Annotated in this window: 95 protein-coding genes and 1 riboswitch (1 of these 96 cut by a window edge); of the genes, 11 read left to right on the top strand and 84 right to left on the bottom strand. The window is 36.5% G+C overall.

Annotated features, from left to right (window positions below; translation table 11 throughout):
• Window positions 1-462 precede the first annotated feature (462 nt).
• From ACFVR1_RS06995 to ACFVR1_RS06975, 5 genes are all read right to left on the bottom strand, one after another.
• Complete coding sequence (locus ACFVR1_RS06995) at window positions 463-1230, bottom strand: tyrosine-protein phosphatase (RefSeq protein ID WP_387582187.1); 768 nt, start codon at window positions 1228-1230, stop codon at window positions 463-465.
• Between the two features lie 67 nt (window positions 1231-1297).
• Entirely contained in the window at window positions 1298-1999 is a 702-nt protein-coding gene (locus ACFVR1_RS06990; RefSeq protein ID WP_387582184.1) for a CpsD/CapB family tyrosine-protein kinase, read from the bottom strand.
• A 2-nt stretch (window positions 2000-2001) separates the two neighbouring features.
• Window positions 2002-2730 carry a YveK family protein gene (locus ACFVR1_RS06985; RefSeq protein WP_387582181.1) on the bottom strand — a complete coding sequence of 243 codons (729 nt, stop codon included), beginning with the start codon at window positions 2728-2730 and terminating at the stop codon, window positions 2002-2004.
• Window positions 2731-3010: 280 nt separating this feature from the next.
• Entirely contained in the window at window positions 3011-3712 is a 702-nt protein-coding gene (locus tag ACFVR1_RS06980; RefSeq protein ID WP_387582178.1) for a hypothetical protein, read from the bottom strand.
• Window positions 3713-4211: 499 nt separating this feature from the next.
• Window positions 4212-5462: a hypothetical protein gene (locus tag ACFVR1_RS06975; protein ID WP_387582175.1), complete on the bottom strand. Its 1251-nt coding sequence runs from the start codon at window positions 5460-5462 to the stop codon at window positions 4212-4214.
• Window positions 5463-5908: 446 nt separating this feature from the next.
• Between ACFVR1_RS06975 and ACFVR1_RS06970 the strand changes: the two genes are divergently transcribed.
• The gene (locus ACFVR1_RS06970) at window positions 5909-6253 is read left to right on the top strand and encodes a DUF805 domain-containing protein (protein ID WP_387582172.1); all 345 of its coding nucleotides are present in this window, start codon (window positions 5909-5911) and stop codon (window positions 6251-6253) included.
• 528 nt (window positions 6254-6781) lie between these two features.
• On the opposite strand, the gene ACFVR1_RS06965 is transcribed toward ACFVR1_RS06970, so the two are convergent.
• Window positions 6782-7675: an NAD-dependent epimerase/dehydratase family protein gene (locus ACFVR1_RS06965; protein WP_387582169.1), complete on the bottom strand. Its 894-nt coding sequence runs from the start codon at window positions 7673-7675 to the stop codon at window positions 6782-6784.
• 45 nt (window positions 7676-7720) lie between these two features.
• Complete coding sequence (locus ACFVR1_RS06960) at window positions 7721-8143, bottom strand: hypothetical protein (RefSeq protein WP_387582167.1); 423 nt, start codon at window positions 8141-8143, stop codon at window positions 7721-7723.
• 151 nt (window positions 8144-8294) lie between these two features.
• Here ACFVR1_RS06960 and ACFVR1_RS06955 point away from each other — a divergent pair, with 151 nt between their 5' ends.
• Window positions 8295-9116: an SLAP domain-containing protein gene (locus tag ACFVR1_RS06955; protein ID WP_387582164.1), complete on the top strand. Its 822-nt coding sequence runs from the start codon at window positions 8295-8297 to the stop codon at window positions 9114-9116.
• A gap of 498 nt (window positions 9117-9614) precedes the next feature.
• Here the strand turns inward: ACFVR1_RS06955 and ACFVR1_RS06950 are convergent, their stop codons facing one another.
• From ACFVR1_RS06950 to ACFVR1_RS06935, 4 genes are all read right to left on the bottom strand, one after another.
• Entirely contained in the window at window positions 9615-12533 is a 2919-nt protein-coding gene (locus ACFVR1_RS06950; RefSeq protein ID WP_387582161.1) for an Ig-like domain-containing protein, read from the bottom strand.
• Window positions 12534-12785: 252 nt separating this feature from the next.
• A complete protein-coding gene (locus tag ACFVR1_RS06945; RefSeq protein ID WP_387582158.1) occupies window positions 12786-12935 on the bottom strand; it encodes a hypothetical protein in 150 nt (49 codons plus the stop codon).
• A gap of 15 nt (window positions 12936-12950) precedes the next feature.
• Complete coding sequence (locus ACFVR1_RS06940) at window positions 12951-14168, bottom strand: tetratricopeptide repeat protein (RefSeq protein ID WP_387582155.1); 1218 nt, start codon at window positions 14166-14168, stop codon at window positions 12951-12953.
• Window positions 14169-14576: 408 nt separating this feature from the next.
• Window positions 14577-15047, bottom strand: a complete 471-nt coding sequence (locus tag ACFVR1_RS06935) for a competence protein ComK (protein ID WP_387582152.1) — start codon at window positions 15045-15047, stop codon at window positions 14577-14579.
• A gap of 270 nt (window positions 15048-15317) precedes the next feature.
• Between ACFVR1_RS06935 and ACFVR1_RS06930 the strand changes: the two genes are divergently transcribed.
• Both ACFVR1_RS06930 and ACFVR1_RS06925 read left to right on the top strand, forming a co-directional pair.
• Complete coding sequence (locus ACFVR1_RS06930) at window positions 15318-15806, top strand: sigma-70 family RNA polymerase sigma factor (RefSeq protein WP_387582149.1); 489 nt, start codon at window positions 15318-15320, stop codon at window positions 15804-15806.
• Between the two features lie 474 nt (window positions 15807-16280).
• Window positions 16281-17963 (top strand): Ig-like domain-containing protein, encoded by a 1683-nt coding sequence (locus ACFVR1_RS06925; protein WP_387582146.1) that lies wholly within the window; start codon window positions 16281-16283, stop codon window positions 17961-17963.
• 96 nt (window positions 17964-18059) lie between these two features.
• Here ACFVR1_RS06925 and ACFVR1_RS06920 read toward each other — a convergent pair whose 3' ends face one another.
• From ACFVR1_RS06920 to ACFVR1_RS06900, 5 genes are all read right to left on the bottom strand, one after another.
• Complete coding sequence (locus ACFVR1_RS06920) at window positions 18060-18704, bottom strand: response regulator (protein ID WP_387582143.1); 645 nt, start codon at window positions 18702-18704, stop codon at window positions 18060-18062.
• On the bottom strand, window positions 18701-20443 hold the full coding sequence (locus ACFVR1_RS06915; protein ID WP_387582141.1) for a sensor histidine kinase: 1743 nt from the start codon (window positions 20441-20443) through the stop codon (window positions 18701-18703). The genes ACFVR1_RS06920 and ACFVR1_RS06915 overlap by 4 nt, the downstream gene beginning before the upstream one ends.
• Window positions 20406-21542, bottom strand: a complete 1137-nt coding sequence (locus ACFVR1_RS06910) for a DUF5305 family protein (RefSeq protein ID WP_387582136.1) — start codon at window positions 21540-21542, stop codon at window positions 20406-20408. The genes ACFVR1_RS06915 and ACFVR1_RS06910 overlap by 38 nt, the downstream gene beginning before the upstream one ends.
• A 58-nt stretch (window positions 21543-21600) precedes the next feature.
• Entirely contained in the window at window positions 21601-22164 is a 564-nt protein-coding gene (locus ACFVR1_RS06905; protein WP_387582133.1) for a hypothetical protein, read from the bottom strand.
• Between the two features lie 57 nt (window positions 22165-22221).
• Window positions 22222-22305: riboswitch (cyclic di-GMP riboswitch) on the bottom strand.
• 373 nt (window positions 22306-22678) lie between these two features.
• A complete protein-coding gene (locus tag ACFVR1_RS06900; RefSeq protein WP_387582130.1) occupies window positions 22679-23281 on the bottom strand; it encodes a hypothetical protein in 603 nt (200 codons plus the stop codon).
• 256 nt (window positions 23282-23537) lie between these two features.
• Here ACFVR1_RS06900 and ACFVR1_RS06895 point away from each other — a divergent pair, with 256 nt between their 5' ends.
• Window positions 23538-24647, top strand: coding sequence for a signal peptidase I (locus ACFVR1_RS06895; RefSeq protein WP_387582127.1), 1110 nt, complete (start codon window positions 23538-23540; stop codon window positions 24645-24647).
• 87 nt (window positions 24648-24734) lie between these two features.
• On the opposite strand, the gene ACFVR1_RS06890 is transcribed toward ACFVR1_RS06895, so the two are convergent.
• From ACFVR1_RS06890 to ACFVR1_RS06835, 12 genes are all read right to left on the bottom strand, one after another.
• Window positions 24735-26987: a hypothetical protein gene (locus ACFVR1_RS06890; protein WP_387582124.1), complete on the bottom strand. Its 2253-nt coding sequence runs from the start codon at window positions 26985-26987 to the stop codon at window positions 24735-24737.
• 303 nt (window positions 26988-27290) lie between these two features.
• Window positions 27291-28133 (bottom strand): SLAP domain-containing protein, encoded by an 843-nt coding sequence (locus ACFVR1_RS06885; protein WP_387582121.1) that lies wholly within the window; start codon window positions 28131-28133, stop codon window positions 27291-27293.
• Window positions 28134-28472: 339 nt separating this feature from the next.
• Window positions 28473-30494 (bottom strand): hypothetical protein, encoded by a 2022-nt coding sequence (locus tag ACFVR1_RS06880; RefSeq protein WP_387582119.1) that lies wholly within the window; start codon window positions 30492-30494, stop codon window positions 28473-28475.
• Window positions 30495-31673: 1179 nt separating this feature from the next.
• Window positions 31674-36422 (bottom strand): endonuclease, encoded by a 4749-nt coding sequence (locus ACFVR1_RS06875; protein WP_387582116.1) that lies wholly within the window; start codon window positions 36420-36422, stop codon window positions 31674-31676.
• Between the two features lie 100 nt (window positions 36423-36522).
• Window positions 36523-40791: a 5'-nucleotidase C-terminal domain-containing protein gene (locus ACFVR1_RS06870; protein ID WP_387582113.1), complete on the bottom strand. Its 4269-nt coding sequence runs from the start codon at window positions 40789-40791 to the stop codon at window positions 36523-36525.
• Between the two features lie 795 nt (window positions 40792-41586).
• Window positions 41587-45264, bottom strand: a complete 3678-nt coding sequence (locus ACFVR1_RS06865; RefSeq protein WP_387582110.1) for an InlB B-repeat-containing protein — start codon at window positions 45262-45264, stop codon at window positions 41587-41589.
• A 206-nt stretch (window positions 45265-45470) separates the two neighbouring features.
• Entirely contained in the window at window positions 45471-46223 is a 753-nt protein-coding gene (locus ACFVR1_RS06860) for a response regulator (RefSeq protein WP_387582108.1), read from the bottom strand.
• Window positions 46201-49140, bottom strand: a complete 2940-nt coding sequence (locus tag ACFVR1_RS06855; RefSeq protein ID WP_387582105.1) for a histidine kinase — start codon at window positions 49138-49140, stop codon at window positions 46201-46203. The genes ACFVR1_RS06860 and ACFVR1_RS06855 overlap by 23 nt, the downstream gene beginning before the upstream one ends.
• Before the next feature lie 531 nt (window positions 49141-49671).
• Complete coding sequence (locus ACFVR1_RS06850; protein ID WP_387582102.1) at window positions 49672-50697, bottom strand: nuclease-related domain-containing protein; 1026 nt, start codon at window positions 50695-50697, stop codon at window positions 49672-49674.
• 250 nt (window positions 50698-50947) lie between these two features.
• Window positions 50948-51676: an amino acid ABC transporter ATP-binding protein gene (locus ACFVR1_RS06845; RefSeq protein WP_387582099.1), complete on the bottom strand. Its 729-nt coding sequence runs from the start codon at window positions 51674-51676 to the stop codon at window positions 50948-50950.
• A 21-nt stretch (window positions 51677-51697) separates the two neighbouring features.
• A complete protein-coding gene (locus tag ACFVR1_RS06840; RefSeq protein WP_387582096.1) occupies window positions 51698-52357 on the bottom strand; it encodes an amino acid ABC transporter permease in 660 nt (219 codons plus the stop codon).
• A 31-nt stretch (window positions 52358-52388) separates the two neighbouring features.
• Complete coding sequence (locus ACFVR1_RS06835) at window positions 52389-53213, bottom strand: transporter substrate-binding domain-containing protein (protein WP_387582093.1); 825 nt, start codon at window positions 53211-53213, stop codon at window positions 52389-52391.
• A gap of 256 nt (window positions 53214-53469) precedes the next feature.
• Here ACFVR1_RS06835 and ACFVR1_RS06830 point away from each other — a divergent pair, with 256 nt between their 5' ends.
• Window positions 53470-54024 (top strand): helix-turn-helix domain-containing protein, encoded by a 555-nt coding sequence (locus ACFVR1_RS06830; RefSeq protein WP_387582090.1) that lies wholly within the window; start codon window positions 53470-53472, stop codon window positions 54022-54024.
• Window positions 54025-54112: 88 nt separating this feature from the next.
• Here the strand turns inward: ACFVR1_RS06830 and ACFVR1_RS06825 are convergent, their stop codons facing one another.
• The 16 genes from ACFVR1_RS06825 to ACFVR1_RS06750 all read right to left on the bottom strand — a co-directional run bounded on the left by ACFVR1_RS06825 (window position 54113) and on the right by ACFVR1_RS06750 (window position 69569).
• Window positions 54113-54493: a DUF1761 domain-containing protein gene (locus ACFVR1_RS06825; RefSeq protein WP_387582087.1), complete on the bottom strand. Its 381-nt coding sequence runs from the start codon at window positions 54491-54493 to the stop codon at window positions 54113-54115.
• A gap of 15 nt (window positions 54494-54508) precedes the next feature.
• Window positions 54509-54964 carry an SRPBCC family protein gene (locus ACFVR1_RS06820; protein ID WP_387582084.1) on the bottom strand — a complete coding sequence of 152 codons (456 nt, stop codon included), beginning with the start codon at window positions 54962-54964 and terminating at the stop codon, window positions 54509-54511.
• Window positions 54965-55207: 243 nt separating this feature from the next.
• Window positions 55208-56356: an acetylornithine transaminase gene (locus ACFVR1_RS06815; RefSeq protein ID WP_387582081.1), complete on the bottom strand. Its 1149-nt coding sequence runs from the start codon at window positions 56354-56356 to the stop codon at window positions 55208-55210.
• Window positions 56353-57132, bottom strand: a complete 780-nt coding sequence (gene argB / locus ACFVR1_RS06810; protein ID WP_387582078.1) for an acetylglutamate kinase — start codon at window positions 57130-57132, stop codon at window positions 56353-56355. The genes ACFVR1_RS06815 and argB overlap by 4 nt, the downstream gene beginning before the upstream one ends.
• Window positions 57095-58318, bottom strand: coding sequence for a bifunctional glutamate N-acetyltransferase/amino-acid acetyltransferase ArgJ (gene argJ, locus ACFVR1_RS06805; RefSeq protein ID WP_387582075.1), 1224 nt, complete (start codon window positions 58316-58318; stop codon window positions 57095-57097). The genes argB and argJ overlap by 38 nt, the downstream gene beginning before the upstream one ends.
• Window positions 58319-58336: 18 nt before the next feature.
• Window positions 58337-59371, bottom strand: a complete 1035-nt coding sequence (gene argC / locus ACFVR1_RS06800; RefSeq protein WP_387582072.1) for an N-acetyl-gamma-glutamyl-phosphate reductase — start codon at window positions 59369-59371, stop codon at window positions 58337-58339.
• Between the two features lie 219 nt (window positions 59372-59590).
• Window positions 59591-60631 carry an anti-sigma factor domain-containing protein gene (locus tag ACFVR1_RS06795; protein ID WP_387582069.1) on the bottom strand — a complete coding sequence of 347 codons (1041 nt, stop codon included), beginning with the start codon at window positions 60629-60631 and terminating at the stop codon, window positions 59591-59593.
• A complete protein-coding gene (gene sigI / locus ACFVR1_RS06790) occupies window positions 60628-61404 on the bottom strand; it encodes an RNA polymerase sigma-I factor (RefSeq protein ID WP_387582066.1) in 777 nt (258 codons plus the stop codon). The genes ACFVR1_RS06795 and sigI overlap by 4 nt, the downstream gene beginning before the upstream one ends.
• A gap of 85 nt (window positions 61405-61489) precedes the next feature.
• Complete coding sequence (locus ACFVR1_RS06785) at window positions 61490-62194, bottom strand: hypothetical protein (protein WP_387582063.1); 705 nt, start codon at window positions 62192-62194, stop codon at window positions 61490-61492.
• Window positions 62195-62403: 209 nt separating this feature from the next.
• Entirely contained in the window at window positions 62404-63315 is a 912-nt protein-coding gene (locus ACFVR1_RS06780; RefSeq protein ID WP_387582060.1) for a DMT family transporter, read from the bottom strand.
• 506 nt (window positions 63316-63821) lie between these two features.
• The gene (locus ACFVR1_RS06775; protein WP_387582057.1) at window positions 63822-65081 is read right to left on the bottom strand and encodes an efflux RND transporter periplasmic adaptor subunit; all 1260 of its coding nucleotides are present in this window, start codon (window positions 65079-65081) and stop codon (window positions 63822-63824) included.
• On the bottom strand, window positions 65078-65755 hold the full coding sequence (locus ACFVR1_RS06770) for a hypothetical protein (protein WP_387582054.1): 678 nt from the start codon (window positions 65753-65755) through the stop codon (window positions 65078-65080). The genes ACFVR1_RS06775 and ACFVR1_RS06770 overlap by 4 nt, the downstream gene beginning before the upstream one ends.
• Before the next feature lie 15 nt (window positions 65756-65770).
• Complete coding sequence (locus ACFVR1_RS06765) at window positions 65771-67156, bottom strand: S41 family peptidase (RefSeq protein WP_387582051.1); 1386 nt, start codon at window positions 67154-67156, stop codon at window positions 65771-65773.
• Between the two features lie 224 nt (window positions 67157-67380).
• Entirely contained in the window at window positions 67381-68193 is an 813-nt protein-coding gene (locus ACFVR1_RS06760; protein WP_387582048.1) for a flagellin N-terminal helical domain-containing protein, read from the bottom strand.
• 420 nt (window positions 68194-68613) lie between these two features.
• Entirely contained in the window at window positions 68614-69054 is a 441-nt protein-coding gene (locus tag ACFVR1_RS06755; protein WP_387582045.1) for a transcriptional regulator, read from the bottom strand.
• A 119-nt stretch (window positions 69055-69173) separates the two neighbouring features.
• Window positions 69174-69569: a hypothetical protein gene (locus ACFVR1_RS06750; protein ID WP_387582042.1), complete on the bottom strand. Its 396-nt coding sequence runs from the start codon at window positions 69567-69569 to the stop codon at window positions 69174-69176.
• A gap of 153 nt (window positions 69570-69722) precedes the next feature.
• Here ACFVR1_RS06750 and ACFVR1_RS06745 point away from each other — a divergent pair, with 153 nt between their 5' ends.
• From ACFVR1_RS06745 to ACFVR1_RS06735, 3 genes are all read left to right on the top strand, one after another.
• Entirely contained in the window at window positions 69723-70112 is a 390-nt protein-coding gene (locus tag ACFVR1_RS06745; protein WP_387582039.1) for a helix-turn-helix domain-containing protein, read from the top strand.
• Between the two features lie 248 nt (window positions 70113-70360).
• The gene (locus ACFVR1_RS06740; RefSeq protein WP_387582036.1) at window positions 70361-71941 is read left to right on the top strand and encodes a hypothetical protein; all 1581 of its coding nucleotides are present in this window, start codon (window positions 70361-70363) and stop codon (window positions 71939-71941) included.
• Window positions 71938-74649, top strand: a complete 2712-nt coding sequence (locus ACFVR1_RS06735; RefSeq protein ID WP_387582033.1) for a DEAD/DEAH box helicase — start codon at window positions 71938-71940, stop codon at window positions 74647-74649. Before ACFVR1_RS06740 ends, ACFVR1_RS06735 begins: the two co-directional genes overlap by 4 nt.
• Window positions 74650-74867: 218 nt before the next feature.
• On the opposite strand, the gene ACFVR1_RS06730 is transcribed toward ACFVR1_RS06735, so the two are convergent.
• Window positions 74868-75263 (bottom strand): single-stranded DNA-binding protein, encoded by a 396-nt coding sequence (locus tag ACFVR1_RS06730; RefSeq protein ID WP_387582030.1) that lies wholly within the window; start codon window positions 75261-75263, stop codon window positions 74868-74870.
• 287 nt (window positions 75264-75550) lie between these two features.
• Here ACFVR1_RS06730 and ACFVR1_RS06725 point away from each other — a divergent pair, with 287 nt between their 5' ends.
• Window positions 75551-75979, top strand: a complete 429-nt coding sequence (locus tag ACFVR1_RS06725; RefSeq protein WP_387582027.1) for a YwpF family protein — start codon at window positions 75551-75553, stop codon at window positions 75977-75979.
• Window positions 75980-76143: 164 nt separating this feature from the next.
• On the opposite strand, the gene ACFVR1_RS06720 is transcribed toward ACFVR1_RS06725, so the two are convergent.
• From ACFVR1_RS06720 to spoIID, 9 genes are all read right to left on the bottom strand, one after another.
• Window positions 76144-76497 (bottom strand): hypothetical protein, encoded by a 354-nt coding sequence (locus tag ACFVR1_RS06720; protein WP_387582024.1) that lies wholly within the window; start codon window positions 76495-76497, stop codon window positions 76144-76146.
• A 154-nt stretch (window positions 76498-76651) separates the two neighbouring features.
• A complete protein-coding gene (gene fabZ / locus ACFVR1_RS06715) occupies window positions 76652-77095 on the bottom strand; it encodes a 3-hydroxyacyl-ACP dehydratase FabZ (protein WP_387582021.1) in 444 nt (147 codons plus the stop codon).
• A 20-nt stretch (window positions 77096-77115) separates the two neighbouring features.
• Window positions 77116-77376, bottom strand: coding sequence for a DNA-directed RNA polymerase subunit beta (locus ACFVR1_RS06710; protein WP_387582018.1), 261 nt, complete (start codon window positions 77374-77376; stop codon window positions 77116-77118).
• A 24-nt stretch (window positions 77377-77400) separates the two neighbouring features.
• The gene (locus tag ACFVR1_RS06705) at window positions 77401-78240 is read right to left on the bottom strand and encodes a flagellar hook-basal body protein (protein WP_387582015.1); all 840 of its coding nucleotides are present in this window, start codon (window positions 78238-78240) and stop codon (window positions 77401-77403) included.
• A gap of 57 nt (window positions 78241-78297) precedes the next feature.
• The gene (locus ACFVR1_RS06700) at window positions 78298-79137 is read right to left on the bottom strand and encodes a flagellar hook-basal body protein (protein ID WP_387582012.1); all 840 of its coding nucleotides are present in this window, start codon (window positions 79135-79137) and stop codon (window positions 78298-78300) included.
• Between the two features lie 84 nt (window positions 79138-79221).
• Window positions 79222-80214, bottom strand: a complete 993-nt coding sequence (gene mreB / locus ACFVR1_RS06695) for a rod shape-determining protein (RefSeq protein ID WP_387582010.1) — start codon at window positions 80212-80214, stop codon at window positions 79222-79224.
• 286 nt (window positions 80215-80500) lie between these two features.
• Window positions 80501-80776 carry a sporulation transcriptional regulator SpoIIID gene (locus ACFVR1_RS06690; RefSeq protein ID WP_053590508.1) on the bottom strand — a complete coding sequence of 92 codons (276 nt, stop codon included), beginning with the start codon at window positions 80774-80776 and terminating at the stop codon, window positions 80501-80503.
• Between the two features lie 147 nt (window positions 80777-80923).
• On the bottom strand, window positions 80924-81574 hold the full coding sequence (locus ACFVR1_RS06685; RefSeq protein ID WP_387582007.1) for a peptidoglycan DD-metalloendopeptidase family protein: 651 nt from the start codon (window positions 81572-81574) through the stop codon (window positions 80924-80926).
• Window positions 81575-81584: 10 nt separating this feature from the next.
• Window positions 81585-82547 (bottom strand): stage II sporulation protein D, encoded by a 963-nt coding sequence (gene spoIID, locus ACFVR1_RS06680; protein ID WP_387582004.1) that lies wholly within the window; start codon window positions 82545-82547, stop codon window positions 81585-81587.
• 356 nt (window positions 82548-82903) lie between these two features.
• On the opposite strand from spoIID, the gene ACFVR1_RS06675 reads away from it, so the two are divergent.
• Window positions 82904-83851 (top strand): nuclease-related domain-containing protein, encoded by a 948-nt coding sequence (locus ACFVR1_RS06675; RefSeq protein WP_387582001.1) that lies wholly within the window; start codon window positions 82904-82906, stop codon window positions 83849-83851.
• Window positions 83852-84354: 503 nt separating this feature from the next.
• Here the strand turns inward: ACFVR1_RS06675 and murA are convergent.
• The 30 genes from murA to ACFVR1_RS06525 form a co-directional block, all read right to left on the bottom strand.
• Window positions 84355-85650, bottom strand: a complete 1296-nt coding sequence (gene murA / locus ACFVR1_RS06670; protein WP_387581998.1) for a UDP-N-acetylglucosamine 1-carboxyvinyltransferase — start codon at window positions 85648-85650, stop codon at window positions 84355-84357.
• Window positions 85651-85975: 325 nt separating this feature from the next.
• Window positions 85976-86212: a DUF1146 family protein gene (locus ACFVR1_RS06665; RefSeq protein ID WP_387581995.1), complete on the bottom strand. Its 237-nt coding sequence runs from the start codon at window positions 86210-86212 to the stop codon at window positions 85976-85978.
• A 295-nt stretch (window positions 86213-86507) separates the two neighbouring features.
• Complete coding sequence (locus ACFVR1_RS06660; protein WP_387581992.1) at window positions 86508-86912, bottom strand: F0F1 ATP synthase subunit epsilon; 405 nt, start codon at window positions 86910-86912, stop codon at window positions 86508-86510.
• A gap of 24 nt (window positions 86913-86936) precedes the next feature.
• Entirely contained in the window at window positions 86937-88352 is a 1416-nt protein-coding gene (gene atpD, locus ACFVR1_RS06655; protein ID WP_387581990.1) for a F0F1 ATP synthase subunit beta, read from the bottom strand.
• A gap of 35 nt (window positions 88353-88387) precedes the next feature.
• Window positions 88388-89248: an ATP synthase F1 subunit gamma gene (gene atpG / locus ACFVR1_RS06650; protein WP_387581987.1), complete on the bottom strand. Its 861-nt coding sequence runs from the start codon at window positions 89246-89248 to the stop codon at window positions 88388-88390.
• Window positions 89249-89292: 44 nt separating this feature from the next.
• Window positions 89293-90801, bottom strand: coding sequence for a F0F1 ATP synthase subunit alpha (gene atpA, locus ACFVR1_RS06645; RefSeq protein ID WP_387581984.1), 1509 nt, complete (start codon window positions 90799-90801; stop codon window positions 89293-89295).
• 27 nt (window positions 90802-90828) lie between these two features.
• A complete protein-coding gene (locus ACFVR1_RS06640; protein WP_387581981.1) occupies window positions 90829-91365 on the bottom strand; it encodes a F0F1 ATP synthase subunit delta in 537 nt (178 codons plus the stop codon).
• The gene (gene atpF, locus ACFVR1_RS06635) at window positions 91362-91886 is read right to left on the bottom strand and encodes a F0F1 ATP synthase subunit B (protein ID WP_387581978.1); all 525 of its coding nucleotides are present in this window, start codon (window positions 91884-91886) and stop codon (window positions 91362-91364) included. The genes ACFVR1_RS06640 and atpF overlap by 4 nt, the downstream gene beginning before the upstream one ends.
• 130 nt (window positions 91887-92016) lie before the next feature.
• Window positions 92017-92241, bottom strand: coding sequence for a F0F1 ATP synthase subunit C (gene atpE, locus ACFVR1_RS06630; RefSeq protein ID WP_387581975.1), 225 nt, complete (start codon window positions 92239-92241; stop codon window positions 92017-92019).
• Between the two features lie 68 nt (window positions 92242-92309).
• Window positions 92310-93020 carry a F0F1 ATP synthase subunit A gene (atpB, locus tag ACFVR1_RS06625; RefSeq protein ID WP_387581972.1) on the bottom strand — a complete coding sequence of 237 codons (711 nt, stop codon included), beginning with the start codon at window positions 93018-93020 and terminating at the stop codon, window positions 92310-92312.
• 26 nt (window positions 93021-93046) lie between these two features.
• Window positions 93047-93421: an ATP synthase subunit I gene (locus ACFVR1_RS06620; protein ID WP_387581969.1), complete on the bottom strand. Its 375-nt coding sequence runs from the start codon at window positions 93419-93421 to the stop codon at window positions 93047-93049.
• A 6-nt stretch (window positions 93422-93427) separates the two neighbouring features.
• Window positions 93428-93646, bottom strand: a complete 219-nt coding sequence (locus ACFVR1_RS06615) for an AtpZ/AtpI family protein (protein WP_387581966.1) — start codon at window positions 93644-93646, stop codon at window positions 93428-93430.
• Between the two features lie 218 nt (window positions 93647-93864).
• Window positions 93865-94494 carry a uracil phosphoribosyltransferase gene (upp, locus tag ACFVR1_RS06610; RefSeq protein ID WP_387581963.1) on the bottom strand — a complete coding sequence of 210 codons (630 nt, stop codon included), beginning with the start codon at window positions 94492-94494 and terminating at the stop codon, window positions 93865-93867.
• A 507-nt stretch (window positions 94495-95001) separates the two neighbouring features.
• Window positions 95002-96237 carry a serine hydroxymethyltransferase gene (locus tag ACFVR1_RS06605; protein ID WP_387581960.1) on the bottom strand — a complete coding sequence of 412 codons (1236 nt, stop codon included), beginning with the start codon at window positions 96235-96237 and terminating at the stop codon, window positions 95002-95004.
• A 20-nt stretch (window positions 96238-96257) separates the two neighbouring features.
• Window positions 96258-96803, bottom strand: a complete 546-nt coding sequence (locus ACFVR1_RS06600; RefSeq protein ID WP_387581957.1) for a TIGR01440 family protein — start codon at window positions 96801-96803, stop codon at window positions 96258-96260.
• 14 nt (window positions 96804-96817) lie between these two features.
• Complete coding sequence (gene rpiB, locus ACFVR1_RS06595; protein WP_387581954.1) at window positions 96818-97258, bottom strand: ribose 5-phosphate isomerase B; 441 nt, start codon at window positions 97256-97258, stop codon at window positions 96818-96820.
• 222 nt (window positions 97259-97480) lie between these two features.
• Window positions 97481-98785, bottom strand: a complete 1305-nt coding sequence (locus ACFVR1_RS06590) for a methyl-accepting chemotaxis protein (RefSeq protein WP_387581951.1) — start codon at window positions 98783-98785, stop codon at window positions 97481-97483.
• 2 nt (window positions 98786-98787) lie between these two features.
• Window positions 98788-99228, bottom strand: coding sequence for a low molecular weight protein arginine phosphatase (locus ACFVR1_RS06585; protein WP_387581948.1), 441 nt, complete (start codon window positions 99226-99228; stop codon window positions 98788-98790).
• Between the two features lie 59 nt (window positions 99229-99287).
• On the bottom strand, window positions 99288-99791 hold the full coding sequence (locus ACFVR1_RS06580) for a manganese efflux pump (protein WP_387581945.1): 504 nt from the start codon (window positions 99789-99791) through the stop codon (window positions 99288-99290).
• Window positions 99792-100011: 220 nt separating this feature from the next.
• A complete protein-coding gene (locus ACFVR1_RS06575; RefSeq protein WP_387581942.1) occupies window positions 100012-101040 on the bottom strand; it encodes an L-threonylcarbamoyladenylate synthase in 1029 nt (342 codons plus the stop codon).
• A gap of 69 nt (window positions 101041-101109) precedes the next feature.
• Window positions 101110-101637, bottom strand: a complete 528-nt coding sequence (locus tag ACFVR1_RS06570) for a stage II sporulation protein R (RefSeq protein WP_387581939.1) — start codon at window positions 101635-101637, stop codon at window positions 101110-101112.
• A 44-nt stretch (window positions 101638-101681) separates the two neighbouring features.
• Entirely contained in the window at window positions 101682-102548 is an 867-nt protein-coding gene (gene prmC, locus ACFVR1_RS06565; protein ID WP_387581936.1) for a peptide chain release factor N(5)-glutamine methyltransferase, read from the bottom strand.
• Window positions 102532-103611: a peptide chain release factor 1 gene (gene prfA / locus ACFVR1_RS06560; protein ID WP_387581933.1), complete on the bottom strand. Its 1080-nt coding sequence runs from the start codon at window positions 103609-103611 to the stop codon at window positions 102532-102534. Before prfA ends, prmC begins: the two co-directional genes overlap by 17 nt.
• A 473-nt stretch (window positions 103612-104084) precedes the next feature.
• Window positions 104085-104657, bottom strand: coding sequence for a thymidine kinase (locus ACFVR1_RS06555; RefSeq protein WP_387581930.1), 573 nt, complete (start codon window positions 104655-104657; stop codon window positions 104085-104087).
• A gap of 173 nt (window positions 104658-104830) precedes the next feature.
• Complete coding sequence (gene rpmE / locus ACFVR1_RS06550) at window positions 104831-105046, bottom strand: 50S ribosomal protein L31 (RefSeq protein ID WP_387581927.1); 216 nt, start codon at window positions 105044-105046, stop codon at window positions 104831-104833.
• A 165-nt stretch (window positions 105047-105211) separates the two neighbouring features.
• Window positions 105212-106495, bottom strand: a complete 1284-nt coding sequence (gene rho / locus ACFVR1_RS06545; RefSeq protein WP_387581924.1) for a transcription termination factor Rho — start codon at window positions 106493-106495, stop codon at window positions 105212-105214.
• A gap of 296 nt (window positions 106496-106791) precedes the next feature.
• Entirely contained in the window at window positions 106792-107754 is a 963-nt protein-coding gene (gene glpX, locus ACFVR1_RS06540; RefSeq protein ID WP_387581921.1) for a class II fructose-bisphosphatase, read from the bottom strand.
• Window positions 107755-107923: 169 nt separating this feature from the next.
• Window positions 107924-109201 (bottom strand): UDP-N-acetylglucosamine 1-carboxyvinyltransferase, encoded by a 1278-nt coding sequence (locus tag ACFVR1_RS06535; protein WP_387581919.1) that lies wholly within the window; start codon window positions 109199-109201, stop codon window positions 107924-107926.
• 19 nt (window positions 109202-109220) lie between these two features.
• The gene (gene fsa / locus ACFVR1_RS06530; protein ID WP_387581917.1) at window positions 109221-109868 is read right to left on the bottom strand and encodes a fructose-6-phosphate aldolase; all 648 of its coding nucleotides are present in this window, start codon (window positions 109866-109868) and stop codon (window positions 109221-109223) included.
• Between the two features lie 91 nt (window positions 109869-109959).
• Window positions 109960-109965, bottom strand: partial view of a class II fructose-bisphosphate aldolase gene (locus ACFVR1_RS06525; protein WP_387581914.1) — the end only. It continues 852 nt past the right edge of the window; only the last 6 of its 858 coding nucleotides appear in the window; the start codon falls outside the window, past its right edge; its stop codon occupies window positions 109960-109962.

Genomic DNA, 109965 nt, shown 5'->3' with positions numbered 1-109965 from the left:
AAAATACATAGCAAACCCATGATGTGCTATACAAATAGTTAGTGAACTAATTATTAGAAGTATGTCTGTAAAAGGATTAGTTATTGGATGGAGTAAGAAGTATCCGACATAAATAGAAAATAGAACGATACAAGAATCGACAAGTACAAGCATCGACATTCTTTTTTTATATGACATTAAATCCCCCCCATCGAAGAAAATTTCAACACTAAGACCTATGTTAATTACAAAATTTACATTAAATTCGAATTAATCAAAGTTACTATAAGACTTTCTTCTAAGTTACTATAGATTATTATAGCACTTTGGGAATTTTATGGGGATTTTATATTCACATTTCCTTTTTCGACACTCAAATTATAGATATTTATACCTAATAACCTTTCATTTTGAAAGATCATTAGATATGCTATCAAAATATAGAAAAATTACCATGTCATTTTTTTACCAAATACGCTCAATTTAAGCGAAAATATTCCACCACTTCGGTTTGCCTAGTTCTTCTGGCTCTAATATAATTACTTCGCTATTTTCTACGATTCTTGCGTTATTTTCTAGAAAAATGTCAACTGCATCTAATCTTTTGTGTTTTTCTAAGTATCTAAGTCCCGCGTCAAATTTATATGGTCTCGTTTTTAAATTATGAACATCTGAACCATACGTATGAACTAAGTTAGCATCAACCAATTGCAACGATAGTTTTTGAATTCCTCGTCCAAAATGTCCTGCTAAACTACCAGCTGTAATTTGTGCAAGTGCGCCGTTATTAATCAGCTTTGTCAATCTTGTAGGATTTTCTGCAATTGCTCTGTTTCTTTCCGGATGTGCAATAACAGGCAAAATATCCTCTGATAATAACGCATGGATTACATCTGTCGTGTACTTTGGTATTCCTTGAGATGGTAACTCTAAAAGTACGTATTTAGAACCTGCTAATGTGTGAATCTTTTCTTCTTTTAGTAACTCAATTAAATTATCTCTTAAACGAACTTCATGTCCTAAATGTAATTTTAATGGAAGCCGCTGTTCAACTATTTCTTGCTGTAATGTGATAAGTTGTTGTTTTACAACATCTGCTTCAGAATTGTATTGCGGATGTAAAACATGAGATGTGGAAATTATCTCTGTTATTCCCTCTTTTATTGCATTTTCTAGCAATTTGATAGTTTCTTCTTTGTTAGTTGGGCCATCATCTACTCCATATAATATATGACTATGTATATCAATCATTGCATAACTCTCCTATTTCTTGTATTTATAGTAAAATAAAAGAGAGTAAAAGACACCTAAGTGTTTTTTACTCCTCTGAACCATAATATTGATAATAATAATGATCTTTTTCTAGTTTAAAGTTATTAAGTACCGTGCCAATAATTTTGGCTTTGGAAGCAGTTAACAACTCTTTTGCTTTTAATACACTATTTTTATCAGTTGCTCCTGCACTGATGACAAGCACTGTGCCTTCGCTCTTATTCGCCAATATTTGTGCATCTGTTACAGATAACACAGGGGGTGCATCAAATATGATCAGATCAAAATGTTTTTTTAATTCTTCTATCATTTCGTCCATAGATTTGGCACTTAAAAGTTCTGCTGGATTCGGTGGAATCGGTCCACTAGTAATAATTTGAAGGTTTTCTATATTAGTTTCTTTAATCGAATCCATTACTGGAATCTTTTTCGTTAAAATATTTGATAGACCTACAGTGTTTGTCAGCTGGAATGTATAGTGGACTGTTGGTTTACGCATATCTGCATCGATTAGCACGACTTTTTTTCCTTCTTGTGCAAACAAACAGGCTAAATTCGCAGATGATGTTGACTTTCCTTCTGCTTGTACAGAAGATGTAAATAATAATGTCGTTAACTCTCCATCTGGTTTGGAGAAGTTTATATTTGTGCGAGCAGTACGAAATTGCTCCGAAACAAAAGATCTTGGTTCCGTTATCACAACTAATTTGCGTGCCACTTCTATTAAACTCTTTGTTTTTTTAGCCATGTTTACACTCGCTTTCGTCGTGGCATAATCTTTGTAACCAAATCCACATCTTTGTTCACTGGTATCGGACTTATAAGACCTAGTATTGGTAATTGTAAAATTTCCTCTATATCTTGTTCATTTTTAATAGATGTATCTAGATACTCTAGTAAGAAAGCAATACCCACTCCAAGCATTAATCCAATTACGGCAGCAATAGCCATGTTAAGAATTGGATCTGGTTTAACCGGTACCGGATTTTCCAATTGAACTGCTGGGGATAGAATATTTACGTTGTCTACCTTCATTAATTTTTGGATTTCTTCTTGGAATACTTGTGCAGTTGTATTCGCAATATCCACTGCTTTATATGATTCAGCATCTTGTACGCTAATATTAACTACTTGGGAATTTTGTGCATTCGATACAGTGATTTTATTTGTTAATTCGGCTGGTGTCGTATTAAGATCTAAATTTTCAATCACTTTAGAAAGAATTGCTGGACTTTTAATAATGACATTATATGTATTTATAAGTTGAAGATTCGTTTGTATGTCTTGAGTATTGAATTGTTGCTGTTCGATTTTTTGTTGATTGACAAGAATTTGCGTCGAAGCTTGGTATATTGGTGTCAAAAAGAAATAGCTAATAACTCCCGCAACTATTACAGCAAGGACCATTATACTAATAATTAAAGCAAGTCGTTTCCTCAATGTTTTATATAAATCTTGTAAACTAATCGTTTCTTCCATAAATACTAGCTACCCCTTTACACCTCAATTATCTTCATTTACTAATAAATTCTATTATAACATATATTATCCCATTTTGATTACAAATTCTCTCAATTTTTCATAAAATATTTGTCAATTCGACAATTATACATAGTTAAATAGTTTTACTAAAATGGAATCCATAATCCGTAAAGATATGTTCAATGCTCCAGCAGCCCTGTGTCTTCCTGACACAGAGGAGCGGATAAAATGATAGCAAAAAAACCGTAAAGATTCTTTACGGTTTTTTTTTGAGAGTTTATTTTCCAAGTGCTTTACTTAAAATACCATCTCTTCTAGCTTTTTTAGCAGCATCGTAATCAGTTTTAAAGCTTTGTGCATAGGATTTATCAAAGCCGTTTTTTGTAAGATCTTTTTCTACTGCACCCAGTACACCATTGAATACTTTATCCGTGCTAGCTTCTAAATCTTTTGCAGCAGCCATGTACTTATTATAAAAGTATCCAAAATTAATACTTTCACCTTTTGCTTGCTTGTCCAAATACTCACTTTTCGCACGTCCTACAAGTGCATTGATTTTAGAATCCGCTTGTGTTTCCAAACCTGTGAATGCTGGGATATATTTTTCTTTGATCGATCCAACAGTTGGTTTAATAGATTCATTGTTGGTAGTTGTGGATACACCGGACGTTAGCGTTTGGCCTGATGCCTGTCCTTCACTTATTCCGCTACTCGTTGTTTCATTTGTTGTCGAATTATCAGCTGTTTGCGTATGTAAAACAGATGCTTTTTCTTCTATCACATTTCCATTTTCATCGATGGTAATCTTGCTTCCATCTGGTAATTCTACTGTATATGGGTCAGCTACAATCTCGGTTACTTCATCATCGGCCACATCATAAGTTTTAAATTTTAGTTCATATAGTATGTAACTTCCCGCTCCAAGGATAAGGATTAAAGCGATGAGCAAAAATATTTTTAACTTCCTTCTTTTTTTCATAATATTCCCCTTTTTACTTTATCTTAGTTTAAGTTTAGCATGAAGATTAGAAGATGAGTAGAGTTATATAGGAAAATAGGCGTGAAATGATGGAATTTGTTTGTTTATATTGTATTATGTCAAATTACACAGTACTTATATATTATTTTCGAATGGTGTGATCCTCTTTCATTCTAGCATCACTGTGACAGACTCAATTGTCATCCAGATAGTGGCTAACACAGAGGGGTGGTTAGAAAAAAAGTCAACATAATTCGACTTTGCGAAATAGAACTAGCCAATAAGTAAGAAAGTCGTTGAAATGGCTCCCTTTCCGCGGGCATTGCCTCAGCCTCCTCGCTGCTCTGCGGGGTCTTCAGCTAACGCTATTCCCGCAGGAGTGGCGCCTTTTCCAACGAGTTTCTATCTCGTTGCTAACTATTGGAAAGCAAGTTACATGTGGCGCTTGTTATATGAAAAACCCTTTATGTCAAATTGGACATAAAGGATTTTCATGAGTTTATTTAGCTGTTTCGAACTTAAATGTATATGTGTCTTTAAATTCTTTGCCGCTTATTGTTCCTGTTACTTGAAGAGTTATTGTTTTATCATCTAAAACACTCAATGATGTATCTTTATCTAAGTTTACCTTAGCCAACGCTTTTTCAATAACTTTATCAAAGTCTAAACCATTGTTGCTAGATCCGATTGTAATATCACCATCTGAAGTTTTATAAGTTACAGTAGCAGATTCGACAGTTGTATTTTTAGATTTAAATACACTGAAAACTCTATTTGCTTCATCATAAAAATGACCTAATGTACTATTTTCTTTTATTAATACATTAAGTTTGTTCCCTACCATTGAAATTTCGACTTTACTACCTGTTGCAGTATTACCTAATTTAACCTGTTCACTAAGCATTGAGTTCAAAATATCATTCCCTGATGGTGACGTTACACCGCCGCCACCTCCACCGCCACCGCCTGCTGCAGGAGGAGTAACAGGAGTAACTACTTCTTTAACTTTCTCTACATTTTTCAATAGAGCAGTTACAAAACTATTTGAAGCGGAACTTGGAAGACGATCAACTAAAGCTTGAATACTTTCCATTACTTTTTTCGCTTCTTCCAGTTTACCCTCTTTTACAAGCTTTTCTACTTCTACAGTTTTCATATAAATTGTTACTGGAACCATTAATTCATCACGTTTTTGATCCGATGGTTGTTTGTATTTATCAAGCAACAAATCACGAGATGCTTTTCCAGAGAAACGATATAAAATAGCAGTTCTTCCTTTTAATTGATACGAAATTTGGTGATATGCCTTTTCAACTGCAGCAAAGTCATTTTTCGCTTCAGCTACTTTAATATCAGCTAATAGTGGATCCAAATATTTTGTTGCATAATTATATGCATCAATATATGGAACCAATCCTTTTGTAATTTTTTCATTGTACAACGTTTCAATCTCTTTCAACTTCGCTTGCTTTTCTGTTTGAGAAAGTTTAGATGATTGAATTTCTTTTACAGCATTTTGATAGTTTTTCTTTGCACTATTTAATACAGGGTATAATGAGTCGCTTGATGCTAGTTTCCCATCTAATGCTGGATACACGTATTCAGTAGCAGCTTTGTTCAATTCCATCTTTACCTTGTTAACCGATTGATCTACTGAGGTAGATGCTCCAAATGCTACTGATGAGAATGATAATACTGATGTCGTTAACAATACTACTGCCGCTGTTTGTTTAATAAAACGATTGCCCATGTTACTCCTCCTTATTATGTAGGTAAAATTGTATAGAAATTACCAAAATATTTCAATCAACCTTTATAATACTATTTAATTGGAAACTATTCAACTTTATATTTAGTTAATATGTTACAAAACTACCTATGAAAAGTAATTTTTTTTACAAATAAAGAGATTAAATGACTTAAAAGAAAATTATCAATTAGAATATCAACCAAAATTATACAAAAATACGTATAGATTTAACTAGTTAATCTTTTTTTTACTTCTTTCCTGCTAGGGTCACTTATAATGTTTTTTCCAATTCTATCAATATTGCAACTTGGCCATTTAAAATAATATTAATCGACAAAATGTAAGGAAACATTTACCTCTAAAAAACCTAATAACCAGATGCTATACTGAAATTGTAATAGTTAGAAACTACTATTACCGTATTTGAATTTTCAGGGGGATTTTGTTTGTATTGGTATTTGAAAGTATTAAAGAATTATGTAGGATTTCAAGGAAGAGCGCGACGCAAGGAATATTGGATGTTTATTCTTTTCGATATAATCATTTCTATCGCGTTGGCAATTGTGGAGTCAATCGCAGGTTTATCTTCTTTATTAACAGGACTTTATACATTAGCTACTTTGCTTCCAGCTATAGCGGTTACCGTTCGAAGATTACATGATACCGGGCGAAGTGGATGGTGGTATTTACTTAATTTAATTCCTCTAGTTGGTCCTATTATTGTAATTGTATTTACGTGTCAAGATGGAAAGAATAGTGAGAATAAATATGGACCAAATCCTAAAAGATAAGATAAGCACAAGCACCCTTTAAGTACATCTTGGCTTGACTAATTCCTGAGGCCATGATGCGTTAGGTTGGGCTAATTAGAGAAAAAATACTTCCCTACTTTTTTAAAAATTTCTGGTGATACCATTTCGGAATATCTTCACTTCTTTATCGGTAGATAATACATATTTTTTCTCTGGTTCTGCTTGCCATATGAATAAGTACAAGAAAGTGCCAGTTCATTATTTCGACAAAGCAAATTGTCTTTATTATTTGCTCTGTTGATTGGAGCGGAAGGCGGCGACTCCTAGGGGATTAGCAAGCAAATCAAGACCCTGGACGGAGCGTAGCGAAGGAAGCGGCTTGATTGCTTGCCCCATGGAAAGCGTCCGCCTGCAGCGGAAATCAACCTATTCATGACATAAGTGGACAGTTACTTAATAAAAATGCATTTACTTTCTTAATCTTTAACAAAGTTAACCGCTCCTTTAAAGAGCGGTTATTCTTTTTTTCAGAAATGAATTGTCCCAAGTAGATTTAGAAACTAGTCTCTAAGATTTATTAATCTCACTATAATAATCAATCAGCTCATCCAATATAGTATGTAACTCTGAAAATTGATAGCCGAGTCGATTCGCTTTTTCAGTATTGATTGACCACGAACCAGGAAGTGCATACGGTGAAGTGTTTGTTATAGGTGCATCATTCAAAATATTTGCCGATTTACCTACGCGTTCTTCTATTTTACTTATAAGGTCTTCTAATGAAATATCCTCTTCACATCCAGGATTAATCGGTCCAGTAAAGGAGGATTGGCCCATTTTATATAGAAAGTCTGCCGCTTCATCTGAAAGAATAAAGCTATAACTTGCTTTTGGATTTTTAATCCCTAGCATTTCATCGTTTAGCACTTTATCTACATGAAATTTTAGTCTTTCCGTGAAATCGTCTGCTCCAATAACGATTGGAAACCTGACTGCTACAACATCGAGTTCACTTTTAGTAAATAATACTGTTTCAGCAGCACGCTTTGCTTCTTGATAACCCTCATAGCCAGCATATTGTTTTCTACTTTTATATTCAAAAGTAAAATCTTCAGGAATAAAATCTTCTTCTGTCCATTTAGTCCCAAACTCATAAACTGCTTGAGTAGAGGTAAATATATACCGCTTACTCTTACCATTGAGAGCAGATACTGTATCCAGAGCTTCTTGTGGAGACTGACAGGTTTGATCGTAAACGATATCCCATTTCCTATCAGAAAATGCTTTTTCTAATGATGATTTGTTTTCTCGATCTATGATAAGACGCTCTACTTTGTCTCCAAATGGATCTTTAGTAAGGCCACGTGTAGCTATTGTTACATTCTTCCCGTTTTCCAAAAGCTTAGCTACAAGCTTTTTACCGAAAAATTGTGTACCACCTAATACGAGAACATTTTCCAACTCTTTCCCCTCATTTCCATTGACTATCGGGTTTCATTCACAGCACTATTCCACAGAGATTACTTCTAAAGGAGCTTCTGTTTCCTTTGGTTTATCTACTGTGCCCCCATTTGCTTGTTTTAACAAATTCAACTTACTCTTAGATGGAGTTTCATACTTTACGGAAGCATTTTTCAGAACGAAAGCTCCTCCCCCTACTCCATACAATCCACCATTATTGCTTTTATAGCTATATACTCTGTACTCTTCCCCTTTTTTAAGATCACGTACTTTTGTCAAAGAATTATCTTTTTCTAATTTCCATAAAGTTGTGCTTTTAAGAATCGTTACTTTTCCGATTTGACCAACCTTTAATTCTGTTTTACCCCACATCACTTTGGTCAGTGCACTAGCTTGGTTTGTATTAATTGTCATAACTGAAATAAGTAAAATAAATACGAATGCTATTTGAACGGTTTTTTTCATCATAATTAATTTTCCTCCTTTTGAATATTCTTCTATTTTACATTATTAAGTATTTCTCTTCTATATAATAATCTCTTAACTTTCTACGAGGGGAGCTATGGATTTTATTATGATATAATGGAAGAATACTATTTAAATGGAAAGGAATTAAATAATGACAAATTCACCTAACACATATAAAACACAATTAGACTTTTCTACTGAGTGGGAAGTTCCAGCACAGGAAAAGTATATTTTTCAATATTATCATCAGCAGTTAGAGGACCTAGTAGCTAACCAACTTCATGTTCATGGGGTTAAACTATATAAGGTTGAAGCTGGTATTGTTGTAACTGGTATTATAAGACACTCTTTACCAAAAAATTTACGTTTAGAACAAATAGTATTAATCGTGAAAGATAAAGAAGGGAAAGAACTAGCGAAGAAAGAGTTTGAAATGGAATTGTTTGGAGAGCTGCCACCATGTTCTGCACGACCATGGAACTTTTTATTTGAAAAGGAAGACTTACTAGTTCCATATGAAGAGATAACAAATGAAATGGATTTTGAATTAGTATTTGAGTATTACGAAAGAGTAGTAAAAGATTTTGAATTGTACTTAGATGAAGATTGGTCAAATGGTCTTACAGAAGATCAAAAGGAATATGTATCAACATTAGTTTCCTCATTAGAACCACTCAAAATAAATGAACTCTCTATCGTCGGATTTCATTTTCATGAAATGGAAAACGTTGTTCAAGTTTATATCGTTATTCGTAATTCATATGCAGATACATTAACTATTGAAAACCTGCCAATTCAATTATTGGATGCGGCTGGTGATATAGTTTGTAAACTCGGATTCCCAATAGGTCAGTTTGAAATTGAATCTAAACAAGCTCGTCCAATTAACTTATCTTTCCCAAAAGAAGTGTTCATGAAGGAAAATCCAGATTTTAGCTCATGGATAATAGAAATGATTCCACAAACTTTATAATTTACTAATAAATCCGTTGAAGGGAAACCTATAACGGACAAAAGGTTTCGGGAATGTCCATCATTCCCGAAACCTTTTGTCATTTTCCCTACTCACCTATGGCTTCATCGCAGAATATAACTTGATTAATAGAAGAGAAAAACATGCTAAACTTCCACGGAAGAACGCACATACACGAAGAGTAGGAATCCACCGGAAAAGTCCTCATAATTTTCCTTTACTAGGTGGGGCCGTCTAATAAGTAAGAAAACCGTTGAAATGGCTCCCTTTCCGCGGGCGTTGCTTTAGCCTCCTCGCTTCGCTGCGGGGTTCTTCTGCTAACGCTATTCCCGCAGGAATGTCGCCTTTTTCAACGATTTTCTAAAAATGAAAAATCACCATATTATTAAATAGGAAGTAGCCTGACAGTGCTTTTAACCTCTTAAATTGGTCCTTACTGATCTATAATAGCAAAAGTAAGCAGCTATAGGGTTTTCCTAAACAGCTTTATCTATATCATTAAAAAAACTCATTTTTATCGGTACCATCTACTGTAATATTAACATTTAGTTCAGTCGCTTTTAAGATAAAATGATTATCGTCCTTTTTTATCGCTTCGACCTTCACATTTGCAGAAGTCAACTGACTATTTAAACTATCCACCAATTGATCCATTGTATAATAATTGTCATTTAAATTAATTTCAGCTATCTTCAAGCCATCACTTATGCTAAAGCTACGATTCTTTGATGTATCTTCGTCACTACCTGTAACGCGATCCGTATAAAAGAACTCATTCCAGTTTGGTCCACTTACTTGTACAAAGGCAGACTTTCCTGTATTGAAAGTTCCAATTTGGAAAGTATCACCACCAAAGCTGCTCGCCCAAGTAGCACGACCATTTAGATTATTCATTTGAATATAGCTTTCAACTGCAGATCCAATGGACATGGCTGGAGTAATAGCATATTCGTTTTGAGGTATATTCCACCACAAATCTACATTTATCGTATTTGTTCCATCATATATAGTGAATTTCTTACTATTTCCTTGAAAATTTGAACTACTTATAGGTTTACTAACTAGAACAGCTTGACTAGCAAAAATTGTTGCGTAGTCAAAGTTTGAAATTGCTAGACTTTCCAAAGTCGATACATATGGAATAGAAATAGAATATTTCGCAAGGTTCTTCATTTTATTTCCTGATTCATCTTCCGCAAAATAGAACAGAGTGTAGGTTTTCCCTGCACTTAAGCCTTCAAAAACAAAAGAGAAACTGCTATCTTTCTCCACTGTAGCTATACGTTTCTGAGGTCCATCTTCTAAAATCAAATCATTGATAGAAGGGTCTTCCGTTCCATCTTCCTCAACTAAAAGAGCTTGTACAATTGCTTTCTCGTCAAATGCCATTTCCACTGTAACTGAACTTTTCGTCATATTCAGTGTACGCGGAAATCCTTCTTTTGCAATTGGGGCTTGCAAATCGGTTGCTGGTATAACGATGTCAAATTTGCTCGAAGTCCACGTATTACCATCCAAACTAAGCTTCAGTTGAACAGTTGCTACTCGACCAGTTTCTGAAATAGGTGCCTTTAGCAAACCATTTGTGTATGTCCATCCATTATCACCTATTATTTCTACATCGACTTTATAAGGAAGTGTTACCTCTCCATTTTTATTTAATGTAATTAACGAAAACTTCGTGGCATCTTCTAGTACTAATAATTTACTATAGTTACTGATAAAGCTTTGTTGTTCTTCTGAGAGAGAGTCATAATGATTTCTAATTTCTATTAAATTGGAATCATCTGGACCTATTAAATTTGCAATTTCCACTTCAACTTTTAGTGCATCTACTTTTGAAATTATGTTTAGGAAAGCTGTATAATTTGGAAAGTCTCCTAGAATTGCACCTTTCGATATAGCAGCGTCTATTTTCCCGTGAATTTCTCCGATTAAAGCTTGAGTAGCTCCAAGAGTTTCTACTTTAACATCCACAAGACTTGGTAGTTGTCCTAATGCATCATTAGCAGCTTGAATTAATGCTTGTTTTTCCGCATGAATTGCAATCCACTCTATACTAGCTTGCAGTTTCTCAATTAATGTTGCTGGAATCATTAGTCGAAGTTGTTCTGACAATCCTTCATAAGCTAACTTTGTTTCCAAAATAGTATTAATATTCATTGAGGTTAAATCAGTTACTTCTGGTAAAGAGTTAATTTTTCCAATTACATTTTCGACTTTTATTTGATCTTCCATCATTTGAACAAGTTTTTCGAGTTTTTTCTGCACTTCTACATTTATAAAAGATAAAGCCTCATCATTTAAACTTTCAAATAAATCATTCGCTCTATTAATTTCTTCGTAGTTAATAATTGTAATTACTTCGGGAAGTGTTTCTATGATGGATTGCAACGTCATAGCATCCACATAATTACTATTTTCCATAACTGTTAAATGAATTGTATATTTCTTTCCATTTACTTGAATTTCGGCTGTGAACTCTCCGGGAATTAAGGTAGATTGCTCTGGCCAAACTACACTATAACTCTTTGTCGCTCCATTACTCATTTTAGCTGTAACTGTTTTGGGCAATACAAGCCCTTGCTTCACAATGACATCTTGAATGGTAGATATGCTCACTTCTGATCCCGATCCTGGGTTTGGGACAGGAGTAGTTTGTGTTTCTAATTGTTTTTCAATATCGACAACTTCTTTGATTAATTTAGATAATACTAGATTAGTAGAATTAGAAGGTAGTTTAGTCATTAATCCTTCGACTAAAAGCATAATCTTTTTCGCTTCCTCTATTTTCCCTTCTTTCATATATAATTCTGCTTCATTCGTTTTCATAATGATCGTTACCGGTATGATTAACTCGGTTCTTTTATTATCTGCTGGCAACTTGTATCTACTAAGAATAAGATCTCGTGTTACCTTTCCTCTAAAACGATATAAAATAGAGGATCTATCTTTTAATTGATAAGACAACTTATGATACTCTTTTTCTAGTTTATCTAAATCTCCTGTTTGCTCGGCAACATGAATTTGTTCCATAATGGGATCCAAATATTTTGTTGCATAATTCATTGCATCAATATAGGCAACTAAACCTTTTGTAATTCTTTCTTCATAAACACTATCCAGTAATTTTAATTGCGTATTCTTATTACCGTTATGCGAAGAAACTATTTCTTTCCTAAATTCGATATACTGTTTTTTCGCTTGATTCAACATTACATATAATTGAGAAGTTGAAGTAAGAACACCTTCATAGGAAGGGTCAATATATGCCATTGACTCATGCTTAAAGAGTTTTTCTAGATTTTCATTTGATGGGATTCCCACATTTGCACTAGCTTTTTCAGTACCTATTAAAGTAGGGAAAAAACTTATTAATAAAACGAGTGACACGAATATTTTTGAGACTTTTTTCACCTTTTTCTCCTCCAAACGATAGATTAATGAGTATAATATCTACAATATTATGTATTAAGTCCTATATTAAATTAATATTGATTTCCATGCAATGGAAGGTATTTTATATATCGCATGTACCTTGTAGGTTTTTAATGCATTACACAAATTGGGAAATACAAAAGAGAGACCCTTGTGGATCTCTCTTGCTTTTTCTGTACATGTCTATCAATTTATAAATACAAAAATAATATCATCTAGCTAAATCTGCAGTCATACTTCTTTGACAACTGGTGGATGGATTGGAAAAGAATTTGTTTCGTATTCTGCATGTGAATCAATTGCTGCTTCTACTTTCTCTGTGTTCATATTTGTAGCTAAGGCAACAGACATGATTAGTATAAGAAGAATTGCTTTTTTCAATATTGTACACCTCCTTTACATAATAAATTGCACTGCCTTTTCAAATTTACCTTCTTGTTTATAGTAATCGGCTAAGATATTTGAAAAATGCTGATGAGCTTCTTTTAACTCGCCTCTCTTGGAGGTGAAGGGCAATAATTTTTTTTCTAAAAATATCATGGCTTTTTCTTTTTGGTCATTTAATAACAATAAATAAAATTTTGCGTATAGTTGATAATGAAAAATTTTCATTATAAATGCTTCCTCTTTTAAAAGTTCAAAACTATCTTTGCTTTCTGAACATCGCTCCAATATAAACTCAGTTTGGGAAATATTATATAAACATAGAAGATAGTTTTCATTGTTTGTAGGCATAATAGATGCACTCTTTTTAAAATACGCAAGTGCGATCGAATAATTACCCATATTATGATGTAGGTCACCTATATTGTGATATACCTGAGAAAGCAAATTACTATGAGAAAACATTTCTGTGATTCGTAAAAGATGATTATACGTTTCAAGAGCTTCATTATAAACTTTTAAACGTGAATAATTGATCGCTAGTGACATGAGCGCATAAATAATTCTTTTGAAGTTATATTGTTCTTTAAAAAATTGCAACGCTTTTTTACCGTAAAGTATTGCTTGACTAGACTGATCTAAATACCCTTTCACAACTGCTAAGTGATAATATATCTCCCCTTCAAACGAACCAAGTCCTATATTCTCTTCTATGACGAGAGATAGTATTTCATCCGCTTCAACATATCTCCCTCTTAAAAGTAAAATTAACCCACTAAAATAAGAAAGTAAATACTTTTCATGTTGGGAAAAATTCTGTTTTTGGAATTGCAACCACTTCAATTGTTTTTCTGCAATATCTACATCCTTAATAAACAGATAATATCTTAGTTTGTATAACTCATATAGATACATATAGTCCGTAAATATAACTATTTCTTTATAATTTTCTAATTGTAAGAATGCCTCTGTTACCTTTTCTTCCTCGCAATATTGAATATGAGCTATAAATTCAGTTAATAAATGTCGAATATTTCTAGAACTGTTTTCTACATCTTGCAAACTTATCGTTAATCTTTCGAGCAATAATCGTATCGTTTCCCGATTTGCTTCTTTACTATTATTTTCAATTTTACTGAGATGTGGAACCGAACAAATCCCCATAGCTAGCGTACTCTGAGTCATTTCTTGTTTTAAACGGTAGTACTTTATCAACGAACCTATTTGCACAATCTCACCCCCTATAAAATTCTCTTATTAATTATATAGTAGTTTAAATTTTCCCAATAAACAAAACTATTTTTATGTGATAGTTTATAAGTGTACCAAAAATAAAGCGGATGGTGGTAATGACAAACCTCTAGCTTTGGATTTGCACGAGTGCAATCTCTTTTATAAAAAATAATTGAGCGCATTCATATTGAATCTTTATTTATCTTTGTGTTATATCACTCTTAAGTTGAATACCCCCTCCATTTTTGAGTGAAAAATATATAAGCCTTCAAGTAAATTATTGCTTGAAGGCTTTTTATTATTTTCGAAAACTCCATTAAGTAAAAAGAGCAGCTGAAACAATCCTTTCAGCCGCTAATATCCTCTATAAAGCATAATTTAGTTGTGCAATTATTCTGGGATTCACTACGTGTGGTCTAGATTTCGATGAATAAGACGGTAGGTATAAATTGCGTTGTTTAGTCTTTGCTGTTGTTTTAATAGAACGATTTTGGATACATTAACTGGAAAGGTCATTCCATTTCTAAAAGTCACTTGGGATTGGCCTTTTCCTGTTGAATCAACTTCAAACTGATGATTAAAAATCCAAACACATTCGACGCTTTTATAGGACTTAGTTGGAAATGCTCCAAACTCATTTGGATCAATAAGAACAGGAGTTTTAACTAAATAATTCATTAATTTTTTCGTTGCTTGCATACGCCCTTCTATTGTAGAGGCGTATTGAATGCAAGCTTTACTCATCAATTGTGGCACAGTTATTTTGGAAAAGAAAATTCCATGGGTTGTAATAATTTTTGACTTATACTCACCTGTAAAAACTGATTCAAGCATCAAAGTATGTTTGTTAATTAAATTAGAATCACAGTTTTTCAAAAATAAATCCCCCTTTTCATCAATATGGATATATTCTACCAAACTTCCATATATTTGTATAGTATAAATTTACTGAAAATATGTAATTATGTGAATTATTTTTATGTATTAGTAATTACTACCATTATAAAACAATTAGTTCTGTCTGAACGAACAGGTTGTTTGGACTTATAAACCTACTTTTCAAGAATTGGATTAATAGATTCAGACCAATTAAGCTGAGGCTACCTAGGAATAATTGAATCGTGCACGACTCCAAAGGAAAGTACAGTGACTATATTCGAAGAGAGTTTAATACAATTTGAACCAATGATTTCTGCCTGTATTCGAAAGCTAAATATCTATAAAAATCATGAATTGTATAAACAAGCTGGAAGAATTGCTTTATGGCAAGCATGGATAAAATTCGATTCGGAGAAAGGAGAATTTGCACCTTATGCATACCGATGTATATATGGTGCAATTTTGGACGAATTAAAAAAGGAAAAACGTGTAGAAGAAACTATTCATCCAGTGGAGGAAGATACACTAACAGTCCTCGTTGAGCAAACATTAGTAAAGAATATAGATAATGAAGACTTAGCTGTTGCATTGGAAAAACTTACGAAAAACGAACGAGATTTAATAATATGGATCTTCGTAGAGGGAATCTCTTTACAACAAGCTGCAACTCGAGCAGGAATTACGATTCCAGGCATAAAGAAAAGACGGGAACGAATGTTGATTAAATTACGCGAAAATATGTTGCAAAGTATGTGAGTATGCATATGAAAAACTCTAATTAGTAAGGTGCTATTTACTTAATGTTTACTTCATATTTTAGGATTTGGCGAGATTGAAGAGACACCGCTCTAATCGAAAAGACTGAAAAAGTAGAGGATGGAATGGTTGGGGTTTCTTCTCTTCTTTTTCGTTTTTAAGTGAACTTATCTCGCTTTTTATCATTTGAAACAATTAGATAGTTAAGAACGGAAGTAACTGAAGCTGAAATTTCTTGTGTTTTTTGGAGAAGCGTCCGCTCGAAGTGAGGATGCTGAAGCAACGCCCGCGGAAAGCGAGCTGTAAACTTCGGTAAACAACTCTTTATTAGATTCTCTTACAAAAGACTTAAGGGATTTCTAGTTTCCATTAGATATCTCCCGGTTTATTTAAAAACATTCTAGTTTAATAGAACTTTAGACAGTAGACTTATAGTATAATAGTGGCAAAACAGGTTTAAAGGAGGAAAATTAATTGTTTCAAATAAAACACAAATATAAATATATAATTCCATGTTTTTTTACGATACTTTTAATGTTGGTATTACCTATGATGGCAAGCGCAGAGGAATTAGCTGCTTCGTTGAATGTAAAACCGAACAAAACTTGGACAATTACATTCAATAAAGAAGTAGATCCTGCATCTATCGATTCAAACTCTATTTTTGTTTTGGACCAGTTTGGAGAAAAGAAAAATGGTGAAGTAACGCTTTCGGCAGATCGAAAACGAGTACTTGTTTCACCACCACTTGAAGGTTATACCAATTCCGAAACGTATACTTTACATATTACGAACAACATTAAAGATAAAGATGGAAATCCTATCTCTACATATAACACCAAGAAATTCACAATTGAAGCACCGGGTACATATGACGTGGTGAACATTCAGTCGAATGGAACTACTAACATTGTAAAGTCTTACGCTACGTACGGAGAAGCAGTGACAAATTTGAAAACTGATCAAGCTATTCAACATAACAATACTTTTATTAAAATTCCAGGTGGCTTAGTTGTAACAAAAGCTACTTCTACTAATGTGTTAACAAATATTTATTCTGACAAGCTACTAACAAAAGTAGTAACCTATGTACCTTCTAATTCGGAACTGCTTTATATAGACTCGACAGACGCGTATGTAGAAGTGAATGTTGCTGGTAATACTATGTATATAAAACAAGAGAATAGTAATCTAATACCGTGGAATGCAATAACAGGTAGATCCTATTATTCCACTTCAAACGGACAACTTGTACATTCGATTTATTCATCTAATACTGGATCGTATTCTTCCTATCAAGTTGGAACAGCACCTATTTTCATGATTTCCGGCCAAAAATATTACAGCGTGGACGGAACTCATTTTACAAACGCAGCTGGTCAAGAAGTGGGGACAAGTTATCCATACTTCCAATATTTATCTGCTCGCAGCAAAACGAATTATACAGCTGAAGAAATAGATACGTATATAATGTACATGCTTCAAAAATTAGAGATAGATAATCCAACTAACATTATGTATCAACAAGCAACTCAAAAAAGTAAACTTATTGGTCTTGGAACTTATTTAAAGCAAATAGAAGAAACACAGCACATCAATGCCTTGTTTATCCTTGCTCTTGCCCAGCATGAAAGTGCCTATGGAATGAGCGATAGAGCACAACAATACAATAACCTTTTCGGATTATATGTAACAGATAACAACCCATTAGCCAAATATTTCGGTACAGTAGAACAAAATATTAATGAACTAGTCACTGCTTTTTTAAATAAAAACTACCTCCCTCCTAACGCAGGCTATGCGAATGGAGCCGTCTTTGGAAATAAAGCAATAGGAATAAACCTAAAATACGCATCCGATCCATTTTGGGGAGCAAAAGCAGCAGGGCATTTGTATCGTATCGATCAAATGATGGGGGGCAAAGATTCCATAACCCCATACAAACTGGGCATTACAACTACAACTGGCCTAAACGTTAGAACTGGACCAGGAACGGAATATGCAGCTGCATATAGATACACAAATAGTAGAATGCCTATAACTATTTTAGATGATAACTTACCAGAATCCGACTGGATCAAAGTCCTCTCTGACTCTTCTTCTTACGAGGAATTGTATATTCATCGTTCGTATGTTCAAGAGCTTCCACTATATTAACAAAAGAAATCCACTCAAGATTAAAACGCTTGAGTGGATTTCTTTTTCATTTTTAATAGAAAATACACCGGTAACAACTTTGTAATAATTTTTAGATTAGGAGTTTATAACGTATTTAACAAGGCCTTTTGCATTTGCATATAGGGCTGCTTGGGTTCTGTCGGCTAGTCCTAGTTTTGCAAATACTTGGCTTACATGTTTTTTTACAGTAAATTCGGTTATATATAATGTTTTTGAAATTTCTTTATTAGAATATCCTTTTCCAAGTTCTATTAATATTTCTTTTTCTTTTGGCGTTAGATGTTCAATATGACCATCTTCTTCAAACGGTGATTTTGCATTCATGATTAAATCTAATACGGTTGGATCGTAGTATTTACGTCCTTTGCTTATCATTTGCAGCGCATGAAGTAACTCTTCTGGAAGGGCTTCTTTTAACAGGTAGCCAGCTACACCAATTTCTTTCGCTTTGTTAAAGTCTTCCTCATTTGTTGAGGAAGTTAATACAACAAATTTGCATGTTATCCCTACTCGAGAAGCCTCCTTTATTAAATCTAATCCCGAATCATCCCCTAAACGGAGATCTACTATCGCAATATCCGGTTTTACTGCTCGAAGCAGTTCTAATGCTTCTCTTCTATTCGTAGCTTCTCCAAGTACCTCCATTAACTCATCCAAAGAAAATAATGATCTTAGTCCTTTTCTAATTAATGGATGATCATCAATAATAACTACTTTCATGAACTAAGCACCTCTTGTTTTTTTAGCATTTTCCCAATTGGAATATCTATTTGGATTTTTGTTCCTTCTCCTGGTTTCCCGTCTAGCACGAATGATCCGTTATATGAATTTACAATACTTCTCATGTTAAAAAGACCTATTCCTTTATCCTTCTTGTCTTCCTGATTATGCAAATTAAATCCAATCCCGTTGTCTAGTATTACAAGTAATGTTTTTTCTTCTAGTAAAGATAATCTTATCTCCATCGTACTACATTCCCCGTGCCGAACTGCATTTCCACATGCCTCACAAATAATTCGATAGAGCTCTGTTTTTAGTTTAGGAGGAATGAACGATTCATCTCCCGTTATTTGATAGTTAATTTTTACGTCATTTAGCTTGGCATACTCATCTAAATAATTTTTGACAAGTACTAAAAATGGTTTATCTCCTTTTTTAACCGAGCTAAGTCGGTAAATAGCTGCTCTTAGTTCTTTTATAGTCGAATTCGCTGTCTTTGATAGGAACTGATACTCCCGATTCAACTCTTCTTTTGAAATACTTTGACTTTTAATCTGTAGACTATGCAATGAGTAAACTATTCCAAATAGTTTCTGAGAGACACTGTCGTGTATTTCATTGGCAATACGATTTTGTTCTTCAATGATAATTAGCTGATCCGTCATTTGATCCATGTGAATTCTCTCTAACATGATTTCACTAAGCTCTGCTATAAACTCAAATGTGCGATTAAGTAGGAAGGTATCTCTTACCTCACTAAAACTACTGACCTTAATTCCTACAACCCCGACATTTTTAGATGTTCTAATTATTTTCATCCAAAAATATTCATTGTGAATCTTGTCCATAAACGATTGGTTATTTTGACTAATACGATGCCATTCTTTCTTGAGCTCATCTTCCATGTTCAAAATGCTAGTTGTATTTTCTAAATAACTTTTCTGTTGATGAAGATCTATTAACCAAAAGAATACAGATTCTTTTTGGGTACATTTAATTAGCGAGGATGTAATTTCAGTTGTTAACTTTTCAGGACTTTTATTTGATGAAAAGTTATCCATTAAGTGATAAAGAGACATAATATGCTCTAAAGTATCTGCATACATTTTGTTTGCTTCAGAAAGTTTTTTATTTACGAGTAATAATTCTTCCTGTTGGTTCTTTAATGTAGTTGCCTTCAAATCCATTCCTTTCATGAGACCGGAAAATAACATGACAAGAACCGCAGTTAGTAAACTGACTAGATAAACATAGGAGCTCTCTTGTAAAAGGGGGAGCATATTGTTTGAATTAAATAAAGTATAGGAAATGAATGTCGCACTACTTAGATAGAAAGTTAATACCCACCAACAGAAGGAAGGCGTTAGAAAACTTGCAGCTACCAACACAGGGTTCAGTGCATACCATATAAATGGACTTGCAATACCACCTGTTGGAATAAGCAATAAAGTCAAACCAATCGTTTCAGTTAAAACAATCGTTTTTAATCTTTTTTTATTTTCTCTATTTCTTCGTTGTAAATCCGTTAAAATCCAAGCTGCTACAGTAAGTGATACAACTAATCCTAATTTAAAAACAAATGACGATTGAGGTGGCCCTAATAAAAAAAAGCAAGAAGTTAATAAAAGAGAAATATATCGATATATAAGCGCCAGATGCATCTTACTGGAAGGATTCTTTCTTATGAAAGAAGAAAAGTTATTATTCCAGTACATATGATGGATCACTTTCTGTTTCATTCTTACTATTTTTACTCCTACTTCTACTGCGACTTCGTGATAATTCCATTTCATTAATTTCATATTGATACATATAGTCACCATCTATGATGAAATATAACTTACTCTCCTCCAGATGAATGTTGTAGTAAAAAATAGGTAACTCTTTTGCATCTGCAATTTGTATGATGGCTTTAAATGAATTTAACGTAACTATCGATTTTCGACCAATTTCTACTTTATTGGAAACTGGAATTAATCTATTTCCATACTTCTTATTAATTTTTTCACCTTGTGATGGAGCGTTCTTTTTCCGATTAGCTACAAAATCTTTATTCAAATAGCTAATTAATACTGCAAAGAGAAGTACGAACACAGTACTCGCGATACGAACAGGAACTGGAGATGTATCAAACCCGAACAAACTAATTGTATTTGAACTAACTTTTGTGGATATAAATGGGATGGAAGAAGCAAATTTTTTCTCACTTGCTAATAAAATTTCATCATATGAAATCTGAAAAATTAAGTGATCCTCCATTTGAATATCCTTCTCTACCCCGTTATAACTAATTGTACCTTGGACATTTGGAATAACTTCAATCGTATACTTATCAGATCTTACTCCTATTTCATCTTCTACCTTAGTAATAAAATTTTTAATCATTTCTAAATCAATTTTATAATTATTATTTACAATGGTCACACTTGTCCCATTTTGTTCAATAAACTTTTTTTCTTCTAAAGGGAATGATTTTTCCCAATATTCTCCCGCCTTTAGAAGTAGATGTACTTCATGTGACACGTTTGCACTTACTGGAACCTGTGAATTTACAGATGAAATAAGGGTAAAAGGGATTTCCTTTGTAATTTTCTTCATAACAGTATTTCCTACTTCAATTGTTCCTCCAGTTGGATAAAGGATATTAGGTGTAAGTGTCGCCTTGTAATCATAGCTTGTTTGAATTTGCGATTCATTTTCAGTTATTTGTTTTGTCTCGGAGGATGCCATTGACCAAGAATATACGGAAATAATTGCTGACATAGCTAGTAATAGAAATAGTATGAAACTAACCTTCTTCTTATCTTGCTTTAGTAACTTTTCTAAGACTTCTTTCAATTTTATCGCCCCCTCTTTTTGTCACCTGTTAATCCATTCATTGTTCAGTCATTTGTTCTTATTTTTTTATATCTGGTTGTGTTGTTATTGGCTCTTCGATTTTTTCTATTTCTTCTACCTCTTCACCTTCATTTTCAACAGGGGTCGTGGTTTCATCTGGTTCTACTTCTACTTCTACTAGTTCCTCCTCATCAACTTCGCCTTCTTCTGCTTCAATCGGTAATTCTTCTAAAGGCTCTTCTGCAAACATTGGTAGAATCGTTAAGATATCTGCACTCCCCTCACTCCAACGAACTTTGAAACTTATATTCTGCCCATATAATTCCTCTGATTTCCCAATAACACCATATTCTATCGTTTCACCTGGCCTAATTGATGCCTGATACAGTTCAACGTAACTAGCTGGGTTCATACTTTCTATTTCTATCGTTTTTTCCATATTATTCGTGAGCTTTATCTTTCTGTTTTCCTCATCATAGTTAACAGCAATTAGGGCTTCTCCCTCTGGCACCACACGTATTGTCGCATCACTCCTTATTTCTGCTGTAGAATAGCTATCACTTTGTATAAAAAGTAATGAGAAAGATATTAAAAATGCTGATAATAATAAAATAGATTTCAAAGATTTTCCTCCTATCTACATAATAAAAGCCCAATTAAATTGGATATAAATGTCCAATTACAATCAGGCCGGTTGCACCATTAACTCCATACATCCCAGGTGCCCAAATGCAGGATGTACTTCACAGTTTCCGTTATATATTATTTTTCATAGTTCAGTATAACCAAATTACTCCAAATATAACGTCAAACTATGCGGTTTTTTATGTTCTATTTTTGTCTAAAAAGAAGATGTCATGTCTTATGGTGATTCACAGAACTCCAATTTAATAAAAAGGACTGCATATATATAATTCAATCTCCTCTGTCTGTATATTTAATTCGATTAAAACAAATTAATGCGGATACTCTCATTCATTGTTTGAATTAGATTGTATTAAGAAGCTGTTTATTGAAAATATCATACAGGTGTTAATTGCATTTCTTTAAAATTATGGACATTTTATTTATTCAAATGAAAAAAGAAGAACTAATGGACGTCTCCCATTAATTCTTCCTTTATTTTTTTCTTCCTATTAGTCTGCTATTGCTTCAGATTCAACAATGATAGAACCTAATAATGCAGTAGGTGAAACTTTGTGTCCAGCTGGAACATCGATTTTTACTGCAATTGTTCTAATGTTTTGCATGCCAGAACCAGATTCTTTCGTAACCTTTTCAAATGTTAAAGAATCTCCTTTTGTTCCCCAAGCAGGTGCTGTATTAGCTCTAGGATTACTCGCTACTCCAAAAGTAATATATTGTGCATAATCACCTGTTGCTTTAATAGTTACTTTGACAGTTTCTGCGGATTTGTTTCTTAGAGTAAACAAAGAATTCCATTCATATACACTGTTAGGTTGAAGTCCGTAAAATTTTGCAGTAGAACCATCTCGATCTACACCTTTACCGAATTGGAATAATAACTCTCCATCCTTTACCACTACAGTCTTATCTTTTGAACCAATTTTATTTTCCCAGCTCCATGGTGTATCAGCCTCGAGAGTTAATAATGCTTCATCTGTATTAACAACTTTCAACTCCGAAGCACTCGTTACTGTTGCCTTGTTATAAGACATCGCCGCCATTACACTTGACATTGCTAGTAGAAATACTACTAAAAGTAAACCTTTTTTCATTAATTTATCTCCTCCTAAAATTATTTCGGCTTCACGCCGTTTGTAACTAATTTAAGTATAGGATGACTACAAATTGTTAACCTCACTCCATAGAGTGCTTTTTAGATATCATTTGTCTACTCTCCTATTATCCTTTTTACTCCCAATATTCTACTTATGTTTCTTAGGAGGTATACTTTAGTACCATATCTATCCTACTGTAGAGGGGTTTTATTGAAAGAGATTTTCAATAATATAGATGCTAAGGAGGAATTCTATGAAGTTAATATCAAAGCTTATAAACATATTAGTGGTCGTTCTTATTTTATGTTCCTTAATCGCTTCAGTTGGATCGGCTATTTCAAATAAACCTGTACTCCTAACTGTCATTGTTTCTAATAGTATGTACCCTGTTTGGGAGCGGGGAGATATGGTCATCATAAAAAACCTAAAAGAAGATGAAACTGTCCATCAGGGAGATATTGTTTTTTTTAAAACGACTAAGGGAGACCTTGCCGATAAAGGCTGGATTGCACACAGAATAATTTCTGGAAACGCTGAGCAAGGTTACATCACAAAAGGGGATGCAAATAAATATACCGATCAAGAGTCAAAAGGTAATGTACCTATAGAAAGAAAATGGATTGCTGGAAAGGCCGTTACAATCGGGGAAACTCCAATCGTCATTCCTAAAATAGGTTATTTATCTTTATGGGTAGAAGAGTTTCAAACTAATCAATTTATATTACCTGTTATAGCATTAGTTATTGGTATTTTAATTGCAATTGGGGAATTCAAGTCTGAAAAAAAACAGCGAAAAAAAATCCAAGGCTTAGAGTTGCAATTAATATATATAATTGGTGGATTAACCATTTCCATTATTTTGGGTAGTACTATGCTTGCTGCTGGAGAAAAAATTAATATTATTTATGAAGTATCTGAACATAACCAAGGCGTGCTTATGGGAAGTAAAGTCGGCATAATACAGATCGGTGATACAGTTTCACAACCTTTATCTGAACTGAGTAATAAGGGCTCCTTTCCGTCTATCGGAGTAATTACTACCAACGATAAGCAAATTGAGTTAAGTCATACAAATGTGTTCCTTCAAAAAGGACAACTTATCAATTCCACATACACAGTACATGCTGAAGAAACAGGAAAGTATAACTCAATTGTTCATGTGGGAATGTTTTATCCGTTGTTGCCACCATCCATTGTATTTTTTCTTGCGCAGAAAAGTTATTGGTTAGCACTTTCAGTAGTTTCATTAATACCTGGAATTCCATTAATGCTTTACCCATTAATTGATGGCAAAATGAGAAGAAAAACGATGAGAGTTTTAAGGAAGAAAAAAAATAAGTTGATGAGTAGCCTGCCATTTTAATAAATAAAAAGTAGCCGAGATTTTTAATCCCGGCTACTTTTTAATTTGAGAAAATTATTCACTTATTATTATCTAAAAAAGAATGAATTAATATCCTTTTATTTGAAATCCATTAGTTAATTTCAAGTTCATATCATACGCATTTGTTACCCCTTCGATTGCAATAACATTTAACGGTCCTGTTAATATCCCATCTTCGCCTTTTTCAATGATGGTGCCAGCAATTTTATCATCTACTGTTGGTCCAAATTTCACTTTAAAACCATTTGCAACATTTGAGAAAACTGTGCCGTTTGCATTGTTTGTAAATTGAACTTTTGTTCCATCTGCATCTTGTAGAGTGATAAAAGCTGTTTTAGACAATACAACTTGATCTTGAGCAACTTCAGTTCCATTTGATCGTTTTATCGGAGCAACAGTGAATGTTACTTCTTTATTTGATATGTCTTCATTTTCACCTGTTCCTTCACTTACAGCCAAAAGATTCATAGGACCTTCAACTACTCTTAGTGTGGTTGCGTTCCACGTGCTAAATATAGGAACAGCTTTTCCTGCTTGCTGTTGCATAATGTAGAAATCAGTTATTTCATTTGGATCTACGTTTGTCTTAAACTTCCATTCACCTGTAATAGCGCTCATTTTTACTTTCCCTAGGTAAGTACCTGAGTTTTTGAAAAAGAAGAGTTCGTCATTTGGCTGTCCATATCCAGATAGTTCGATACTATTTCCGATCATTCGATAGCCAGCAGTACCAGTTTTTCGTGCAAACTTGTAGTCAAGTGCTAAGCTAACGAAATAATAATTTTCAGCTATGTTAAAAGACGAGCTAGTTGTCGGTTGATACGTTCCATTGATTGTATCTTCTTTATTTAACGCATATTTGAATGTATCATACGTTACAGCAATTCCTTCGTTACGATAAGAATCGAGAGTACCTTTTAATAAATACTTCAGTCCATCTACAGTGACAAAATAGTTATTATACAAATCCACGTATAGTACTTTCTTGTTAGATATAGTTCCTGCTTTAGCTGGTGCATAAAAGTTTATTAATCCAGATGTTTGTGTATCTACTACTCTATTATTCTCCATTTTATTAAATGAGATTGTCTTATCCAGAGCAGCAGTACTTACATTATTTGCAGTAAATGTAATAGTGACTGTACCATATTTATCTGGCAAAGCATTTACACTTTTAGCACCTGAAATAATGTTTTCAATACCATTAATCGTTAATATCTTAACTCCCGTTGGAACGTCGATTCGTACAGTATTATAACCATAAGAACCAGCGAAAGTAGCAGATAAAGCAAGCACTTCTGATGTATCTCTATGTTGAGTAGTCATGTTTCCTATTTGAATAGGAACAATGCTACCTGGAACGGTAAAGCTTGCTGAGCTTCCTTTATACTTTAATGTGTATTTCATACTAGGTGTTTGGGCAGTGGTTGTTAAAGTAACAGTTAAGCCATCTTTACTTAGAGTCGCATATGTAACAGCTAAACCATTATCCAATGTAAACTCAGAAGCTTGAATTGATGTTAGCGCTCTGTTCAATTTTACGGAAACAGTTGTGTTATCTATTCTTGTAATCGTTGATATTTGAAGTGGTAAAGTTTTCAATACATCGTCCACTCTTTTTTGCAAAGAACTTCCCCAGATCAATACGTTTGCATTGAGAATTGCTTGAGCTTCATCCACTTTTCTAGTTGCATCTAAATTTCTACCTGCCTTAATATCTGCTGCTGCATCTCTTGAAAGCATATGCACCGTCACATCGTTTTTTAAATACTTAATGAGGTCTTCTGCTGGTCCTTTTACAGCATTTCGAATTGCATCACGAGTTGATTGACCATAAACACGATCTAATAATATCGTTTGTTTACGAAATTCTGCCGTCATTTCGTGGTACGCCGTTTCAACATTATCTATATTACTTGCATTAACTGCTGCTGAAAGTTTATTCTTTTTTTCATTTATTTTTATACTTGCAGTAATGGCATCAAGATACCCTTGTGCACGTTGCATTTGAATTTTTGGTTCGGTTAAGCGAGACTCAAATTTCAATTTATCAGAGTAACTCAATTGATTAAGTGCTGATTCAGCCTTTGCTAAAGTATTTTTCGCAGCATTATATTGATCCCACGGTTGAGTAACCCCATCTGCAGAACCTTCTATAGAAATAGCCCATTTCAAAACATTACTTGCATTTTGTGCATCCGTTAACAATTTATCAATATTAATTGGTGCTGCATCTACTTGTTTACTTGGTGCAGCCGCCACAAATGCCGAGGCTGCAACTGCTGAGGCAACCGCAATTTTAATTTTATTCTTCTTCATCATTTTGCTCCCCTTTGTATTAAATCTAAAACTTTTCTTTTATGCATATGCAAAATTCCACTATTAAAAGATATGTAAATACACTTTCTATCTTCTAATTAGTTATTCTACACATCTTATAAATAATCCTTTTTACTAAATTATTCCTTTACTCTATATGTACGTTTTATTTTAAAAAAAGTTTCAGATTGGGACGGATAAATAGCAATTTATGGATCAATTAGCTCATCAAGTATTGTATATAAAAAAACTCAATCGAAAGTAAAGTTCGATTGAGAGTTAATTATATGGACAATCTTTGTCCTATTTGCTTGAGATTATTTCAATTTTCCAGTTTGACCAGTCTGGATTTACTTTTTTAAATTTTTCCTTTGGAATAAACAAACTCATTGGTCGCGCGTGCTTTGCTTTAATGTTAAATTCTTCTAATTGAAATTCTTGTTGAGCAACTAGATCTTTGTCTGCATCAAACAATTGTACAGGCAGACTATTAAGTATGACTCCCTTATCGAAAGAATTCCGTATAAATACTTCAATGGTAACACCATTTTCTTGTTCTAGTAAACTAATAGTAGAAATTGAGACATCATTAAGTGCTATTGGATTTAAAGAAGCGAGTGTTTTCTCTAATGATTCTTTTTGATCCTTAGTTAATTCTTGTGACCACTTGTCATCAAATTGTAAGGAAAAATCTGACATAGATTCTTGTCGGTATTCAAAAACTACTTCAAATTCCATTTTGTCAGTTATTTCATCATGGGCAACAAGTAAAAATTCGTTTTCAAATTCAAACATCCATGGACGAGCTCTTAGTGGAGCTAATTCACCAAAATGTTCCATATTAAAATCTTTCTTTGCAATTTCTTTTCCGGATATATCGCGAACTATTAAACGAATATCAGCTAAAGCTAAATTCTTTTGCAAAGATTGGCGAATGATTGCTGTCATGATGAATCCGTCATTTGTTTTATGTAGCTTTACTCCGTGAATACTAAGTTGATTTGGAATTAAACCTTTTAATTTATTATGAGCAGCTTGAAAAACGTAGCGTTCTTGTTCATTAAGATTCCACAAGTCACTAAATTCTAACGTAGTTTTCAATTTATTGGATAACTTTGGTTGGGCAGATTTATTTGACTTAAACATTGGAACATCCTTTCAAAACGAATACTGAACCTCTATTATACCATCATAACAATTACAGTACTATATTCGTAAGTATATCAAATCATATTTGCCATAGTGATTGGTTTGCGAGAAGTATGGTGTTATCAATCAAAAAAGTTCAAGTAAAATTTCATGTGGTTAAAGTTAATTATTAAAAGCTTGATTTGTTGAATTGTATAGGAACCTAAGCACACCAATTTTGTTTATAAAAAGAAAAGTCCCTCAATCGATTTCTCGATTGAGAGACTTTCTTCATTCTAACAACCTAGTTTTCTCAAACTAGATTGTTAGAACTGCATTAAATTCTAGAACTCAGGATTAAAGACCTGTAGCTTTTGAAAAGTTTAATTTAAATCCGTAAGCGTTTGTAACACCAGTTACTTCAGTTACACTTAGTGAACCAGTTAGGTTTTTACCTACTACAGAAAGTTTAGAAGGTGTACCAAAATTAATATCGAAACCAGTTGCAGTTGCAGTAAATGTTGTACCACCTACACCATTAGTATAAGTAGCACTTAATAAACTACCATCTACTAAAGTAATTGATGCATTTTTAGCGATTTCTACATTGCCTTTATCTGCAGCAAGGTCTGCTGTGAATACAAGTGCAGGACCACCAGTTAAAGATTCACCAGCATCAACTTTTACAGCTGGATATTTAGCAGTAAATTTACCAGGAACAACTGTAAGTGTCTCTAAACCGTCCTCATCTTTAATTGCATCATATGATTTTGGTGCTTCATTTACTGCAGTAACGTGACGAGCTGTGAAAACAGTTTCTGCTGTTACTGAAACAGTAGTACTCCATAAACCATTAGATCCAACTTGAACTTGTGTATATGGAGCTACATTATCAGTTCCTTTGTAAATAGCAACTAATTTACCAGCTTCTCCAGTACCTGATAGTTTAACTGAAGTTCCTTCTACACGATAAAAGTCTGTGTCATCAGCATTTTCTTGATCTAGAGCAAATTCTGCTGCAGCTACTTTATGAACCAAGATTTTAACAGAAGATCCACCTGTTGAATTATAAGTTCCAGTAACTAAATCACCTTTAGCTAATTTTGCTTTAAAAGCATCTAAAGTCAAAATAGAATTGTTAGTATCTTGATATACATTTCCTGCTGCTGATAATACATATTTTTTAAGATCTGTAGTTACGAAATAGTTATTAGCTGCATCTACATATTTTACTTCATTACTAGTTGAGAAGTCATCAGAACCAGTTACTTTATCATAGAAGTTCAATGTACCTGTAGTTGTAGAATCAACTGCAGCTTTGTCATATCCGTTAGGGTATGTTTGGATTTTAACTTTCCCGCCTGCAATTGCTTTAGAACCGTCAGTTACTTTTGCAGTTGAAGTTACTGTTAAGACCATTTGACCATTAACTACTTCAAACTCAGCTTTGTCACCAGTTACAGGTTTTCCATTTGCACTTACGAAGCTATATTCACCTTTGCTTTCTTTAGCAGCATCTGTGAAAGAAACTTTAACCGGTCCAGTATATAACGCACCAGAAGTAGTTTTAACTGTAGCAACAACTGCATAAGTTTGACCAGCTTCTCCGTGGAATGCTGCTGTTTCAACAGTGATATTTCCTGGAAGTGGTGGAACTGCAGCTAAAGCGTCAGTTACTGATTTTTGTAGAGCTGCTTGCCATTGTAGTTTGTTAGCATCAAGGATTGCTTGTGCTTCTGCAAGTTTTGCATTTGCTTCAACAATTTTTCCTGCTTTAGCATCTGCATCTGCTGCTTTTACAAGCATGTTAACTGTTACTTCGTTTTTAACTGAAGCAACTGCTTTTTCGATAGCAGGTTTAACTGCGTTACGAATTTCGTCACGAGTTGATTGACCATATACGCGGTCTAAAAGTTTTGCTTGTTTACGGTACTCAGCAGATGCTGTGTGGTAAGCAGGCTCAACTTTTTCGATATCGCCAGAAGCGATTGCTGCGTTTAATTTAGATGTTAAGTCTTTAATTTTTTCACTTGAAGTGATTGCATCGATGTAAGCTTCTGCACGTTTAACTTGTAATTTTGCATCTACAAGTTTAGCGTCAACGCTTAACTTTTCAGATGTAGAAAGCCCTTTAGCTGCCGCTTCTACTGCTGCTACTGCTTTTTTAGCAGCATTGTATTGATTGTATGGACGTGTTACGAAATCAGCAGTACCTTCTACTGAGATAGCCCATTTTAATACTGTACCTGCGTTTTGTGCGTCTGTTACTAATTGGTTTACATTTGTTGCTGCGTCAGCTTGGTGAGCTGGTGCTGCTGCAACGAATGCTGAAGCTGCTACTGCAGTTGAAGCTGCAATTTTGATAGCTTTTTTCTTCATAAACTTGTGATCTCCCTTCGCTTGTGTGTTGCAATTTTTTTTAGTGTGTAACACCGGTCGCTTGATAGCGTCCAATATCGTCACCCTAACTAATATATGAGTATACAAAACTCATATGCTAAAATCAACCAATATCCTTAAAAGATTACCAGTTTAATTTGAGGATGATGTTATGAAAGCACCAAGGACACCATTACATATTCCATATTACAGGAATTTAACCAATTGCGCTAGCTTTTTTTATGAATAATTCTTACTATTTTTATTTTAATAGATTTTACTTGTCATTTTTCTTTTTAATATGTAGAAAATTTTTTTTATGTTTCTAAAAATTAAATGCGTGCATTTTTAGAATTTTGTGTTATGATGTACAGTATAGAAGGTTACTTATAGATGTGTAACGCCGTAAACTTGTTTGTACATTCATTAGTGTGCAGCCTTCTACTTCCTTCGTTTTATCGCTCAAGAAGAGAAGCATCTGAATTTCGGATGCTTCTCTTCTTATTTTATTTGATTTTTTTATTATTTAAATCTTTAATTTTAATCGATAGACCTAGTCAATTACCATGTACTCTTTTCCCTCGACCAATACTAATTGCAAAACATTTTTTTCAACTATTATATTCTTTACACTAAATTGCACTTCGAAAATAATTGTGGTGTATCTGAGACCAATTACCCCCAAACTAAGACCAGTTCATCTAAAAGCGAGACCAATCCCAACTCACCCGGTATTAATTTAGGGCAGGTGCACAATATTCTTGTGGGAAAAGCTGGTGAATCGGAAGTTGCTATTTCTTGTGTTGTTTGGACCTTTAGGAAAGCGGTGTAATGAAAAGCTGAGCATAGTAAGGTTAAGAACCCTCATTCTGGGACGTAGCCCTTCATTAACACCATCGTGTTTGCAATGGAAATAAAGTGGGGGGATTGCGCAATACATAAAAAACAAGCTATTAACTATTCAATATTTCAGATCATACCAAGTTGGTATACTTCTAAAAAAGAAGGAGCCTCGATGGACTCCCCTTTCCAATTAGTAATTACTTCACCATTAGTAAATTCAATTTCTTGATTATTTTCTATTCCTCTAATTTCTTTTATATTGTTTCAAGACTCCAACATTTACTGTAGTACATTAATAGTAGTTGTGTCAGATTAAACTGTTCCTAAGTTAAGTAATTACGAGGCTTTGTCAGCTGTACTTGCCTTTTTCCATATGGAGTTTACCCACTCTGGGTGATCAATAAATGGATTACGGTTTCCTTGCCATTTTTGAATGACATTATTACGATTTCGTTCGAATTCATCGACTGGATCTTGCTCATGCCACTTTAAAAGCGTAGAAAGCTTACCATGGAAAGGTGCAGTGCCGTTATTAACTTTATCATTTAGTTCTAAATCTACTTTGTCACCTTTTTCATAACGTGTTGCCATATAAAATAAAATTCTTGCGACATCGCCTTTTACACGATCAGGTGGTTCAAATGAATTTGCTGATTTAAAACATCCGTTACATCCACTAACAGGGCTTCCCCCGTTATCAAAGTCTAAATTCCCTCTTGCGCTATTTACTTGTACATCGGTAGGACGAAGGTGGTGGATATCAGTTCCTGGACCTTTAGATGTACCGAAGTTTCCGTGTGATTTCGCCCAAGTGTGTTCACGGTTCCACTGTCCTACGTTTCCACCATTACTCAATTTAGAACGAGAAACACCAGAGTAAAACAAAATAACATTGTTTGGATTCTTAGGATCTTCATCCGTTTCACGTAACGCTACCCATGCTTCATCATATGAAAGTTGAGAATGTCCATCAATTATTTCATGAAGCGCATCTTTTAATGCTTGGCCTTCTTTACCAAATGCATTTTTATAATAAGCATCCGTAGGTGAACTCGCTGGATTTACAAGAACACTGAAGCTTGTCGTGACAGTTTTTTCACCATCTGAGGCTGTTACACCTACCACATAGCTACCTTCTGCAAGCGTTAGTTTTAATGTGGAATCTTCAACCGTTCCTAATGTTGAAGTAAAAGTTAGCACTTTGTTTTCAGGGTCAGCGAAATAGTCAGTTAATAAGATGGAAATGGAATCTCCAACTTTAACTGTTTGGTTTGGGATACTTTTCTTGATTACAGGTGCTTGATTTTCACCAGGCAAAGAAGGAACCACAATGGGTTCCCCTTTTGTATTTGTAATTTTAATATTTTTGCTATCTGCACCATTTATAAATTCAATTTCTTGAATATTTTCAGCGCCTCTTATTTCTTTTACGTTTGGACCGTCAATGATGACTTTTTTCATTACTGTTCCTTTGAAATCAATGATTGCCCCAGTATTTACTGGTTTTATCGTTACAGAATGCTTCGCAAATCCTAGTCCGTGAAATTCTGCATAAGCTCCAGTGAATAGAACGCCATCTGTAATTACTGACTGGTCATCAAGTGTAATGGATACGCTAGGTTTACCGATTGTTAATTTCTTTGTACTAAGTTTTTTGATGTTATACATTTTTTCAGCTTCGATTGGTATTACCACATCTTTAGCTTTGATATCAATTTGTACTAAAACTGGATCATGGTCACTTGCACGACCAGCCATATCCGTAAAGTCTGCATTGATATGAAGAATATCGATTTTTGTTTTGCTTTCTAAATTCTTCGTAACTAAAATATGATCTAGCACTTGTGAGTTTCCTTGATACAAATAAGTGTAACGATCAGGAGTTTCCACTAAGTTGATCATATTTTTCATCAGATTACCCTCATGAATTTTTAGAGATTGTGAGAACTGATAATCATTAAAATCACCTAAAGATACAACATTTGCTTCAGGATTTTTCGTTTTAATATCCTTTACAAAGTTATTTACGACTTTTGCTATTTCATGACGTTGCGCTTCACTTTTGTATACAGGTGGTTGAACTGATCCAAATAATGGGGTATCACCTGATTTTGAATTCCAGTGATTCGCAATAACGATGACGTTTTCACCTTTGAAATCGAATTGTGCAGCTAAAGGTTTACGACTACTGTTAAACGCACTATTTGTTGGATCGATACGACCTGGATTAAGTGTCAGCTTACCGTTCTCGTAACCGACAGCAGTAGTAGCATTCCCAGCTGGAATACCCTCTGTTAGTTTTACTCGTTGCGGATTGTATAAGAATCCTACACGAATGTTCGCATTCGGTGCACCACCATCTTGATTGTTCACAGGGTCAATATTCACATAGCTATATTCGACTCCGCCAGCAGCTTTAATAGCTGCAATCAATCTTGCATAGCTTTGATCTGCCTTTGAATCTCCAGCAGTTTCACCGTTATTATCTTGCACTTCTGTAACACCAACAATATCAGGACTTTGCATATCAGTAGCAATTGCTCTTGCTAATTTACGAGCCTTGTCATCTGAAGTAGATGTTTTGTTATTAGAGAAGTTTTCTAAGTTATAAGAAGCAATCGTTAACTTATCTTCCGATTTAACAATCGTCGTTTTTTCTGGTGTTGCAGTTCCTTTTGTATGGGCAGCTTTCATTTCATTTAAAGAAACATAGATTTTAAAGTTTTGGAATGAATATCCTACCACACCAGTAATCGGTCCTTTAAATTTATCTCCAGTTGCTACTTCGAAATCACGACCTGGTCCATTTGGCTCTAAACGGAACTGGATACGATTAGGATTTTGGTTCCCCTCTTCATACAAAACACCACCATGAAGAGAATTCGTTGGTGCACTTTCAAGCAATGTGATAAGGTCACCATGCTCTTGTGGAGAGACGGCTTTCACATTACCAACCTGCACACGCATTCCTTCAAGACTTTCCCAAAAATCAATTGCATCCACTGTCGGGTTGAAAACGGATAGATTGTCACTATCAATTTTCTCAAAAGTCATTTTACTTTCATCAATGATGATTGGAGCAGGTAAAGCCACGCCACTTTTAATGACTTCCACTTTTCCACCTTGATCATTTCGGACATTGATTTGCGTTGTTTTCAAGTCTGTTTGTTGACGATCATCATATCCGTCATATGCAAATTCACTTACTTTACCTGTGACAGATACCAAATCACCAACTTTAATCGGCCAAGCTTTTGTTCCGCTATAAAGTAGAATTGCTTCCGAAGTATTTGGATTGTTATCCGCTAACTCATCTGGTGTTTGAATATGATAATAAGTAGCGCCATTCAATACAAATGTGTAGGTAACAACACCTTGAATTCCTTCAACTGTTTTATTGTCAAAGCTTGAGTTATGTCCTGCTCCTTGAATATCGTGAATTTGAAGACTGTCTGTAACTACATATTCGAATGTCTTCACTTCACTTGAAGAACCATTTGCAGTAATTGCTACTGCTTTAAGTGTTGTATTTTTTTTAATCTCAATTGGTGAAGAATATTTTGTGCTTTGTTTTGTAGGTATTGAACCATCTAATGTGTAATAAATTTCTGCATTTGCTGTTGTGGTGGACAAAGTTACGGTTGTGCCACCAACGAATGTTCCACTTCCAGGATTCGCCTCAACTGGTTGTAGAATGGAACTATCTAAAACGATATCTTGTGCAAAACGTGGAATAATTTGATAATCAGCATCGAACTGTTGAACGATACCAGTAATTGATTCATACTTTTTACCTACACTCAAACCTAATGAGTTGTTTTCATCACGTACAATGAAACTTATAGTTCCATCTGTAGCAGTATAATTTCCTGCATTTACTGAAGTTAAAGTAATCTGCTTTGCTTGGACAAGTACTGATTCATTGCTTTCATTTACCTGTGCTCCTGTTACAACTTTAGGAGTTGGCGCTCCCACATTTGCCTTCTTTTCAACAATTGTTGCACCATCTAATTGAAGAAGTCCACGGAAATCTGCTAATTTACCAGTAAGTGTAACTTCATCTCCAATTGTTGCAGATAGAGTTGCAGGTCGTACTGCAATCCCGCCTGTTGCGTCTTGAACAGAAACAGTATTTTTCAAGTTTGCTGCTACTATTGCTTTAATCGTAACTGTTTCTCCTATAGCAGTAGAGCGTGCTTCTGCAAGTGATAATATTCCTGATTCACTTATTACAGTATAAGTGAATTCTGCAACAGCACTGTTTTCTAGTCCTTGTTTTATAGCAATTGCCTTAATTGTCATGTCTTTGTCAATAACAATCGGAGACACATATTTAGTACTTGAGCTTGTTGGATTAGATCCATCTGTCGTGTAGTAAATGGACGCTCCATCTGTGTTTGTTGATAAAATAATCTCCGTGCCCGCTGGAACTTTTGAAGATGGGATGGAAACTGTAACAGGTCCGACTTGAGTGTCTCCTGGGATTGGATCATCGCTATCCATTATATGGAATCCTAAATAGTCAAACGTATCTATGCCATATTTAATCCATTCAGCAGTTTCATCATAAGGATTGTTTGGATTTGTATCTCCAGAAGTTATCGATGCTTTTCTAACAAGTGTAACGTTTTCCCCCCACTTGATTTGAGCTCCTACTTGTCCAAAGGAATCGATGACTTCACCTGATTTCTTTAAAACGATTGCATCATCACCGTTGAAAGCCATAACACTTGAGTTACTTAGATCACCTTTACTTTTTAGTTCTGCGTTCGAGCTACCATGATAAATAACATATGTCTTCCCAGCATTCAGTTGACCCGATAAATTTAACTTGCTATTCGCTGTTGTTCCGCCATTTGGGTATAGTTCGATAGTATATTTACTTAAATCCACTACAGCATCTGTGCCATTATAGAGTTCAAGCGCCTTATTGTTACTACTACCTTCGACATATTCAGAAATAATTAAGTCCGTTGCTTTTGTTACAGCTGCTACCTTAGATGGCATCGAAGGCAAAACTAGACCTGCTATTAAGCTTACGGATAAGAAGGCATTTAAATGCCTCTTCCAATTCCTTTTTCTCATCTATACACTTCTCCTTTGGGATAGGGATTCTTTTAAAGTGAATATGAAAATGGTTTTGCAAAACCTTCTATCTACTAATAGAAGGTTTTTGCAAATTGTGTTATAAAATCAGTTCTCCCTCAACAGTGATTCCGTTAAGGTCAAAAATTACTCCATTTAGCCCAGAAAGATTCAAGTTTCCTTTTACAGTAATATTACTAAGAGAAAAATTATTTGAAAGTGTACCTATTAGAGTTAAGTTTCCTTTAATAACCGCATTTTCAAGTAGGCTTATATCTGTAACAGAAACTGTAACGTCGCCATTGTATACTTTTGGCGCTTGAGGTGTACCAGAGAAATCAACTGAAGGAATGTTTCCACCCGGAAGTTCTTCTTCAACTTTAGATACATCTACAATGCGTCCTTCAATTTTAGTAGGAATAGAATTTTTTACAGATACTAAATGTTCTCTTAAATTTTCCCAATCTGATAGTCCAAGGTCAGTTGCACGACCTTTTTCATAAGCTTTTTTAAGAACTTCATAGCCGTCTCCACCTTTAGCAGTGAATGCGTTTGTTGCTACTGTGTAAGTTTCAGCATCTAGGATTTCAGTATACGTATTATCTGCATTTTTATATGCAATTGAAACTACTCGTTCTCCTGTTGGTTTAGAAGAATCAAATTCCACTTTCGCACCTGATACATGTAAGAAACCGCCACTTTCTTTCGGATAATCTTTAAAACTAATTTCAAATGTAGCTTTTATTTCAGCACCAGTTAGATCCATTGTTGCTAGTGTGTTACCAAATGGAAGCACTGTAATTACTTCACCCACCGTAATTGGACCGGCATTAATACCAGCTCTAATTCCTCCACCATTTTGGAAAGCCATAATTACTTTTTTATCTTTTACATATGCTTTCGCCTTAGCAAGCATCCCATCCGTAATTAGGTTTCCTAGAATAGTTTCACTAGCTCTTACACTTGTGCCTGGAACATAACCTACATCAGTTACTCTTGGGCTTAAAAGTGCATTTTCAAGAGTTACTCCAATTTCTTCATCATTAACAGCTGCAATTCGATCCTTATAAGGTTTCAAGAGAGCAACTGCCTCTTCGTCCTCTGCTTTATCTGCCGTCTTAATTAACTTTCCTGCATGTCCTACTACGACACCATTTTTATCAAATTCAACATCTAAAGTACCAAGATAATCTGAATACTGATACGCTTGTACAATAATTGTTTTTTCTTTCGCTTTCCCCTTGTCATCTTTGTCTATAACTACAGGTACGTCTAATTGAGTATGGCTATGTCCACCAACAATTACATCAATCCCAGGGACTTTTGCAGCTAGTTCTAGGTCATTGTCTACAGCGGCATTATCATCAAAACCAATATGTGTAAGTGCAACAATTTTGTTAATACCCATTGCTTCAAATTCAGCAACCATTCTCTTTGCATCTTCTATATAGTTAGAGAATGTAATTTTTCCTGGGCTTGAGATGTCTGCCGTTTCAGCAGTTGTTAGTCCAAAAATACCGACTTTTTCTCCGTTTATTTCTTTCACAATTCCTGTGTAAATATTACCATTTTTTAGGGTAGAAGGGATTTTCGTATTAAATAACCCTGTAAATTTGTCATCTTTTGAAAAATCTACGTTTGCGGATACAAACGGGAATTTTGCAGCTTTAATGAAATCAACTAACGCTTGATGCCCTTCAGGAGATGAACCAAGGTCAAACTCATGGTTACCAAATGTCATAGCATCAACTTTCATTAAATTCATAAACGCTAAATCTGCTTGGCCTAAGAATTCATTAAAATATAAAGTACCAGAGAAAACATCCCCTGCATTTAATAACAATGCATCCGGTTTAACTGTTCTTACTTCTTTTACTGCTGTAACAAGCTTCGGTGCTTTGTCCGTATTAGCATGTATATCATTTACATGCATGATCGACAGGTTGAAGTTTTTGGACCCAGTGCTACCCGCTACATCGACAATACGTCCTTCTACTTTTGGATCAACAGTTATTAAACTTGCAACATGATCACGTAAGTTTTCCCAGTCGGAGAGACCTAAATCTGTTACTCTTCCTGCTTCGTATGCTTTTTTCAAAACGTCGAAGCCGTCTCCACCTTTAGCTGTAAATGCATTCGTGGCAATCGTATACGTTTGTGCGTCTTGAATCTCTGTGAATGTACCATCTGCATTTTTATATGCAATAGATACTACTCGCTTTCCAACTGGTTTAGAAGAATCATATTGTATTTTCCCACCTGATACATGAAGGAATCCGCCGTTTTCTTTAGGGGATTCTTTAAAACTCGTTTCAAATGTTGCTTTTAATTCTGCTCCAGTAAGCTGCATTGTCGCTAATGTATTTCCAAATGGAAGCACTGTAATTACTTCGCCTACAGTAATTGGCCCCTGGTCAATCCCAGCTCTTATACCACCACCATTTTGGAAAGCCATGATAACATCTTTGTTATATTCTTTCGCTTTATTTAACATGCCATCCGTAATGAGATTTCCAAGTGCTGTTTCATTGCTTCGTACACTTTCAGTACTATTAGCATTTGATCTAGGGTTTTCTAGAGCTTTTACAGCAGTTGCACCTGTAGGTAGGTCTTTCAATTCTTTAATTTTGTCTGCGTAGGGTTTCAAGAGATCAACTGCCTCAGCGTCTTCTGCTTTATCTGCAGTCTTAATTAACTTTCCAGAATGTCCTACTACGACACCATTTTTATCAAATTCAACATCTAAAGTACCAAGATAATCTGAATACTGATACGCTTGTACAATAATTGTTTTATTTTTTGCATTCCCCTTGTCATCTTTGTCTACAACTACAGGTACGTCTAATTGAGTATGGCTATGCCCACCAACAATTACATCAATCCCAGGAACTTTTGCAGCTAGTTCTTGATCATTGTCTACAGCGGCATTATCATCAAAACCAATATGTGTAAGTGCTACAATTTTGTTAATGCCCATTGCTTCAAATTCAGCAACCATTCTCTTTGCATCTTCTATATAGTTAGAGAATGTAATTTTTCCAGGGCTTGAGATGTCTGCCGTTTCAGCAGTTGTTAGTCCAAAGATACCTACTCTTTCTCCATTTATTTCTTTTACAATTCCTGTGTAAATATTCCCATTCTTAGGTTTTTCAGGAGTTTTAGGAATCTTTGTATTAAATAAGCCTGTAAATTTGTCGTCCTCTGAAAAATCTACGTTAGCTGATACAAATGGGAATTTTGCAGCTTTAATAAAATCAACTAATGCTTGGTGACCTTCTTTAGATGAACCAAGATCGAACTCATGGTTACCAAATGTCATGGCATCGACTTTCATTAGATTCATAAATTTTAAGTCGGCTTGTCCTAGAAACTCATTAAAATATAAAGTACCAGAGAAAACATCCCCTGCATTTAATAACAATGCATCCGGTTTAACTGTGCGTACTTCTTTTACTGCTGTAACAAGCCTTGGTGCTTTGTCCGTATTAGCATGTATATCATTTACATGCATGATCGACAGGTTGAAGTTTTTGGAACCAGTGTTACCACCACCATTATTACCTCCACTGTTTCCTCCACCTGTAGAAGGAGGTGTAGTTGGTGTTGTTAGATCAATTCCCGCTGTTTTTGCTACATCATTTGCTTTTTCAAGTAACTCTTTAATCATTGGTAACGAACTAGTAGAAGGCAATTGAGAAATTAAAGATTTGATCGACTCTAATACTTTAATAGCTTCTTCTTTTTTCCCTGCCGCTAATAAAATTTCCGCCTCTTTTACTTTCATATAAATAGTTACAGGAACAATTAACTGATCACGTTTTAAGTTGGCAGGTTCCTTATATTGATTTAACAATAAATCCCTTGCTTCTTTACCTGAAAAACGATAAAGAATTGCAGTACGAGTTTTCAACTGAACAGATAACTTATGATATAAAGTTTCTACTTTGGCCCAGTCTTTTGCTTCCTCTGCCTTTTTCATGTCATCCATTATCGGATTTAAGTATTTGTCCGCATAATTATAAGCGTCTATATAAGGAATAATTCCTTTTGTTATTCTTTCATTATATAAATCATCTAAATCTTTTAATAAAGTATCTTTGTTTTTTTCATTTGACTTCATTATTGCCGATTTAGCTTTTTGATAATTTGCTTTAGCTGTATTCAGTAAAGGGTATAAAGAACTACTAGGAGCAATTTTTCCATTTTGAGATGGAACAACATAAGCATATGATGCATCCTTCATATCCTTTCTTGCCTGGTCCACTAAATTTTGCAAAGAATTGTTTGCGTAACCAACATTATTAGAAGTTAATAATGTTGTCGCAAGAACTGTAGCCATTACTGACCTTTTCACCTTTTTTCTATCCATAATTCTCCTCCTATATTAATATAATAATTGCATGAACCTCTATTTTTTCCAGTGATATGAAAAAAATAGATTAATATGACTCACTTTATTACCATACCATTTAAAAATAGTAAATTCAATTCAGTATATATTAAGTTTTAATATTTTTCTGATTAATCAAATTTACAATAATATTTACTTTAACTACTTCAAAAATATTAATGTAAAACTGATAATTATATATCATAAATAACACTTTATAGAATCCTTTTTTTACTTTGTAAACCTACTCATTCTGTAGATTTTAGACAGCAACGCAGAATATGCATTGATAAATAGATATGGAAAAAGATGGGTGGCCTATGTGAAAATTAGGATGCTCGATGGTTCATCCTCGGAAAGCAAGTCTCTTTTTCCGGACTCGATTTTTCTTCCTTTCTATTTAAAAAAATAAAAAAAGACTGAAGACAATCTCGTTTTTTTCGAGTTTGTCTTCAGTCTGAAACCACTAGATTGCTCTAGTGGTTTAAAACTTTGGATAGGAAGTCTTGGGCGCGTTGTGTGTCTGGGTTTGTGAAGAATTTGTCTGGTGCTGCGCGTTCGACTATTTTGCCTTCTGCCATGAATAATACTTCTTTTTCCACTACCATGGTCATTCCTTTTTTGCTAGATGCGGATGGCAAAAAATGCTTCAGTTACCGTTTATGATCTAGTGTGGATGCTGATTCTTCAAATCGTGCAGTATCTTTAATTGGTTGCGTGTTAAAGTGTTTTCTTAATATCGCAAGAATATCAATCAATACTAGACTCTTAAGTTTATTTAGAAATCCATTGGACCTTTGGTTGTTGCTCTACATATTTTCCGTTTTCGATTACATATAAAGCTGGTACATATCGATAGACGCGATATTGTTCTCCTTTTCTCAGGATACGTGGTATTTTTTTCGTTTTGTTAATATTCTCCCAAATGACCGTATCCTTTAACACAGTGATTTTGCCGATTTGACCAGGCTTCATTTGAAGCCCTTTCCACATCGGACGATCATTAGTTGTTTCATTTTTTAATAACATATCTTTCGAAGGCGTTTCGTACAAAACTGCGTCGGTGCGTTCTACCCAGATATCTCCTCCAAGTCCAAGCATCGGGGATATCTTTTCATATACTGGGTGCACTTTTGCTTTTTCTAAGTTGGTTTCTTTTTTTAATCGATTGTTTTGTATTGTATAAATTGGTACAACTTTTTTGGCTTGAATACAACCAATTGCTTTTTCTTCTGTGCAGCTATTATTTTGAGTTGCAAAGTATTTGGCTGCTCCTTCTAAGTACAGAATCGTGAATGTTGAGAAGTGGTCAATGTTGAACTCAACACCTTTCACTCCTTTTTTGTAGTCAACTATACTGCCTCGAATAACTTCTTTTTTGCCGTTGCTATGTTCAATAAAGACAGCAAGGTTGTCCATTTGTTGTTGTGTTGCATTTGCAGGGAGTGGCAATGTTAACGTCACCGGTCGGCTTTGCATGTTCGTTTCGATCATCATTGGACGGCCCAATACTTGTACTTTGGCATTTTCCATTTTAACTACTTCTTTTACTTTGCTTTCTTGTTTCGCACGAGTTTCAATTACTTGTTTTTCTTGTTCTTTTTTCACTGGTACGACATGGAAGTATAGATTGTCATTGAATGTTTCCAGTGATGTTTTTGGCACCATAATCATGACATTTTCTGTACTGATGGACAGGCTTGTTTGTCCTTTTATTAGTTCGTTTAAAGATGCTAACGGAACGTTTACTGTCGTTTCGGTTACTTCGTCTTTTGTATCTGGAATGACGATGCGAGAAATTTTCATTTCTTTTCCATCTAACTTTTGAACAGATTCCTTTGCTTTTTCTGGCGTAAAGATGACATTGTCTTTAACAGAGTTATTGTCTCGTGTACGTGTGAATGTTGTGCGCACAAGTAATTCATCTGGTTTTAGGTCATCGACTACGTCTACTATAATGTCTTCCACAGTAGGACCATTTGGTGTTGGATCTGGTGTTGGTGACGAATTTTTCTTCCATTTTGCGTACAGTCCCCAGCTCTGCGTAATTGGCGTAGTAAAATCAAACTTCGTTGTATAATTTGCATCTGTGTACCAACCAACAAATGTGTAGCCTACTTTTGTTGGTTTGGTTGGTTCTGAGATTACGCTCTCCTTCATAATCTCTGTGATTTTCGGAACAGTATTTCCTCCTTGTGAATCAAAAGAGACTTGGAAACGCTCTTGTTCCTCCCAAAGTGCATATAGAGTAAAATATTTAGAGACGTTTTGAGTGAAATCATACGTCGGATCAAGTTTTGGATCACTTAACTGATTTTCATACCAACCTAAGAAAGTAGCACCTAGTTTAGTTGGTTCCTGTGGTATCGACACAGGCGTGTTGTAAGGTATAGTTTTTGGTTCAATGACTGTTCCGCCATTTGTATTAAAGCTCACAGTCACATTTTTTGGTAATGTATATTCATATTCAGCATAGTCTTTTGTTATTGTACTTATTGGTATTCCTAATTGCCCGTAACGATTGCTTCCCCATCCAACGAGTTGCCCATTTTTTATAGAAAGTGTATGCGTTGCAGTTGTAAAATGAACACCTCCTGCACTTACTGAAGTTGCTCCTATATAAAAGCTACCATCGAGATTTTTTACTTGCACAGGTAAATTTCTTTTTGTGTTCGTTAAATCACCTAGCGGAGAAAGACTATTATCTCCCCAGCCCCATACAGTTCCATCATTTTTAATAGCGATTGTATGTCCATATCCAGCATCTATTGCTTTTACATCTGAAATATTCGTTTTGACTGCTTGTTTAACCGATATATTATTTTTGCTTCCATTTCCTAGCTGACCGAAATAATTATCTCCAACTGTCCATACATCTCCGTTCTCTTGTAAAACGGAGAAATAGGAATTTCCAGCAGTGACTTGTTTTCCTTTTAAAATTTGATTATTACTATCTGTCACTATTACTGGCCACATACTCGTTAGATCAGTTGTTGTCCCCCAATGCCATACAGTTCCATCTAAATCGATAACGAGCGATTGATTTTGTCCAGCTTCCACTGCTTGTCCCTTTAATTCGGACCCATCTTCCAGCTTTACTTTTTGTGGCGTTGCAAAATAGCTATATATATTACCATTTCCATTTCCAAGTTGTTTAGAAGAATTGTCCCCCCATATCCATACTTGGTTATTTACGTCTATTGCTAACGCATGATGAGTAGTAGAGGAAATAGCAGTAATTTTAGGTAATCCAACCGCCTGCACAGGAAATAGTTTTGGTTGTGTGCTTCCTCCAGTCGCTAATGTCCCTTTTCCATTCTCTCCCCATCCCCATACAATTCCATCTTCATCTAGGACAAGTGAGTGCCAAGTTCCAGCCGCTACAGCCACTGCTTTAAGTGGCTCTCCATCTTCTTTCTTCACTTGTATTAGCGTGTCACTATCCGTTTTTGTCCCATCTCCTAATTGACCATGGTCATTTCTTCCGAAAGACCATACTGTACCATCGGTTTTAATAGCTAATGAATGCATTAGTCCTGCCGATACTGCTTTATATTCTTCTGCTTCCTTCGTTACTTGTAGTTGCACTGTAATAGTAACTGGTTCCATACCGTCCGCTGTAATCGTCACCGTTGAAGTGTAAGTACCTTCTGATAGGCCGACAATTGGTTTTAAAGTGAATGCGACTGTTGGATTTTCGTCGTTTAATGTTGTTTCAGATAGATTCCCTAAAGTGAATTTATCCCCATCTATTTCTGCGGTAATATTATTTATTTCATTTCCCGTTTTTTTGGAAATAATAAAAGTTTCTTCGTGAATATCCGTGTTTTTATAGCCTTCTAGTAGGTTAGAAAAAGTATAGTTATTGATAGCTTGTTGTTCTGACGTATTTATCGATATTTCATTCGTAATAGCAGGGCTTTGATCCAATGAAACCTCAATATTACCTAAATTGAATTGCATATACAAATTGGAATTATCAGTACTATAAACTTTTATAGTAAGCTTTTTAATCTTTTGAAAGTCATTAAATAAAAATGAACTTGAAAAATTATTTCCGATCGATTTTTTTCCTGTGTCTGTCGTAAAATCAATTAATCTTCCAGTCGATCCTTCGCCACCTACATGTAAAAAATCGAGCTTATGTACATCTACTTCTTCTGAAAAACAAATATCCAGTGTATAAACAGGACTTCCATAAATCAATTGAATAAGTGATCCATTTGAGACAAACGTAAAATTATCACCGTACATTCCATTATATTTAACTGAGTAGTCTACATTATCAATGCTTGAATTATACTCAAATCCTTCACTATTTTTTACTAACTTTGAAGGGTCTTCAAATTTTATAATCGTCCCATTTGACTCCTCCGCTTTAAAAACTGGCATATTTACATTATTCATTACAATAAGAACAATTAGCAGTAGTGCAAATATTTTTTTGAACATCCTCATTCCCCCTTATTAATTTTCTTTTACAGTATAAAAAGTCCTACTCTCAAAAAACTCTCAAAACTTTAGGAAAGGATTACGCTTGACTTAAACTGGTTTATTTGGTGGCAGTCATTGGATATGTGGTGGTGGGATGGCGTTATGTGGTGCTCGAACCGGTTTATGTGGTGGTCATGTAAAAACCACCTCCGGGTAGGAGGTGGTTAGTGGGTGTATGCCCATAGGTAACCTTTTGACTCTAGGAAATGGTCCTTATGGTTATTTGGGAGGATGTGTTTTACGGCGCCGTTCGTTTTAAGTTCGTAGCCTTCATTCATACGATTAATTTCTATTGGTACATTTAGGTCTGCGAAAAGTTGGCGCATTCGGTAGATGCTGTTATATAGGTTTGCGAGTGCTCTTTTTTCTTCTTGATTTGGCCAAATGTCATCAATTATCCGGTATCTGTTAACTACTTTGTTTTCATTTATAAGTAGATAATAAAATAATTCTTCTGTTACTTTTGTTGGCCATTTGACTGTGGTTTCGTTATGTCGAACGAAAACGTCTCCGTAGAGCTGGGCTACTAGATTATTACTGTCCCCTTTCTGCTTACCATAGTATTTGGTGAGACGTTCGTCGAGCTGGATGACGGTTTTTGGTGTCATAGGTTTTAGAATGTAGTCGAGTGCTTGTACACGAAAAGCGTCGACTGCATATTTAGAGTACGCAGTCGAAAAGATGATAGGAACATCGATACCACTTTCCACCAACCCTTCGGCAAGCTCTATCCCTGTCATTTTTGGCATTTCAATATCTAGGAAGATAGCGTCTACTTCTTCATTTGGCAATTCTTTCGCCGCTTCTATTGGTGATGTATAGTATTTGATGACTTGGAAGAGTCCATCTTTTTCTAGCAATCGAGTATGTAAGTCAACGATGGGTTGTTCATCTTCAACGATAATTATTTTCCACATAATTATTCTCCTTTACTGGTAAACTAAGCGTCATTTTTGTTCCTTTGTTTGGCAAAGAGGAGATTGTTAGTCTCGCATTTGGTATTTCATGAACTCGGCGCAGTACATTAGAGAAGCCAATACCTTGTTGAAGGCTCTGTTTTCCTTGTAATAGCTTCTCTACTTGGATTTCGGTCATCCCAATACCATTGTCAATAATGTCGATGCGCATCCTTTTATTTTCTAAATGGATACGAATAGTTACACAGCCTTGTCCTTCTTTTTCAAATATACCGTGTCGGATGGCATTTTCGACAAGCGGCTGTATAAGAAGGCTTGGCAGTCCAATTTGCGTAGTGTTCAACGTTTCGTCTATTTCGAATACGACGGCGAGGCGATCGCCAAAGCGCGCCTGTTCTATTTCTACATAGGCGCGAATAATTTCCAATTCTTTTTCGAGCGTTGCATGGTGCCCTTCTTTCCCCGAATCAAAAATGTACCGTAAATAGGTCGATAACATTGTCAGTAAGTGGGCTGCACGTTCACCGTCTGTGTAGCAAAACGAGATGATGCTGCTTATAGCGTTGTATAGGAAATGCGGTTTAATCTGAGCTTGCAAAAATGCCATTTCATGTTCTACCGCTTTGTTTACTGCCTGTTTTGTAAGGGCAATGGCGGATAGTCTGGCAATTAGTGTTTCTTTTGTTGCAGGTTTTCGAATGTAGTCGTTTGCCCCAGCTTCTAGTACTATGGCTACGTTTGTCGGGTATTCGTTTGTGACGAGCATGATGATCGGTAAGTCTATGTAGCTGTCCGTTTCACGAATTTTTTTCGTGAGTTCAATACCATCCATCCCTGGCATCACTTCGTCAACAAGTAAGTAATCAGGTCTTTGTTCTTGAATAGATGTCAGTGCTTGTATCCCTGTATGCGCGAGACGGATGTTGTAGTCTGCGCTAAGCAACGATTTGAGTACTTCCGCGTGTATAACGTCATCTTCTACGATCAGTAGTTTTGGCAACGCTTCGTTTGTTTGAGATGTTGCCGCAATAACTAAGGACTCCGGATACGACGATTGCTGTTCCACATAATTATAAAATGGCAGTGTTAATGCGAAGCGTATACCTGTTTGCAGAATATCCACTTTGTATGTTCCACCCATTTGCTCAATAATTGCTTTGCCGATGGATTGCTCGGTTTCATTGGCTGCAATTTGGTGAATTGTTTTGGTACCAGTTCCTTCTATTGTAAACAGAACTTCCGTATCGCAGTGGATGGCTGAGATCATAATTCTTCCGTTTTCTGCATGTGCCATGGTTGTTTCTATTATTCTGTAAATGATTTGGCTTAGTCGTTGTTCATCCGCTTTGATTTGTAAAGTTGGTTCTACTTGTATAAATAGTTGAATGTTGAGCTTTTCCATCTTTTTTTGGTTCATCGTGATAACGTGCTGAGCAACCATTTGGAGATGCACTGGATGGACATCAATTTGAAAATCCTGAAATCGAATGCGAGTAAAGTCTTGCAATTCGCTTACTAAAAAAAGCAGTCGCTCTAGTTGTTGTTCCAGTATCTGATGCTCGGCACTTGGATTTGCTATTGCGAGTTCTTTTGTAATGTTTAGTGAGTGATAAATTGGCTTTACGAGTTCATTTGTCGTCACTTCAAGGAAGGAATCCTTACCAATTGTCGCTTTCTCTAGTTTTTCACTAAATATTTCTGCATCGGTTGTGCGGTTGATGAGCCTCATTGCAATGAAGACATTCATACATAGGATGAAAAGTATGATTCCAACTTGGTTCAACAAATTACGCCCGGAAAAGAATAGTTGGTCGATTGCACCGCTACCAGCGAAAATAAGGAGCGCGATGAAGCTCATACCTAAAACGATTAGTTCATTTTTCGGTATATGTGCTTTTTTGGTTACGAATAAATAAACGAAACGTACAATGATGAAAATGGCTAATAAATTGATATATGCGAAAAAAAATGATTGCCAGCTTGATAACGAACGTGCTGGGAATACGAGTGTAGCAATACCATACACTGTGAGTGGTGTCGTCAGAAATATAGCAGTACTTTTTTTCATAATGGATTTAATCGTATAAATTAGAAAGAAAATAAGCATAACTGAGTTTATGTATGTTATGAAGTCTTGAAAACGAAAGTACCATTCAAACGAGAGACTCGGAAATTCTCGTAATAGTAATCGCTCTCCTCTCGTTAATATAAGAAAGGATAATGTGAAAAAATACATACCACTAAAAAAGAATGCTCGTTCCTTTGTTCTGAGTAAAAATAAGCTGAAATGAAAGATAGCAAATATAAACAAAATGAATACAGCAATCCATTCTAACGTTGTGTCACGAATTACATCGTTTTTTATTGCATTTGCCTCTCCAATATCTATTGGAAAAATAATGCCGTGTCTTGCATTGTAGAAGTCAGCTACTTGAATAGTCAGCGTAAACGTATCCGCTGGTGGTTTTATATATACTTCATAGGTTGGATTGTTTGGATCCGTTGTTTCTTTCGTTGTGCCAACCTTTCCTTTTGAAGCAACCTTTTCATTGTTTATAAATAGTTGATGCGCTGACCAAATGTTGCGAATTCGGATACCTATTTCATGGAAATGAGGTGGGACTTTAACTTCGAGCTGATAGGTGCCGTATGAGTCATTCGATTGCCATGGTCCAGGTACTTGAATGTTAGAGGCCTCTTTGGGAAAATCGTCAGGTGCAAGTAGCTTGTTCGGGATAAATTTCCATTCTCCAGTGAGAGCTGAAATCTGCTCACTTGCTGGAATTCTCGATAAGTTTATCAAACCATCCACTGCAAATTGATTTGTTTTCCTTGTTTCACTATCACTAAATATCATGTAGAAAAGTATTCCAATTGTACAGAATATCAGGATCCAACTACTTCCTTTTTGAATCATCTTTTTCACCCCTTGTTGTTATCATACATAAGGAATCTCTCAGAATACTAACAATTTTTTTAATAGAAGGGGTTCATGTGTTAGTACATGTGTTTCTCGTGTGCGGTCGGGGGGTTATGTGGTGCTCACCTTGGGGTATGTGGTTGTCGGCGGACGTTATGTGGTGCTCACTTTGGGGTATGTGGTGGTCGGCTTGGTTATGTGGTACTCAACATTAGTTATGTGGCGGTCGACTTAGCTATGTGGTGCTCACCTTGGAGTAAGTGGTGGTCGGCTTGGTTATGTGGTACTCAACATTAGTTATGTGGCGGTCGACTTAGCTATGTGGTGCTCAACATTGGTTATGTGGCGGTCGCCTTGGGATATGTGGTGTTCACTTTGGGGTATGTGGCGGTCGGCGGACGTTATGTGGTACTCACCTTGGGGTATGTGGCGGTCGGCGGACGTTATGTGGTACTCACCTTGGGGTGTGTGGTACTAGTGAATTTTTTGATTTGAAAAGGAAGCCAATTTTTAGATTGGCTTCCTTTCTTATTTGATGGTTATTGGTTTGTTTATTCGAGTGTATTTGGTAGATCTTTTGTGGCCACGCTTCTCTAGTTGCATTTTTTGTAGGCTGTTATAGATTGTGTATCTTGAGTTTATTTGTAAATAATGCATGCAGTCTTTTATCGATATATTTAATTTGATTAGCAAAAAGAGATCTTCGATATTTCTTGGAATTGGGTTAGTGTCTATGCTTTTGCATGCGCTGCATAACCAGGTACGGAGTGATTTTCTTATGAGTGTTGCACTGCATTGTTTGCATAGGACTCCTTTTTTCAAGTCCTCTGAATTTATTTTTAAGCTTTCACATAGTGGTTTTGGAGTGAAGTTTTTATTTACGCTTATTAGTTTGTTTCCTAATTGGATAAATTCGTTTTCGGTTAGGACTGGTGGCAATATGTTTAGTTTTTGGATGAATAACGGGAATTGTTTGACGAAAAAGATATTTCGATTTTTGGGGGCATTTTCGATTAGCGTTTTTTGGGATGGGAACACAAGGGCTTGGTGAATAGGAATTTTCACGTTGAGCATTGTTAGAATTTTGCTAATTCCATCACAGTTTCTATCTAGTTGAATGAGAGGACAATCAAAAGGCTTTTCTTCCTGGTCTACGATTCGCACTAGTTTGTTTGGGTATTCTTTAAATTGAAGAGTGCCTGTTATGTTTTTAATTTCAGTTATTAGAATATAGGATTTGGTTAGGATTAAGGTGTCAATCTGGATGTGTCTTTTGTTGTGAAGACGGAAGTGTAGGTCTGGGATGATGTGTACTTGTTGTGGGAATTGGACTTCTTCGATGAACCGGTCGGCACGTAATTCTCCATAGTAGCCTGCGTTTGTTTGGTCTAGTTTTTCTAGAATATTGGGGTATTTTTCGTGCTGTTTTGGTAGGCGTGCTATTAGTCTGGTTAGTGCGTGATGATTGTGTGATTCTGGTCTGATGATTTCTATGGTAATTGCTCCTTTCCATTGGTATGGATTTAGGGTATCAGAGAGTTGGTTGGAAGGCAATAGTTGGATTTGGTTTAGAAGACGGATTAGTGGTCCTGGCCAGGGTTATGTGGTGCTCATCATTAGTTATGTGGCTGTCGCATTGGGTTATGTGGTACTCGGCGGAGGTTTTGTGGTACTCACCTTTGGGTATGTGGTACTCACCATGTGTTTGTGGCGCTCACCTTGGTTATGTGCTGGTCGCCAAGTGATATGTGGTACTTGGGGGGAATTGGGTGTTTGATTGAAAAGAAAAAACCACTAGATTTCTCTAGTGGTTTAATACTTTGGATAGGAAGTCTTGGGCGCGTTGTGTGTCTGGGTTTGTGAAGAATTTGTCTGGCGCTGCGCGTTCGACTATTTTGCCTTCTGCCATGAATACGATTTCGTCGCAGATTTCTTTGGCGAAGCCCATTTCATGTGTTACTACTACCATGGTCATGCCGTCTTTTGCTAGTTTGCGGATGGCATCGAGCACTTCGGTTACCATTTCTGGGTCGAGTGCGGATGTCGGTTCGTCAAATAGCATGACGGTTGGATCCATTGCTAGTGCACGTGCGATAGCAACACGTTGTTGTTGTCCACCAGAAAGTCGGCTAGGGTAGGCATCAAATTTGTCACCTAGTCCAAGAGAAGTAAGTAGTTCTTTCCCTCTCTTTTCTGCTGCTTCTTTGCTTAGCCCTTTTACTTTCATCGGTGCCATTGTTACGTTTTCTAGTGCCGTTAAGAACGGAAATAGGTTGAAGCTTTGGAATACGAAGCCGATGTTCGTGCGAGCTACGTTGATGTCCGTTTTTTTATTGTGAATGGAGATGCCATCGACGATGATTTCTCCGTTATCGATTGGTTCTAATGCATTGATTGTCCGAATGAGCGTGGATTTCCCTGCTCCACTTGGTCCAATTAATGCAACGACATTCGATTTTGGTACTTCGAGCGAAACGTCGGTTAGGACGTGGTGGGCACCGAAGCTTTTATTGACATTTTTAATAGATATCATTTGGTTACACCCTCCTTAACGTTATGCTTCGCTCTTCAGTAATCGTTTTTCTAAGAATCGAATGATTAGCGATAAGCTGAATGTCATGATCAAATAGATTAGTGCAACGAAAGTCCATACTTCAATTGAACGGAATGATGTTGCTACTAGGTTTTTTGCGTTTAGCGTTAAGTCTGTAGCGGCAATTACGGATACGAGCGATGAATCTTTGATTAGCATAATAAATTGAGATGCAAGCGGCGGTAATACGCGTCTAAATGCTTGCGGCAAAATAATATGTGTCATCGCTTTTGAATGGGACATCCCAAGTGAACGTGCTGCTTCCATTTGTCCTCTCGGTACAGCTTGAATACCAGAGCGAACGATTTCAGCAATAAATGCCCCTGCAAATACCGCAAGCCCTACAATAGAACCCCAAAACGAGCCCAGTCTGAAATATTGTCCTAGTACAAAGTAAATCCAAATTAGTAAAACTAGTAGTGGAACTCCACGAATAATTTCTACGTATGCAGAAGATATGAATCTAAAAATCTTGTTTTTTGAGATACGTCCAAGTCCAAAAATTATACCGATCGGAATAGCAATTAGGATTGCTAACGCTGAGATTTCTAGCGTTTTTAGCGCTCCTGAAATGAAGATGTCCATATTCCGACCAATGACACTCCAGTCGTATTGATACATAGTTGTTCCTCCTCTAAGTTGCCAGAGTGTTCTATTCTTCTACTACTTCACTTAACCAATCAGAAGTTTCGAACCATTTGTGACGTGAAGCAAGTTCAGAAGGACTTCCAATATAGCTGTTTAGGAATGAGTTAACCCATTGAATTGTTTCAAAATCATTTTTCTTCATAGCGATACCAAGGTTTTCAGAAGAGATCAATCCTTCTAGTTGGCGAACTTGACCAGCATTTTTCAGGTTCCATACTGCGATTGCTGGCTCGTCATATACAATTCCATTTGCTTTTCCTTGAGCCATTGCTGCCGCTGCTGTTGGGAAATCTTCAAAGTCTAGTACTTCTGCATTTTTAAATACCTCTTTTGCAAGTAATGCACCGGTTGTTCCGATACCTACAGCAATTTTGTTACCTTTTACGTCAAGCTCTTGCCAAGTTTTTGTTTTTGTATCAGATGAAGGAAGCATAACTGCTTGACCTGTTTGGAAGTAAGGGTTTGCAAAACTTACTGCTAGAGCACGATCCCCACGAATTGTCATACCTGCGAAAATCATATCAATTTCTCCAGTTTGAAGCGCAGGAATTAATCCATCAAATGTAAATTGTTTATATTCTACATCTACCCCAAGTGCTTTTCCAAGTGCGTTTGCGAAGTCTACGTCATAACCAACGAAAGCGCCTTTTGGATCTTTCATATCAAATGGGAAATATCCTGAAGACATCCCGATAACTAATTTCTTATTTTTTAAAACTTTTTGTAATGTCGAGTTTTCTGTTGATACACCACCAGAATCATTGCTACATCCAGCAACAATTAAAACGGTAATCATTAAAAGTGCTGCTAACCATTTTTTCATTTTCATGTACACTTACCCCCATTTTTATATTCTTCAGTTCCCCTATTGAACTACTGAATTATTAAAAGTATAAGTTATTATTATTCACGTGTCTACATAAAAAATAATTGTGCATAATATTTTTATTATTAGTTCTATTTAATAAAATTTAGAATTAAATGGTAGACATCAATGAAATATGATTATATTATTATCGAGTAAGCAAAAAAATACATGTTTAATTATTCTGCCAATTGCATGTTTATTCGAAAGGGGTGTTTGTTTGGAATTTCCTAAAGAAGAAGTGGGCAAGCGGATAAGATATTTACGTAGGATGCAAAGTTTAACATCAGATGAGCTTGCAAAACTTACCGGAGTCAGTCAAAGTATGATTTCTCAAATAGAACGTGGCCAGGTGTCCCCTTCACTAGAAACACTTTGGAAGTTAAGCCATAGTTTAAAAGTTCCCGTGTTTTCATTTTTCGAAACTGAAGAGACAAATGCCGTAACGATTTGTCGGTCCGGTGAAGAAAAGTTAATCAAGCGCGTTCGGCCAAATGTGAGTTATCAGTTATTGTCTCCGAGTACCGGAAAGCAGATGAGCTTCTTTAAAATGGTCGTCGAGCCCGGTGAAGAATTGGAAACGCCTTTTATGTATCACGCTGGCGAAGAGTGTGGCATTATGCTGAGTGGCAGCATGCGTATTGAGGTCGAGGGTGAGGTACATATGATATATGAAGGTGATAGTATTTACTTCGATAGCTCGCTTCCGCACCGGTTTATGAATACTAGTAAGGTAGATGCTGTGGCAATTTGGGCGATGACGCATAGTTTTTAGGGTTTGCTCTCGGATTTAGGTAGTTTTTCTTTAAATGTTTATTTATAAAAAAATGGCCCTTTGATGGACTCAAAGGGCTTTTGATTTATTAAGATAACCAGCCGTGTAATGCTCCAAGCAGTGTAAAAATAACAACGTGATCGCATATTGCGATAAACGTTGATTTCTTGGAGATCAAGCCGAATAACATATTCTTTACATATACCATTTTTATGGTAAGTCCTAGAATGAATCCAATGAGTGCACCTTGAAGGAGTGTGTCTGCTCCAGCTGCGTTGATGAGGATAGCTACAAAAAAAGAACTGATGAATGCAATAATTACCGAATAAATATACTTTAAAGGTCCTTTCGTTTGTTGCTCTTTTTTATTTGATAATAAAATCGAATAATAGATTGTACCGTAGATCATATACAAGAATCCACCTATAATTATTGCTACGTAATTTAAGTTACTCCAATCGATTGTCATGTAAATCCTCCTAAATTATGAATCTTTCATTGCTTCTGTGCGAACTAATTCGACGAAGTCATCTACTACTTTATCATTCCGCTTCTTTGAACCTAGTTTAATAAATGTTTTTCCCATTAGATTTAATCCTTCATTCTGGCCAGTGTAAATAAATTTCGTGGATTGGTCGTTAAGCTGGATTAAGGTAAATGCTGTTTCTATTTTAAACGCTTTTGCTAATGTGAACTCAACTTTTTTATGTTTCTTTTGTTCGGTATTTTCATATTCGGTATCTGTCACGATATACGTTTCGGTTCTTTTCCCTTCTTTATAGGTTTGCTCGTACGTTGAACCGACAACTCCATCTTTTATTTCTATCGGTTTATGTTCAACGACGTTTGGCATGATTCTTTGAATTTGATCGAGTTCAAAGAGGTTCCATACTTTGTTAATCGGTGCGTGAATTATGATTTCTTTGTTCCAAGTCAGCAAATTCTTTCCCCATTTCATTGATAAGTGGAATGCGATGTGAATTTTTCTAAAGTGTACCATAATTTAGTATGAATGCAACGGGATTTTTTAGATTTATTAGGTAGTTTGTCGTGCAAAGGAATAACATATTTTGGATGAATTGTTACAGGTGCCAGGCACCAGTAATAAAAGGACCTGCCTTAATGGCGGGTCCTTGGTTTTGAATAGCGGTTCGCTGAGCGCTTTAATTCAAGTGGGTTTCTTCTATATAATGTTACGGGTGCCAGGCACCGGTAATATACTTGTAATAACGTTGATGGCTTGGTCGATTTCTTTGTTTGTGACTGTTAGTGGCGGTAGGAGTCGGATGACGTGTGTTCCTGCCGCTACTAGTAGTAGGCCAGCTTGCTCTGCTTTAGTTATGTATGGTGCGACTTCGTCTGGACAGACGATGCCTAGCAACAAGCCAGATCCGACGATTGGATATGCTGGTAATGCTTCTTTTAGCTTATCCATAAAGTACGTAGATTTTTCATTGACTGCGGATAAAAATTCGGTAGTGAATACGTTGTCTAGTACGGTTTGTGCGACGGCGACTGCCAATGGATTTCCTCCGAATGTTGTGCCGTGTGTCCCCGGGCCAAATGTGTCATGCAATTCACTTGTGCCAAGCATTGCTCCTATCGGAAAGCCTCCACCCAGTCCTTTTGCGAGCGTCATGATGTCTGGTCGTAGGACGGTTTGCTCGTATGCGTAGCGGGTTCCAGTGCGGCCGATGCCTGTTTGGACTTCGTCGACGATTAGGAGGATTCCTTTTGATTTGCATATATCTGCAATGGCTTGTGCGAATTCTGGGGTTACTTGGTTGACCCCTCCTTCACCTTGTATGACCTCGAGCATGATCGCTGCTACACTCTCGTCGATTACTGCCTTGAGTTTCTCGATATTATTGAATGGAACTGTTCGAAATGTTTCAAGCAGTGGTCCGAATCCTTGGTGCACTTTTTCTTGGCCAGTTGCGGACATTGCGCCAAATGTTCTTCCGTGAAATGAATTCTCGAAAGTGATGATAACGTGCTTGCCAGTGTGTTTGCGCGCTAGTTTGATTGCTGCTTCATTCGCTTCCGCTCCGCTGTTACAGAAAAATACGTGTGCGTAGTGCGTATCTTTTATTAGTGATGACGCTAGCTGCTCTTGTTCAGGGCTTTCGAATAAATTCGATGTGTGCCATAGTTTTTCGCTTTGTCGTTGGATTGTTTTTACAATTGCAGGATGTGCATGACCAAGGCTAAGTACGGCTATTCCACTTGTGAAATCAAGATATCTTTTCCCGGAGTCATCTGTGACGATTGTTCCTTTTCCTTCTACTAGATGGACTGGACGGCGAGTGTAATTTGGGAATAAAGAGCTCACACATATACCTCCTGTTGTAAAATAGTTGTACCTTCTAGTTGCTCACCAACAATTTGAACCGATGGAATGCCTGCTGCTAAGCAATCTTGTGCTGCATTTACTTTTGGTAACATACCTCCGTAGATTTCTCCAGAGGAGATCCAGCCGTCAATTTTGGTAGGAGTTACGACTAGTTGCACCTCCCCGCCGATTCGGATACCAGGTGTATCTGTTACTAGCATCAGACTTTCTGCTTTTATTGCTAAAGTAATTTTGCTTGCTACAGTGTCGGCGTTAATGTTGAGTGGCGTACCTTCTTCGGTACAACTGATACTCGAGATGACTGGCGTAATGCCGTTCGCCAAAAGCATTTCAAGTATAGAGCCATTTACGTTTTTTATTTCCCCGACAAAGCCGTATGTTTCTTTATTTAATAAAGTGCATTGTAATAAACTGCCGTCGCACCCATTTAGGCCGATTGCTGCAATGCCGCTTTTATTCAGCTGGTGAACAAGAGTGGGATTCACTTGACCGACAAGTGTCGACTGGACGATTCCAATTGCTTCTTCTGAAGTTACACGTATGCCGTTTACTGTGGCCGAAGTTATGTTGTTTTTTGCTAGTTCTTTATTTATTGCTGGCCCTCCACCGTGGACAATGATGAGTTCAGTGCCAGCAGCTTGAAGTTTCTTTAAATTGATAAAGAAGTTTTCATTCAGACGTTCAAGCATGCTTCCGCCTAGCTTGATGACGGTACGTTTAGGAGCGGTATGTTGCATTGATTTGGACGTAGTCATATGTCAAATCGCACCCCCATGCAGTTCCTTTACCGCTACCTTGATGTATATCCACAAAGATTTTAACTTCTGGTTGTTTTAAATAAATTATCAAATCTTCCTCCGAGAAAGGGACTGGTTCCCCATTTTCTACAACTTTTGTGGAACCGATATGAATGGTGATTGCATACGGGTCAAGGGTTGCTCCGCTATAGCCAACCGCTGCGATGATTCTCCCCCAATTTGCGTCATTACCAAACACGGCTGTTTTCACAAGTGGTGAGCCGACCACCGTTTTCGCTATTTTTCTTGCTTCCCCGTCTGAAATTGCTCCTTTTACCTCGACTTCAATTAGTTTTGTTGCACCCTCCCCATCTTTGGCTATCATTTTCGCTAAGTCTTGGGCTACGGCGTGGAGAGTTTGAATAAAACTTTCCCAGTCTGGGTGATCAGGTGTCAGGGATTTATTTTCCGCCAAGCCATTTGCCATAACGATCACCATATCGTTGGTGGAGGTGTCTCCATCGACTGTAATGGCATTGAATGTTATATCAGTGATGGATTTTAGGGCCATTTGCAAATGGTTTGATTCAATGTTGGCATCTGTTGTAATAAACCCCAGCATCGTTGCCATGTTTGGTTCGATCATTCCAGAGCCTTTTGCAGTTCCGGCGATGATGACCTCTTTTCCGTCGATTATCGTTTGATAGGAAGTATTTTTTGTTACTGTATCTGTCGTCATAATAGCTTGTGAGAATCCAATTGCACCTTCTAGTTCACCTATAGGGTCTAATTGCTGAATACCTTTTATTAGTGGCTCCATTTTCATGATTTCTCCAATAACGCCAGTTGAAGCGATGCCGACTAGATTGCGGTCGATTCCTAGTTTTTCTGCGGTTAGCTTTTGCATTGTGTACGCATCTGCCATTCCTTGCTTACCTGTGCATGCATTGGCATTTCCAGAGTTTATTATGATTGCTTGCATTTTTCCAGTCTGGTACACAACGTCTTTTGTGACTAGAAGTGGTGCAGCTTTGATGGCATTTGTTGTGAAAACACCTGCAACGCTTGCCGGCACTTCACTAACAAGTAGCGCTAAGTCCTTTTTTTTATGTTTTAGTCCACAGTGAATACCAGTTGCTTTGAATCCTTTTGGTGAAGCGATGTTTTTATATGAAATGCTTTTCATCGTCATAGTGGTTAGCATGTTTTATTCCTCCTAAGTTTATATGTATAAAGGGACGAGCGTGAGACCTGTTGTTTGATTTAGATTGAATTGGACGTTCATGTTTTGAATCGCTTGGCCAGCCGCTCCTTTGACTAGATTGTCAATGACAGAGACAATGGTCGCGCGGTTTGTGCGCGGATCTACTTTGACATGAATGTCGCAATAGTTTGATCCGTACACTTGGTTCGTTCCGAATTTGTCGGTTTGTTTGATAATCCTTATAAATGGTTGATTTGCGTATGTGTCTTGTAACGCATCTGTTAGATCTTTTTCCGTTATGCCTTCGTTAACTGGGGCATAGCTCGTTGTAAGAATCCCCCTGGTCATCGGCACAAGATGTGTCGTGAACGTGATAGGGGTTGTTTGGTTTGCAAGGGTTTCGATTGCTTGCTCGATTTCCGGTATATGTTGGTGTTGATGTAATTTGTAAATGGCTGTATTTTCATTCGTTTCGCTGAAATGCGTCATTTGTGTTGGTTTGTTTCCTGCACCCGAGATTCCGCTTTTTGCATCGATCACGAGCTGAGTTGCGTCGATTAAGTTTTCTTTGATGATCGGGAGTAGCGAGAGTAGGACTGCAGTTGGATAACATCCAGGGTTTGCAACTATGTCTGCATTTCTGATCGCTTCAGAATTCCATTCTGTTAAGCCGTAGACGCTTTTTTCAATTACTTGTGCAGGAGCCGGATTTTTTTTGTACCAAAGTTCATATTGAGCTGGATCTTTGAGACGGAAGTCACCGGATAAATCGATGAGCTTCGGGCCGATTCCTATTAAAGATGGGAGCAGCTCGCTAGAAATTCCAGATGGTGTGCTTGTGAAAATCACATCGTAATCTGCAAGTTTTTCTTGATCAATTTTAAGAAGTGGCACGTCATGGATATTCAGTAAATGTGTATATTTATTCGAAAAGATGTTTCCTTCATCCGAAGAAGTGAATAGATCAATATTTTTAATTTCAGGATGGTTATGCAGTAATCTGATTAGTTCTAGACCACCGTAACCTGTCGCACCAATAATTCCAACTTTCATTCCATTCACCTCTTCGTTAAGTTAGTGATTATTATATAATTGTATATTTATAAAGTCAATTGCATTTTTATTTATTTTTTATTGAATAGGAGAGCTGAACAAATGCCTCCAGTGCTATTGTTACAGAATTATTGCGGGTGCCTGGCACCAGTAATAATTTTGTAACAAAAAAAGAGCGAACTTTTGAAAGTTGCTCTTTGGAAGTTGGGGTTATTTTATTTAGTCATCTTCTCCCTGGTCGTCATGATCTTGATGTTTTTCTTCCTTCTCTTTTTCTTTTTCTTTTTCTTTCTCTTTTTCTTTCTCTTTTTCTTTCTCTTCCTGTTTTCTTTGTTCTTTTTCTACTTTTTCTCTTTCTTTTTCCTTTTCTTTCTCAGCTTTTTCTTTAGCTTTGATTATTTTTTCTTGTTGTTTTTCTTGTTCTTTTGTTTGTTTCTCTTTTTGTTTTTCTAATTGTTCTTTCATTTTTTCTTGTTCTTTGAATTGTTGTTCTTTTATTTTTTCATCGGTTTCTTTTCTATTTTCGTTCTTTTCTTTGGATGGTGTGTATTTATCCTTGCTATTGTCATTTGGATTATTTTTAGAATCTTTTATAAAGGTGTCGAGTTTTTTTCTTTCGGTATTTATTTGATGTTCTTTATGTTTGAGCTTTTGAATGGAGGTGTTTTGTTTGTTGGCTTCGTTTCGTTCTTCCACGGTACTTTCTTTTATTAGGAGAACTTTTTCCTTATGCTCGTTATTAATTTCTTCTACTGCATTTTCAATCATTTCTCTCATATCGACTGAATGTTTTTTATTTTCGTATACAGTAGTTATCGCTAGTTGTTTGGAAATTGGGCTCATTTCCTTTATCGCTTTTTCAAGCACGAAGTCAAATGGGTGTCCTTCCCAATCATCTAGCTCAATTGGAGTTTCATTTAAAGAACGGAGAGTCACTACTAGACCTTTTTTATTTACCCCTAACTCTACTGAGCTTCTTCCGTTTAGTTGAACAAAGGCTAAAGCTTTTTCTGGATTAGGTATGAATGATACGACGACAAAAATGAAAAGCATTGCTGCTACAAGAACTGGTCCTAATATGGAGGGTCTGAACCACTTTCTACGTTGAGTGGTAGCCTCAAATAAGTGAAAGTGTGCTTCTTCTCCTATTTCTGGATTCGTTCCTAAAGGAGTTCCTCGGAGAAATTCGCCTTCTTTCGTAATGAAAACGCTATATTTATTTTTCTTTTCGCAAACAATGCCTTTATATACGCGCATCATACGATTTCTCCTTTGACATATTCTTTTATATAAACGAAGTCACTTCTTAATAATAAGACAACAGCAATTATATATTTTCTTTGCCGTTCAAGTGTTTTTCGAGATACCTCGACAATTTCTTCGATTTCTTTCAATGGTAGACGTTTATTATTTATTAAGTAATCATAGAATTCTTCAGTTTCAGCAATAATCTGTGCAGTTTGAAATGCTGTTCTTCTAGCATCCGCATGTTTTGGTGCTGCATGTGTAAGCTCTTCAAAAGATAAACCAAACTTCCCCATTAAATCGGTGTAGCGGATTATTTCTTCTCTTCTGGCTTCAGCTTGTTGTTCTATGGTATAAGTATGAATTGCTTGCTCGTCAAATAATTGTTGATGCTCAGTTGAAGCATCTTCTTTCAACGTATGTATGAGTAAAACCTTTTCTTTTCGTACGGATTCTTTTCGAATATAGTCAATAATTCGTCTCTTTATTATTAAATGTGCATAGGTTTGCAAAGAGGCTGTTTCTTTTGGATTAAAACTCATTATAGCTTCGTGAAATCCGTTCATGGCCACACTAAACTCCTCATCATGTTGATCGATGGGTCTTTTACAAACAAATGAAGCTGTTTTTTTCATAAATGGGGTAAAGGCAAAAAGGAGGTCATTTAAAACCTCCTGATTACCAGCTTTTGCCTTTTGAGCTAGTTCTGCCGTTATTTGTTTTTGTTTTGTTTTTTGTTTTGTGTTTTGTTTTGTTTTGAGAATTCCTTGAATAATGGACAAAAGCATACATACCCTCCCGTTCCCATTTTTTCCTTAGCCTTTAATTGTACCTGGCTAAATTAAGAATGAAAAGCGGTTATATTTTACATGATTAGTCTTCGTCATTATCTTCATTTTCGTTTTTGTGCTTGTTCTTTTCGTTATGTTTGTTTTGGTGCTTTTCAGCTTTGTGTAATTCTTTTTCCTTTTCTTTCATTTCCTTACGAAGTTCTTTTTGCGCTTTCTTTATTTCTTTCTCTTGTTCTTTTTGTTCTTTATGCACTTCTTTTTTTGCTTCGTGTTGTTTTTTTAGTTCTTCTTTTTTTGCTTCTTGCTGCTTTTTAAGAGCTTCTTTTTTTAGTTTTTCCTGTTCCTTAAGAGCTTCTTTTTTTAATTCTTCCTGTTTTTTCGCTTGTTCTTTGGCGTCATCATTTTTGTATTCTTTTGCCACTTCGTACTTTGCAATTAAATACTGGATTTTTAGCTTGATCTCTTCTTTTGCTTTTGGATTTTGTACATTTTCATATGCTTTGTATAATCCCTTTAAATTGTCGTATGGGTAATCTGCTGGAATCTTAGGTAGCCCATTTTCTTGTAGATTGTTTGTTTGATTGGTCGTCTTCACTTCTACAGTTGTCTTAGAAGGAGTAACTGGTTTCTCAGAAACTGTTGCAACTACTGGACTGGTTGCTGGTTTTTGACTCAATTTACTTAAATCAACCGTATCAAATAACTGATTATTTGCGAATGCATATCCCGCACTTGTTACAGTTAAAGTAGTCACAAGCAATGCTGCTCCTGTTTTCTTCCACTTCATCAAATCACCTCGAATTAGATTTTGCCCTCAATTTATCCGGACATTATATTATTCGTTTTGAGTGGTCCAGTTTATGGGGGTCGTGGGAAAAGTTTTTGAAAAAGGTATAAATGGGTTATCGGATGTCATTTTTTTAAGGTTGTTCTAGTTTGGAAGAGGATTGCTCTCGGTCACTGGTTGGACTACAGTAGTTTGAGTTATAAAAAGGGCTACTTTTTAGTCGCCCTTTTTTGTTTGTAGATTTCTTCGGCTGCTCCGGACCCGAGTAGGACGCCGGCAATTATTAAGAAAAGTCCAAGGATATGTCGAATGTTTAGTATTTCTCCAAGGAAGATGGCGGAAAGAATAAGAGAAAACAATGGGTTTAGATTCATAAATATTGCCGATTTTGTTGGACCCGCTTTCCCAACTGCATAATTATATATAAGATGCCCGATGGCCGTGGAAATGATTGCAGATGCTAAAAATAAGTACCAGAAAAATGGTGTTGTTTCAGTAAAAGCAGCTATACCTCCTGGCTCCTGCACTAAACTTATGACGATTAGTACAACGGATCCCACTAACATCATATATGCCGTGAGCAATCTTGGATCAAGCGTTTTCGCGGCTTTGCTTACAACCATATAACTAAGCACTTGAGCAATAATCGCGAGAAAGACAAAGAAGTCACCAATGTTTGCCCCGTTAGATTCGCCGCCCCCAACTAATATAGAAACGCTCACTCCAGCAAGTCCTAGCACGAGTCCTAGCCACTGAAATCGCGATGGAAAGTATTTTAATATAATTGCCCCGGAAATCGCTGTCAACATCGGGCCAGTTCCTAATATTAGCCCTCCATGAGTCCCACTTGTGATGGAAAGTCCTATATTTAGAAAATAATGATGGAGAACTACATTTGTAAGTGCCCCTATTAATACATATTTCCATTCTCTTTTTGTAGGCATTCTAAGTAGTTTCATTTGCCACAAAATAGCGAGCACTACCAGTCCAGCAGTGAGTACCCGAAACGCAGTTAACGTAACAGGAGGAACTACAGTTACCAAATACTTGAGTATCGGTAGGTTTGCTCCCCAGGCGAACATGACGAAGACGAGCATTATGTAAATTTTCCATTCTTTCATCTGAGCACCTCCTTTTAGAATATATATTTCGTTTTTTTATTAATAAACTGAATACTTTATACCACTACAGTATGCACACCGAATAGATTGCCATTTGCTTGATTATCAGAGTGTACAGCAATATATGAGATAATTCCCGTGAGCATCGATGAAATCGCTCTGTATTTATTGCTATAAGATCAATCAAACCACTACAAAAAAATGGACAAACGCAAGCAACTCTCGATGAGCAGTTTTAATCTAGGATCCAACTTCAAATGCTTCACTTTAGTATAACGAAGTTAAATTAGTATGTTAATAGAAGTTTCGGCGATTATGGAATAAATCCATAAACAACTTTATCTTGTGAGCACCTAAGTGGACTCTTTAAGCACATAAACTACGGTTATAAACACATATCTCGGTGCCATATACCCCTAAAGTTTAGAAGTCTCATCAGCGAGGTTATCTTTACTTTATAAGTATTGAAAAACAGCTTTTGCATAGGTGCAAAAGCTGTAGTTTGGTTATTTATAGGTTAGGTATTTTACATAGTTTTTCCAGCCTACTGCTTTGATGCTGCTCCATGTTGGGAGTTCCAAAGGGAATGGTAGGAATGCGCGTGATTCTTCTCTTTTGTGTTCCACATTTAGTGCGATCATTCCATTTTGTAATCCTTCTGATAGAATAGCAGATTGTTCTAAGTTGAACGGTACAGTTACAGGTGTGCGTACGATGAGGCCATCACTTGTTAATGTATATACATCGGCATTTTGTTTGGATCTATTTAGTAGCCAAGTAGAGTTTAATCGGACTGCGTTTTCGGCTTCATTCGTAATGATGATAGAGTTTATGTTGGCGGCGTATGGCAATGATTCTAGCTGATCATTTAGTTGAATTCGTACTTCGTATAAAGGATCTTTGGCCTTATTGTCAAATTGTTCGTACGCTTTTAGCCAAGTAGATGGGTTTGCTGGAACTTCTGATTTTGCAGAAATTGCCCCTTCCACTATCCCTTCTTGATGTGGAGTATGATTTAACACTTTTTGCCCTTCATCTATGTCATGCCATTCTGTTTCATTTGCGAATGTGAGGACTGATTTTTCATTTGAATAAATCGTAATGAAATATTGGTCTCCTCTCACTTCAATGCTTGCTACGTTTCCGTCAACTGGACTTAGTAAAGAGAGTTCATCTGTTTCTTGGCTAAGCTGTGTGCTGACAATTTGTAGTTTGCGATCAACTTCGGCGATTTTTTGTTCGGTTTGAGCTATAGCTTGCGCGAAGTTGCCATCCGGTGAGATATTGACGTCTACTTGTACATCGACGTCGATTACATCATTAGTTGTGGTTCCAGTTGCAGATCCGTTTCCATTGGTCGTTGAATTGGCTCCTGCTCGATCTGACTGAAGTGAGTCGAGAATTTGTTGCAATTGCGCTTGTTCTTGTGTGTAAGCTTGTTGTTCGGATTCCCAAAGAGAACGTTGCTTGTCGGCTGTTTCTGTTTTTAATTGGGCTAACTCTGCTCCTTGTTGGACCGAGTCTCCCGGAGCAACAAGGAAATCACCCACTTCAGTTGCTTTGATTGTCAATGTAGTTTCGTTTGTAGGAACTATAACTGCTTCTTTTTCAAGCTCTTTTTGATAAGTATTTTCATGTACTCGATCGTACTCATTTACATAATAGCTTCGGGTAATTTGGCTTTTATTTGAAAATAAAAGAATAGCATTTGTAGCGATGAATGTTGACACGACAATTGCAATACAGATTGTAACGCCTTTATTCACGCTGGTTTCCTCCCTTCAAACCACGTTTCCAGTGGGAGTACGCTAATTCCTGCAGTGATTAATGCAAGACTTATTTGGATAGCCAATAAAATTATGAATAGATTACGAGATGAAATTGTCGTAAATGCACGCAAAAAATGAAATTGAATTGCGATAATCAGCGCTGTTATGAATGTTAATTGATTAAAGAAATAAATTATGAATTTATTGTCTAAAAAAGTTGCTGCTAAAGGACCAAATGACAATAACGAAAAGTCAGTTGTATATCCGACAATTGCAAAAATGAAAAAGACAAGTGCTTTTTCCATTAACAATAAAGCCACAACAAACAATTGTAAAACGGCTACTTTGGACAAATCAACCGCAGTAATTTTATGTAGTAAAAAGGCGATTCCGAAAAAATGAAACGCCATGAATAGGATTGCCCAAATGATAGCTCCCAATAAAGAAGCAGTTCTTGCTATCGTATACGTATCTCCATAGCCATTCACAAAAATGGATGTAAGAGCTTCCGTATTCATACCCCATATATCTCGTAGTGCGTACAGCAAAATACCCGAAAATGCAACAATCCAAACACGTCTTTCAAAATGACGCATTGATGTATTATTTAGCGACTCAATCAATTCATTTTGGTTAAATAAATTTCTCCAAAATCGAAATTCAAAAAACATTCCATTGTTCCCCCTCTATGGTTGAACAGTTACTTCCACATAAGCACCATTTTTCATCGGATTTCCATTTTTCAATTGAAATTTGGGATGGATGAGTAGTAAGTATGCTGCTCCTTTTTCTAATGGTGCATTTGGAGTTACAACAAACTCCTTTGGTGATTGTTGTTTGATGGATACAGGTACGCTGCTCGTTCCACCAAGTTTTACTAACTCTATATTTTTCTGTTGCTTATTGTCTTGTACGGAATTTGAAAACGTAACCGTAAATTCTTTTGTTGTCGACACATTGGATAGTGCCGGTAACTGTTTGTACGTTTTATTTGATTCTAAAATTGTGTCTAAATGAGCTTTTTCGAGTTCTTTCCCTTCGTCTGTCACAACGTTTGGATTGACACCTGTTTTATTAATAACCGTTCCTTTTGGTCCTGTGAAGTTTGCAACGGTCAACTTTAAATAAGATCCATCTGACAAATTATAAAATGTCTGCATCGATCCTTTCCCATATGTTCTTTGCCCGTAAAGTTTCGCCGATTTTTGATCAAGTAGCGCTGCTGCAGTCATTTCAGATGCACTTGCACTATAACCGTTCACAAGTACTTTCGTATTTTTTGGAAATAAAGACGTATGCGGGACTGATTTGACAAGTCCGGACTGCCCCCTTGTTTGAAGATAATAAGCGTCCGGGCTATTTGGAAATAAGCCAATCAGTTCCTCAGCAGTATGTACGTATCCACCACCGTTGTTCGTTAGATCAAGAATAAAAGAAGTAGCTCCCTGCTTTTGAAGTGCTTTTTTCGCATCTTGTACTAATGTAGCCCCATCATCCGAAAATGAATTAATTCCGATATAACCGACGTTCCCAAAAAGAAGTTGCTTTGCCACAACAGGAACTTGAAACTTTTTGCGGGTTAGCTTATACGTTTCTTTTTTATTAGTACTAGCTTTCATTACTACTACTTGAACTACTGTTCCTTCTTTTCCTGTTATAAGTGATGAAGCCCTTTGAATAGACATTTTTTCGGTCGAGATGCCATCCACCTCTATAATAATGTCCCCAGGCATAATTCCTGCGCCGATTGCTGCTCCACCCTCAAACGTATTAACAATCTCGATACCCTTTTCATGCTCTTCAATAACAACACCAATCCCAGTTGTCGTATTATTGATCGAATTCGTGTAGGATTCAAATTGCTCTTTCGTAAAATAAGTAGAATACGGATCCAATTGCCCAATTATACTATCAATTGAAGTCAGACTATTTAGGTTAGTTGGAATGTCACCTTTATAATCCTTTCCCACAATTGCCTTAACTTCATCCAGCGGTGCTCCAAGCACAGAAATAGGAACAGCCAGAATACAAAAAATCATCATGATAAATGCTAAACCGGAAAACCTCTTCATCCCAATTCCCCCTTTTAAAACATATAAACCTATAATACTAGAAAAATTACCCTCCTGCAGACTTTTTCTTCCATCAATATTACAAAACGGTTACTGGTGCCAGGCACCAGTAACTGTTTTGTAACAAACTCTAAGCGGACAAAATAAAACAATCGCGAGTGTTAGGCTTTTCACGATTGTTGAATGGAATATGAAAGTATTTCTTATTAAATGAAAGTAGTCGCTTACTTTAATAATTGCAAAATGGATTGGGCTTGTTGCATATGCATTTTTAGGACATATTGACCTGCTTGCATTAAAATATTTGCTTTCGTTAAAGCCATCATTTCTTTTGCAATGTCCACATCCCGAATGCGAGATTCTGCAGCAGTTAAATTTTCTTCCATATTCACTGCATTATTGTATGCATGTTCCAGACGGTTGGTATATGCACCCATTCGTGAGCGTTCACTTGATACTTTATTGATAGCTTTATCTAGTTCTCCAATTGCATTATCTGCATCCTCTCTAGTCGAAATAGACAAATCTTTGATACCTATTGCTTCTGCACTCATATTTCCTATCGTAAGTTCAATTTGCTGTCCGGCATTTGCTCCCGCTTGAATCTTCAAAATACTTTGCGAACCGTCTAGTAAAGTTTTTGTATTAAATTCTGTATCTTTTGAAATTCTCGTCACTTCTTTTTTTAATTCATCAAACTCTAGGGCTAGCTGTTTACGATCATTATCTGTTAATGTATCATTCGCCGCCTCTACACTAAGTTCTCGCATGCGTTGTAAAATAGAATGCGTTTCATTTAACGCACCTTCCCCAGTTTGGAGAAGTGAAATACCATCTTGTATACTTCTTGCTGCCTGTCCTAATCCACGGATTTGTGCCCGCATTTTTTCCGATATCGCTAGACCTGCAGGATCATCTGCCGCACGATTAATACGATAACCAGACGAGATTCGTTCCATGGACTTATTTGCTATTGCCCACTGTGAATTTATATTTCGAATAATGGACAACCCCGTGGAGTTCCACTTCCCCAGCATTTTATCATCCCCTTTAAAACCTTTTCATTTATATCGACCACTCAAGATTTTTATTAACATATTATTACAAAAATGTTACTGGTGCCAGGCACCAGTAACAATTCTGTCATATAGGATTAAGTTTAATGTTTTTTGGGTAAACTGTTATAAATTTTTTACTTTTTATTGACATATTCAAAATCCGTTATATTTCCCGGGAAATTTACAAGATTAGGGGGCAGAGGACTTGAAAAACGACAAATTTATAGGCTTAAATTGGGGGGACATTTTATTTGGAATACTTGGTTCGAGTATATTTGTTTTATTTTTCTATTTTTTTACTTCCATTTAATTTTTTCCACACATAAAAACACCTACCGAATTTTAATTTTCGTTAGGTGTTTTTTAATTATCAATTATTTTCAAAAGATACATCCTCCGTTAGAGTTTTTTATATTCTTGTAGTTCTTGGAAAAGTGCTTCATTTCTTTGAATTAATGCATAGTCTATCATTCTTTCAAAGTTTTCCTTCTCTAACTGTTGAATAATTTCTTCCATGCCCTCAATTGGAAATGAGGTAGATTCTTTTTCAGCTCTATTTTCAATGATCGATAGTAGATGTGTATGAATATCCGAAACAAGCAATAGTTGGTAAAGTGGAAGTCGTATGAATCGGTTTCCTTTTTGGAAAACAAATACTTCTGATAAGTTTTCTACTTGCATTGTCTTTGCATTAACTATAATTTCTTTTCCTTCTACCGGAACAAAATGAAATATTTCATCATCTTTTTTTATGGAGAAGTATTGGTAAGCAAAGACTAAATTTATCCGTCCATCTTCTTGCTTTATATAAAATGGTTTCATTAATTGTACTAGTAACATAATATCCCTCCTATTTTTAGAATTTTCTGATTACATATATTTTATCATATTTGGAGGATTTCGTGTAGTGCAAATATAGGAAAAGCGAACACTTTTTGTATTCGCTTTTGTGTTTTATATTATGAAAATACCTTTACTGGTTGAGGGCGATTTCTTCCAGGTGCATATAGAAAAAAACCAATTTTTCTAGCGTTGTATCGTACTGCAAAAGTTTGAAAAACTTTTTGAAGAATTATAGAGTGGGAAGGCATTACAACACTATCTAAATAAAAAGAGAGTGTTTGATTATGAAAATCGAGCTTAAGGTCATAAATAGTAAAATCTTCGGCAACTATTTTTTCTATGCGTGTCATTTTTTTTGTATTATGGCCAATAAAATATTTAACATTGTTTGTTTTAACACCAACTATTCTAACTTCTTCTAACCACTTATCCTTACTATGATCTAGAAAATCTAATAATGAAGGTATATAAAACTCTATTTTATCTACCTCGTCCACTTCCCTTCTTTTCATTTGCTACCTAATATTTACACCTATGTAACAGGATGTATATTTATTATATACAACAAAAGACGACATTTTACTTACATATCGCCATTATGGCGATATTAATCAATCCGTTTCTTTATTTAGATATTCTTGTTTCATTGATAAGGAGGTAAACTTATGCCTTTTAATGAACAAATACGAGAATATAGAGAGCAATTGGAAATAACACAAACTGAAGCAGCATATCGTTTAGGCATTGACCATTCTGTTTTATCCAAATATGAATTAGGTAAATTAGAAATTCCCATTCAATTATTACGGGAAATTAGAAGAGTTTATGCGATTCCAAAGGAAAAGTTTATGGATATGCTTGAAGATACACGTCATAAAAGTAGTAACCCAGGTCTTGAAGCTAGAGAAAATAAAAGCCGCTATATTACGGAGTTGCAAAATGAGCTCAACTCCGACTTATATAATTTAAAGGAATTCCGTTATTTTTTACATCATATAAATTCCCTTGAAATAAAAGAAGTGAAAAGTTTGCTAATGAAATTATATGATAATTAAAGCTTTTGCTAATGTTTCTGCCAGATAATTTTGCAGAAATTCTTTGGCAGAGGCTTTTTTATTGTAATATGGCTGGCGGAGTCTCGCATTGGACTGACTTCTCGTTTTGGTGTCTACCTTCTAGCATGGGTGCGGTTGTATCAGATGAGTGTGCTTATGTTTTTTTGAGGGTTACGAGCTATCCCTTTTATTAATGGTCCATTATACGTATAATGGAAGGAAAGCCTTTTTTCTTAGGAGAGATTCGTTTGACCCTTACTTCATACCAAAAACTAGCCGCCCATTATAAAAAGTATATTGATCAGTCGATGCAGACGATTGAGAAGAAGTTCCACCCTGCAATTTTGGAGGATGAGGAGCTTATTCGTCGAGCGGCGTTTTTTGTACGCAATGGCGTTGTGTCGATAACGAATTATTATCCGCAAGATCATCGAGTAGATTTTATTGTGAGAGACGTCAGTAATATAGATGTAACTTATTATCCTTTGACGGACACATATAACTGCCCATGTCCGATGCATAAACCGTGTCGCCATATCGTTGCGGCAATTTTTTATTTATATCAACAGAATGATTCGTTGTCTACATGGATTTCTGATTGGCGATCTACAGCTGATCAGGCTCAGTTAAAGTTATTGAGAGATGAGCGTAGTCCTAGAAGTTGGGATATCCTTGTTGAGAATTTTTTTAGAAAATTTATTTCGAATTATCCTCCGAATAGCTTTTATCTTTTGGAGTTCGCAGTGCATGATTTAAAAACGCAAATTCGTAAGTCACGACCATTTGAACGGGAGTGGCAACCTATTTTCGATGTGTATGTAAATCTTACCATGTTAATGAAAATTTGGCCCTATTTAGAACCATTTGCTGAGTCTAATATGCGCAATCGGGTATTTCATTTTCTTAACGAGTATTTAGAAGACTTAGATGATTCATTGGCGCAACTTGCGTCGAAACCTCGATTATTTGCTGCAGATACTTTTTACGAAGAAATGATGAATCGCGTAAGAGAATTCTATTTTGAAATGGAGTCTCTGATCAGCTATCGCAAGCATGTGTATTTGTCTTTTTGGGATGCGCTTGTGACTAATAAAGCAACTCGAGAAAAAGAGGTTACTTATTTACAATCGCTCGAAAAAACGGAAGATGATATTCCTTTAAATATGGTACTTCCTTATTTTTATATTACTTTGTCTAGAATTGATGATTTGTTAAAGGCTGCTGATCACATGAAAACAGAGCAGCTTTTGGAATGGGTAGAAGTTTGTGAAAAAGCACTTCACTCCTCCAACAAGGAATTGGGTATCGAGCTCGCACGTAAGTTATTGCCGCATATTCCTACTTATTTAAATGAAGTAGCCCAAAATCCATCAAGAGTGATGCTTATTCGCCGTTTGGAATTACTTTTCGACTCCATTCATTTAAAAACCGAAGAACTGGAGAAACTATACCAGTCATTTGGATTGTATGGTATACAATCTTACTCGAATTTATTAATTAAAGAAAAACGGTACCAAGACTGGATGGCTCTTCATCAATCAGCAAATTCATCCCTTGAATATGCCGAAGCGTGTGGCCTTTCTATTATAAAAGAAGAAGCTCCGGAAGTATTATTGCCTCTCTATCATCACTATGCCATGCGATATATTTTGGAAAAAAATCGCTATAGCTACAAACAAGCAATACGAATTTGGAAGAAAATGAAGCAAGTAGCCAAAAAGACGAATGATACGGATTTTTGGAATGACTATGTTGAGACGATTCGAGAAAAATATCGCCGTCTTCGTGCATTACAACAAGAAATAGAGAAAGGAAACTTGCCATTATGACTCAACCTTTGTCTATTAATAAAGAACTACCATTAAAAATCAATGTTACAGAAAACGGGAACTTTCGCTTAATATCCATAGGGAATCCTGCTGAACAGTGGGTTCCTTCCTTATATATCAATCATCGAGAAAGCTTCTTTGGATTGCTTGCACAAATTGAAGAAAATGCACTGCTTGCCACCCCTGTCGAAATAATGGAGTTGTTTTCTGGAAAACCACATCCTTTTGTTTCATTCACTGGGGCAAATACTGATTCTGAAAATTGGCTTCATACATTTAAGAAAGCAGCCAACACTTGGTTATCTCCTAATTTGTGGAGCAAGCTAAAATTAGATGGAGATACGATTGAAGTGGTTGCTCCTATAGAAGAAAAGGAAAAAGCACTTGTTGCAAATGCAGTCAAACAAAAGCTTTATCAAGCTGGATTAACGTTGGAAGATGTTCCAGCACTCATTCCTTTTTTCGAACAAGGCGGATGGCCAATTAAATCACAAGCAACTCATCCTAGTTTATTGGTTGCATTAAGATTGTCAGAGCCAGAAGCACTTGATGATACATGGCTATTAGAAACTGTTGTTCGCGGTAAGAAAAGTACTGTTTACTGGACACCTGCTTTTCGTAAAAAGACTTCACCAATTAAAGAAGCGCTACCTGACAAGTGGAGTGAATTCAGCTCCTATATTGAGGAAATACAAACAAAAATATTCTCACTCATTTCTTCTATTGAACAACTGAACACCAACACTTTTTTCTCTGCAACAATGACAGATGAGGAAGTACGGATCTTTCTTCGGGATGATTTAGTGAAATTACAAGCATTAGGATTCGAAGTTATACTTCCTGCTTGGTTAAAGGCTGTAAAAGAAACGAAACTGCGTGTCAAAACTATTGCCAAATCTGCAAATACGTATAAAACCGCAGCTGGTCTAAACGAAATATTGAAGTTTGACTGGAGCTTCTCATTAAATGGTCAAGAGATTTCTTCAGAAGATTTCCAGCAACTTGTCAATGAAAACCGTTCATATATTCAAGCAGGAAATGAATGGTTCCGAATAGATGCTGCTTGGATGCATGAAATTCGAGAATTAATGAAGAAATCTGAAGACGAAAACTGGACAGTAAAGGAGCTTCTATTCCGAGAAATTCCAGAAGAAATTGCACTAGCTTTAGACGATGAAGAGCAGTCAGATGAAGATCCTTTATTCCAATTCGAGTTGCAGAAGTCGCTGCAATCTCTAATGGAGCAACTGTCTGAGAAAAAAGGATTCCCTGAAGTCCCGGTTTCTCCGAACTTATTAACATCCCTTCGACCTTATCAACAGCTTGGACTCGAATGGCTCGTTTTCATGAGAAACGAACAGTTTGGTGCTTGCTTAGCTGATGATATGGGTCTTGGGAAAACCGTTCAATTAATTTCCTATTTATTGCATGTACATGAAAAGGAAGACAGGCTTACTCCATCTTTAATCATTTGCCCCACTTCCGTTCTTGGGAACTGGCAAAAAGAGTTGGCAAAATTTGCACCCTCTTTGAAGGTACAAACACATTATGGATCTGCTCGTACAAAAGAGATTGACCTTACCACTGACATTGTTATAACTACTTTCGGTACCGCGATGCAAGATATTGAGGCTCTTCAAGAGGTCGAATGGTCAAGTATTACACTGGATGAAGCACAAAATATTAAAAATATGCATACAAAACAGTCCCGTGCTATCCGCAAGTTAACAGGCGCTCATCATATTGCCTTGACTGGTACACCTGTTGAAAATAGATTATCTGAATTATGGTCCATTTTTGATTTTATTCATAAAGGATATTTAGGATCATTTCGCAAGTTTCAAGAAAATTATATTGTACCGATTGAACGCGATGAATCTGATACAACCAAACATAAACTGCGTGTGAAGATTCAGCCATTCTTGCTGAGAAGAACGAAACAGGATCCTGAGTTATTGCTTAACCTACCTGAAAAACTGGAGCAACGAGAATACTGTGCCTTAACAACTGAACAAGCTGCCTTGTATGAATCACTTATACAAGAAACGGTTAGTAAGCTCGACAACCTTTCTGGTTTTGAGAAAAAAGGGCTCATTTTAAAAATGCTAAGTAAGCTAAAACAGCTTTGCAATCATCCAGCTCTCTATTTGAAGGAACCGTTTGATGACGCCGATGATATGATGGAGCGTTCTGAGAAACTTGCGCGTATTGTTACGCTCGCTGGTGAAATTGCAGCACGCGGAGAGCAATGTCTCATCTTCACGCAATATATTGGTATGGGACACTTATTGCAGCATTGTTTAACAGAGTTATTTGATATCGATGCACCATTTTTAACAGGTAGTATGCCGAAAAACCAGCGCGATCATTTAGTCGAAGCTTTTCAAGCAAATGAATTTCCTGTCTTCCTTTTATCATTAAAAGCTGGAGGCACCGGGTTAAATTTAACTGCTGCTAGTCATGTTTTGCATGCCGACCGTTGGTGGAATCCTGCTGTTGAGAATCAAGCAACAGACCGCGCTTACCGAATTGGGCAAACTAATTTTGTTCATGTTCATAAGTTTATAACAATTGGTACAATTGAAGAAAAAATAGATAAACTGCTTATTGAAAAGCAATCGTTGTCTGAAGAACTAATCCATTCAAGTCAATGGATCACTGAAATGTCAGATTCAGATTTAAAGGATTTATTGACGCTGACGATTTAAGTTGACTTAGGTTGGGGAACTTGGAACGTTAGTGTATATTGCTACATGTACCAGTGTTTAGTGCTCTCGCTTCGATGGGTGTTGCTCTCGGATCGTTTTGGATTGCTCTCGCTTCGGCATAACTGCTAAATTATAACTATTTAAAAACCTGACCGTGCTTCTTCGGTCAGGTTTTCCTCTTGTAAATCAGCGGTTTTTTAGTGCGGTCTGCTAAGTATTTATACTGGAAGTTGATTTGAGTGTGTTGATGGAAATTCGAAATCTGTTTCTACTTTCTTCTGTTCTTGATTGTTTTCTAGTTCGTCCCGTTTCTTTGTTGCTAAAAATCGGATGTCCTCCACAACTACCTCTGTTACGAATACTCGTGTTCCCTCTCCTTTCTCATATGACCTAGTATTAAGCCTACCTGTAATCCCAACAAGCGAGCCTTTCCCACAATACTTGACGGTCGTTTCTGCGAGCTTTCCCCAAATCGTGCAAAGCACAAAGTCCGCCTCATCCGTTTTGTATCCCTTATTTACTGCGACTACAAAACTAGTTTGTAATCTACCTTCAGTTAAATATTTTAGTTGTGGAGCTTTTGTCATTCGTCCGATTAACGAAACTGTGTTCACTATTTCACCTCCTCTATTTGTAATTACCCTCATCATAATGGTATTAAGAATTGTTAGCAAAAGTCGAAAAAGTGGTTTTGAGCGCTTTTTATTCATGAAAATGAAGTTGTTTGCTCTGAAAATTTTAGCGAGTCCTGTAAAACTCTGCTTCTTACAAAATTGAAAATTGAAATTTGGCACTTTCTCAAAATTTTTTTGCTTGTTATCTCTTCCCTATGAATCGACACTTACTAAATTCTAATTATGTTATAATAAATTTAATTAAATCCTTTTGAAGGAGAATGTAGATGAAAACGTTTAAGATGATGTCCATTGATTTAATTCGTGATCAAGAGATATATCCAATTTCCATCGAAGACGGAATTGTAATAAACCAAGAAAATACAAGTCGTTCTTGGATATTGGAGCTTTTTATTGATAAAAAATATGAGGAACTTTTTAATAATTTTCAAACAACAAATGAAATAATACATGCTAAAGTTGTGATTTCTTATCCAGAGAACGAACCCGCACATTTTGAGGTTTTAACATACTCTGTGAAAGAAATAGGTGAGCATATTTCTGTCTTACTTAAAGGAACATTAAAGCGAGTACGAAGAAAATATGCTGAGTCTTTACTTGCAGAATTAATTGAAGATGGATTAAGTGGTGAAGAACTTTTGTCCAAGTTTGAACACGATATGAAAACAAGACCTTTCTTAAAAAAAGAGGAATAATAAGAAAAAACGGCAAACCTTTATTGATTTTCGTTATTCCTACGTGTTCAAAAGCGGGGGTAGCGGCTTGATGCTAACCCATCTAAAAACTGTAAAAAAGGCTGACTCAAAAGAAAAATCTTCTTTGAGTCAGCCTTTTCATTAGAATTCAATAATAGTTTCTTCTATTTCGTTTGGCCTTTTACTCCAGTTGTTCCAGTAGTTCCAGTTGTCCCTTTAATAACATTACCATCAGGAACAACATTTGGTCCTACATTATTTACACCTTTGTTGTTTGTGCCTCTATAATAATCAGTAGTGTTGTTAATTCCAGGCGTAGGTGTATATGTTTCTGGTGTAGTTAGATTTGGATTGACATTTGGATTGATATTTGGATTGGCATTTGGAATGACTCGGTCCACACCCTGGCGAACGTCTTGCATAGGCGTTTCATTCTTGCTAGGAACAGTTTTGGTAGTATTACATCCGACTAATAATAAAGAACACATTGCCACTGCAGGAACGGCTTTTTTCCACATAAAAAAATTCCTCCTTTCTTGGTTATCTTCATCACTTGTAAGTGACTTACGATAGGTTGTCCAGGAAAGGAAAGAAATATCCTATGGCAATAATGCCTGTTTTTTCATTTGAAAAATAATTAAAGCATATCCTCAATCTTATAAAGGAATACTATTATTGTTCTTGTTCAGCAACTGGACCTAATGCAAAAAGAATGTCAGCTTCACAAACAAGTTCACCGTCTACAGTTGCAATACCATGTCCTTTACCCATTGCGCCACGTAATTTGACTAGTTCTACTTCTAGTTTTAATTGATCGCCTGGTTTCACTTGGCGTTTAAATCGGCAATTGTCAATACCAGTAAAGAAAGCTAATCTCCCTTTATTTGCGGGTATTTGCAGAACTGCTACTGCTCCAACTTGTGCCAAAGCTTCTACTATTAAAACTCCCGGCATTACTGGATATCCAGGAAAGTGCCCATTAAAAAAATCTTCATTAATCGTTACATTTTTTAATCCTACTGCTCGTTTTCCTTCTTCTACTTCTAGAATTCGATCAATCATTAAAAATGGATAACGATGAGGTAAAATTGCTTGAACTTGTTCTGTTGTTAACATGGTTTTCCCTCCGAATTTCCCTATTTACCGTCTTTAATATCTAGTATATGCTGATAAGTCTCCCATTTGAGTGCATCTTTTGCTGTACCATTTCCCAGTATCCCGTATCCGACCATTAGACCAGCTGTAGCTGCGCCTAAAAAAAGTGCAATGATTATTAGTATACGTAACCAAATAGGAAACATGCGGATTTGCACCCAATAGGTCTTTTTCGATTCAGCTTTTTTTGCATGTTCCAATTTTCGTTGTCGTCTGCCAGAAATTTTAATTTCTTCTGTCATATACTTAACTCCTTAATAGGAAAATTATCTTATTCCATTAATAAGACCCATCATTTGGTCTGCTAGCGTGATTGACCTTGCATTAAATTGATACGAACGCTGTGCCGTCATTAACTCGGTCATTTCTTTTGAAACATCTACATTAGACATTTCCAATACTTGATTCGTAAGTGAGATTTGATTGCGATTGGCACCTTGAAGGCTCGTGACAACGTCTTGCGCATTTACACCTAACTCCGCCAGATTATTAGGCAACTTAATATACGTTTCGGAAAGTTGTTCCATTAGCTGTGGCTTTTGTAAAACAGAAACCGCTAATTCTCTTTTTACAGTGGAACCATCTGGATAGTTAGCAGTTAATATTCCTGTTTCATTTACAGAAAAGCTTGAAACGTTATCCGGTATAGTTATTGCTTGTCCAGATGCGTCAGCCACTGGGTAGCCATCTCCAGTTACAAGCATTAAGTTACCGTTTTCGATAGGTGAAACATAAAAAGCGCCTTGACGTGTGTACGCTGTTTGTTGACCGTTTTCACCATCTGGCATTAACACGTTAAAATATTGTTTTGGTTCTTGGAAAGCAAAATCTAAATCTCGACCAGTAGATTGTAAGCTTCCTTGTTTCCAATTCATCGTCGCTTGCGCTAGTGAAGCTCCTACTCCATAACGAATACCTATAGGAGATTGACGTTCTACCTTATCCAATTTGTCATTATTAAATTGTTGATAAAGTAGCTCTTGAAACTTAACATCCTTCGCTTTATAGCTATGTGTATTGGAGTTAGCAAGATTATTCCCTATTATATCTAACTGACTTTGAAGCTGCGTCATTGTATTAGTAGCAGTAATCATTGTGCGTAACATTCAAGAAGACCTCTTTTCTATATAAAAAATGCAACTAGAGCCTACAACAAACTTTTATTAGTTCACGCGTCCTACTTCGTTTACAGCTTTTTGCATGCTTTGGTCGTATGCTTGCAGTATTTTTTGATTTGCTTCAAAAGCTCGGTAAGCCGTTAGCAAATCTGTCATAGTTCTAGCAGAATCGACATTCGAACGCTCGATATATCCTTGTTGCATCGAAAAACTGACGTTTGCTGAATTATAAGCGGAAGGCAAATTTGACCCATCCACAGTTTTGAATAATCCATTGTCTTGTTTCAATAATTTTTCTGGTTGCGCAGCAAATGACACACCGATTTGTGCAACTGCTTGATCATCGACATAAATTTGGCCATCGTCTGCTACTCGAAAATCATCATTTTGAAGCTGTATACGCTGTCCGTTCGAATCAAGTACGTATAACCCTTGAGCGTTCGTTAAAAAGCCTTCAGGGTCCAATGTAAAGCTTCCATTACGTGTGTAAGCTTCCCCTTCTACTGGATGCTGTAAACGATAAAATATAGCACCAGTTTGGCCAGTTTGTGCATCTTTAGGTAGCTCACCATCAATTAACGCAATATCTGTATTTAAATCGGTACTTTGAAGCTGTCCTTGTTGTAATAGCGGAATGGTTTCCTGCATATAAATGCCCGTTCCAACAGCTCCGACACCTGTTGCATATTTACCTTTAATAGGCGCTTCAGTCGGTATACTAGATGGTCCAAGTTTTGATAAATACATTTCTGGAAACGATCTAATTACCGATTGATCAGCTTTATATCCAGGCGTATTTGCATTTGCCATATTATTTGTAAGTAATTCCGTTCTACGCTGTTGCGCAATCATTCCGGATGCAACTGTATAAAAACCACGAAACATTTGGAAACCCCCACTTTCTTTACTTTCCAGCCTTGCTTATCAAGCATGACGCTGAAGTACTTTGTTACACTCAAACGTTTTTTATTATCTTCTTGAGATTTTATCAATATTATCTAACATTAAACCTGTCCCAACCGCAACACAATCCATTGGATTTTCCGCTACAAATACCGGTACTTTCAATTCTTCCACAAGAAGGTGATCCATTCCATGTAAAAGAGCTCCTCCACCTGTAATAATAACTCCGCGATCAATAATATCCGCAGATAATTCTGGTGGTGTTTTTTCTAAAACATTTTTTGCGGCTTGTACAATAACTGAAACAGATTCACGTAATGCTTTTTCAATTTCTTCCGAATGTATCGTAATTGTGCGAGGAAGACCTGTAACCATATCTCGTCCACGAATATCCATTTCTTCATGTCGACTATTAGGAAAAACAGTTCCAATTTCAATTTTAATATTTTCAGCTGTTCGTTCACCAATTAAAAGCTTGTATTCTCTTTTAATATATTGAAGGATATCATTGTCAAAAACATCTCCAGCAATTTTAATAGATTCAGAAGTAACGATATCTCCCATAGAAAGTACTGCTACATCTGTTGTGCCTCCTCCGATATCGACAACCATATTACCGCTTGGTTGAAAAATATCCATACCGGCACCAATTGCAGCGACTTTAGGTTCCTCTTCCAAATACACTTTTTTACCACCAGATTTTTCTGCTGCTTCTCGAATTGCTTTTTGTTCTACACTTGTAATGTTTGTAGGACAACAAATTAATATGCGAGGCTTGGATAAAAAACCTTTTACATTTAGTTTATTTATAAAGTGCTTAAGCATTGCTTCTGTTACATCGAAGTCTGCAATTACTCCATCTTTTAGTGGGCGGATTGCAACAATATTACCAGGAGTTCTACCTACCATTTGTCGTGCTTCATCACCTACGGCAAGCACTCTATTTGTATTTTTATCTATCGCAACAACGGATGGTTCATTTAAAACAATCCCTTTTCCTTTTACATGAATTAATACGTTCGCAGTACCTAAGTCGATTCCTATATCCTTAGCAAACATTAACAGTGTTTCTCCTTCCCTGTTAAAACCATTTTATATGTATATTTCGATATGTCTCTAACTTATAATTTTATCATAGTTTTGGAATAAATACACTTTTTTTATTGACATATTAACCGCTATTTATCAATGTTCATAATGCTTTGTATGAAATAAGGAATACCGATACCTTTGTACTAGAATATTTTTCAAAATTTAAATTTACTAAACATTATATATGCTAGAATGGTATTTAATGGATGCTCGAGACTGATTATTCTAAGCAACAGAAAAAAGACGTGATTCGTTACAAATCACGACCTTTCCCATCTTCCTTTTTAGTTTTCCATTTTCGTTTCGTGGCTTCTCCACCTCGCAAATGCCTGACCGATTTATGATACGCAAGAATTTCTTTTACTTCTTTTGCTAGTTGCGGATCTACTAAATGGAGTCTTTCCGTCAAATCTTTATGAACTGTGCTTTTTGAATGACCGGTTGTGCTCGCGATGGCACGGACAGTTTTCTTAGTTTCGATAACCATTTCACCAAGACGTATGCATCTATGACGTATCGTTTCGTGCACTAACTCTTCCTTTCGTTAGTAAAGGAACACTTTTCATCACTTTATGCATACGTATGGGGATTTATGAATGTCATTTTATACAATCAGCATTTGAATCCAAGCGGAATTGTGTGTTTATGTCATTCGTAAAAAGATAGCTGGATTAAATTAAAACGCTAGTAATGATTCCGGATTGATTGGAACGCCGTCTTCTAAAATTTCAAATTGTAAGTGAACACCTGCAGTAGGGTTCCATTCATTTTCAGTAGATGTTGCTAATGCTTGTCCTTGCTCTACTACATCTCCCACTTTTACTAGAATGCCAGTGACAGAACGATATTTTGTTTGCTGACCATTTGCATGGGAGAGTACAATTTCATCCCCTTCAAACGGATCTAAATTTACCTCTTCTACTGTTCCACTCATGGCAGCTAGTACTTCAAATGGTTCGCCATTCATTGATAAAGATACACCAGTACTAGTTACGTACGTTTGATTGAACACTAGTAATGATTTTTCACGTGTCGCTTCATCGGCATCCATGTCATAATAGTGCTGTACAACTTCGATACTATCATGCAGAGTCTCTTTGAAAGGATATTTCATGGATTCTGCTTGGGCATTGGTTTCAATGGTTACTTTATCTGGATCTCCAGCTTTAGACCATTCCCCCGCTGTGTCCGTGTTTACAAACACATTGTAACCCCAAATCATTCCAACGAATGCTACCGAAAATCCCCCATAAATTAGTGGCCAAAACCATGGTTTTTTCGGATTTTTATTCTTCTGAGAAGGCTTGTTCGATTGTTCTTCTCTCATTTTCATCACCTCAATTGCTATTCTTTGCATTTGTAGGAGATTTTAAACATGTTGAGAAAGTTTTTATTTCTGTTCCTTTATAATAGTGTAGTAAAATGTCATGAGCCCTTACAGAATCATGTGCCAACACCTCTGCGCCGTATTGACTCATACCAACACCATGCCCATATCCAACCGTTTCTACTACAACTTTTTCACTTTGAAATGAAACGGTGAAATCAGTAGATGGTAGGTCAAGCAATGCTCGTACTTCTCTGCCTGACCAAGTTTTGCCGTACATTTGAATCGACTTAATACGGTTTGAATCCGTCTTGGTCACTTGAAATGTATTCGGCATACTATCCGACCACTTCATACCAAAAGCATTTGCCCATTCTTTCTTTGTGAATTCAAATTTCTTCTTAACATTCGATGCATAAAGTTCTTCTTGTTTGCTAGGGACGGAAACTAAATAAGGAATAGCATTGCCGCTGTAACTTTCCGCGCTTTCCGTTTGCCCATTACTCGTCGAAAAGAACATTGCCGTAATTAGCTGATCCTTATATACAATAATTTCTCCTTCTGTGGATGAGACAATATTTTGAAGTTTAGATTCATACTCTTCGAAGGAAGCCCCCCACTTTTTTTTGCGCTCCTCTTCGCTTGCATACACTTGCTTTTGCACCGTTTTGGAAATAGCGTGTTCTCCGAAATTCGTCTCTCGCAGTACATACGTCCTCGCAGCTATCGACTGCGCCTTCAATGCTTCCTCATGGAAAGAAATCGGCATTTCTGCAGCGACAACTCCTAAAACATACGTTTCGAGAGGAATTTTTTCAAGTTCCCCTTCCACTTCGATTAGTATTGGACATTCAATATCAAAATCTAGTTCCAACTTAGGTGCGGGTTTCGCTTCATGCTTTTCTTTGATTAGTAAAAACGGTAAAAACAAGAGACTAATGCAAATTAATAATAAGATAATGTTTTGTTTCATAGAGGTACTATATGCAGGAGGTTGAAGGAAAATGAACGAGTGTTGTGATGAGTTGTAGTTGACAGGTTCGAGGGCTGAGAGTTTTCGGAAAGGAAATATTATCTATAAAATAACGTAATGTGGATAAGGTAGACCAATTCAATTATGAAAGCAACTAATACATCATCAAAAGCAATCAAATGCCGAATGAAAGCAACCAATTTATTTTGGAAAATACCAAAATAGAATTTTGAAGCCTTTTTGCAGCTGAAAATGAGATTTTGAGACTGATTTCATGGAAAACACCATTCAAAAATGGAATTCTCGTCATTTTTATATTTCCCTAAACTATGATACTCTTTGCGTGAGGTGACATAATGATAGCAAAGAAATATTCAGCTTCCCTATACGTAAAAGCACTACATTCTCTACATAAACGAATGTCGAGGAATCATCCAAAATATTCAATGATTAAGGATGAGTACTATCAAAAACTAGCTGGTGATATTGGAGAAGAAGTTGTGATGAAAATGATGGAGCAACTGAAATTGCCCTATAAGTTCTATGTTTTTCATAATCTCTCTTTATATGCGGAATCACTTTTCCAAGTAGATATTTTATTAGTTACACAGTACTATGCACTAGTTTTGGAAGTAAAAAATATTAAAGGAGAGATTACATTTACGGACCAACAAATGCAAAGAAAGCTTGATACAAATGAAACTCACTCTTTTGAAAGCCCAGTTCTTCAATTAGAAGAATATGTGTACCAACTAAATCTACTTTTTAAAGCTATTGGTTTTAATCTACCTATCTACAGTGCTATCGTCTTTGCGTTTCCAACCAGCTATATTAAAGTACCCCCAGCTAATAAAACCATCCTATTTCGCCGAGGAATTAAACCTTATATACGAAATATTAAAGCCGACTCTCCTTATATAAACGAGATCCAACTGGATAGCTTAAAGAATTATCTCCTAAATGCAAATACCGATTTTCAGCCGTTTCCTTTAACCGAATACTATGGAATTGATCCGGATGCCATTCTAAAAGGAGTTGAGTGTAATCAATGCGGTTTAATTGGAATGAAAAAGTTACCACACAATTGGTTTTGTCCTCGCTGCAAAATCTATCACAGAAAAGCACACGAACAAACATTAGATGAATATTTTCTAATTTATAAAAGCACGATGTCAAATATCGAGTGCCAACATTTTTTAAAATTAAACAATAAACATGAAGCGACAAGAATATTGAAAAATAGCATGCTTATAAAAACCGGTCAATCTAGAAATACAAAGTACAGTGCCCTATTTTCGAAATAAATACACAACCAAAATTCAAGAAGTAATGATAGAAATCCCAAAATATAGCACTTCGAGACTAATTCATTCATAATCGAGACCAAGTTCATCAAACTCGAGACCATTTTGAACAAAGCGAGACCAATTGGAGCATAATCGCAACCAATTCTCCATAAACCGAGACAAAACCAAAAATCAAATGGATATTTGTTTGGTACGTTGATTGAAATCCAAAAATATAGCACTTCGAGACTAATTCATTCATAATCGAGACCAATTTCATCAAACTCGAGACCATTTTGAACAAAGCGAGACCAATTGGAGCATAATCGCAACCAATTCTCCTTAAACCGAGACTATACCAAATAATCAAAGGAATATCTGTATGGTAAGTTGATAAAAAATTCCACTTCGAGACCAATATGACCAAACACGCAACCAATTCTCCATAAACCGAGACTTAACCAAATTTTCAATGTAAAAAAAGCACCATGCATGTATGGATGCACAGTGCTTTACATATATTATACAAGTTGAATTGATTTCTCTGGGCTCTCGCTACCAATACGTTCAATATCTGCACCAAGTGCTGCGAGTTTTTTGTCGAAATCGACGTAGCCGCGGTCTAAATGATATAGTTCGGTTACACGAGTTATTCCTTCAGCAACAAGGCCAGCGATGATTAGTGCTGCTGCTGCCCGTAAATCGGTAGCTGCAACTTCTGCTCCTTGTAAATTAGAAGGTGATTCCATAATAACAGAACGTCCTTCAATTTTCATATTACCGTTCATGCGACGGAATTCTTCTACATGCATAAAACGGTTTTCAAATACTGTTTCCGTAATGATCCCTGTTCCATGAGCAGTCATCATTAATGCCATCATTTGAGATTGCATATCTGTTGGAAAACCAGGATGAGGCATCGTTTTAATATCTACAGATTTAAGTTTACCTTGAGAGCGTACACGAAGTCCTTGATTTTCTTCAGTTACTTCAATGCCCATTTCTTGCATTTTTGAGATGAGAGCCGTCATATGTTCCGGAACCGCATTTTCAATAAGCACATCACCTTTTGTAATTGCTGCTGCAACCATAAATGTTCCAGCTTCAATACGATCTGGGATGATATGATGTTCCGTACCGTGAAGTTCAGTTACTCCTTCAATGCGAATTGTGTCAGTTCCAGCGCCTTTAACTTTTCCACCCATTTCATTGATGAAGTTAGCTAAATCGACAATTTCCGGTTCTTTTGCGGCATTCTCGATTGTAGTAATACCTTCTGCAAGAGCCGCTGCTGTCATAATATTTTCTGTAGCTCCAACACTTGGTACGTCTAAATAAATTTTAGCACCTTGTAAACGCCCGCTTGTTTTAGCTTCCACAAATCCATGCCCGAATGAAATCTCGGCACCCATTGCTTCGAAACCTTTTAAATGCTGATCGATTGGACGAGAGCCAATAGCACACCCGCCAGGAAGTGCCACGCGTGCAAATCCATTTCTCGCTAAAATGGGACCCATTACCAGTATTGATGCACGCATTTTCCGCACATACTCAAATTGTGCTTCACTTGAGAGTCTTTCTTGAGAGTCAATTATAACTTCATTGTTCTCTGGATTATATTTAACTTTTGTATTTAAGCTTTTTAGTACTTCATTTATTGTCAAAACGTCTGCAAGCGTTGGCACATCTTTTATTACATTTACTCCCTTGGATGCAAGCAAAGCTGCTGCTAGTACTGGCAGTACCGCATTTTTCGCACCTTCAACTCGCACATTGCCTCTTAAAGTTTGACCGCCTTTAACAACGATTTTATCCACTTCTTTCCCTCCGCGTTCATTATCCTCATTTGCTTTTATATAAATGAAATATGTATGATGTCATTATTAGGAATTCAAAACAATATACATCATACAACGAATTTCGCGTATATACAAGCATCTAAAACACTATTTTCATCAACTATTTCGTTATTTTTTTATGCTATAGTATACGTTATACCCTGTCTTTTCGTGTAGATAATCTTAAATTACCCTCGTAAGCCTCACATAAACCTATTTGATAAAATATTTCCCAGGAAATTTGAGGAGATTCTACATGCTCATACAAACCTCTCCAATATTTGCATGAGCATATAGAATTCGTTTAGTTAAATAAAAACTGGAATTGATTTGACCAAGCTGTTAAATTTAAGAAAAAGCTAGCTACGGTCGATCCAATCACTATACTAGCTAAGATATAGAATAACTGTGCTTGAAACACATGGTTTTTTTTAATAATTTTTTCAATCATAATCGCTTGAAGTGCATAAAACGATATACCTATAAAAAACACATTGGCTAAAATCGCAATAATTGCCTGCTCTCCATTTAATAAACCCACTTTTATCCTCCTTCAAATCTTTAATAAACTTCTTTTTTGAATCTTTGGAAATGCTCCTACGTTTTCTCTTCCCGACCAAAGTCCGTGGAAAACTATCTAGCGTTTCATTGATGTTGCTCTTAACATGATAAAAACGGGCAGAACTAGTTCTGCCCGTTTGTTTTTCATATAAATCAAATTACCTTGGCTAAGAGGCTAGATTTTGTATCGTGCGGACACGATTAACTCCCTTACAAAATCTGTGGCATTCACCAGAGGTCTTAAATCTTATTCATTAATTAATAACTGAATGAGATTAAATGTTACCCTCATAAACGTTGATACGATTCATCGCACGCTTCAAGGCAAGTTCAGCACGAGTAAAGTCGGTTGAATCTTGCTTACTTTGAAGACGTTCTTCTGCACGTTTCATCGCTTCTTTTGCACGAGTTAGATCGATAGTTGTAGCAACTTCAGATGATTGAGCTAAAATTGTTACCTTTTCAGGACGAACTTCTACAAAACCACCGTTTACTGCTGCGTACTCTGTTTTTCCATCTTTTTTCAATTTAACTGCACCGATTACAAGTGGCGCAACCATTGGAATATGGCCAGGTAAAATACCGATTTCACCGGATGCTGTTTTAGCGATAATCATGTCTACTTCAGAATCGTATACCGGGCCGTCGGGAGTGACAATATTGACTGTAAGTGTCTTCATATTTTTACCTCCTGGTCCGATTTATTATACTTCTACGCCCATGCTTTTCGCTTTTTCAACAACTTCTTCAATGCGTCCTACTAAGCGGAAAGCATCTTCTGGAAGGTGGTCATATTTACCTTCAAGAATTTGTTTAAATCCTTGAACCGTTTCTTTAACAGGAACGTATGAACCTTTTTGACCAGTAAATTGTTCTGCAACATGGAAGTTTTGAGATAGGTAGAACTGAATACGACGAGCACGATTAACCGTTAACTTGTCTTCGTCCCCTAATTCATCCATACCTAAGATTGCGATGATATCTTGTAGCTCTCTGTAACGTTGTAAAGTATATTGCACTTGACGTGCTACTTCATAATGCTCTTGTCCTACGATTTCTGGTGAAAGCGCACGAGAAGAAGAAGCTAAAGGATCCACAGCTGGGTAAATACCCATCTCAGATAATTTACGCTCTAAGTTTGTTGTTGCATCTAAGTGAGCGAATGTTGTTGCTGGAGCTGGATCCGTATAGTCATCGGCAGGTACATAAATCGCTTGGATAGATGTAACAGAACCAGTGTTTGTTGACGTGATACGCTCTTGCAATTGACCCATTTCAGTAGCAAGAGTTGGTTGGTAACCAGCAGCAGAAGGCATACGGCCTAATAATGCAGAAACCTCAGAACCTGCTTGTGTGAAACGGAAGATATTATCGATGAATAGTAGTACGTCTGCACCTTGTTCATCACGGAAATATTCAGCCATTGTAAGACCAGTTAAAGCTACACGCATACGTGCACCAGGTGGCTCATTCATTTGACCAAATACCATTGCTGTTTTCTTAATAACGCCGGAATCGCTCATCTCGTGGAATAAGTCATTTCCTTCACGTGTACGCTCTCCAACACCAGCGAATACCGAAATACCACCGTGTTCTTGTGCGATATTGTTAATAAGTTCTTGGATAAGAACCGTTTTCCCTACTCCGGCACCACCGAATAGACCGATTTTACCACCTTTAATATATGGAGCTAAAAGGTCTACTACTTTGATACCTGTTTCAAGAATTTCTACTTCTGTTGAAAGATTTTCAAATGTTGGTGCTTGACGGTGAATAGGATCACGACGGTCATTCGCAGAAATTTCTTCTCCTAAGTCGATAACTTCACCAAGAACGTTGAATACACGTCCTAATGTAACGTCACCAACTGGAACAGAAATTGCTGCACCAGCATCTATTACTTCTGTACCACGCTTAAGGCCGTCAGTAGACGCCATAGCAATAGTACGAACAGAGTCATCTCCTAAGTGTAAAGCTACTTCTAATGTTAATGTAGTAGGCGCTTCGTTTGGACGTTCAATCGCTACAGTTAACGCATTATAGATAGCTGGTAATTGGCCATTGTCAAATTTAACGTCAACAACTGGACCCATTACTTGTAGTACTTGTCCTTTGTTCACTACTGTTCCCTCCTGTCTTACTGTTCTTTCCTTGACTATTCTAAAGCCGCTGCACCGCCAACAATTTCCGTAATTTCTTGCGTAATTGCTGCTTGTCGTGCTCGGTTATAAACTAATGTTAAGTTACCAATTAAATCAGTTGCGTTGTCTGTCGCGGATTTCATCGCAGACATACGCATAGCATGTTCACTTGCTTTACCATCGAGTAATGCACCAAAAATTAGGCTTTCCGCATATTGCGGAAGCAATACTTCTAAAATCGCTTCAGCTGAAGGATCGAATTCATAAGAAGCAGTTGTGCCTGTTTCTACTGCAATATCCGTAAGTGGCAGTACCTTTTTCTCTGTTACTTCACTAGAGATGGCACTGACAAAGTGGTTATAGTACATATAAAGTTCATCATATGTACCATCTGTGAACATACCAACAGCTCTGCGCGCTATTTCTTTAATATCAGAAAAAGCAGGTTGATCTGGTAAACCTATTACTTCTCCGATTACATTAGAACCACGTTTTGCGAAGAAGTCACGTCCCATACGACCAATTGCAAAGATCACATACTCATCTTTTGAAGAATGTCGCTCAGCTATTGCATTAGATGCTGCACGGATAATATTACTATTATACGCACCTGCTAAGCCACGATCTGCAGTAATAACAAGATATGCTGTCTTTTTCACAGGACGAGAAGTTAACATTGGATGTCCACTATCACTTGTGCCTGTTGCAATTGCGCCTACTACTTCTTGAATTTTTGACATGTAAGGAACGTATGCTTTCGCATTTTCCTCCGCACGATTCAATTTAGAAGCAGAAACCATTTGCATAGCTTTGGTAATTTGACTTGTTTTCTTTGTTGACGTAATTTTACTTTTAATGTCGCGTAATGATGCCACTGGTATTTCACCACCTTATCGTTTTTTTCACTTAGACAAAAGAATTATTCAGATTTAGCGAAAGTCTTTTTGAATGCAGAAATTGCATTTGTTAAGTCTTCATCTGAAGGAAGAGCTTTAGTCGTGCGAATATGATCTAAAACGTTTGTGTGGTTTGTATCTAACCAGCTATATAATTCTGCTTCAAAGCGAGTGATATCTTTAACTGGGATATCATCTAAATGTCCACGTGTTAGAGCATATAAAATCATAACTTGTTTTTCTACTTTAATAGGAGAATTCAAGTCTTGTTTTAATACTTCTACAGTACGAACACCACGATTAAGTTTTGCTTGAGTTGCAGCATCAAGATCTGATCCAAATTGAGAGAATGCTTCCAACTCACGGTATGCAGCTAAGTCAAGACGTAGTGTACCTGCAACACTCTTCATAGCTTTAATTTGAGCTGATCCACCTACACGGGATACGGATAAACCAGCGTTGATTGCTGGACGTACACCAGAGAAGAATAAATCAGATTGTAAGAAAATTTGACCATCTGTAATCGAGATTACGTTTGTTGGAATATAAGCTGAGATATCTCCCGCTTGTGTTTCAACGAATGGTAATGCAGTGATTGAACCTGCACCTAAAGTTTCATTTAACTTCGCAGCGCGCTCAAGTAGACGGCTGTGTAAGTAGAATACATCCCCTGGATATGCTTCACGACCTGGAGGACGTTTAAGAAGTAATGAAAGTTCACGGTATGCAGCAGCTTGTTTAGATAAATCATCATAAACGATTAAAACATGCTTACCTTCGAACATAAATTCTTCTGCCATTGTTACACCAGCATAAGGAGCTAAGTATAATAATGGTGCTGGTTGAGATGCAGATGCAGTAACAACGATTGTGTAGTCTAGAGCACCTTTTTTACGAAGTGTTTCAACAACATTACGAACAGTCGATTCTTTTTGACCGATTGCAACGTAAACACAGATCATATCTTGGTCTGCTTGGTTAAGGATTGTATCAATCGCAACAGTCGTTTTACCTGTTTGACGGTCACCGATGATTAACTCGCGTTGTCCGCGTCCGATTGGTACAAGCGCGTCAATAGCTTTAATACCTGTTTGAAGTGGTTCATGAACCGATTTACGTGCCATAACCCCTTGTGCAGGACTTTCAATTGGACGAGATTTTGTAGTTGCGATAGGACCTAGTCCGTCAACTGGTTGGCCAAGTGGATTGACAACGCGGCCAATCAATTCTTTACCAACAGGAACTTCCATAATACGGCCAGTTCGACGTACTTCATCGCCTTCTTTGATGTCTGTGTATGGTCCAAGGATAACGATACCTACGTTGTTCGCTTCCAAGTTTTGAGCCATACCTAATACACCAGTTGAGAATTCTAAAAGTTCTCCGGCCATGACGTTGTCGAGGCCATGAGCAAGAGCGATACCGTCACCAATTTTGATAACTGTACCAACGTCGCTAACTTTCATCTCAGATTCATAATTCTCAATCTGCTGTTTAATCAAGACACTGATTTCTTCAGCTTTGATGCTCATGTATGTCACCTCTCTAAATTCATAATATTAACCGATCAAATTACGTTTTAAACGATCTAGCTTCGTGCTAAGACTGTTATCGTAAATGCGGTTTCCGATTTGAACACGCATTCCACCAATAATGGATGGATCTACAATGTTTTCTATACGTAAAGATTGTTTTCCAACATTTTTTGCAAACACGGTTGAAATGTTCGCTCGTTCTTCTTCTGTTAAATCACGAGTTGAATATACTTTCGCTTCTGCAACACCTTGTGCTTCATTGGAAAGTGTCATAAATTCACTGATAATGTTACCAACCTCGCCTAATCTTTTCTTGTCAATAAGCACTAAAAGTGTATTGATTACGATTGGATTAGCATTTGTAAAAATTTGACGAATAAGCTCTTTTTTCTTGTCTAGAGAAAGCTTTGGAGAAATGAATAAATTTTTCAATTCTTTATTACTATTCCAGACAATTTTAAGCTCACGCAAATCTTCTTCAACAGAACGAAGCTCGTTTTTTTGTTGTGCTAGCTCGAATAATGCGATTGCGTAACGCTTTGCTGCAGTTGAATTACTCACTTAACTTCGCCTGCCTTCGCAATCGTTGCCTCGATTAGCGCACGATTATCTTCTTCCGAAACTTCTTTTTCAAGAACTTTGGACGCCGCAAGTACTGAAAGTGAAACGACTTCTTCTCGTACCGCTGCAATCGCTCTTTCTTTTTCTGTATCGATTTCACGGATAGCAGATTCTTTCAAACGCGCAGCTTCAGAACGAGCAGTCGTAATAATTTCTTCACGAGATACTTCGCCTTGCTTCTTCGCATTTTCTACAATCGCTAATGCTTCCGTACGCGCTTCTTTTAATAAGTCACGCTGTTCTTCAAGTAAACGAGCTGATTCTTGGCGGCTATTTTCAGCTGCTTCGATTTCGCTTGCGATTAACTCTTCACGTTGAATCATAATACCCATTAGTGGACCCCATGCTACTTTCTTCAATAATACTAAAAGTAGAACGAAGAAGAATAATGTAGCAAAGATATCCAATGTGTTAAACCCACCATGGTCAGTAGCACCAAGTACAAGGTAATCAAAAGACACGATTGTTTCACTCCTTTCAAACGCTATTAAGAGATATTGCTTCTATAAAGTAAAATTGTGTTCATTGTTTTCTAATTCATAAAGAGAATGGCGGAATCAAGCTCCGCCATTATAGACTTGTCTATGTTTATTATTTGTTTAATACGATGAATGCGATAACTGCTGCGATAATTGGAATCGCCTCAACTAATGCTACCCCGATGAACATAACTGTTTGTAAAGCTCCACGTGCTTCTGGTTGACGAGCGATACCTTCTACTGTTTTTGAAACGATTAAACCGTTACCAATACCTGCACCAAGTGCGCCTAAACCGATTGCTATAGCTGCTGCTAAAAGACCAACTGAACCTATCATTGTGTAATTTCCTCCTTGGAATGTTGTTTGTTTTTATTTCTTTCTGTTTAGAAATCTAAACAGTTATATTAATGGTCTGCTGACACTTTATGTGACATATAAACCATTGTTAACATAACGAAAATGAATGCTTGGATTCCGCCGATAAATAGCGAGAAACCTTGCCATGCCATTGCAGGGATAATTGCTCCCACAAAGCCAAAAATGTTTGATGTTGCTAATCCTGCAAGTAGTCCTAGTAGAACTTCCCCTGCATAGATATTTCCGTAAAGACGAAGACCGAGTGTCAACGTATTTGCGAACTCTTCAATAATTTTTAAAGGTAATAGGAATGGAAGTGGCTTTAAGAAGTCTTTTCCGTATTCTTTAATACCTTTCATTTTGATACCATAATAGTGCGTTAATAGTAGAATCATTACTGCAAGTGTCATCGTTACCGTAGGATCTGCTGTTGGAGATTTCCACCAAAGCACACCATCATACGATATGGAGAATGGAAGCCCTAATACGTTTGCTACTGCAATAAACATAATTAATGTTATTCCAAGCACATGAAACCGTCCACCTGTTTTCCAATCGAAGTTACTTTTAATAATGCCTTTCACGAAGTCCATAATCCACTCCATGAAGTTCTGCATACCAGTTGGTTTCAGTTTCAAGTTTCTTGTCGCAATATATGCGATTAAAAACACGATTAGTGTAGTAACAGCAAGCATCAATATGTTTGACCAGTTACCATACATCCCTAGAAACTCGAATTCTGGATTTTTATGTTCCACGATTGTTTCACCTCTCTTTCACAATCTCATAGTTGGTTTTTTGTATAAAACATAATCCGCTCTACGATAAGTAGAACATAGGGAATCATTAATCCAATAACAGTGCTTACTAGATGGATATACTCTGGAAGGGCTAGGGCTATTGCAACGGCTGCTACGCCAGATGCGAAGCGAAATGTCGTACCAAGACCTGCTCGTCCTTTTCCATCTGTTAACACACGATCAAATTTCTCCATTCTGCGTACTAGAATCCAGAAATTATACAGACCAAATAAAGAACCTAGAGCTAAGCCCGCAAAAATTGTCGAATATGGGGTAAATCCCCAACCTAGCGCACATGCTGCGAGCAAAAAAAATATGTACTTTCTTTGCTTCGTATAGATACGTTGCATTTCATGCATAGGTTTTTAGTCTCCTGAATCATATTTTCGAATGGTAGTAATAATGGCAAACACACCAACCGTTAGGCCAGTAAGAAGACATATTACTAGAAATAATGGAGTGGTTCCAAAAATACTGTCTACCCACATTCCTGTGAATATACCTATTAGAATAGAACCTACAAGCTGTGAGAGAATCGCAGAATACATTGCTATCCCTTGTAAAGGACGTCTATTTGGACGCATAAAAGAATCCTCACGTTTTTTCTTTTACAGTAAAAACTGTGAATCTAGTAGAAAGTTGATACGACAAGTATTTCAAGCATGAAACCCCTATCATTTTATATCCTTTGTAAGCATACAATAGGGGCAATTTGATGTCAATTAGAAGTAGTGAAATTCTTCACAAATACCGTCTATTTGACATCTTATCGACAAATTTAAAGTAGGAAATAACTATTTTTTTATTTCGTTCCAAACAAACGATCCCCAGCATCTCCTAAACCAGGAACAATATAGCCGTGATCATTTAGTTTTTCATCTAATGCAGCTATATATATATCAACATCTGGATGAGCTTTTTGTAACGCCTCTACACCTTCTGGAGCTGCAATTAAACACATAAATTTAATATGTGTTGCACCACGTTTTTTTAACGAGTTCACTGCTTCAATAGCAGAACCCCCAGTTGCAAGCATTGGATCAACTAAGATGAAATCACGATCTGCTACATCTGCAGGAAGTTTTACATAATATTCAACTGGTTGTAAAGTTTCTGGATCACGATAAAGACCAATATGTCCAACTTTTGCAGCCGGAATAAGCTTTAATATTCCATCAATCATTCCAATTCCAGCACGTAATATAGGCACGATTCCTAACTTTTTACCTGCCAACACTTTGGATTTTGTTTTTTGGACTGGAGTTTCCACTTCTGTTTCTTCTAATGGTAGATCGCGTGTAATTTCAAAAGCCATTAACGTAGCAACCTCATCTACAAGTTCCCGAAATTCCTTTGTTCCTGTGTTTACATCACGGATATATGTAAGTTTGTGTTGAATAAGGGGATGATCAAATACAAATACTTTTGTCATGTGGCATTTCTCCTTCTCGTTTTAGTTGCAATTCTATTAATTATAACAAAAAACACTGGTCACATACTAGCAATCCTTCGTTCTTACTATTTCGTCTATTTGCTGGACGTCATAGGTTTGTAAAAAAATTGTCCTTGACTGTCTGCAATAGCTTTATTTCGTCCTCTTCATATTTTGCCCAATAGTCTTTTTATAAATTCATTTGAAAATAAAATCTTCAATAGGAAAAGAAACTTCTACAATCTTGAATAAAATTTGAGTAGTAGTCCGACGAAAGAATGGTTTAAATGGTGAGAAAATGCTTTATGGTCAGAAGACTTTTTATATGGACAGAAAAAATTTTATACGGACACAAAGTTTATCTATCCGGTCAGAAATAATTTTATCTGGACAGAAAGGTAGGAGAGGCTACTAGTATAGAAGAAAATAATGTATAAAGTGAACAAAAATTTTAAAGGCAGTTGGAATGAGCTCATCCCAACTGCCTTCTTTAATATTATTAATCTATTAATTATATAATGGGAATTTTGATGTTAAAGTAGCAACACGCTCTTTAGCTTCTTTCATTACTGCTTCATCTTCATGGTTATTCAAAAGCTTAGCAATAATAGACGCGATTTCTTTCATTTCTTCCTCTTTAAATCCACGTGATGTAACAGCTGGCGTACCAATGCGTACTCCAGATGTAATAAATGGACTAGCTGTATCAAAAGGAATAGTATTTTTGTTGACAGTAATACCTACTTCGTCAAGTACATGCTCTGCTACTTTACCTGTTAAGCCTAAAGCTGAAACATCTAATAACATAACGTGATTGTCAGTACCACCAGAAACAATACGAATACCTTCTGCTGTTAAACTATCTGCTAGTGTTTTAGCATTTGCAATTACTTGTGCTTGGTAATCTTTAAACTCCGGTTGTTGTGCTTCACCAAATGCTACTGCTTTTGCAGCGATAACGTGCATTAGTGGACCACCTTGAATTCCCGGGAAAATCGTTTTATCAATTTTCTTTGCGAATTCTTCTGTTGTTAGGATTAATCCTCCACGAGGTCCGCGCAAAGTTTTATGTGTTGTCGAAGTGACGAAATGTGCATGCGGTACTGGGTTTGGATGAAGACCTGCTGCAACTAGACCTGCGATATGTGCCATATCAACAAATAGGTAAGCACCTACTTCATCTGCAATTTCACGGAATTTAGCGAAGTCAATTGTACGTGAATACGCACTTGCTCCAGCTACAATCATTTTAGGTTTATGTTCTAATGCAATTGCACGAACATTTTCATAATCGATTGTTTCAGTTTCTTTATTCACTCCATACTCAATGAAGTTATATTGGATTCCACTGAAGTTTACTGGAGAACCATGCGTTAAATGTCCACCATGTGACAAATTCATACCTAAAATTGTGTCACCAGGTTGCAAAGCAGTCATATATACTGCCATGTTAGCTTGTGAACCTGAATGTGGTTGGACGTTTGCATGTTCAGCACCAAAAATTTCTTTCAAACGATCACGAGCAATATTTTCTACTATATCTACATACTCACAACCACCATAGTAGCGTTTACCTGGGTAGCCTTCTGCATATTTATTCGTAAGTACTGAACCTTGTGCTTCCATAACTGCTTCTGATACGAAGTTTTCTGAAGCGATTAACTCAATATTTGCTTGTTGACGCTTTTTCTCCGCCAGCATAGCTTCATAAACTGCTGGATCTTGTGATAAAATTTTCTCCACTCTTAGTTCCTCCTCCAATATTATCCGTAAAATGCACGTTCTCCGCCTATTAGCTTTGGACGTGTTTTCGCAATCGTAACGACTGCTTCCCCAATTTGTTTTATGGACACGCGAATCGGCACAGCAACTGGTTGCAACTGCATACCAATAAGGGTTTGTCCTATATCAATGCCAGCTTGTGCTTGCACATGCTCGACAACTACAGGGTCTTGAAATTGAGTGTACGCATAGGCAGACATAGAGCCACCTGCGCGGACAACTGGAATAACGGAAACTTCCGGTAATCTATAGAAAAGTTGTGTTTTTCTTTCCATTGTAATTGCTCGATTTATATGTTCACAGCCTTGAAATGCTAAATGAACTTTATTTCGATTAGCAAATGCTTGTAATGGTTCAAATAAAACTTCAGCTACCTCTAAGCCACCAGCAGTACCAATTTTCTCGCCGATGATTTCAGAAGTAGAACAGCCAATGACAAATAAATCATTTTCTTTTAAAATTGCTTGCTGTTCCACTTCTAGTAGAAGCTGTTCTATTTGTTGTTTCCACAAATTTTTTGCTTCCATTTGAAATCACCTCTTTAAGCGTTTTCTAATTCAGTAATCTTTTCAACACGTCGCTCATGGCGTCCGCCTTCAAAGTCTTGTCCAAGCCATGTTGCAACAATTTCTCTTGCAAGTCCTGGACCTATAACTCTTTCGCCCATCGCAAGGATATTAGAATCATTATGAGATCTCGTTGCTTTTGCAGAAAATACATCATGTACTAATGCACAACGAATACCTTTTACTTTATTTGCTGCAATTGACATTCCAATACCGGTACCACAAATCAATATTCCACGATCAAATTTCCCGCTAGCAACGCCATCTGCAACTGGAAACGCAAAGTCTGGATAATCTACTGAATCATCATTGGTTGGACCGAAATCTTCATAGGAAAATCCAAGCTCTTCTAGCTGTTGCATAATTTCTTTACGTAGGTTATTACCACCGTGATCGGAAGAAATGGCTATTTTCAACTCGTTCCCTCATTTCTGTTTAAATTCTAATTCATCATAACATTTTTCAGAATAAAAAAATACAATTCACACACAGTGAATTGTATTCTTTACAAAGAATTTGACGAATTTCTGTCAAAACTCTAATTATCATTCATTTTTTTTAGTGAAACTATTCAAAATACGAACAATTTCATTCATTTTTATTTATTTGTTCGTAAAAATGTCATTTTCCACTTCTCGTTAGTTTGAAGTTCGATCGAATTGACAAATAACCTTGAACAACTCTTCTGATTGTTGTTTCAATCCTTCAGATAAATGGTCAATTTGTTCGATTGAGCGTGCTTGCTCATCTGTAGCACTTCTTACTTCTTCTGCACCTGCAGATGTTTCTTCTGCTATTGCAGCTACTTCTTGTGATTGACGAGCTGTACTTTCAATATTAGTTAATTGTTGTTCTATTAGTGTAGATATCTCCACAACAGACCCTGCCATATCATGGATTTTATTGGACATCCCTTCAATTGCTTCGTTTGTTTCTGATACGCGTTTTGCTTCTCCTACCGCAAAGCTAACTTGGTTCGTCATTTGTTGAACAACTGTTTGCACATCGGTTTGAATAGCAAGGATTAATTCGGAAATACCTTGTACAGCTTTTGCACTTTCATCGGCTAGTTTACGAACTTCTTCTGCGACAACTGCAAATCCTTTTCCATGCTCTCCAGCACGAGCAGCTTCAATGGATGCATTTAGTGCGAGCAGATTCGTTTGAGCGGCAATATCCCCAACTAACTGAATAATACTTTCTACTTTTCCAGCGTTTTCTTCTAATTGTTGTACATTTCCGAGTGCCGACTCACTTCCTGAGGCAATTTTTCGTATCCCATTTACAAGTGATTCAATAACTTCTGTAGTTTGCGCTAGTCCAACTATCATTTCTTTAGATTGGATAGAAGATTCTTCCGCACGTTTATTTACTTTAGAAGCAAGTACCCGTACATCTTCCACAGATTCAGCAGTTTCTTGTACTGCTACCGCTGATTGTTCTGCCCCCTGTGAAATTTGTGCAATAGTGTGAGCAATTGCTTCCGCTTGTTCAGATGCGACAGACGATTCTTCTGACAATTGCTGTACAGTATTGTTTGTTTTCTCAAAATTATCTTCAATACTTTGGACCATTTCTCTTAAGTTTACAAGCATTGATTGAAAAGCAACTGCAACTGATTGGATTTCGTCTTTAGACTTTGGTACGACCACGTCCACACCGATTTTTCCTTCTGAAGCAAGTGTTGCAACTTTTTCTAAATTAAATAAGGGCTTGATAATTACTCCACTGAAAAAATATGCTAGAATTGCAGACCACATAATTCCTAAAGCATACATTGCTATTTCAAAGTTAAGTGATTTTGTAGCACCATCAAATATTAGTGGTTGTACAAAGTTGATAAAAACAGCACTTGTTGAGTATGTAATGATAGCTAAAATAGTGACAAATAATACAATCTTCTTTTGTATTCCAAATGCATACTTTTTCTTTTTCTCTTTCATCCTTAATCCCCCCGAAGTCTTTTCACTAATTCTTCCGTAAGTGCATTTAGTTCTTGAAACGTGTTTTCATATGTACGTACATCCCCACCATAAGGATCAGATACATCTTGTACATTTTGGGGTGTTACAAACTCCTTGTACATATACACTTTAGTCTTGGTATGCGGGAATATTCGAAGGATTGATTGTTTGTGAGAATCTGTCATCGTTAATATGAGATCTGCCCAATCTACTATTTGCTCATTTATCGAAGTCGATGAATGAGTAATCGGTATCGACGCTTTCTCTAATACTAACTGCCCATTTTTAGACATGCTCCCTCCATCCAATGCATATATACCTGCAGAACGAACTTCCACATTTTCTAAATTACGAGCCTTTAATAACGCCTCAGCTATTGGGCTTCGACATGTATTTCCCGTGCAAACAAATAAAATATTCATCGTTCTATTTCCCCATCTCTAGTATATATTATTTAGTCCTATATATGTTTTAAATATTGTTAAATATTTCGTAAAGTTAAAACTCCCATTATGAAAAAAACGAGTCCTGCTAATCTCATAATGATAGCTCGATCCATGAACGCATGCTTAAAAATGAATTTTTGCGCAATAAATACTCCTAAAAAAGAAAAGATTCCTGAACTTAAGATAAAAATAAGCTTTTCTACTTTAAGCATACCAAACGAAATACTTACTGAAAAGGTATCGATACTAGCAACCACCGCGAGAAGATAAGGAGATAATAGCGGCACTTGTTTAGGAGATTGTGTAATAATCATTTGTAATCCTACTAGCGATAAAAGAACCCCGGATAAATAAGGACTTGCATGTTGCAAATAATTCTGCACGACGATACCAGCATAATATCCAACTAAAGGAAAAAGCATATGTAATGACGCTACCCACACAGCGATCGTAAAAACTTGTTTTCGATAAGGAACAAGTGAAAACAATATAAGTACATCTACAGACATTAAAGCACCAGCTAGAATTTCACGCCACAAAAAAATCTCCCCCGTCCTTTTGCATATTTAACTATATGCAAAAGGACAGGGGAGAATACACTTACCTCCATAAGGTTAAGACACGTGAATCGGTCGTATAACACTGACAATCGGTTGAATACCAATGAAAATCGGTCGCATTCTACTACAATCGGTCGAATACAACTATGAATCGGTTGAATTTAGAGCAAAATCGGTTGAATACGAAGGAGAAACGAAATTACTTATCAAACCAGTTGCCGTTTGCAGCTTTTTCTAATCGATTCATAATAGCCGTTCCAACTCCTTCTTTTGAGAAGACAGGAACAAGTACTAAATCTGCATCCGTTTCATCACAACTTCTTAATGCTTCATATAATAGGTGTGCCGCATCTTCCAGCTGATTTTCTTTTCCTAATGAAAAAAAGTAATCTGCCTCGACATTACTGAATTGCTCTCTTGCGATTATTGCTACTTTTTGAAGATTTTTATGTATTTTTTCAATTGCATTTTGTACAGCTTCTTTGGAATTGCCAATTAAGTATACAGGTGCATTCGGGGCATAATGTGCATATTTCATTCCTGGTGCTCGAGGTGCCTCTGCTTGATCCGTCGGCTTGGATTCATTTACTTGTCCAATTACTTTTTCAAGCATTTCTTTTGTAATTCCACCTGGACGAAGAATCGTCGGTACTTTGGATGTGACATCTAATACTGTCGACTCTAAACCGATTCCTGTTGCTCCACCGTCTACGATAAAAGGTATTTTACCGTTTAAGTCATGGAATACGTGAGCAGCTTTTGTAGGACTTGGTTTTCCACTTCTATTTGCACTCGGAGCAGCAACTGGAAGTTTTAAACGTCTCAGTAATTCAAGTGCCACCGGATGTTCAGGCATTCTAACCCCTACAGAATCTAGTCCAGCAGATACATTCTTTGCTAGTGTATTTGGCTTCAGAGGGAGGACAAGTGTGAGTGGACCTGGCCAAAAAGCATCCATGCAATCCTTTGCTAATTGTGGAATATTCATTGTAAAAGCCTCTATTTCCACTTTCTCTCCAATGTGCACAATAAGTGGATTATCCTGGGGTCTGCCTTTTGCTTCAAAGATTTTACTAACAGCTTCTTCATTTGTCGCATCTGCACCTAATCCGTATACTGTTTCTGTCGGAAAAGCGACCGTTTCTCCTGCTTTTAACAAACTCACAGCTTGTGTATAACCTTCCGCTTTTGTGGATAAGTTATCCACACTTATAATTTGTGTTTTCATCTTGTATTTTCTCCTTTCTTCGTTATTTATCCACATTTTTGTTGATAACTACATTATTTTTGTGGACAATTATGTGGAAAACTTCTTTTTCAACCATTCCCAAACCCAAAACTTCGGCTTCTCTTCAACTACTTCTTCTTTGTAGCATACTTTTGGAAACAACGCACACCACCAGTTATCTCCACGACCGCTACCGATTGTTATAACAACAGACTCGACATAATTTTGTGCCGTTATCCCTTGATTCCACGCTTTGGGTGGAAATAATGTTAAGCCTGTGGAAAGACTAATATCTTTTTCGTATTTTTCTGACAACTTATCCACAGCTTGTTCAAGTTTTGTATAAATTTGTGGATTATTTTGATACTGAACTAAAAGTGGCTCAATACTATTTTTCACTTCTTTTTTTATTTGTTGATCTTCTATTGTATTGCTATTTGCAATTAATCGAAAGCGTAAACCATCCGCTTGATCGGTAGGCTGAAATAATATAAATAAACAAAACTGAATAAGAAGTAACATCCACACGAAGAAAATAATTGCATCTATTTGTTTACTAATTCTTGGTGCTCTCTTTATCTCATAATCTGGTAACATATAACATTCCTCCTTAGGAACATTGTTACCAATAGATTCATAACTTATTCAGTAATTGTGCAAAAAACAAAACGATTTTTTTTATTAATATCTTGCACCACTTCTACCAATGCCTTAGGAAATGCAGTTTGGAGCATATTTTGCACTGCTACTCCTTGTTCATAACCAATTTCAAAACCTATGAAACTAGGTACGTTCATCATAGAAGGTAGCTGCTCTGCCATTTTTCGATACAATTGCAATCCATCTTCTTCTGCAAATAAAGCTAGATGTGGCTCATAATCAATTACTGTATCTGAAAGTGTTTCTGCTTCGTGCAAACCAATGTATGGCGGGTTAGATAAAACAACATCCCATTTTTGAAGTGAAATTGGAGCTAGTAAATCGCCTTTCCTAAATTGGATTTCTGCATCCAATAGCTGTGCATTCTCCAATGCCACTTCAAGAGCTTGCTCAGATATATCGGTTCCAGTAACTTCTGCATTAGGGATTTCTTTTTTTATTGTGACCGCAATTGCTCCGCTTCCAGTACCTATGTCAGCGACTTGCAAGATTTTATTTGCATCGAAAAGTGTTTTTACACGTTTTTTTACTTCTACTATTAATTCTTCTGTTTCTGGACGAGGAATCAATACATTTTCATTTACAAAGAAATCCCGACCGTAAAAGGTTTCCTGTCCGATAATATATTGAAAAGGTCGCCCAGTTGCATGTTCTTCAACGTATGACCAAAACGTTTTAAAATCTTCTGTGGATAACTCATCATACATTGCGAACATCAACTGTGAATAGTTTTTCTTCAGAACATGCTGCAACAAGTAACGAGCCACTTCTTTTTCTCGATTATTCTCTTCTAAAAAAGAAGAAGCCCGGGTTAGGGCCTCATAAGTTGTTTTACACATTGGTATCATTCATTCTTTCTAATTTTTCTGCTTGATCCTCCAATATTAATGCATCCACTACTTCATTCAGCTTTCCTTCTAAAATCTGGTCAAGCTTTTGAATTGTTAATCCGATGCGGTGATCCGTCACTCGGTTTTGTGGATAATTATATGTTCGAATTCGTTCTGATCGGTCACCAGTACCTACGGCAGATTTACGAACAGCATCATATTCGGCTTGTGCTTCTTGACGGAATTTATCTGCAACACGAGCACGTAGAATCTTCATAGCCTTTTCTCTGTTTTTAATTTGCGACTTTTCATCTTGCATAGAAACTGTAATGCCTGTTGGTAAATGCGTCATACGAACAGCAGACATCGTCGTATTAACAGATTGACCACCCGCACCAGAAGATGCAAATGTATCTACACGGACATCTTTTTCATGGATATCGACGTCCACTTCCTCTGCTTCCGGAAGAACAGCAACTGTTGCCGTTGATGTATGAATACGGCCACCAGACTCTGTTTCTGGTACGCGTTGTACACGATGGGCACCATTTTCATATTTCATTCTAGAATAAGCATTAGTTCCATTAATCATGAAAATGATCTCTTTGTATCCACCAAGACCTGTAGGAGAGGATTCCATAATATCAATTTTCCAGCCTTGCGTTTCTGCATATCTACTGTACATACGGAATAAATTACCCGCAAATAAAGCCGCTTCATCTCCACCAGCTGCTCCACGAATCTCCATAATAACGTTTTTATCATCATTCGGATCTTTTGGAATTAATAAAACTCTAAGACGCTCTTCAAGTTCTGTAATTTGACTTTCCAAATCATTTACTTCTTCTTTTACCATATCACGCATATCCGCATCGAGCTTTTCCTCTAACATCAGTTTTGCGTCATTATATTGACTTTTTGCATCCTTGTATTCACGATACGCATCTACTGTTGGCTGCAAATCTGATTGCTCTTTTGAATATTCTCTTAGTTTTTTTGTATCGTTGACCACATCTGGATCACTAAGCAATTCATTTAAATTATTATAACGATCTTCTACCGATTGTAATCGATCAAACATCGAGCTCACCTCGTTCGTTTAAGTCTATATCATTCCTATTATAAAGAAAAAGTGTCATCATCGCTACTTTTTCCGTAATATTCTTTCTAAATCAGGTTGTTACTTACATCCAAAAGGAGTGCAAGAACATTTTACCTCGATCCGAGACTAAATTGCTCCAAAGCGAGTCCGATTAGAAAATCCAATTGAAAAAAGTGTTTTCTTGCTTACTAAGTCAGCGTATTTTTTTCATATAATAGCAGTTTGAGACCAATTCACCTTGAGCCGAGACGAAATTGTTCCAAAGCTAGACCATTTCACCTCGAGCCAAGACCAAATTGCAACAAAGCGAGACCATTTTGCAAATCGTATTGAAAGTTGTGTTTTCTTGCTCAACAAATCAGCATAATTTTTATATAAAATATCAGGCGATACCGATCTAATAGAAAATCCACCAAATTCTTAGAGAATTAAGTGGATTTTCCTTTTTAATATTATAATGGTGGATTAGCATGGCATTTACGACATACCGGATAGTAGGAGTCGTTGCCACCAATTTGAATTTGTTCGCCAGTGTATATTGGTTTGCCATTTTCATCTACACGGAGATTCATAATAGCTTTCTTATGGCAGAACCAGCAAATTGTTTTCATTTCCTCAATTTTATCTGCGTAAATTAACATATAGCGGCTTCCTTCAAAAAGTTCATTTTGGAAATCGTTTTTTAGTCCAAATCCCATGACAGGAATATCTAGTTCATCTACAATTTTTGTTAATTGTAAGACATGCTCTTTTTTTAAGAATTGCACTTCATCAATTAATACACAATATGGTTTTGGTGAATGATCTTTTACCAACTCATATAAATTTGTATCATCATAGATTGCCGTAGCTTTTCTCTTTAATCCTATTCTACTTGAAATATACCCAATTTCATCTCTTGTATCGATGCCTGGTGTAAAAATGAGAACCGGCTTATCTTGTTCCTCGTAATTATGAGCTACTTTTAGAATTTCAATAGATTTGCCACTATTCATTGCACCGTGCTTATAAAATAATTGCGCCATTCTAATTCTCCTTGTAATTCATTTTCTTCTACTAATCTATTTCCTATATCTATTTATAACATAAGGCAGTGAAGCTCGATATATAAAAAAATATTTACATTATTATGTATGCAAATGTTCTAAACAAATAAAAATACCTGCAAAACACAATGTGCTTTGCAGGTACTTGGTAATTAGTTTTTGATTTCTTCTTTAATACCGTATTTTTTGTTGAAGCGATCAACACGGCCATCCGCAGCTGCGAATTTTTGACGTCCAGTATAGAATGGGTGACATTCGTTACAGAACTCGACTTTGATGTCGTTTTTTACAGAACCAGTTGTGAATGTGTTACCACATGAACATGATACTGTTGCTTCTTTGTAATCGGGATGAATTCCTGCTTTCATCTCTATCTCTCCTCTCGCCCTGGACCATCTGGAACAGAGTTGGTTATGAAACTGATACCTTACACGATCCGATTGTTAGCCAATCGTATATGTAGCAGAAAATTGTAAACTTACAACATATATAATAGCATCTATTCATTTTAAATGCAAGTTGTTAGTTTTAGTTTATAGAGTCACTTTACCACTACGATGCGCTTTCATTTCAACTGCAAGTTGTTCAAAAAATGCTTCGTTTGTTTTGGATTGACGAAGTTTTTTCAAGAAACGCTCAGCAAAATCGCCTGAATCGGAGAAAGTTTTGCGAATAGCCCAAAGTTTATCCAACTGATCTTTTGGAATTAGGAGTTCTTCTTTTCGTGTACCGGAACGACGGATATCAATCGCAGGGAAAATTCGACGTTCTGCAAGACTTCTATCCAAATGAAGTTCTAAGTTACCCGTTCCTTTAAACTCTTCATAAATTACTTCGTCCATACGAGAACCCGTATCAACTAATGCAGTAGCAAGAATTGTTAAGCTACCGCCTTCTTCGATATTACGAGCAGCCCCAAAAAATCTTTTTGGACGATGGAATGCCGCTGGATCAATACCACCTGATAGCGTACGACCACTTGGAGGTATTACTAAATTATATGCTCGAGCAAGTCGAGTAATAGAGTCCATTAAGATGATAACGTCACGTTTATGTTCAACTAAACGCATCGCTCTTTCTAAAACAAGTTCAGCTACCTTTACATGGTTTTCGGGTACTTCATCAAATGTAGAACTTACTACATCTGCTTTAACGGAACGTTCGATGTCCGTTACTTCTTCAGGACGTTCGTCTATTAATAAAACAATTAGTTCTGCGTTTGGATGATTCGTTGTAATTGCATTTGCAATTTCTTTAATTAATAAAGTTTTCCCTGCTTTTGGAGGGGCAACGATTAGTCCACGTTGACCATATCCAACTGGAGCTACTAAATCCATAATACGAGTCGATAATTTTTCTGGACTAGTTTCAAGTGTGATTTGACGGTCTGGATATAATGCAGTCAGACCTGGAAAGTGTACACGTTCTTTAGCGATTTCTGGATCTTCTCCATTAACTAATTCTACGTGTAAAAGACCATAGTAGCGTTCACTTTCTTTAGGAGGACGTACTTTTCCTGTTACTTTGTCTCCATTTCTCAAATCAAATCTTCTAATTTGGGAAGCAGAAATATAGATATCTTCAGAACTTGGAGAATAGTTAATAGGACGTAAGAAACCAAAACCTTCTTGTTGGATAATTTCTAATACACCTTCCATAAAGAAGAATCCTTCTTGTTCAGCACGAGATTTTAAAATTGCAAAAATAAGTTCTTTTTTCGAAAGTTTACTATATGTCGCAACTTTATATTTTCTTGCTAGGGCATATAGCTCTTTTAAAGTCATATTTTCTAACTCATTAATTGTTGTTTGTGTCATTGGCAAAGCACCACTCTTTATTATATTTTGTTGTTTCTAATTTTTGGGGATATATACTTTGGTGTATCTGATTCACTCGTCGCCAAAAAAACTGTACACGAGCTTGTACAACTAACTTTCACCAAAGGCTTTAACCTGTTTCAATGGTAAGCTGACCACTCAAGTTTATGAGTTATTAGCAACATCTCGCTTTTATAAAAGGTGGCGACTTCTGCTGAAAAAGGTTTAATAGGATTGAAGTTTATAAAGAGGATACCCGACCGACTAAGCCGGGTATACATTAGAGAAGTTTAGTTTTATAGAACTAAATTCGGTTTTTTCTTTAAGCTATGTCTTCCTTCAACAAATCGGATTGTGCCTGATTTTGCACGCATAACGATAGAATGAGTAGAGCCAAAAGCACCTTTAAATTGTACTCCACGAAGAAGTTCTCCGTCCGTTACACCAGTAGCTGCAAAGATAGCGTCGTCACCTTTAACCAAGTCTTCCATACGTAAAATCTTATTTACATCTAGACCCATTTTGATACAACGTGCTAGCTCTGCTTCGTCTTGAGGAATAAGTTTCCCTTGAATTTCTCCGCCTAAGCATTTTAATCCAACTGCAGAGATAACCCCTTCAGGTGCCCCACCCATTCCAAAAAGAATATCTACACCAGTATTATCGAAGGCTGTATTAATAGCTCCGGCAACATCACCATCTGTAATTAGCTTGATGCGAGCACCAGCAGCTCTAATTTCATCGATAATTTTTTGGTGTCTTGGACGACCTAAAATGGTAGCCACTACATCTTCAATATCTTTATTTTTCGCACGGGCTACCGCTCTTAAATTATCAATAACGGGTGCGTTAATATCCACTTGACCTATTGCTTCAGGACCGACTGCTAATTTTTCCATATACATATCTGGAGCATGAAGTAAATTTCCGCGATCTGCAATTGCAAGAACTGCAAGTGCATTCCATCCCCCTGAAGCCACGATATTCGTACCTTCTAAAGGATCCACTGCCACATCTACTTGAGGACCTCCAGTTCCATGTCCAAGCTTCTCTCCGATGTATAACATCGGTGCTTCGTCCATTTCACCTTCCCCAATTACTACGACACCTTCCATAGGGATTGTGTCAAAAACTGTGCGCATAGCAGTAGTTGCTGCGTCGTCTGCTTCATTTTTTAATCCGCGTCCCATCCAACGAGCTGATGCGATAGCTGCGGCCTCTGTTACTCGGACTAATTCCATTGATAAACTACGTTCCATCTAATATGTGCCTCCCGTTTTACGGTTTACGGTTAATAAATCCGTCCTGTCTTTCTTCCTGTTACATTGTAGCATATTTTCTAAATAAGAAAAGTGCAAGGTTCCTAGAGTCTAGACAGCTGATTTGTTGAAGAGTTATACTTTCTTATTTGTTCAGAATGCATTCAATTTATTCGTTGTTTATTTCTATTTCCTTTATTTCCACTCGTCTAATATCTGCTCCTAATCCTCGGAGCTTTTCAATAATTGAACTATAACCACGTTCTATATGAAATATATCTTGAATTTCTGTTTCACCGTCTGCGATTAAACCAGCAAGAACTAACGCTGCTCCTGCACGTAAATCACTTGCACGAACCGTTGCAGCTTCAAGTTTGGCCGGTCCAGTAATTATTGCAGTTCTACCATCTACCCGTCCATTTGCACTCATACGACGGAGTTCATCGATTTGTTTAAATCTAGCAGAATAAATAGAATCTGTAATAACTGATGTACCGGTTGCCTGCGTCATTAGAACTGAAAATGGTTGCTGTAAATCAGTTGGAAACCCTGGGTACACAAGTGTTTTAACATCTACCGCTTGTAATTTATCTGACTTAGGAATAAATATTTTTTCTTCATATTCTTCCACTTTAACGCCCATTTCACGTAACTTTGCCGTTAATGCCTCTACATGAAAAGGAATGACATTATCAACGGTGACACCGTCTCCGGCTACTGCTGCCATAATCATGAATGTACCTGCTTCAATACGATCTGGGATGATGGTATGCTTCGTCCCATGCAATTCTTTCACACCTTCAATTCGAATTACATTCGTTCCTGCACCTTTAATATTTGCTCCCATATTAGATAAAAGTGTTGCGACATCAATGATTTCTGGCTCTTTTGCAGCATTTTCAATGATCGTTCTTCCTTTTGCAAGTACGGCAGCTAGCATTATATTAATGGTTGCTCCTACACTTACAACGTCTAAGTAAATCTTTGAACCTACTAATTCATCCGCACGCAAATAAATTGCTCCGTGCTCATTGGATACCGATGCACCCAAAGCTTCAAAACCTTTAATATGTTGATCAATTGGGCGTGGTCCAAGATGGCAACCTCCTGGTAAACCGATAGCTGCTTTTTTAAATTTCCCAAGAAGCGCACCCATTAGATAATATGATGCACGTAGTTTTTTTATATTACCATTCGGGAGAGGCATATCCACTACATTCGTCGGATCGATTGTCATTGTTCCATCTTCAAATGTAACTTTCGCCCCTACTTCTTCAAGTATTTCTTTTAATGTCCATACATCTAAAATTTCTGGTAAACCTTCAATAGTAACTGGAGAGTTAGCTAGTAAGGAAGCTGGAATAAGTGCTACTGCACTATTTTTTGCTCCACTTACCTTAATCGTGCCATGTAAACGTTTTGAACCTTTTATTTTATAAACTTCCATACGTTTCTCCTTCGTCTTGTTACTCGCTTTTACGATTGTTCCAATCCGCTAGAAATCCTTCAATTCCTTTGTCTGTCAAAGGGTGATGGAATAATTGTTTTAATACTTTGAATGGAGTTGTAGAAATATGAGCACCATTTAACGCGGCATCTGTAATATGCTGTGGATGTCTAATCGAAGCTGCAATGATTTCTGTATCAATATTGTGTATTTCAAATATTTGAGCAATTTTCGCTATTAGTTCCATTCCGTCATGACCTATATCATCTAAGCGACCAAGAAATGGAGATACATATGTTGCTCCAGCTCTTGCTGCTAATAGTGCTTGGTTCGCACTAAAAATAAGTGTTACATTTGTTTTTATTCCTTCTGAACGGAAAACAGAACATGCTTTTAGACCTTCAGGTGTCATTGGCAGCTTAACCGTTATATTCGGAGCAATTGCAGCAAGTTCTCTACCTTCTTTAATCATACCTTCTGCATCTAACGCGATTACTTCTGCACTTACAGAACCATCTACTAGTGCTGTAATTTCGCGAAGACGATCATGGAAAGAAATATTTTCTTTCGCTACTAATGATGGATTTGTTGTTACTCCAGATAAAATTCCCCAAGCGTGTGCTTCTTTAATTTCCTCGAAATTGGCTGTATCTATAAAAAACTTCATATTATTAATATCCTCCTGTTGATTGAAAAATAGGAGAAGCTTCTGATTTTAAAACAGAGCACTTCTCCTTCTATCTATTTACATTGATGAATTATGC

It is taken from the genome of Psychrobacillus sp. NPDC058041, from assembly GCF_042885655.1.
Classification (GTDB): Bacteria; Bacillota; Bacilli; order Bacillales_A; family Planococcaceae; genus Psychrobacillus.
The sequence above is the reverse complement of the archived record's forward strand: the minus strand, read 5'-3'. Positions and strand labels throughout refer to the sequence as shown.

Bases quoted from the DNA above. Each gene is read 5' to 3' on its own strand.
- ACFVR1_RS06995 (WP_387582187.1), bottom strand. From the start codon at position 1,230: ATGATTGATATACATAGTCATATATTATATGGAGTAGATGATGGCCCA.
- ACFVR1_RS06990 (WP_387582184.1), bottom strand. From the start codon at position 1,999: ATGGCTAAAAAAACAAAGAGTTTAATAGAAGTGGCACGCAAATTAGTT.
- ACFVR1_RS06985 (WP_387582181.1), bottom strand. From the start codon at position 2,730: ATGGAAGAAACGATTAGTTTACAAGATTTATATAAAACATTGAGGAAA.
- ACFVR1_RS06980 (WP_387582178.1), bottom strand. From the start codon at position 3,712: ATGAAAAAAAGAAGGAAGTTAAAAATATTTTTGCTCATCGCTTTAATC.
- ACFVR1_RS06975 (WP_387582175.1), bottom strand. From the start codon at position 5,462: ATGGGCAATCGTTTTATTAAACAAACAGCGGCAGTAGTATTGTTAACG.
- ACFVR1_RS06960 (WP_387582167.1), bottom strand. From the start codon at position 8,143: ATGATGAAAAAAACCGTTCAAATAGCATTCGTATTTATTTTACTTATT.
- ACFVR1_RS06955 (WP_387582164.1), top strand. From the start codon at position 8,295: ATGACAAATTCACCTAACACATATAAAACACAATTAGACTTTTCTACT.
- ACFVR1_RS06920 (WP_387582143.1), bottom strand. From the start codon at position 18,704: ATGAAAGTAGTTATTATTGATGATCATCCATTAATTAGAAAAGGACTA.
- ACFVR1_RS06915 (WP_387582141.1), bottom strand. From the start codon at position 20,443: ATGAAACAGAAAGTGATCCATCATATGTACTGGAATAATAACTTTTCT.
- ACFVR1_RS06900 (WP_387582130.1), bottom strand. From the start codon at position 23,281: ATGAAAAAAGGTTTACTTTTAGTAGTATTTCTACTAGCAATGTCAAGT.
- ACFVR1_RS06895 (WP_387582127.1), top strand. From the start codon at position 23,538: ATGAAGTTAATATCAAAGCTTATAAACATATTAGTGGTCGTTCTTATT.
- ACFVR1_RS06890 (WP_387582124.1), bottom strand. From the start codon at position 26,987: ATGAAGAAGAATAAAATTAAAATTGCGGTTGCCTCAGCAGTTGCAGCC.
- ACFVR1_RS06885 (WP_387582121.1), bottom strand. From the start codon at position 28,133: ATGTTTAAGTCAAATAAATCTGCCCAACCAAAGTTATCCAATAAATTG.
- ACFVR1_RS06880 (WP_387582119.1), bottom strand. From the start codon at position 30,494: ATGAAGAAAAAAGCTATCAAAATTGCAGCTTCAACTGCAGTAGCAGCT.
- ACFVR1_RS06875 (WP_387582116.1), bottom strand. From the start codon at position 36,422: ATGAGAAAAAGGAATTGGAAGAGGCATTTAAATGCCTTCTTATCCGTA.
- ACFVR1_RS06870 (WP_387582113.1), bottom strand. From the start codon at position 40,791: ATGGATAGAAAAAAGGTGAAAAGGTCAGTAATGGCTACAGTTCTTGCG.
- ACFVR1_RS06865 (WP_387582110.1), bottom strand. From the start codon at position 45,264: ATGTTCAAAAAAATATTTGCACTACTGCTAATTGTTCTTATTGTAATG.
- ACFVR1_RS06860 (WP_387582108.1), bottom strand. From the start codon at position 46,223: ATGTGGAAAATAATTATCGTTGAAGATGAACAACCCATCGTTGACTTA.
- ACFVR1_RS06855 (WP_387582105.1), bottom strand. From the start codon at position 49,140: ATGATTCAAAAAGGAAGTAGTTGGATCCTGATATTCTGTACAATTGGA.
- ACFVR1_RS06845 (WP_387582099.1), bottom strand. From the start codon at position 51,676: ATGATATCTATTAAAAATGTCAATAAAAGCTTCGGTGCCCACCACGTC.
- ACFVR1_RS06840 (WP_387582096.1), bottom strand. From the start codon at position 52,357: ATGTATCAATACGACTGGAGTGTCATTGGTCGGAATATGGACATCTTC.
- ACFVR1_RS06835 (WP_387582093.1), bottom strand. From the start codon at position 53,213: ATGAAAATGAAAAAATGGTTAGCAGCACTTTTAATGATTACCGTTTTA.
- ACFVR1_RS06825 (WP_387582087.1), bottom strand. From the start codon at position 54,493: ATGACAATCGATTGGAGTAACTTAAATTACGTAGCAATAATTATAGGT.
- argB (WP_387582078.1), bottom strand. From the start codon at position 57,132: ATGACTACGTCCAAATCAATGCAACATACCGCTCCTAAACGTACCGTC.
- argJ (WP_387582075.1), bottom strand. From the start codon at position 58,318: ATGCTAACCACTATGACGATGAAAAGCATTTCATATAAAAACATCGCT.
- argC (WP_387582072.1), bottom strand. From the start codon at position 59,371: ATGAAAGTTGGAATTATTGGTGCGACAGGTTACGGTGGTCTAGAACTA.
- ACFVR1_RS06795 (WP_387582069.1), bottom strand. From the start codon at position 60,631: ATGATGCGCGTATATAAAGGCATTGTTTGCGAAAAGAAAAATAAATAT.
- sigI (WP_387582066.1), bottom strand. From the start codon at position 61,404: ATGCTTTTGTCCATTATTCAAGGAATTCTCAAAACAAAACAAAACACA.
- ACFVR1_RS06785 (WP_387582063.1), bottom strand. From the start codon at position 62,194: ATGAAGTGGAAGAAAACAGGAGCAGCATTGCTTGTGACTACTTTAACT.
- ACFVR1_RS06780 (WP_387582060.1), bottom strand. From the start codon at position 63,315: ATGAAAGAATGGAAAATTTACATAATGCTCGTCTTCGTCATGTTCGCC.
- ACFVR1_RS06770 (WP_387582054.1), bottom strand. From the start codon at position 65,755: ATGTTTTTTGAATTTCGATTTTGGAGAAATTTATTTAACCAAAATGAA.
- ACFVR1_RS06765 (WP_387582051.1), bottom strand. From the start codon at position 67,156: ATGAAGAGGTTTTCCGGTTTAGCATTTATCATGATGATTTTTTGTATT.
- ACFVR1_RS06760 (WP_387582048.1), bottom strand. From the start codon at position 68,193: ATGCTGGGGAAGTGGAACTCCACGGGGTTGTCCATTATTCGAAATATA.
- ACFVR1_RS06755 (WP_387582045.1), bottom strand. From the start codon at position 69,054: ATGTTACTAGTACAATTAATGAAACCATTTTATATAAAGCAAGAAGAT.
- ACFVR1_RS06750 (WP_387582042.1), bottom strand. From the start codon at position 69,569: ATGAAAAGAAGGGAAGTGGACGAGGTAGATAAAATAGAGTTTTATATA.
- ACFVR1_RS06745 (WP_387582039.1), top strand. From the start codon at position 69,723: ATGCCTTTTAATGAACAAATACGAGAATATAGAGAGCAATTGGAAATA.
- ACFVR1_RS06735 (WP_387582033.1), top strand. From the start codon at position 71,938: ATGACTCAACCTTTGTCTATTAATAAAGAACTACCATTAAAAATCAAT.
- ACFVR1_RS06725 (WP_387582027.1), top strand. From the start codon at position 75,551: ATGAAAACGTTTAAGATGATGTCCATTGATTTAATTCGTGATCAAGAG.
- ACFVR1_RS06720 (WP_387582024.1), bottom strand. From the start codon at position 76,497: ATGTGGAAAAAAGCCGTTCCTGCAGTGGCAATGTGTTCTTTATTATTA.
- fabZ (WP_387582021.1), bottom strand. From the start codon at position 77,095: ATGTTAACAACAGAACAAGTTCAAGCAATTTTACCTCATCGTTATCCA.
- ACFVR1_RS06710 (WP_387582018.1), bottom strand. From the start codon at position 77,376: ATGACAGAAGAAATTAAAATTTCTGGCAGACGACAACGAAAATTGGAA.
- ACFVR1_RS06705 (WP_387582015.1), bottom strand. From the start codon at position 78,240: ATGTTACGCACAATGATTACTGCTACTAATACAATGACGCAGCTTCAA.
- ACFVR1_RS06700 (WP_387582012.1), bottom strand. From the start codon at position 79,137: ATGTTTCGTGGTTTTTATACAGTTGCATCCGGAATGATTGCGCAACAG.
- mreB (WP_387582010.1), bottom strand. From the start codon at position 80,214: ATGTTTGCTAAGGATATAGGAATCGACTTAGGTACTGCGAACGTATTA.
- ACFVR1_RS06685 (WP_387582007.1), bottom strand. From the start codon at position 81,574: ATGAGAGAAGAACAATCGAACAAGCCTTCTCAGAAGAATAAAAATCCG.
- spoIID (WP_387582004.1), bottom strand. From the start codon at position 82,547: ATGAAACAAAACATTATCTTATTATTAATTTGCATTAGTCTCTTGTTT.
- ACFVR1_RS06675 (WP_387582001.1), top strand. From the start codon at position 82,904: ATGATAGCAAAGAAATATTCAGCTTCCCTATACGTAAAAGCACTACAT.
- ACFVR1_RS06660 (WP_387581992.1), bottom strand. From the start codon at position 86,912: ATGAAGACACTTACAGTCAATATTGTCACTCCCGACGGCCCGGTATAC.
- atpA (WP_387581984.1), bottom strand. From the start codon at position 90,801: ATGAGCATCAAAGCTGAAGAAATCAGTGTCTTGATTAAACAGCAGATT.
- atpE (WP_387581975.1), bottom strand. From the start codon at position 92,241: ATGATAGGTTCAGTTGGTCTTTTAGCAGCAGCTATAGCAATCGGTTTA.
- ACFVR1_RS06620 (WP_387581969.1), bottom strand. From the start codon at position 93,421: ATGCATGAAATGCAACGTATCTATACGAAGCAAAGAAAGTACATATTT.
- ACFVR1_RS06615 (WP_387581966.1), bottom strand. From the start codon at position 93,646: ATGCGTCCAAATAGACGTCCTTTACAAGGGATAGCAATGTATTCTGCG.
- upp (WP_387581963.1), bottom strand. From the start codon at position 94,494: ATGACAAAAGTATTTGTATTTGATCATCCCCTTATTCAACACAAACTT.
- ACFVR1_RS06600 (WP_387581957.1), bottom strand. From the start codon at position 96,803: ATGGAAGCAAAAAATTTGTGGAAACAACAAATAGAACAGCTTCTACTA.
- ACFVR1_RS06590 (WP_387581951.1), bottom strand. From the start codon at position 98,785: ATGAAAGAGAAAAAGAAAAAGTATGCATTTGGAATACAAAAGAAGATT.
- ACFVR1_RS06585 (WP_387581948.1), bottom strand. From the start codon at position 99,228: ATGAATATTTTATTTGTTTGCACGGGAAATACATGTCGAAGCCCAATA.
- ACFVR1_RS06575 (WP_387581942.1), bottom strand. From the start codon at position 101,040: ATGAAAACACAAATTATAAGTGTGGATAACTTATCCACAAAAGCGGAA.
- ACFVR1_RS06570 (WP_387581939.1), bottom strand. From the start codon at position 101,637: ATGTTACCAGATTATGAGATAAAGAGAGCACCAAGAATTAGTAAACAA.
- prmC (WP_387581936.1), bottom strand. From the start codon at position 102,548: ATGATACCAATGTGTAAAACAACTTATGAGGCCCTAACCCGGGCTTCT.
- prfA (WP_387581933.1), bottom strand. From the start codon at position 103,611: ATGTTTGATCGATTACAATCGGTAGAAGATCGTTATAATAATTTAAAT.
- ACFVR1_RS06555 (WP_387581930.1), bottom strand. From the start codon at position 104,657: ATGGCGCAATTATTTTATAAGCACGGTGCAATGAATAGTGGCAAATCT.
- rpmE (WP_387581927.1), bottom strand. From the start codon at position 105,046: ATGAAAGCAGGAATTCATCCCGATTACAAAGAAGCAACAGTATCATGT.
- rho (WP_387581924.1), bottom strand. From the start codon at position 106,495: ATGACACAAACAACAATTAATGAGTTAGAAAATATGACTTTAAAAGAG.
- glpX (WP_387581921.1), bottom strand. From the start codon at position 107,754: ATGGAACGTAGTTTATCAATGGAATTAGTCCGAGTAACAGAGGCCGCA.
- ACFVR1_RS06535 (WP_387581919.1), bottom strand. From the start codon at position 109,201: ATGGAAGTTTATAAAATAAAAGGTTCAAAACGTTTACATGGCACGATT.
- fsa (WP_387581917.1), bottom strand. From the start codon at position 109,868: ATGAAGTTTTTTATAGATACAGCCAATTTCGAGGAAATTAAAGAAGCA.